Annotated in this window: 100 protein-coding genes (2 of these 100 cut by a window edge); 49 read left to right on the top strand and 51 right to left on the bottom strand. The window is 64.6% G+C overall.

Annotated elements, in window-relative coordinates; translation table 11 throughout:
* On the top strand, positions 1-613 hold the 3' portion of the coding sequence (locus tag G502_RS0107705; RefSeq protein ID WP_155957811.1) for a porin. 554 nt of this gene lie to the left of the window's left edge; only the last 613 of its 1167 coding nucleotides appear in the window; its start codon lies beyond the left edge, outside the window; the stop codon is at positions 611-613.
* A gap of 362 nt (positions 614-975) precedes the next feature.
* On the opposite strand, the gene G502_RS0107695 is transcribed toward G502_RS0107705, so the two are convergent.
* Positions 976-2313, bottom strand: a complete 1338-nt coding sequence (locus G502_RS0107695) for an aspartate aminotransferase family protein (protein ID WP_022728086.1) — start codon at positions 2311-2313, stop codon at positions 976-978.
* A 153-nt stretch (positions 2314-2466) separates the two neighbouring features.
* On the opposite strand from G502_RS0107695, the gene G502_RS0107690 reads away from it, so the two are divergent.
* From G502_RS0107690 to G502_RS0107675, 4 genes are all read left to right on the top strand, one after another.
* A complete protein-coding gene (locus G502_RS0107690) occupies positions 2467-4518 on the top strand; it encodes a tetratricopeptide repeat-containing sulfotransferase family protein (RefSeq protein ID WP_155957810.1) in 2052 nt (683 codons plus the stop codon).
* A 76-nt stretch (positions 4519-4594) separates the two neighbouring features.
* Positions 4595-4732 carry a hypothetical protein gene (locus tag G502_RS22240; protein WP_022728084.1) on the top strand — a complete coding sequence of 46 codons (138 nt, stop codon included), beginning with the start codon at positions 4595-4597 and terminating at the stop codon, positions 4730-4732.
* Between the two features lie 10 nt (positions 4733-4742).
* Positions 4743-5351 (top strand): gamma-glutamylcyclotransferase, encoded by a 609-nt coding sequence (locus G502_RS0107680; protein ID WP_081649729.1) that lies wholly within the window; start codon positions 4743-4745, stop codon positions 5349-5351.
* Positions 5352-5498: 147 nt separating this feature from the next.
* Positions 5499-6527, top strand: coding sequence for a DUF2125 domain-containing protein (locus G502_RS0107675; protein ID WP_162140957.1), 1029 nt, complete (start codon positions 5499-5501; stop codon positions 6525-6527).
* Here the strand turns inward: G502_RS0107675 and G502_RS19235 are convergent.
* Genes G502_RS19235 through G502_RS21370 form a run of 3 tightly spaced genes read right to left on the bottom strand, consistent with a single transcriptional unit; the run spans position 6511 to position 9547 of the window.
* Positions 6511-7530, bottom strand: a complete 1020-nt coding sequence (locus G502_RS19235) for a prephenate/arogenate dehydrogenase family protein (protein ID WP_022728081.1) — start codon at positions 7528-7530, stop codon at positions 6511-6513. The genes G502_RS0107675 and G502_RS19235 overlap by 17 nt on opposite strands.
* The gene (hisC, locus tag G502_RS0107665; RefSeq protein WP_022728080.1) at positions 7527-8639 is read right to left on the bottom strand and encodes a histidinol-phosphate transaminase; all 1113 of its coding nucleotides are present in this window, start codon (positions 8637-8639) and stop codon (positions 7527-7529) included. Before hisC ends, G502_RS19235 begins: the two co-directional genes overlap by 4 nt.
* Positions 8639-9547, bottom strand: coding sequence for a chorismate mutase (locus tag G502_RS21370; RefSeq protein WP_022728079.1), 909 nt, complete (start codon positions 9545-9547; stop codon positions 8639-8641). The genes hisC and G502_RS21370 overlap by 1 nt, the downstream gene beginning before the upstream one ends.
* Before the next feature lie 227 nt (positions 9548-9774).
* On the opposite strand from G502_RS21370, the gene metX reads away from it, so the two are divergent.
* From metX to G502_RS0107645, 3 genes are all read left to right on the top strand, one after another.
* Positions 9775-10998, top strand: a complete 1224-nt coding sequence (gene metX / locus G502_RS19225; RefSeq protein WP_022728078.1) for a homoserine O-acetyltransferase MetX — start codon at positions 9775-9777, stop codon at positions 10996-10998.
* An 18-nt stretch (positions 10999-11016) separates the two neighbouring features.
* Positions 11017-11697, top strand: a complete 681-nt coding sequence (gene metW, locus G502_RS0107650; protein WP_322098876.1) for a methionine biosynthesis protein MetW — start codon at positions 11017-11019, stop codon at positions 11695-11697.
* A 139-nt stretch (positions 11698-11836) separates the two neighbouring features.
* On the top strand, positions 11837-13738 hold the full coding sequence (locus tag G502_RS0107645) for an ABC transporter ATP-binding protein (protein WP_022728076.1): 1902 nt from the start codon (positions 11837-11839) through the stop codon (positions 13736-13738).
* A 29-nt stretch (positions 13739-13767) separates the two neighbouring features.
* Here the strand turns inward: G502_RS0107645 and G502_RS19220 are convergent, their stop codons facing one another.
* Positions 13768-16665, bottom strand: coding sequence for a [protein-PII] uridylyltransferase (locus G502_RS19220; RefSeq protein WP_081649728.1), 2898 nt, complete (start codon positions 16663-16665; stop codon positions 13768-13770).
* Between the two features lie 422 nt (positions 16666-17087).
* Between G502_RS19220 and G502_RS0107635 the strand changes: the two genes are divergently transcribed.
* Both G502_RS0107635 and G502_RS0107630 read left to right on the top strand, forming a co-directional pair.
* Positions 17088-17678: a hypothetical protein gene (locus G502_RS0107635; RefSeq protein ID WP_022728074.1), complete on the top strand. Its 591-nt coding sequence runs from the start codon at positions 17088-17090 to the stop codon at positions 17676-17678.
* Between the two features lie 189 nt (positions 17679-17867).
* Entirely contained in the window at positions 17868-18269 is a 402-nt protein-coding gene (locus G502_RS0107630) for a tetratricopeptide repeat protein (RefSeq protein WP_022728073.1), read from the top strand.
* Positions 18270-18343: 74 nt separating this feature from the next.
* On the opposite strand, the gene mutS is transcribed toward G502_RS0107630, so the two are convergent.
* Entirely contained in the window at positions 18344-21088 is a 2745-nt protein-coding gene (gene mutS, locus G502_RS0107625; protein WP_022728072.1) for a DNA mismatch repair protein MutS, read from the bottom strand.
* A 153-nt stretch (positions 21089-21241) separates the two neighbouring features.
* Here mutS and G502_RS0107620 point away from each other — a divergent pair, with 153 nt between their 5' ends.
* From G502_RS0107620 to G502_RS0107600, 5 genes are all read left to right on the top strand, one after another.
* On the top strand, positions 21242-22033 hold the full coding sequence (locus G502_RS0107620) for a class II aldolase/adducin family protein (protein WP_040487898.1): 792 nt from the start codon (positions 21242-21244) through the stop codon (positions 22031-22033).
* 144 nt (positions 22034-22177) lie between these two features.
* Entirely contained in the window at positions 22178-23197 is a 1020-nt protein-coding gene (locus G502_RS0107615) for a DctP family TRAP transporter solute-binding subunit (RefSeq protein ID WP_022728070.1), read from the top strand.
* 84 nt (positions 23198-23281) lie between these two features.
* Positions 23282-23794, top strand: a complete 513-nt coding sequence (locus tag G502_RS0107610; RefSeq protein WP_022728069.1) for a TRAP transporter small permease — start codon at positions 23282-23284, stop codon at positions 23792-23794.
* Entirely contained in the window at positions 23791-25071 is a 1281-nt protein-coding gene (locus tag G502_RS0107605; RefSeq protein ID WP_022728068.1) for a TRAP transporter large permease, read from the top strand. Before G502_RS0107610 ends, G502_RS0107605 begins: the two co-directional genes overlap by 4 nt.
* Before the next feature lie 18 nt (positions 25072-25089).
* Positions 25090-25980: an amidohydrolase family protein gene (locus G502_RS0107600; protein ID WP_022728067.1), complete on the top strand. Its 891-nt coding sequence runs from the start codon at positions 25090-25092 to the stop codon at positions 25978-25980.
* Between the two features lie 152 nt (positions 25981-26132).
* Here the strand turns inward: G502_RS0107600 and G502_RS22235 are convergent, their stop codons facing one another.
* From G502_RS22235 to rsmB, 5 genes are all read right to left on the bottom strand, one after another.
* Positions 26133-26636, bottom strand: coding sequence for a hypothetical protein (locus G502_RS22235; RefSeq protein WP_022728066.1), 504 nt, complete (start codon positions 26634-26636; stop codon positions 26133-26135).
* A 262-nt stretch (positions 26637-26898) separates the two neighbouring features.
* Entirely contained in the window at positions 26899-28500 is a 1602-nt protein-coding gene (gene purH / locus G502_RS0107590; protein ID WP_022728065.1) for a bifunctional phosphoribosylaminoimidazolecarboxamide formyltransferase/IMP cyclohydrolase, read from the bottom strand.
* Between the two features lie 84 nt (positions 28501-28584).
* Positions 28585-30402 (bottom strand): heparinase II/III family protein, encoded by a 1818-nt coding sequence (locus tag G502_RS19215; RefSeq protein ID WP_022728064.1) that lies wholly within the window; start codon positions 30400-30402, stop codon positions 28585-28587.
* Complete coding sequence (gene rpe / locus G502_RS0107580; protein WP_022728063.1) at positions 30399-31067, bottom strand: ribulose-phosphate 3-epimerase; 669 nt, start codon at positions 31065-31067, stop codon at positions 30399-30401. Before rpe ends, G502_RS19215 begins: the two co-directional genes overlap by 4 nt.
* Before the next feature lie 174 nt (positions 31068-31241).
* Entirely contained in the window at positions 31242-32693 is a 1452-nt protein-coding gene (gene rsmB / locus G502_RS0107575; protein ID WP_022728062.1) for a 16S rRNA (cytosine(967)-C(5))-methyltransferase RsmB, read from the bottom strand.
* Between the two features lie 88 nt (positions 32694-32781).
* Between rsmB and G502_RS0107570 the strand changes: the two genes are divergently transcribed.
* Together G502_RS0107570 and G502_RS0107565 are read left to right on the top strand one after the other, a co-directional pair.
* Complete coding sequence (locus G502_RS0107570; RefSeq protein ID WP_022728061.1) at positions 32782-33051, top strand: hypothetical protein; 270 nt, start codon at positions 32782-32784, stop codon at positions 33049-33051.
* 67 nt (positions 33052-33118) lie between these two features.
* Positions 33119-33670, top strand: coding sequence for an NUDIX hydrolase (locus G502_RS0107565; protein ID WP_022728060.1), 552 nt, complete (start codon positions 33119-33121; stop codon positions 33668-33670).
* Positions 33671-33747: 77 nt separating this feature from the next.
* Here the strand turns inward: G502_RS0107565 and G502_RS0107560 are convergent, their stop codons facing one another.
* The gene (locus tag G502_RS0107560; RefSeq protein WP_022728059.1) at positions 33748-37383 is read right to left on the bottom strand and encodes a hydantoinase B/oxoprolinase family protein; all 3636 of its coding nucleotides are present in this window, start codon (positions 37381-37383) and stop codon (positions 33748-33750) included.
* A gap of 207 nt (positions 37384-37590) precedes the next feature.
* Here G502_RS0107560 and coaBC point away from each other — a divergent pair, with 207 nt between their 5' ends.
* From coaBC to cysK, 4 genes are read left to right on the top strand one after another with little or no spacing between them, the layout of a single operon-like run.
* Positions 37591-38844, top strand: coding sequence for a bifunctional phosphopantothenoylcysteine decarboxylase/phosphopantothenate--cysteine ligase CoaBC (gene coaBC / locus G502_RS19210; RefSeq protein ID WP_022728058.1), 1254 nt, complete (start codon positions 37591-37593; stop codon positions 38842-38844).
* Entirely contained in the window at positions 38841-39314 is a 474-nt protein-coding gene (gene dut, locus G502_RS0107550; protein WP_022728057.1) for a dUTP diphosphatase, read from the top strand. Before coaBC ends, dut begins: the two co-directional genes overlap by 4 nt.
* Positions 39315-39370: 56 nt before the next feature.
* A complete protein-coding gene (locus tag G502_RS0107545) occupies positions 39371-39829 on the top strand; it encodes an RrF2 family transcriptional regulator (protein WP_022728056.1) in 459 nt (152 codons plus the stop codon).
* Positions 39830-39864: 35 nt separating this feature from the next.
* Positions 39865-40857: a cysteine synthase A gene (gene cysK, locus G502_RS0107540; protein WP_022728055.1), complete on the top strand. Its 993-nt coding sequence runs from the start codon at positions 39865-39867 to the stop codon at positions 40855-40857.
* Positions 40858-41103: 246 nt separating this feature from the next.
* On the opposite strand, the gene G502_RS0107535 is transcribed toward cysK, so the two are convergent.
* On the bottom strand, positions 41104-41529 hold the full coding sequence (locus G502_RS0107535; RefSeq protein ID WP_022728054.1) for a VOC family protein: 426 nt from the start codon (positions 41527-41529) through the stop codon (positions 41104-41106).
* 71 nt (positions 41530-41600) lie between these two features.
* Here G502_RS0107535 and G502_RS0107530 point away from each other — a divergent pair, with 71 nt between their 5' ends.
* Together G502_RS0107530 and G502_RS0107525 are read left to right on the top strand one after the other, a co-directional pair.
* Positions 41601-42200 carry a TetR/AcrR family transcriptional regulator gene (locus G502_RS0107530; protein WP_022728053.1) on the top strand — a complete coding sequence of 200 codons (600 nt, stop codon included), beginning with the start codon at positions 41601-41603 and terminating at the stop codon, positions 42198-42200.
* Positions 42201-42350: 150 nt separating this feature from the next.
* Positions 42351-43181 carry a HesA/MoeB/ThiF family protein gene (locus G502_RS0107525; RefSeq protein WP_022728052.1) on the top strand — a complete coding sequence of 277 codons (831 nt, stop codon included), beginning with the start codon at positions 42351-42353 and terminating at the stop codon, positions 43179-43181.
* 36 nt (positions 43182-43217) lie between these two features.
* On the opposite strand, the gene G502_RS0107520 is transcribed toward G502_RS0107525, so the two are convergent.
* Positions 43218-44564: a sodium-dependent transporter gene (locus tag G502_RS0107520; protein WP_026989196.1), complete on the bottom strand. Its 1347-nt coding sequence runs from the start codon at positions 44562-44564 to the stop codon at positions 43218-43220.
* 364 nt (positions 44565-44928) lie between these two features.
* Here G502_RS0107520 and G502_RS19205 point away from each other — a divergent pair, with 364 nt between their 5' ends.
* Positions 44929-47124 (top strand): sensor histidine kinase, encoded by a 2196-nt coding sequence (locus G502_RS19205; protein WP_022728050.1) that lies wholly within the window; start codon positions 44929-44931, stop codon positions 47122-47124.
* Positions 47125-47183: 59 nt separating this feature from the next.
* Here G502_RS19205 and G502_RS0107510 read toward each other — a convergent pair whose 3' ends face one another.
* Positions 47184-48203, bottom strand: coding sequence for an NAD(P)/FAD-dependent oxidoreductase (locus G502_RS0107510; protein WP_022728049.1), 1020 nt, complete (start codon positions 48201-48203; stop codon positions 47184-47186).
* A 175-nt stretch (positions 48204-48378) separates the two neighbouring features.
* On the opposite strand from G502_RS0107510, the gene tsaE reads away from it, so the two are divergent.
* The 8 genes from tsaE (at position 48379) to G502_RS0107470 (ending at position 59101) form a co-directional block, all read left to right on the top strand.
* Positions 48379-48906, top strand: coding sequence for a tRNA (adenosine(37)-N6)-threonylcarbamoyltransferase complex ATPase subunit type 1 TsaE (gene tsaE / locus G502_RS0107505; protein ID WP_022728048.1), 528 nt, complete (start codon positions 48379-48381; stop codon positions 48904-48906).
* A complete protein-coding gene (locus G502_RS19200; protein WP_022728047.1) occupies positions 48903-49952 on the top strand; it encodes an aminoglycoside phosphotransferase family protein in 1050 nt (349 codons plus the stop codon). The genes tsaE and G502_RS19200 overlap by 4 nt, the downstream gene beginning before the upstream one ends.
* Complete coding sequence (locus tag G502_RS19195) at positions 49949-50695, top strand: nucleotidyltransferase family protein (RefSeq protein ID WP_022728046.1); 747 nt, start codon at positions 49949-49951, stop codon at positions 50693-50695. The genes G502_RS19200 and G502_RS19195 overlap by 4 nt, the downstream gene beginning before the upstream one ends.
* A 3-nt stretch (positions 50696-50698) precedes the next feature.
* On the top strand, positions 50699-53734 hold the full coding sequence (addB, locus tag G502_RS0107490; protein ID WP_022728045.1) for a double-strand break repair protein AddB: 3036 nt from the start codon (positions 50699-50701) through the stop codon (positions 53732-53734).
* A 13-nt stretch (positions 53735-53747) separates the two neighbouring features.
* Positions 53748-57284, top strand: coding sequence for a double-strand break repair helicase AddA (addA, locus tag G502_RS19190; protein WP_022728044.1), 3537 nt, complete (start codon positions 53748-53750; stop codon positions 57282-57284).
* A gap of 78 nt (positions 57285-57362) precedes the next feature.
* The gene (gene trxA / locus G502_RS0107480) at positions 57363-57683 is read left to right on the top strand and encodes a thioredoxin TrxA (protein ID WP_026989195.1); all 321 of its coding nucleotides are present in this window, start codon (positions 57363-57365) and stop codon (positions 57681-57683) included.
* 137 nt (positions 57684-57820) lie between these two features.
* Complete coding sequence (rpmB, locus tag G502_RS0107475) at positions 57821-58123, top strand: 50S ribosomal protein L28 (protein ID WP_022728042.1); 303 nt, start codon at positions 57821-57823, stop codon at positions 58121-58123.
* Positions 58124-58270: 147 nt separating this feature from the next.
* Positions 58271-59101, top strand: coding sequence for a dienelactone hydrolase family protein (locus tag G502_RS0107470; protein WP_022728041.1), 831 nt, complete (start codon positions 58271-58273; stop codon positions 59099-59101).
* Between the two features lie 10 nt (positions 59102-59111).
* On the opposite strand, the gene G502_RS0107465 is transcribed toward G502_RS0107470, so the two are convergent.
* Entirely contained in the window at positions 59112-59801 is a 690-nt protein-coding gene (locus tag G502_RS0107465; RefSeq protein WP_022728040.1) for an MBL fold metallo-hydrolase, read from the bottom strand.
* Positions 59802-60041: 240 nt separating this feature from the next.
* Between G502_RS0107465 and G502_RS0107460 the strand changes: the two genes are divergently transcribed.
* The 6 genes from G502_RS0107460 to G502_RS0107435 all read left to right on the top strand — a co-directional run bounded on the left by G502_RS0107460 (position 60042) and on the right by G502_RS0107435 (position 66203).
* Entirely contained in the window at positions 60042-61037 is a 996-nt protein-coding gene (locus G502_RS0107460) for a TRAP transporter substrate-binding protein (protein ID WP_081649726.1), read from the top strand.
* A 121-nt stretch (positions 61038-61158) separates the two neighbouring features.
* Complete coding sequence (locus tag G502_RS0107455) at positions 61159-61758, top strand: TRAP transporter small permease (protein ID WP_022728038.1); 600 nt, start codon at positions 61159-61161, stop codon at positions 61756-61758.
* Between the two features lie 15 nt (positions 61759-61773).
* Positions 61774-63072, top strand: a complete 1299-nt coding sequence (locus tag G502_RS0107450; protein ID WP_022728037.1) for a TRAP transporter large permease — start codon at positions 61774-61776, stop codon at positions 63070-63072.
* Positions 63073-63166: 94 nt separating this feature from the next.
* On the top strand, positions 63167-64510 hold the full coding sequence (locus G502_RS0107445) for a TldD/PmbA family protein (RefSeq protein ID WP_022728036.1): 1344 nt from the start codon (positions 63167-63169) through the stop codon (positions 64508-64510).
* A 10-nt stretch (positions 64511-64520) separates the two neighbouring features.
* Positions 64521-65780, top strand: a complete 1260-nt coding sequence (locus tag G502_RS0107440; RefSeq protein WP_022728035.1) for an aconitase X — start codon at positions 64521-64523, stop codon at positions 65778-65780.
* A gap of 3 nt (positions 65781-65783) precedes the next feature.
* Positions 65784-66203, top strand: coding sequence for an aconitase X swivel domain-containing protein (locus G502_RS0107435; protein WP_022728034.1), 420 nt, complete (start codon positions 65784-65786; stop codon positions 66201-66203).
* Between the two features lie 13 nt (positions 66204-66216).
* Here the strand turns inward: G502_RS0107435 and G502_RS19185 are convergent, their stop codons facing one another.
* Positions 66217-67239 (bottom strand): serine hydrolase domain-containing protein, encoded by a 1023-nt coding sequence (locus G502_RS19185; protein WP_022728033.1) that lies wholly within the window; start codon positions 67237-67239, stop codon positions 66217-66219.
* Positions 67240-67366: 127 nt separating this feature from the next.
* Between G502_RS19185 and G502_RS0107425 the strand changes: the two genes are divergently transcribed.
* The gene (locus G502_RS0107425) at positions 67367-68323 is read left to right on the top strand and encodes a DMT family transporter (protein ID WP_022728032.1); all 957 of its coding nucleotides are present in this window, start codon (positions 67367-67369) and stop codon (positions 68321-68323) included.
* 37 nt (positions 68324-68360) lie between these two features.
* Here G502_RS0107425 and G502_RS21365 read toward each other — a convergent pair whose 3' ends face one another.
* The 16 genes from G502_RS21365 to G502_RS0107345 all read right to left on the bottom strand — a co-directional run bounded on the left by G502_RS21365 (position 68361) and on the right by G502_RS0107345 (position 85631).
* Positions 68361-70442 (bottom strand): PP2C family protein-serine/threonine phosphatase, encoded by a 2082-nt coding sequence (locus tag G502_RS21365; protein WP_022728031.1) that lies wholly within the window; start codon positions 70440-70442, stop codon positions 68361-68363.
* The gene (locus G502_RS0107415) at positions 70442-71293 is read right to left on the bottom strand and encodes a hypothetical protein (RefSeq protein WP_022728030.1); all 852 of its coding nucleotides are present in this window, start codon (positions 71291-71293) and stop codon (positions 70442-70444) included. Before G502_RS0107415 ends, G502_RS21365 begins: the two co-directional genes overlap by 1 nt.
* Positions 71283-72041: a hypothetical protein gene (locus G502_RS0107410; protein WP_022728029.1), complete on the bottom strand. Its 759-nt coding sequence runs from the start codon at positions 72039-72041 to the stop codon at positions 71283-71285. Before G502_RS0107410 ends, G502_RS0107415 begins: the two co-directional genes overlap by 11 nt.
* An 82-nt stretch (positions 72042-72123) precedes the next feature.
* Entirely contained in the window at positions 72124-73899 is a 1776-nt protein-coding gene (locus G502_RS0107405; protein ID WP_022728028.1) for a solute carrier family 23 protein, read from the bottom strand.
* Between the two features lie 55 nt (positions 73900-73954).
* Positions 73955-74287 (bottom strand): STAS domain-containing protein, encoded by a 333-nt coding sequence (locus G502_RS19175; RefSeq protein ID WP_022728027.1) that lies wholly within the window; start codon positions 74285-74287, stop codon positions 73955-73957.
* A gap of 12 nt (positions 74288-74299) precedes the next feature.
* Positions 74300-74695, bottom strand: coding sequence for an ATP-binding protein (locus G502_RS0107395; RefSeq protein WP_162140956.1), 396 nt, complete (start codon positions 74693-74695; stop codon positions 74300-74302).
* Complete coding sequence (locus G502_RS19170; protein ID WP_022728025.1) at positions 74688-75950, bottom strand: alanine racemase; 1263 nt, start codon at positions 75948-75950, stop codon at positions 74688-74690. The genes G502_RS0107395 and G502_RS19170 overlap by 8 nt, the downstream gene beginning before the upstream one ends.
* On the bottom strand, positions 75941-76621 hold the full coding sequence (locus tag G502_RS0107385; RefSeq protein ID WP_022728024.1) for a GNAT family N-acetyltransferase: 681 nt from the start codon (positions 76619-76621) through the stop codon (positions 75941-75943). Before G502_RS0107385 ends, G502_RS19170 begins: the two co-directional genes overlap by 10 nt.
* The gene (locus tag G502_RS19165) at positions 76618-77676 is read right to left on the bottom strand and encodes an ABC transporter substrate-binding protein (RefSeq protein WP_022728023.1); all 1059 of its coding nucleotides are present in this window, start codon (positions 77674-77676) and stop codon (positions 76618-76620) included. Before G502_RS19165 ends, G502_RS0107385 begins: the two co-directional genes overlap by 4 nt.
* 87 nt (positions 77677-77763) lie before the next feature.
* Positions 77764-79761: an MFS transporter gene (locus G502_RS0107375; RefSeq protein WP_022728022.1), complete on the bottom strand. Its 1998-nt coding sequence runs from the start codon at positions 79759-79761 to the stop codon at positions 77764-77766.
* Positions 79762-79766: 5 nt separating this feature from the next.
* Positions 79767-80414, bottom strand: coding sequence for a hypothetical protein (locus G502_RS0107370; RefSeq protein WP_022728021.1), 648 nt, complete (start codon positions 80412-80414; stop codon positions 79767-79769).
* Positions 80415-80533: 119 nt separating this feature from the next.
* Positions 80534-82189, bottom strand: a complete 1656-nt coding sequence (locus tag G502_RS0107365) for a Na/Pi cotransporter family protein (RefSeq protein WP_022728020.1) — start codon at positions 82187-82189, stop codon at positions 80534-80536.
* A 211-nt stretch (positions 82190-82400) separates the two neighbouring features.
* Positions 82401-83168, bottom strand: coding sequence for an SDR family NAD(P)-dependent oxidoreductase (locus tag G502_RS0107360; protein ID WP_022728019.1), 768 nt, complete (start codon positions 83166-83168; stop codon positions 82401-82403).
* Positions 83169-83339: 171 nt separating this feature from the next.
* Positions 83340-84668: a hypothetical protein gene (locus tag G502_RS0107355; RefSeq protein ID WP_022728018.1), complete on the bottom strand. Its 1329-nt coding sequence runs from the start codon at positions 84666-84668 to the stop codon at positions 83340-83342.
* Positions 84669-84723: 55 nt separating this feature from the next.
* Complete coding sequence (locus tag G502_RS0107350; RefSeq protein WP_022728017.1) at positions 84724-85149, bottom strand: YybH family protein; 426 nt, start codon at positions 85147-85149, stop codon at positions 84724-84726.
* A gap of 59 nt (positions 85150-85208) precedes the next feature.
* Positions 85209-85631 (bottom strand): VOC family protein, encoded by a 423-nt coding sequence (locus G502_RS0107345; RefSeq protein ID WP_022728016.1) that lies wholly within the window; start codon positions 85629-85631, stop codon positions 85209-85211.
* 229 nt (positions 85632-85860) lie between these two features.
* Here G502_RS0107345 and G502_RS19160 point away from each other — a divergent pair, with 229 nt between their 5' ends.
* The 4 genes from G502_RS19160 to G502_RS0107325 are packed head-to-tail and all read left to right on the top strand — an operon-like array spanning position 85861 to position 89463.
* Positions 85861-86736, top strand: a complete 876-nt coding sequence (locus G502_RS19160; RefSeq protein ID WP_022728015.1) for a methylated-DNA--[protein]-cysteine S-methyltransferase — start codon at positions 85861-85863, stop codon at positions 86734-86736.
* Positions 86737-86793: 57 nt separating this feature from the next.
* Positions 86794-87519 (top strand): M48 family metallopeptidase, encoded by a 726-nt coding sequence (locus G502_RS0107335; RefSeq protein ID WP_022728014.1) that lies wholly within the window; start codon positions 86794-86796, stop codon positions 87517-87519.
* Entirely contained in the window at positions 87516-88871 is a 1356-nt protein-coding gene (locus tag G502_RS0107330; protein ID WP_022728013.1) for an ActS/PrrB/RegB family redox-sensitive histidine kinase, read from the top strand. Before G502_RS0107335 ends, G502_RS0107330 begins: the two co-directional genes overlap by 4 nt.
* A 25-nt stretch (positions 88872-88896) precedes the next feature.
* Positions 88897-89463: an ActR/PrrA/RegA family redox response regulator transcription factor gene (locus G502_RS0107325; protein ID WP_022728012.1), complete on the top strand. Its 567-nt coding sequence runs from the start codon at positions 88897-88899 to the stop codon at positions 89461-89463.
* Between the two features lie 6 nt (positions 89464-89469).
* On the opposite strand, the gene G502_RS19155 is transcribed toward G502_RS0107325, so the two are convergent.
* From G502_RS19155 to G502_RS0107300, 5 genes are all read right to left on the bottom strand, one after another.
* Entirely contained in the window at positions 89470-90957 is a 1488-nt protein-coding gene (locus G502_RS19155; protein ID WP_022728011.1) for an MFS transporter, read from the bottom strand.
* A 139-nt stretch (positions 90958-91096) separates the two neighbouring features.
* Entirely contained in the window at positions 91097-91978 is an 882-nt protein-coding gene (locus G502_RS0107315; RefSeq protein WP_022728010.1) for a diacylglycerol/lipid kinase family protein, read from the bottom strand.
* A gap of 41 nt (positions 91979-92019) precedes the next feature.
* On the bottom strand, positions 92020-93480 hold the full coding sequence (locus G502_RS0107310; RefSeq protein WP_022728009.1) for an efflux transporter outer membrane subunit: 1461 nt from the start codon (positions 93478-93480) through the stop codon (positions 92020-92022).
* Positions 93473-96622, bottom strand: coding sequence for an efflux RND transporter permease subunit (locus G502_RS0107305; RefSeq protein WP_022728008.1), 3150 nt, complete (start codon positions 96620-96622; stop codon positions 93473-93475). The genes G502_RS0107310 and G502_RS0107305 overlap by 8 nt, the downstream gene beginning before the upstream one ends.
* Positions 96622-97836 carry an efflux RND transporter periplasmic adaptor subunit gene (locus G502_RS0107300; RefSeq protein WP_022728007.1) on the bottom strand — a complete coding sequence of 405 codons (1215 nt, stop codon included), beginning with the start codon at positions 97834-97836 and terminating at the stop codon, positions 96622-96624. Before G502_RS0107300 ends, G502_RS0107305 begins: the two co-directional genes overlap by 1 nt.
* Before the next feature lie 179 nt (positions 97837-98015).
* Here G502_RS0107300 and G502_RS0107295 point away from each other — a divergent pair, with 179 nt between their 5' ends.
* On the top strand, positions 98016-98636 hold the full coding sequence (locus G502_RS0107295) for a TetR family transcriptional regulator (RefSeq protein WP_022728006.1): 621 nt from the start codon (positions 98016-98018) through the stop codon (positions 98634-98636).
* 37 nt (positions 98637-98673) lie between these two features.
* Here G502_RS0107295 and xseA read toward each other — a convergent pair whose 3' ends face one another.
* On the bottom strand, positions 98674-100275 hold the full coding sequence (xseA, locus tag G502_RS19150; protein WP_051152065.1) for an exodeoxyribonuclease VII large subunit: 1602 nt from the start codon (positions 100273-100275) through the stop codon (positions 98674-98676).
* 86 nt (positions 100276-100361) lie between these two features.
* Here xseA and purD point away from each other — a divergent pair, with 86 nt between their 5' ends.
* Complete coding sequence (gene purD / locus G502_RS0107285) at positions 100362-101639, top strand: phosphoribosylamine--glycine ligase (RefSeq protein ID WP_026989184.1); 1278 nt, start codon at positions 100362-100364, stop codon at positions 101637-101639.
* Between the two features lie 9 nt (positions 101640-101648).
* Here purD and G502_RS21360 read toward each other — a convergent pair whose 3' ends face one another.
* From G502_RS21360 to petA, 5 genes are all read right to left on the bottom strand, one after another.
* Complete coding sequence (locus tag G502_RS21360) at positions 101649-102467, bottom strand: VOC family protein (RefSeq protein WP_022728004.1); 819 nt, start codon at positions 102465-102467, stop codon at positions 101649-101651.
* On the bottom strand, positions 102467-103363 hold the full coding sequence (locus tag G502_RS0107275; protein ID WP_022728003.1) for an S-methyl-5'-thioadenosine phosphorylase: 897 nt from the start codon (positions 103361-103363) through the stop codon (positions 102467-102469). Before G502_RS0107275 ends, G502_RS21360 begins: the two co-directional genes overlap by 1 nt.
* A gap of 134 nt (positions 103364-103497) precedes the next feature.
* Positions 103498-104259 (bottom strand): cytochrome c1, encoded by a 762-nt coding sequence (locus tag G502_RS0107270; protein ID WP_022728002.1) that lies wholly within the window; start codon positions 104257-104259, stop codon positions 103498-103500.
* Positions 104259-105554, bottom strand: a complete 1296-nt coding sequence (locus G502_RS0107265; RefSeq protein ID WP_022728001.1) for a cytochrome b — start codon at positions 105552-105554, stop codon at positions 104259-104261. Before G502_RS0107265 ends, G502_RS0107270 begins: the two co-directional genes overlap by 1 nt.
* Positions 105555-105568: 14 nt before the next feature.
* The gene (gene petA, locus G502_RS0107260) at positions 105569-106132 is read right to left on the bottom strand and encodes a ubiquinol-cytochrome c reductase iron-sulfur subunit (RefSeq protein ID WP_022728000.1); all 564 of its coding nucleotides are present in this window, start codon (positions 106130-106132) and stop codon (positions 105569-105571) included.
* 306 nt (positions 106133-106438) lie between these two features.
* Here petA and G502_RS0107255 point away from each other — a divergent pair, with 306 nt between their 5' ends.
* Both G502_RS0107255 and hemF read left to right on the top strand, forming a co-directional pair.
* Complete coding sequence (locus G502_RS0107255; RefSeq protein WP_026989183.1) at positions 106439-106906, top strand: tRNA (cytidine(34)-2'-O)-methyltransferase; 468 nt, start codon at positions 106439-106441, stop codon at positions 106904-106906.
* Positions 106903-107796 carry an oxygen-dependent coproporphyrinogen oxidase gene (gene hemF, locus G502_RS0107250; protein WP_022727998.1) on the top strand — a complete coding sequence of 298 codons (894 nt, stop codon included), beginning with the start codon at positions 106903-106905 and terminating at the stop codon, positions 107794-107796. The genes G502_RS0107255 and hemF overlap by 4 nt, the downstream gene beginning before the upstream one ends.
* Positions 107797-107808: 12 nt before the next feature.
* Here the strand turns inward: hemF and G502_RS0107245 are convergent, their stop codons facing one another.
* From G502_RS0107245 to G502_RS0107215, 7 genes are all read right to left on the bottom strand, one after another.
* Positions 107809-108921: an ABC transporter ATP-binding protein gene (locus G502_RS0107245; RefSeq protein WP_022727997.1), complete on the bottom strand. Its 1113-nt coding sequence runs from the start codon at positions 108919-108921 to the stop codon at positions 107809-107811.
* Positions 108918-109586: a molybdate ABC transporter permease subunit gene (gene modB / locus G502_RS0107240; RefSeq protein WP_022727996.1), complete on the bottom strand. Its 669-nt coding sequence runs from the start codon at positions 109584-109586 to the stop codon at positions 108918-108920. Before modB ends, G502_RS0107245 begins: the two co-directional genes overlap by 4 nt.
* Before the next feature lie 43 nt (positions 109587-109629).
* Positions 109630-110439, bottom strand: a complete 810-nt coding sequence (gene modA / locus G502_RS0107235; RefSeq protein WP_051152064.1) for a molybdate ABC transporter substrate-binding protein — start codon at positions 110437-110439, stop codon at positions 109630-109632.
* 64 nt (positions 110440-110503) lie between these two features.
* The gene (locus tag G502_RS0107230) at positions 110504-110875 is read right to left on the bottom strand and encodes a winged helix-turn-helix domain-containing protein (protein ID WP_022727994.1); all 372 of its coding nucleotides are present in this window, start codon (positions 110873-110875) and stop codon (positions 110504-110506) included.
* A 46-nt stretch (positions 110876-110921) separates the two neighbouring features.
* Positions 110922-112163, bottom strand: coding sequence for a CCA tRNA nucleotidyltransferase (locus tag G502_RS19140; protein WP_022727993.1), 1242 nt, complete (start codon positions 112161-112163; stop codon positions 110922-110924).
* A gap of 33 nt (positions 112164-112196) precedes the next feature.
* Positions 112197-112904, bottom strand: a complete 708-nt coding sequence (locus G502_RS0107220) for a CoA pyrophosphatase (RefSeq protein ID WP_022727992.1) — start codon at positions 112902-112904, stop codon at positions 112197-112199.
* The gene (locus tag G502_RS0107215) at positions 112862-113446 is read right to left on the bottom strand and encodes a DUF1285 domain-containing protein (RefSeq protein WP_322098869.1); all 585 of its coding nucleotides are present in this window, start codon (positions 113444-113446) and stop codon (positions 112862-112864) included. The genes G502_RS0107220 and G502_RS0107215 overlap by 43 nt, the downstream gene beginning before the upstream one ends.
* 34 nt (positions 113447-113480) lie before the next feature.
* Between G502_RS0107215 and G502_RS0107210 the strand changes: the two genes are divergently transcribed.
* Both G502_RS0107210 and G502_RS0107205 read left to right on the top strand, forming a co-directional pair.
* Positions 113481-114491, top strand: a complete 1011-nt coding sequence (locus tag G502_RS0107210) for an AAA family ATPase (protein ID WP_022727990.1) — start codon at positions 113481-113483, stop codon at positions 114489-114491.
* Between the two features lie 12 nt (positions 114492-114503).
* Positions 114504-114733: the 5' portion of a DUF58 domain-containing protein gene (locus tag G502_RS0107205; protein ID WP_022727989.1), read on the top strand. 697 nt of this gene lie beyond the right edge of the window; 230 of the gene's 927 nt are visible here — the first part of the coding sequence; the start codon lies at positions 114504-114506; its stop codon lies beyond the right edge, outside the window.

The raw sequence follows: 114733 nt of genomic DNA, 5'->3' as shown, positions 1-114733 counted from the left end.
CATCAGCTTTGCGCCCGATACGGGCGCAAGGGCGCAGGCCGGTTCGGACCAGCGTTTCGTCACCGACAGTTCGTCCCTTGACGATACGGCCTATACGGAGATCGTCGAAACGGGCCTGAACTACAGCCAATCCTTCGGCAAGTTCGACCTGGACTGGTCCGGCGGATTCGGCACGGCGCGGACGGCGGGGCAGACGACGGCGGACGACCGGCGCCGCTATGTCTATTCGACCGGGCTTAATCTGGGATACGGGGACTTCGATGTGGGCGCCAGCTACAAGTTCGACAGCCACGGTAGCCCCAGTCAGTATCCCGGGAACCTCAGGGGGCCGACGCCTGTCGTCCAGGGCATGAAGAACCAGCATGACGTGAACGCCGGCCTGACCTATAGCACCGGCCCCTGGACCGTTGGCCCAAGCTTCGGCTGGACCCGGGAAACCGCCGGGGCCGAACGCCAGATGTGGATGTTCGACTTCGGCGCCCGCTATTCTTTGGCTCCGGGGGCCGACATTGTGGGGTCCGCACAGTACGTCGATTATGACAAAGGGAAACTGGACGACGACTATGACGGCGAAGGTGCGGCCGGGCTGCTGGGGATTCAGCTGAATTTCTGAGGCTTTCTGCCTTTGGATCCTGATGGAAAAACGCCAGTGCAGGCCGCTGATCTTTCGAGGCTCACTGCGTTCGCACCTCAAGATGAGGTTTGCAATAATATCAACCGCTTAAACCTACCCTCACATTGAGGCGAAGGGGGTGCAGGCTGTAATTCAACAGGGAAGGTCTTCAGCCCCACGGCCAGTGAAAAATTCCCTCATGCTGAGGCGCTTTGCCGAAGGCAAAGCCTCGAAGCAGCCAGGTGCAGGCGTTTGGGCCGGGAAGAACGCCAGCGCCGCAGCCTGGGCAGGCTCCTTCGAGGCCCTGCTCCTGAGGATGAGGGTTATTATATTTCAGTAAGTCATATAGAGGCGCTTGCGCTTCACCCCTTCCGGCGCGCCAGTTCGTCCAGGCTTTCGCCCAGCGCCTGGTCCAGGATGGCGACGGCGCGGTCGATTTCCGCGTGGGTGACGGTCAGCGGCGGGGCGATGCGCCAGACGGCGCCGCGTTCGGGGCGGCGGCGGATGTTCATGCTGAGCCCCAGTTCGAAGCAGCGCTTTGTGGTGAGCGCGCCCAACTCGTGGTGCGGCGTGCGGCTGTCCCGGTCCTGCACCAGCTCGACGCCCAGCAGCAGGCCCAGGCCGCGGACGTCGCCGATGGCCTGATAGCGCTGCTGCAGGGCCTCCAGTTGTTCGCGCAGGTAAGCACCGGTGGTGCGTGCGCGTTCGATCAGCTGTTCCTCCTGCAGGGTCTTCAGCACCGCCAGGCCTACGGCGGCGGGCAGAGGGTCCGAGACATGGCTGGTGTAGTAGGTGAAGCCGCGTTCGTGGGCGCGCGCTTCCACGGCATCGCTGGTGATGGTGGCGGCCAGCGGCAGGCCGCCGCCCAGGGTCTTGGAGACCGTCATGATGTCGGGCGTGACCCCGAAGTGTTCGGCGCCGGTCTTCGCCCCGATGCGGCCGAAGGCGGTCTGGGCCTCGTCGAAGATCAGCAGCATGCCGCGCTCGTCCGCCGCCTTGCGCAGGGCCTGCAGGTAGCTCTTGGGCGGCACCAGCACGCCGCCGGCGCTGATCACCGGCTCGACGATGATGGCGGCCGGGGCGCCGGCGGACTGCATGTCGAACATCTTCAGCCCCAGCTCCAGCGCTTCCAGCGCCGCCTCCTCCTCCGAGTGACCCGAGATCCAGGGTCGATAGGCGTTGGGCTCGGGAACCGGGAAGACACCCGGCACGCCGGGGCCGTAGCCCTTTCGGTCGCTGGCGAAGGACACCGACGAGGCCGCGCCCGTTACCCCGTGCCAGGAGCCGCCGATGGCGATGACCTCGTAGCCGCCGGTATAGAGCTTGGCCAGGCGCAGGGCGGCCTCGTTGCTCTCGCTACCGGTGTTGATCAGCAGCGAGCGTGTCAGCGGCGCCGGCATCCAGTCCCGGGCCAGGCGCAGGGACAGCTCGGCGGCGGATTCGGGCACCATGCCGCTGAAGAGATGCAGGGCCTCCTCGCCCGCTTCCTGCAAGGCTTTCAGGATGGCCGGATGGTTGTGGCCGATGGTGGCGCACATCTGGCCCGAGGTGAAATCCAGGATCTCGCGGCCCGTGTCGTCCCAGACCGTCGCGCCCTGGGCGCGGGTAAAGAGGTTCTCGAAACGATCGCCGCCATAGCGGATCATGTGGTCCCGTGCCGCGGCACGCAGCTCTTCATTCGCCCGCAGGTCTTCATTCATCGTGATCTGTCTTCCCGGTTATGTCTTTGTTGGCGCTATGAGCGAAAGCCGCCCGCCCGGTCTTGTCAAGCACCCGCAGGGCTGTGCAGGACGCCTGCCGGCTGTTAAACAGGCGTGGAACAGGACAAACTTCGGCAGGAGTGGCGCACGGCCATGAATCGCAAGGAACGGCGGGCGCAAGCCCGTGGCGGCAGTGGCGGACAGACGACCGCTGGCGGCAACGATCCCCAAATGGACAAGGGGTTGTCCCAGGCGCTGGCGGCGCATCAGAGCGGCAACCTGGCGGCCGCGCAGCAGGGCTATCAGGCCGTGCTGCAGCGCCAGCCCGACAATGCCCAGGCCCTGCACAACCTGGGCCTGCTGGCGGCCCAGGCCGGCGAGCACCAGGCGGCGGCAGAACTGGTCGGCCGCGCCCTGAAGGCAAAGCCGCGCCATGCCCCGGCCCAGCGCGACCTGGGCAAGATCCTCTATGCCGCCGGCCAGCTGCAGCCCGCCGCCGAAGCGCTGGAAAAGGCGGTTCAACTGGCGCCGCGCGACGCCGAGGCGCTGGCCCTGCTGGGCGCCTGCCGCACCGCGCTGGGCGAGGGCGAAGCCGGCGAGCGCGCCTGCCGCAAGGCGCTGAAGCTGGCGCCGGAGCGTGCCGACGTCCTGCTGCAGCTGGCCAATGCCCAGGCCTGGCAGCAGAAATTCAACGCCGCCATCGCCAGCTATCGCAAACTGCTGAAGCGGCAGCCCGACCACGCCCAGGCGCGGCACAACCTGGCGCGCTGTCACTACAACCAGGCCATGTCCCAGGTGGGCACGGGCGAACTGGAGCCCGCCGGCGAATCCCTGCGCCTGGCGCTGGAAATCGACGGCGCCTTCGCCGACGCCTGGAGCAACCTGGGCAGCCTGCTGAACCAGCTGGGCCGGCCCGACGAGGCCGAGGCCGCCTGCCGCCGGGCGCTGGAGCTGAACCCGCAGGACGTGGATGCACGCGCCAACCTGGCCCTGATCCTGGAGCACGCCAGCCGCCTGGAGGACGCCCTAACCGAAGCCGAGGCCGGCCTGGAACAGGCGCCGGAACATCCCTGGCTGCGCCTGGCCGCCGCCAAGGCCGAGCGCCGGCTAGGCCGCGCGGAGGCGGCCGCAGCGCGCTTCAGCGGCGTGACGGCGCCGGAGGACGGTCCCCTGCCCCTGCGCCTGGACTGGCATTTCGAACAGGGGCGCCTGTTCGACCGGCAGAACCAGCCCGACGCCGCGATGGCGGCCTATCATGCCGGCAATCGCCTGGCGCAGACGCTGGCCGCGCAGCGCTTTACGGCGCCCGGATCCCGCGGTATCACCCGCCGGCGCATGGCGGCGCTGGCCGAACGCATAACGCCCGAGCGGGTGGCCGACTGGACATCGGTTCCCGCGCCGGCGGCCGAGGACAGCCCGGTCTTCCTGGTGGGCTTCCCGCGTTCGGGCACCACGCTGCTGCACCATGTGCTGGAAAGCCACCCGCGCCTGCGCGTGGCCGAGGAGGTCGAGGCCCTGCTGTCCGCCGAGGCGGCTTTGGCGAGCGACTACACTGGCTGGCTGGACCGCCTGGAAGGTCTGGACGCCGCCGGGGCCGAGGCGGCGCGCGGGGCCTATCTTGAAACCCTGACCGCCGGCCTGCCCGACACGCCGGATGCGCGCTCGGGGGGTGCACGCTCGGGGGGTGCGCGCACGGTGGACAAACTGCCGCTCAACATCCTGCGCCTGGGCGAGATCCACCGCCTCTACCCCAACGCCAAGATCGTCCTGGCCCTGCGCCATCCCTGCGACGTCTGCCTCAGCGCCTATATGCAGAACTTCGATCTGAACGACGCCATGGCGCACTTCACCGACCTGGAGGAAACGGGGCGCTTCTATGCCGAGACCATGACGCTCTATCGCCGTTTCCGCGAAGTGCTGCCGCTGGACGTCCATGCCCTGCGTTACGAGGACCTGATCGACGACTTCGACGGTACGGTGGGCCAGCTGCTGAAGTTCCTGGAACTGGACTGGGACGACCGCGTGCGCAACTTCGCCGAGACCGCCCGCAAGCGCCAGCGCATCGACACCCCCAGCTACAGCCAGGTGACCGAAGGCCTCTATGACCGCGCCCGCTATCGCTGGGAACGCTACCGCGATCATCTGAGCCCGGTCCTCGAGCAGGTCCGCCCCTTCCTGTCCGACTTCGGCTATCCCGAGGTTTAGGGGGTGGCCCTCAGCATGATGGTTCGAGGCTTGGCCCTTCGGGCCGCGCGCCTCACACCATGAGGAGGCCAGTGATTTGAAAACAGACAAAAACCCCATCCAGAGTGCGGAGCACGAAGCCTCGAAGGATCATCCAGTGGTGCAGAACCTGGTAGAGGCTGTGTCGGCGCTTCTGCTATTGCAGGGCTTTGCCGTCCATGCCGCGACGCGTTAGCATGGCGAATATGAGAACGGATCACCCTGCTGCCCCCTCTGGGGCCACGCCCAGTCCCACCTTCGGTCCCGATGACGTCGTTCACCGCGAGAAGCCGCAGCTGCCGGTGGATGCGGGCTTCTGGGTCTTCGGTTACGGCTCGCTGATGTGGAATCCGGAGTTCGATTTCGCCGAGCGACGCGAGGCCTTGCTGCGCGGCTATCACCGGCGCTTCTGCATCTATTCCACGCGCTATCGCGGCACGCCGGACAATCCCGGCCTGGTCCTGGGCCTGGATCGGGGCGGTGCCTGCCGCGGCATCGCCTATCGCGTGACGCCGGAACGGGCGCGCGAAGCCCTGGACTATCTCTGGGAGCGCGAAATGGTCACCGGCGCCTATCGCTGGAAGTGGCTGAACAACCGCACCGACCAGGGCCCGGTGCCCGCCCTCTGCTTCATTGCCGACCCGAAGCATCCGCAGTATGCCGGCCACCTGAACTTCGAGCAGACCCTGCAGCTGATCCGCTGCGGCGAAGGCCGCCGCGGCCCCTGCCGCGACTACCTGGCCAACACCGTCGCCCACCTGGATGAACTGGGTATCCCCGACCGAAGCCTGCACCGCCTGATGCAGCAATTGTAGGAGCGCCCGCAGAACGCCCCTGAAGCCCTTATTGCTGAGCCCTGTCGAAGCACCGGCAGAAACGGTTGGGCCAGGGAAATGCCGGTGGCGCCGACATACGCAACAGGGGGCTTGGCCCGCCGGGTCGGGCCCCATAAGATTGCCGGCATGCGTTGGACTCTTCGCCTTCTTCTCGCCCTTGGGGTGCTGGCCCTGCTGTGGAGCGGCTTCTGGTTCTGGTCGGCCCAGCGCCTGGAGTCCGAACTGGACGCCTGGATCGCGCGGCAGGAGGCGGAAGGCCGTGTGATCGAAACCGCCAGCCGCAGCATTTCCGGCTTTCCCCTGCACCTGCGCCTGCAGGCCGAGGGCCCACGGATCAGCGATGCCCGGGGCGCGCGCTGGGAAGCGCCCGTCCTGACCGGCGAGGCCGCCGTCTGGGCGCCGCAGCAGCTGCGCCTGTCCTTCCCCGGCACGCAACGCTTCCACCCGCCGCCGGACAGCGGCCTGCCCAGCATCGAACTGGCTGCGGCCCAAGGCCACGCCCTGGTGGCGCTAGCACGCGACGGCCGTGTCGAGGGCCTGCAACTGCGCCTGAAAGGCCTGGCCCTGGTCGGCCTGTTCGAGGGCAGCGTGGCCGCCGACGCCCTGGCCGTGGATTACGGCAGCCTGGCACCCGAATCGCAGGGGGACGCGGCGCAGGAAGATGCGGCCAGCCTGCCCTATCGCGCCCGGCTGGAGGCACTGGAACTGCCCAGCGCCAGCGACCCGCCGCTGGGTCGGAAGGTGGCGCTCTTCGCGGCCAGCGGCCACCTGAGCGAACCGCCCCCGCCGGGCCCGCCGGAACAGGCGGCACGACGATGGCGCGAGGCCGGCGGCATACTGGAGCTTGAGGAACTGGCGCTGACCTGGGGGCCGCTGGACCTGCGCGGAGCGGCGACCCTGGCGCTCGATTCGCAGCTCAGGCCCGAAGGCGCCGGCACGGCGCGGGTGGCCGGGCTGGAGGATACCATCGACCTGCTGGTGGAGCAGGAGATCCTGGATGACGGCCTGGCCCCGATCCTGAAGGCCGGCGCCCTGGCAGCCTCGCAGAGCGACGGAGAAAGCGGGCGAAGGGTGGTGGAACTGCCGCTGTCGGCCCAGGACGGCATGTTCCACCTGGGCCCCGTGCCGCTGTTCCCGCTCACTCCTCTTTTCTGATCTTCCCCCCTGACTCGGCCCGCTCACCTGTATCGCCCTGCTCACCTGTATCTTTGGGCCCACCTGTATCCTTGGGCCCGCCTGGATCGGCCTTCTCGGGCTCGCGCGGGTCGAAGGTGCCGGCCTGGCCCAGCTCCACCACGCCGCGGCGGATCTCGCGGGTGTGGCGGAAGAGCGACTCCAGCGTTTCGCCCTCGCCCCAGCGGATCGCCCGCTGCAGGGCGGTGATGTCCTCGCTGAAGCGCTGAAGCATCTCCAGCACCGCCTCGCGGTTGTTCAGGAAGATGTCGCGCCACATGATGGGGTCCGAGGCGGCGATGCGGGTGAAGTCGCGGAAACCACTGGCCGAATACTTGACCACCTCGCGCCGCTCGCTCTCCTCCAGGTTCGCCGCCGTGCCGACGATGGTATAGGCGATCAGGTGCGGCAGGTGCGAGGTGACCGCCAGCACCTTGTCGTGGTGGGCCGGGTTCATGACCTCGACGGTGGAGCCACAGGCCTGCCAGAGCCGGGTCACCTTCTCCAGCGCCGCCTCGTCGGCACCCGGCGGCGGCGTCAGGATGACGTAGCGATTCTCGAACAGCTCGGCAAAGCCGGCCTCGGGGCCGCTGTGTTCGGTGCCGGCGATGGGATGGCCGGGAATGAAGTGCACCCCCTCGGGCAGGAAGGGATCCACGTCACGGATCACCGCCTGCTTGACCGAACCCACGTCGCTGACGATGGCGCCGCGCTTCAGGCCGGGGGCCATCGCCTCGGCCAGCTCTGCATTGGCGCTGACCGGCACGCAGAGGATCACCAGGTCGGCGTCCTGCACGGCTTCCGCCGGATCGCTGTGGGCGCTGTCGCAGAGCTCCAGCTCCAGCAGGCGCACGCAGCCTTCCTCGCTGCGGGCATGGCCGACGATCTCCTCCGCCAGGCCGTGGCGATGCAGGGCACGCGCCAGGGACGAGCCGATCAGGCCGACACCGAGCAGCGTGACCTTGCCAAACAGGGGTGCCGTCATTGCTGATAGTCCGACAGCGCAGCGACCACGGCGCGCATGTCCTCTTCGGTGCCGATAGTGATACGCAGGTGATGGGGCAGGCCATAGGCCGCCATCTGGCGCACCAGGATGCCGTGGCGCTTCAGGTAGGCAGCCGCGTCCTCGGCATCGGCGAAACGCACGATGACGAAGTTGGCGACACTGGGCTCGGCCCGCAGGTTGAGGCGCGCCAGCTGTGCGGTGAACCAGTCGCGCCACTGCCTGTTGTGGGCCCGCGAGTGCGCCACATGGTCCTGGTCGCGCACGGCGGCCGCACCCGCGATCTGGGCGGCGGCCGAAACGTTGAAGGGCCCGCGCACGCGGTTGAGGACGTCCACCACCTCGGGCGCCGCATAGGCCCAGCCCAGGCGCAGGGCGGCCAGGCCATAGATCTTCGAGAAGGTGCGAGTCACCACGACCTTGGGGTGGTCGTCCACCAGTTCGTTGCCGGTGATGTAGTCGTCGGCCTCCACGTACTCGGCATAGGCGGCGTCGATTACCAGCAGCACATCGTCCGGCAGTTCGCGGGCCAGGCGTGCCAGCTCGTCGCGGGTCAGGTAGCTGCCGGTGGGATTGTTGGGATTGGCCAGGAAGACGATGCGCGTGCGCGGCGTCACCGCGGCCAGCAGCGCGTCCACGTCGGCGCGAAGGTTGTGCTCGGGCGCGGTGACTGGCGTTGCCCCCTGGGCCCGGGCGGTGATGGGATACATCAGGAAGCCGTGCTCGCTGTAGAGCACCTCGTCCCCCGGCCCGGCATAGGCGCGCACCAGCAGCGCGATCATCTCGTCGGACCCGGCGCTGCAGACGATCTGCTCCATGGGCAGGCCGTGCACCTCGGCAATGGCCCGACGCAGCTCCACGGCCCCGCCGTCGGGATAGCGGAACAGGCTGTCGCCCGCAGCTTGGTAGGCGTCCAGGGCCTGTGCGCCGGGACCCAGCGGGTTTTCGTTGGAGGCCAGGCGCGAGACCTTCTCGACCCCCTCGATGGACGAAGCGCCACCGACATAGGGGGCGATGTCATAGATGGAGGGCTTGGCAGCAGGTGCAGTAAGGGTGGCGGCTGTGGAGTCGGTCGGGTTGCTTGAGGCCATCAGGTCTTGTCCCGTTCCTTGAGGGCGGCACGTGGATCGGTGAGCGGCGGCGCTTGAAAGGGCAGGGGATAGGACCCGGCCACCCAGAGGCCGTTCAGGCGATCGCTCTGGGTTTCCAGCAGGGTCTTCAGGCGCTCGTCGTCGTCGGTGACGAAGCCGGGCAGCTCCACCATCAACAGGCCGTCGCCGTCTGACGTGCTTGCGTTGCGCTGAACATGGATGTTGCGCGGCGAAAGCCCGCTTTTCTCGAACAGTTCCTTCAGGGCGCTGCGGCTCATGTGACTCTGCGTCTCGACGATCAGGTAGCTGGCGTCCTCGCCCGAGGATTCCGGCGGTGCCAGGCCGATCATCAGGCCGCTCTGCCCCGCGGGGTTGGCGGGCGTGGCGGCGGCAGCCAGTGGCAGGCGCGCGATGATCCGGGGCACGTCGTCATCCTGGCGCGCCAGATAGCGCCACCAGGGATCGTCGGATTCGTGTTCCGGCGGCGGCACCAGGCCCACGGAGGCTTCGCCCTCGGCCACGGCATTCACCACCCTCAGCGCCGAGCTGTGCTCCTGGATCGGGGCCAGCACGCCGAAGTGATCGCGGGCCAGACCCGTTAGTGCGACATCCGCGCCGTCGTTCACCACGGCCACGGAAAAGGGGCCCTGTTGGGCCAGCGAATCCGAGAAGATCTCGCGCCAGATGCGCACCAGGACCGCGCCGGGCAGCGAGCCGGCATGGCGCGACAGCAGGCGGCGCAGGACCTGGACCTCGCGTGCCGGTCGGATTACCGCCGGCACGTCGCCCTTGGCATGGCGCACCTGACGCGAAATCTCGGTGCGGCGCATCAGCAGGTCGTGCAGGGCGTCGTCGATCCGGTCGATCTCGTCGCGCAGCTCTTCGAGAGAAAAGTCACCCTGGGCCATGGTCGTTGGTCTTCGCTTCCTGAAAGGTGAAGGAAAGGCGCCTAGGAATAGTCGCAAGAACCGTTAAAATCAAAGGAAACGACATGATGAACCTGCAAGGCCGTCGCCCGCAACAGGGCATTGACAGGAGCGGCCTCTCACCTGCTTAGTGTCAGGCCCTTCGTGCGGCCTGTCCGCGCGGAGCCATTCGCATGACGCCATCACAGCCTTGCCGGATTGACAGACGCATGACGGGTACAGCCCCGAAATCGCCGGATCTTCTGCGCAGCCTGCCGGGCCATCGGGTCGAGCTGGGCGATGAGGGCCCCCTGGCCCTCGACTGCGGCGAAACCCTCGAGCAGTTCGCCATTGCCTACCAGACCTATGGCGAACTCAACGCCGACAAGTCCAACGCCATCCTGGTCTGTCACGCGCTGACCGGCGACCAGTTCGCCTCCGAAACCCATCCCCTGACCGGCAAGCCCGGCTGGTGGGAAGTGATGATCGGCCCCGGTCGGCCGCTGGACACCGAGCGCTACTTCGTCATCTGTTCGAACGTCCTGGGCGGCTGCCTGGGCAGCACCGGACCCAAGGAGGTCAACCCCGCCACCGGCAAGGCCTGGGGCCTGGACTTCCCCTTCATCACCATCTCCGACATGGTTCATGCCCAGAAGCGCCTGATGGACCATCTGGGCATCGACCGGCTGTTCGCCGTGGTCGGCGGCTCCATGGGCGGCATGCAGGTGCTGGAGTGGGCCTCGAAGTTTCCCGAGCGCATCGGGGCGGCGGTGCCGATCGCCACCGCGCCCTATCACTCGGCCCAGAACATCGCCTTCCACGAGGTGGGCCGGCAGGCGATCATGGCCGACCCGGACTGGGACGAAGGCCGCTACCAGGACAGTGGCAAGATCCCGCGCCGCGGCCTGGCGGTCGCCCGCATGACGGCGCATGTCACCTACCTTTCGGAACAGGCGCTGCACCGCAAGTTCGGCCGCCGCCTGCAGAATCGGGGCGAGCTGTCCTACGGCCTGGAGGCCGACTTCCAGGTGGAAAGCTACCTGCGCTACCAGGGCGCCAGCTTCGTCGAACGTTTCGATGCCAACTCCTACCTCTACATCACGCGCGCCATGGACTACTTCGACCTGGGCGCCGATTTCAGCGGCGTGCTGGCCAATGCCTTCCGCGGATCGCCGGTGCGCTTCTGCGTGATTTCCTTCACCAGCGACTGGCTGTTCCCCACGCCCGAGGCCCGCAAGATCGTCCATGCCCTCAATGCCGCCACGGCAGACGTCAGTTTCGTGGAGATCGAGAGCGACAAGGGCCATGACGCCTTCCTGCTCAACGAGCCGGAGTTCCACGAGACGCTGAACGGCTTTCTCAACGGTTTCGCCGAGCAGCTGGGTCTGCCCACGGCCGATCTGAAACCCCTGCCATCCGAAGACGGCACCTCGGATGCCGGACGGATCAGCTGAGCCCCCGAAACCCCTCACGTGAAGCCCGTCAAGCGCCCCAAGAAGGACCCCGCGAACCTCACCATGTCTGCCCAGCACCCCGAAGCCCAGCACAGCCGGACGATCCGTCCCGACCTGCAGCTGATCGCCGACATGATCGACGACGGCAGTCGCGTCCTGGATATCGGCTGCGGTGACGGCCTGCTTCTGTCCTATTTGGTGGAGGAGAAGGGCGTCATCGGGCGCGGCATGGAACTGAGCCAGGAAGGCGTGAACGCCAGCGTGACCCAGGGCCTGTCGGTGGTGCAGGGCGACGCCGACAGCGACCTGAACACCTACCCCGAAGGCGGTTTCGACTACGTGGTGCTCTCCAAGACGCTGCAGGCAACCCGGGATCCGCGCGCCGTGCTGCGCCAGCTGGTGCGCATCGGCAGCTATGCCGTGGTCTCCTTCCCCAACTTCGGCTACTGGCGCATCCGCCTGTCCCTGATGTTCAACGGGCGCATGCCGGACACGCCGCTGCTGCCCGAACCCTGGTACGAGACCCCGAACATCCACCTCTGCACCATCCGCGACTTCGTCGAGCTCTGCATGGCCTGCGGCGTGGTGATCGAGGAAGCCTATACCGTGGGCGCGGCCCTGCGCCCCAGGCCAATCCGCTCGCTGCACACCGCCAACCTCTGCGGCCAGGACGGCGTCTTCCTGCTGCGCAAGGCCTGAAGCGCGGCCTGCCGGTCAAAACCCCTTCCATTTTTCCCGGCTTGACCTCAGGTATACTTGAGGTCCTATGGTTCCGCTCCTTCGCACAGCTTGGCCTCTGCGCCAGCGCACTCCGTTTTCCAGCCCGCCGGTGAGCCGCATGTTCCGCTACTTCGAAAACCTGATCGATCCCTTTCCCCGGCGCGAACCCTCACCGCCGCCGCGGCAGCTGATGGCCTTCATCCTGCACTATTCACGTCCGGTGCTGCCCTTCCTGGCGGTGATGTCGGTCCTGACGGCCATCATCTCGGTGATCGAGGTGGTTTTCATCGGCTACATGGGCTCGCTGGTGGACTGGCTGTCGAACGCGGAGCGCGAGGGCTTCTTCACCGAGCACGGGCTCGGACTTGCCGGAATGGCTCTGCTGGTCGTGGTCGGCTTTCCGCTGGTGGTGCTCGCCCAGTCGCTGCTGGTGCATCAGACGATCTTCGGCAATTATCCCATGATCACGCGCTGGCTGGCCCATCGCTACCTGCTGGGACAGAGCCTTTCCTTCTTCCAGAACGAGTTCGCCGGCCGGGTCTCGCAGAAGGTGATGCAGACCTCGCTCGCCCTCCGCCAGACGGTGATGCGGCTGATGGACGTGCTGGTCTATGTCGTCGTCTATTTCACCGGCGCCATGATCATGATGGGCGGCGCCGACCCCTGGCTGCTGGTGCCGCTGTTGGGCTGGCTTCTGGCCTATCTGTTCATCCTGGTCTACTTCGTGCCGCGGCTGCGGGACATCTCCATGGCCCAGTCCGATGCCCGTGCCATGATGACCGGGCGGGTGGTGGACAGCTACACCAATATCCAGACCATCAAGCTCTTTGCGCACAGCCGGCGCGAACAGGATTATGCGCGCGGTGCGATGAGCGGATTCCTCGATACCGTGCATCGCCAGATGCGGCTCGTCACCCTGCTGACCGTCTGTCTGCAGACGGTCAATGCCCTGCTGCTGGCTTCGGTCGCCGGGGTTGCCATACTCGCCTGGCAGAACGCGGCGATCTCGCTGGGGGCGATCGCCGTGTCCATCGCCCTGGTGATGCGCATCCGCAGCATGTCCGACTGGATCCTGTGGGAGGTTGCCAGCCTGTTCGAGAACATCGGGACCGTGCAGGACGGCATCAACACCATCGCCCGGCCGCGGGCCGTAACGGACCCCAGCGAGGCGCATGAACTCGAGGTTCCCCACGGGGAAATCGCCTTCCGGGACATCGGCTTCCATTACGGAGGCTTCCAACACGGGGACCTCCGCGGCGGCCAGGAAAACCGCGTGATCGAGGGACTTTCGCTGGACATAAGGCCCGGCGAGAAGGTCGGCCTGGTGGGGCGCTCCGGGGCCGGCAAGTCGACGCTGGTGAACCTGTTGCTGCGCTTCTACGATCTCGAGGCAGGGCGGATCGAGATCGACGGCCAGGACATCGCCCAGGTGACCCAGGAGTCCCTGCGCCGGCAGATCGGCATGGTCAGCCAGGATGCCTCGCTGCTGCATCGCTCGATCCGCGAGAACGTGCGCTATGGCCGGCCCGACGCCAGCGACGACGAAGTGCGCGACGCCCTGCGCCGTGCCCAAGCCCTCGAGTTCGTGGACGGGCTGCGGGACAACAAGGGCCGGCAGGGCCTGGAAGCCCACGCCGGCGAACGCGGCGTCAAGCTGTCCGGCGGTCAGCGGCAGCGCATCGCCATCGCGCGGGTGCTGCTGAAGGACGCCCCGATCCTGGTTCTCGACGAGGCGACCTCGGCGCTCGATTCGGAGGTCGAAGGGACGATCCAGGAGCAGCTCTATGCCCTGATGGAGCGGAAGACCGTGCTCGCCATCGCCCATCGGCTCTCCACCATCGCCGTGCTCGACCGGCTGGTGGTGCTGGACGAGGGCCGGATCGTGGAGACGGGCACCCACAAGGAACTGCTGCACCGCGGCGGCCTTTATGCCGAGCTGTGGAAACGCCAGTCCGGTGGTTTCCTGGGTGTGGAGGACGGCGAGGAGGCCGGCCAAGTGCATCCGCAGGTGGCCGAATAGGCGGGAGCCGGACGGGGCAGTGCAGCCGATCAGGCCGAGCTCTGCCGACCCGCCTTGGCTTCGACCTTCCTGCGCTGGCGTGCCGGCGCCTTGCGCGCCGGTTCCGCCCCGCCCGGTGTGGTTTCCAGTGCTTCCAGCAGGCGGTGACGCAGGCGGCGCAGACGGGCTTCGTCCTCCACCTTCGAGCCCAGCGCATCATGCAGGTAGAAGGCGTCCACCGCCCGTTCGCCATAGGTGGTTACCTTGGCGCTGTCGATGATCAGGTGCTGGCGCGTGATGACCTCGGTGATGCGGTGCAACAGGCCGGGGCGGTCGCGGGCATTGACCTCGACTACGGTGTGGTTGCGGCTGGCCTTGTTGTCGATCAGCACACGCGGCGGCACCTTGAAGACCTCCAGGCGCGAGGGCAGCTGCGTGCCCTGCTTCTTCAGCTCCTGCTGTGGCTTCAGGCGGCCGGTCAGGCTGTCCTCGACGGCGCCGCGCAGGCGCTCCAGCTTGTCGGCCCGGTCGAAGGGTCCGCCGGTGGCGTCCTCTATATAGAAGATGTCCAGCGCCATGCCGTTGGACAGCGTGAAGATGCGCGCCCCCTCCACCGACGCACCGGCCACCGCCATGGCCCCGGCGATGCGGCTGAACAGGCCGGGGTGGTCGGGGGTATAGATCGTAACCTCGGTGACCTGGCGATAGGCGTCGATGCGCGTGTCCACGGTCAGCTGGCGGCCGGCCGCCTCGGCTTCGCGCACCAGTTCTGCGTGACGGGCGTGGGTCTCACCATCCAGCGACAGCCAGTAGGAGGCATAACCGCGCTCCAGATGGGCCTCCACCTCCTCGGCCGGCCAGTCAGAGAGTTTTTCGCGAAGGGCCTGCTGCGCCGCCTCGACCCGGCGCTCGCGGCCTTCGGTGATCAGGCCGCCGGAGAGCACCTCCTCAGTGCGCCAGTAGAGCTCGCGCAGCAGGGCGGCCTTCCAGGCACTCCAGACGTTGGGCCCGACGGCGCGGATGTCTGCCACCGTCAGGATCAGCAGCAGGCGCAGGCGCTCCATGGACTGCACCAGGTCGGCGAAGGACTGGATGGTTTGTGGATCGTCGATATCGCGCTTGAAGGCGGTGTCGCTCATCTTCAGGTGGTGCAGCACCAGCCAGGCGACCGTCTCGGTCTCCTCCTCTGTAAGCCCCAGGCGCGGGCAGAGCCGCTGGGCGATCTCGGCGCCAACCTCGGAGTGGTCGCCGGGCCGGCCCTTGGCAATGTCGTGGAGCAGCACGGCCACATAGAGCACTCGGCGCGAGAGCACCTTGTGCACCACATTGGTGACGATCGGCGCCTCCTCGGCCAGGCGCCCCTGTTCGATATCGTGCAGGATGCCGATGGCGAAGATGGTATGCTCGTCCACCGTGTAGTGGTGATACATGTTGAACTGCATCTGGCTGACGATGCGCCCGAAGTCGCGGATGAAACGGCCGAAAACCCCGGCCTCGTTCATGCGCCGCAAGGTCACCGCAGGGGCGTGCTCCGAGGTCAGGATGTCCAGGAAGATGGCGTTCGCCTTCGGGTCCTTGCGGGTCGCGTCGGTGATGTACTTCAGATTGCGCGTGATCCAGCGCAGGGTCTGGGGGTGAATGTCCAGATCGTTCTGCTGTGCCACCCGGAAGATGCGCAGCATCTCGACGGGAGTCTTCTGGAAAACCTCGGCGTCCTTCACCCACAGGCGGTCTCCGTCGAGCTGGAAGCCCGAGACCTTCCGCCGGCCCAGAAGCGGTGACAGGCGGAAGCGCGAGCGGCGTTCGTGCTCGGCCTCGAGCTGGGCGCAAAAGATGCGCGTCAGGTCGCCCACGTCCTTTGCCATCAGGAAGTAGTGCTTCATGAAGCGTTCGACAGCCTGGGTGCCCGCATGCTGCTTGTAGCCCATCAGCGGGGCGATCTGCTGCTGCAGGTCGAAGGTCAGGCGCTCCTCGGCGCGGCCGGTCAGGAAATGCAGGTGGCAGCGCAGAGTCCAGAAAAAGGCCAGCGCCTTGGCGAACTTGCGCACCTCGGGGCGCGAGAAGACGCCGGTGTCGATGAAGCGCTCGATGTCGTCCAGGCCATAGGCGAACTTGGCGATCCAGAACAGCGTGTGCAGGTCGCGCAGGCCGCCCTTGCCCTCCTTGATGTTGGGCTCCAGCGCATAGCGCGAGCCCTCGCCGTGACGCTGGTGGCGTTCCTCGCGTTCGGCCAGCTTGGCCTCGATGAAGGCGGCACTGCGGCCGGACTGAACCGCGTTGCTATAGCTCTCGCGCAGTTCAAGGAACAGGGGCTGGTCGCCCCAGAGGAAGCGCTTTTCCAGCAGGTTGGTGGCGATGGTGACATCATTGCGCGCCAAACGGATGCAGTCCTCCACCGAGCGCGTGGCATGGCCCACCTTGAAGCCCAGGTCCCAAAGGAAATAGAGCACGGCTTCGATCACCTGCTCGCTGCGCGGCGTGATCTTGTAGGGCAGCAGGAACAGGAGGTCGATGTCGGAATAGGGCGCCAGCTCGCCGCGCCCATAGCCGCCCACGGCCACCAGGGTCAAGCGCTCGGCCGTCGAGGGATTGTGCAGGGGATAGAGGTCGTGGCTGACGTGATCATAGACCAGACGCAGCAACTGATCGGCCAGGAAACTGAAGGCCTGGGCGGTCATCAGGCCCGAAGCGCCCTCGAAGAAGCGCCGCTCGATCTCGTCGCGCCCGTCGGCCTGGGCCTCCTTCAGGATGTCCAGAATCTCCGAGCGCGCGCGCTCTGGCGTCGAGGCGCGAAACCAGGTCGCGGCGATCTTCTCCTGCAGGCGCTGGCGATTGACGATGTCGCGGCGGCCGCGCAGCCGATCCTCGGGCTGGCTGCCGCCCGCCAGCGCAGCCTCGGCCAGCGGCTGGGCCTCTTCGGGAACGGCGGCGGGTGTGGGCGATACCATGCCTTCAAGGATTGTCCCTTTGCCGCCCGAGGGCAAGGGGAGAAGGATGTTTCCTTGCTAAACGGTCCTTTAATAAGCCGAAGCGTTATTAAAGGATACCGCCTTTCCGTTTAATAGCGGTATTGGCTTGGATGGCTGCGGCACCTCTGCGGCGCCTCGGACAACCCGATACGCCTTCTCTACAAAGACCGCTTCATATCTCTCAATAACAGGCTGTTCGGCCGAGTCCGGAAACAAGTTTTTGTGCCAAAAGAGGAATTCGGCATTAATTTCCTGGCGCATCGTTGAACGGATGTGGTTGAAAGGCGACCGTACAATGACGGGGTGCGGCCTGGGAGACTCGGCCGATATGCAAGGGGAAGGGGGAAACAATGCAAAAACGGAACAGGAAGACGTCTAGGCGCAGCGCAGCGCGCACCTGCATGGTCATGGCAGCGGCGCTGCTGCTCGGCGGATGTCTGGAGACGGGGCAGTTGCAGATGCTACCCGACAGCGCGGCAGTGCAGGCTCGGGAGCTACCGGCGGGACCCTATTGCACGCTCGACCTCGGTACCGACGAGATCGAATGCCGTGAGGGCACCTACTACGAAGACACAGGCACCTACGCCCTCGGCGACACCAAGGCCAAGCTGATGCCTCTGGATGACGGCATCTACATGTACGAGACGTACGATAGCTGGAACGAGACCTACCATTCCTATGCCGTGCTGGTCACGGATAGGGCCTTCGCCGAATTGGGGGTTCCGGCTGACGTCGAGCAAATCGCGGCACGCCACGGCGTCGCAGTGGATGGCGGGACCAAGGCTGTGACCGACGCCACGCGGGCCGACTACCACGCTTTTCTACACGAGGTCGCCCACCGGTCCGAACTCGTGAAGGTCACGATGCGCCGTGATGTGATGTCCGACGATACCGAGCTCCGCCGCGTACTCGCAGATATCGAAAGGCTCGCCGAGCGCGACCCGCCCGCATCGGATGCGCCCGCAGAGGGCGGCCAGGCGAGGGACGACTAGGCGAGGGACGACCAGGCGGCGGCGCGGCGGCATTTCGAGGAGGGAAAGCGGCTGAAGCGTAGCGATTGCGCCGCTGCCGTCGACGCCTTCGACCGGACGCTGGCGGCGGATCCTGGTTTTGCCGACGCCTACGTCCTGCGTGTCGAGTGCGGACCGAACTGGCGCGACGGATACTGCAACGCAGGCACCATGAATGATCTCGATCACGCCATCGACTACGCCCCAGACAACGGCCGCGCTTACAGCAATCGCGGCGCATGCCACCTCTGGCGGGACAACCTGAGCCAGGCGGATCGCCGATCAGAGTCGGGCCCTCGGGGTGAAGTCGCCCTACGTCTTCGCCTATGTCCGGCGCGCCCATCTCCATTCCCGGGGGGCGACCTGGCCCGCGCGCTGGTCGACCTGAACCGCGCGGTCGAACTGAAGCAGGAGCTCGTACCCAGCCAGCGTGCGTGGGCTTACGCCAAACGTGGCACAGTATACGAGAATCTGGACGAGCGAGCCCTGGACGCCAGGGACTACCGCGAGGCGCTGGAGATCAATCCGGACCATAGTGTGGCGAGCGCCTGGCAGCGGCGCGTGGAGGGGTGACGCGGACGCCTGCCCCGACGCCATCATCGGTCGCTCAGCATGAGGAAACTATTTGTAAGTGAAAGATTTCCCCATCACCGCTCCTCCGGCAGCAGGCCGCGCAGCTCGTAGAGCAGCTCCAGGGCCTGGCGGGGGGTGAGGTCGTCGGGATTGGTCTGCTGAAGGCGTTCGGCCAGGGGTGCGTGCGGGTCGGGGACGTCCTCGGCCAGACCGCCGCGCGCGGGCTCTGCCTGGGCGGCGGCGAAGAGCGGCAGGTCGTCGGCCAGACGCGCCAGCGCACCGGCCTGGTCCCCCTGTTCCAGAGTCTCCAGCACTTCCTGTGCACGGGTCAGCGCCGCCTGAGGCAGGCCGGCAAGACGCGCCACGTGGATGCCGTAGGAACGGTCGGCGGCCCCGGGGCCGACCTCGTGCAGAAAGACCACCTCGCCCTGCCACTCGCGCACCTGCATGGCGTGGCAGGACAGGGCCTCCAGGCTGGCCGTCAGGCGAGTCAGCTCGTGATAGTGGGTCGCGAAGAGCGCTCGGCAGTGATTGACCTCATGCAGGTGCTCGACGCAGGCCCAGGCAATGGAAAGGCCATCGAAGGTCGCCGTGCCGCGGCCGATCTCGTCCAGGATGACCAGGGCGCGCGGACCAGCCTGGTTCAGGATGGCCGCGGTCTCGATCATCTCGACCATGAAGGTGGATCGCCCGCGCGCCAGGTCGTCGGCGGCGCCCACACGGCTGAACAGGCGGTCCACAGTGCCGATGACGGCCCGCTGGGCAGGCACGAAGCTGCCCATCTGGGCCAGCACGGCGATCAGCGCATTCTGCCGCAGGAAGGTGGACTTTCCGGCCATGTTGGGACCGGTCACCAGCCACAGACGGCTGTCGTCCTGCAGCTCGCAGTCGTTGGCGACGAAGGGCCCCTCCTGCGCCTGGCGCAGGCCGGCCTCGACCACCGGGTGGCGCCCGGCGGTGACCTCGAATCGGCTGCTTTCCTCCACCTCGGGCCGGCACCAGCCCTCGCGCCCTGCCAGTTCGGCCAATGCGGCAGCCACGTCCACCTCCGCCAACGACCGGGCCGTCTCGGTGATGGCCTCGGCCTCGGCCAGCACCGCCTCCACCAGCTCGCCGAACAGCTGCATCTCCAGCGCCAGCGCCTTGTCGCCGGCCGAGAGGATCTTCTTCTCCAGCTCCGACAGTTCCACGGTGGTGTAGCGCACCGCGCTGGCCAGGGTCTGACGGTGGATATAGCCCGCCTCGGGCCCGTCGGGCATGCGTCCGGCGCTGGCGCTGGTGACCTCGATGAAATAGCCCAGCACGTTATTGTGCCGGATCTTCAGCGAGGCGATGCCGGTGTCCTCGGCATAACGAGCCTGCAGTCCGGCGATCAATTTCCGGCTTTCGTCGCGCAGGCCCTTCAACTCATCGAGTTCGGAAGAAAATCCTTCGGCGATGAAGCCGCCGTCGCGCGCCTGCAACGGCAGTTCGCCTGCCAGGGCCTGCTGCAAGCGCGCAGCCAGCTCTTCCTTCCCGGCCAGTGCTTCCCGCGCCCGCGCCAGGGTCTCTGGCAAGTCGCCTGCCTTCACCAGATGACCGCGCAGCTCCGCAGCAACAACCAGTGCATCCCGCACGGCGGCCAGGTCACGCGGCCCTCCGCGTCCCAGCGACAGGCGGGAGAGCGCCCGCTCCACGTCGGGACTGCGCTTCAGGCTGCCGCGCAAATCAGCGCGCAAGGAGTCCTCTGTCAGCAGATACTCGACGCCTTCCAGCCGGGCCTCGATCCCTGCCGCGTCAGTCAGCGGCGCGGCCAGCCGGGCGGCCAGCAGGCGCGCGCCGGCGCCGGTGACCGTGCGGTCGATGGTGGCCAGCAGGCTGCCAGCCCGGCCGCCCTCGGCGCCGCGCATGAGTTCCAGGTTGCGCCGGGTGGCGGGATCGATTTGCATCTGCCCGCCGGCACCGGCCGGGCGCGGCGGCTGCAGGTGCGGACGCTTGCCCTTCTGGGTCAGCTCCAGATAGTCGAGTAAAGCACCGGCCGCCGCGATCTCGGCGCGCGAAAATTCACCGAAGGCTGCCAGCGTGCCCACCGAGAAGGCCTCTTCCAGGCGCCGGCGCGCATTGGTGCTGTCGAAGCGGCTGACCGGCAGAGGCGACAGCCGCGCCCGCCACTCCCCCAGGGCCTCGGCCAGGGGCCCGTCCTTGTCCGCCAGCTTCTCCGACAGCAGCAATTCACCCGGTTCGACCTGGGCCAGGGCAGCACCCAGAGCGTCGGGCGTTACGGCCATCAAGGTGAAGTCGCCGGTGGAGATGTCCAGCCAGGCCAGGCCCAGACCGCCGCCGGCCTCGGCCAGCGCGGCCAGGTAGTTGTGGGCACGCGCGTCCAGAAGCTCGTCCTCGGTCAGCGTGCCGGGGGTGACGATGCGCACCACTTCGCGCCGCACCACGGCCTTGGCGCCGCGCTTCTTCGCCTCGGCCGGGTCCTCGGTCTGCTCGCAGATGGCGACCTTGAAGCCCTTGCGAATCAGGCGCGCCAGGTAGCTCTCGGCCGCATGCACCGGCACGCCGGCCATGGGAATGTCCTCGCCGGCATGCTGGCCGCGGCGGGTCAGCGCGATGTCCAGCGCCGCCGCCGCCTGGACCGCGTCGTCGAAGAACAACTCATAGAAATCGCCCATGCGATAGAACAGCAGGCAGTCCGGATGCGCCGCCCGGATTTCCAGATACTGCGCCATCATCGGCGTGGCGGCCTGCTCGGAAGCCACCGCGGGTTTGCCTTCGGCAGGGCTGTCTTCAGCGGTCTCGGCGGATCGTTCGGACACGGGCGCTCGCGCGGTCATGATTGAAGGTGAGACGGGCCATCCTTCTATCGAAGATACCACGCTCACGCCAGTGAGGAAGCGGACCGGACCATCCCCCACATGACTTCATTCATTGACTTGAGAGAATTCAACTCATCATACTTCGATAAATACAATTCGAATTCCAGTGAGATGGAGACAGCATTGAACGTCATCAGCAGGCAACAGGCCACCCTGCGCGATCAGGTCTCATCCGAAGAGTGGGAAGCACGGGTCAATCTGGCGGCCTGTTACAGGCTGATGGCCCTCTACGGGATGACCGACCTGATTTACAACCACATCTCGGCCCGCGTGCCAGGTCATCCGGATCAGTTCCTGATCAACTCCTACGGACTGCGCTACAACGAAATGACGGCGTCCAGCCTCTGCAAGATCGATCACGAAGGCAATATCCTGCTGGATCCCGGCACTGGCTATGGCATCAACCAGGCCGGTTTCGTGATTCACAGCGCCGTGCACGAGGCCCGGCCGGATGTGGACTGTGTGATCCACACCCATACACGGGCGGGCATGGCGGTTTCGGCCATGAAATGTGGCCTGTTGCCTATTGCGCAGACTTCGATGCGTTTTCATAACCGTGTCGGCTATCACGATTACGAGGGCGTCGCGCTGGACCTGGACGAGCGCGCGCGCCTGGTCGCCGACCTGGGCCCACATTACGCGATGATCCTGCGCAACCATGGACTTCTGACCTGTGGACTGAACATCGCCCATGCCTTCAACCTGATGTACTGGCTGGAGAACGCCTGCAAGGTCCAGGTGGACGTTATGAATGCCAGCAGCGAATTGCAGCTGCCGCCCGAAGAGGTCTGCGAAAAGACGGCCAAGCTGTACGATCCGGATGTGCGCCGTGTCTATGGCGAAATGGAATGGCAGGCCATGCTGCGCCAGGTTGATGAGGCAAATCCGGGATACGACCAGTAGCGGCCTGGCCGTGCGTTCGGCAGCCACTAAACCGCGAAGGGACTGAAGACGAAAGAAGATCAAGAGTTGCTTTTTCTACCTGCAGCCTGAACAGGCAAGCACAACAATAATAACAAACACATAAATCACGAGAGGAGACGCGTCATGAGACTGAAGAATTTCCAGATTCGTAAATTCCGGTTGCTGGGTCTTTCCGCTGCCTTGCTGGCCCTGGCTGCCATGCAGATTCCAGCCGCGGCCGCGGAAGTGACCTTGCGCCTCGGCTGGCCGACCGCCGACAGTGAAACGGACCCCTATGCCATCGCCGCCCACTATTTTGCCGAGGAACTCGAGAATGAAGCGCCCGGGGAATTCGATGTCCAATTCTTTCCCAGCAACGAACTCGGCAATGAAACCGAGATGCTGGAGGGCATGCAGCTTGGAACGCTTGAAGCCGGAGTCATCACGGCTACGCAAATCGCCTCGATTTCATCGGCTTTTCAGCTGATCGATCTGCCCTTTATCTTCCAGGACAACGAACAGGCGCGCCAGGTTCTGGATGGTGAAGTGGGAACGATGATCCTGGACACGCTCGAGCCAGAGGGCATTGTCGGCCTTGGCTTTGTCGAAGCGGGTTTCCGGAACACGATCAACAACAAGCGCCCGGTCTCGACACCAGACGACATGGAAGGCATCCGTCTGCGTGTGCAACCCTTCGACATTTACCTCGACAGTTTCGATAAGTTCGGAGCGGATCCCATTCCCATGGAATGGAGCGAGGTCTTCACCGCTGTCCAGCAGGGCACGATCGACGGGCTCGAAATCCCCTTGAGCGTGATCTATGCCAACAACTTCCCGGACGTCACCCAATACCTCTCCATGACGCAACATGTCTACAACGCCCCGGCTTTGCTGCTCTCGAAACAGACCTTCGACCAACTCAGCGATGAACTGAAACAGGCGGTCCAGCGTGCCGCGGAAACGACCATAGAGCGGCAACGTGAAACGGTGGGTGCCAACAACGCGGAAATGGTCAGCCGCATCGAAGAGGCCGGCATGGAGGTAAACGAGGTCGAGGATGTCGCGGCCTTCCAGGACCTCGTTCGACCCGTTTATGAGGACTATCGGGAGACCATCGGAAACGAGATCATGAGCAAGGCTCTCGAAGCCACCGGACAGGAATAAGCCGGCATAATCGATCGCACCCGGCGGCCCTGCGTACCGCCGGGTGCGATGCTCTGCTTATCAGGTATGTCCGGAAAAACCTTCATGCTGTTCTTCCAAAAGCTACTGGAGACCCTCAGCCTATGGGTCGCGCGTTTCACGGCCGGCATTGCCTGCATGACGGCTGTGGCGCTCGTGGCAACGCTGCTGATCGGGGTCTTTTTCCGCTACGTGGTGCAGAACTCACTGCCCTGGCCCAGCGAGATCGGTCTGCTGCTGTTCTCATGGACGGTCTTCCTGGCCGCAAGCCTCGGCGTACGCGAGGATTTCCATGTACGCGTCACGCTGCTTCGCGATCTACTGCCGAACGTACTGTCCGACGGGCTGGAGCGTCTTATTCTTCTGGGCGTCGGTGTATTTGCCTTCGCCATGCTGTTCTATGGCTGGCAATTCGCTGAATTCACGGCGGGACGAACCTCGGCGGCAATCAACTACCCACTGTGGCTCCGCAACGCTTCCATACCGGTTTCGGGCGCCTTCATGCTGCTGCATGTCCTGGCCCGCCTGACGCGGCCGAGCCTGCGTGATGCTGGAAGCCTGGGAAAGAGTGCTTTATGACCACCGTGGCAATCGTATTGATCGTGGGGCTTCTCGTCCTCCTGCTGCTGGGCATGCCGATTGCCTTTACCCTGGGCATCCTGGCCCTGGTCGGCATGTGGATGAACGATGCAAACCCGTTGATCCTCAGTCAGCGCCTCGTCGCGGGAACCGGAGTTCACAGCCTTCTCGCCATACCGGGATTTGTCCTTGCCGGCTATATCATGAGCGAAGGCGGGCTCTCGCGCCGACTTGTACACATTGCCTCATCCATGATCGGTCACCTGCCGGGGGGACTGAGCATGGCCACTGTGGGCGCTGGAACCTTTTTCGGAGCCATTTCCGGGTCGGCCCCCGCAACGACCGCGGCCATCGGCTCCGTCATGACGCGGGAACTCGAAGAGAGGGGTTACGAACGGGGCTACGCGGCCGCGCTCGCAACCGCTGTCGGCCCCCTGGGTCAGATGATCCCTCCTTCAATACCCATGGTCGTCTGGGGTGTCCTGGCCGAGGAATCGATCTCCAAGCTGTTCCTGGCGGGAATTATTCCCGGCCTGGTCGCTGCACTCGGATTTGTGGCCATAAGCTACCTCTATGCCATAATCCGGGGTGTACCGCGCGCAGCTAGAGCGGGATTTCGTGAAATCGTCCTGGCAATCCGGAATGGAATCTGGGCCCTGTTTACGCCTGTCGTCATTCTGGGCGGTATCTATGGTGGCGTCTTCACACCCACGGAAGCCTCCATGGTCGGCGCCTTCTACAGCTTCATTGTCGGAGTCTTCATCTATCGCGAATTGAGCTGGCACAGGCTGCCGGGCGTGCTGCTACAGTCGCTGCGCACCACCGCCATCATCATGTTCATCATCTGCACGGCCTATGCCTTCGCCTGGGTCGTCTCCAACGAGCAGCTGCCCTCCCAGGTCGCCGAACAGCTTCTATCCATCACGGATAATCCGATCCTGATTCTGCTTATCCTCAACCTCCTCCTCCTGTTTCTCGGGGCTGTCATGGATACGCTCTCCGCAATGGTGATCCTCAGCACAGTCCTGATCGCCGTGGGGAACTCAATCGGACTGGATCCGATTCAACTGGGAGCGATGGTGGTCATAAACTTCGCGGTCGGTATGGTGACGCCTCCGCTGGGCTATTCCCTCTTCGTGGCCGCCTCGATCACGGGGCTGCGCATAGAAACGGTGGCGCGACACCTCTGGCCATTCCTTCTCGTCCTCGTCGGCGTTATCGCACTTGTCTCGTATGTTCCCTGGGTAACGCTGTGGCTGCCGAGTTTGATCGACTGAACAAGATAGGAAAACACGATGAGTGATGCGATTCCCGTAACCCCCGGTCCCGTGGCCGAACCAAGCAAGCCTGCAACCCAACTTCCAAAGCATGCTTGCGACAGCCACGCCCATGTCTTTGACCCCGAAGGTGGCACACCGCTGGCGCCGGGAAGCGAATACAGGCCGTCCCATGCACCGCTAGAGCGCTATGAAAGACTCCTGCAGCATCTTGGTTTCGCACGTGCCGTTCTTGTCCAGCCAAGCGTCTACGGCACCAACAATCGCTTCATGATGGAATGCCTGAAAAAGAAGGGGCCGACGGGAGACGACAGCTTTCGTGGAATTGCTGTGGTGGACAGCAGCGTCACGGACGCCGAACTTGACGAGATGCATCGCGTTGGCGTGCGCGGTATCCGGATCAATCTCGTCTACGGTGGCGGGGTTGATTTCGAGGTCCTCACCGATCTGGTAAATCGCATCGCACCCCTGGGATGGCATGTACAATTCCTCGTGGACCTGTCGAAACTGCCGGACTTTGCCCAGCGTGTTGAGGCGCTGCCTGTTCCCTTCGTGGTCGATCACATCGGCCATTTCCCGGTCAGTCTGGGTGCGGAATTGCCAGCCTTCCGCGATCTCGTCTCACTGGTGCGGGAATCGCGGGCCTGGGTCAAGATCATCGGGCCAAACCGTATCAGTGCCAGGCAGACGCCACCCTTCGATGACGTCAAACCCTTGGTGGACCCACTCGTGGAGGCCAACCCCAATCAGCTCCTGTTCGGGACAGACTGGCCACATGTCAAGCTGTCAACGCCCATACCGGATGATGGCAGCCTCGTTGACGAGTTTGCCAAATGGGTGCCAGACGAGGCGATCCGCAAGCGAATACTGGTTGATAATCCGGCCAGGCTCTATGGGTTTGGTGGGTAAAGCGCCGCAAACAAGCTTACCCCCTCAAGCGGGAAGGAATGACCCCGCGTCAAAAAGCCTGACCCCCGGTCGTGATATGCAATCATACCGGGGGTCAGGCCATGCGCAAAGTTCTTCAAATTCAAGGCGAAGCGACGGCTGAGGTAACCGGCTCAGCTCTCTTCACCATCCTCACCGGCTTCGTCACCGTCGCTGTCATCGCCGTCATCATCTTCACCGTCATCCGCATCGTCATCTTCTTCCGAAGAGGCGGCGACTGCAGTATTCAGTCCTTCCTCGGCGTCATCTTCTGCCGGTGTGGTCCCCACGACACTCGTTGCCGTGCCCAGACCCGTGGTTTCGCTGCTCGTGGCAGCAGCAGATGTAGCTTGACCCTGGCTGCTTGCATCGGCCGCATCGGCGCCAGCCGAAGCAGAAGCAGCAGAACCGGAATTGCCTGAAGCGGCCCCGGCATTGCCTGAGGCAGCACCGCCAGCGTCACCGGGGCCACCTGAACCGCCAGCTCCGCCGCCACCGGCTCCACCACCGTCGGCGCCACCGCCAGCACCCTGAGCCTGTGCAGGGGTAATCGGGAACTCGGCGACAGTCTGCAGCAACGCACCACCGCTCATGACCGCAATCGCTGTGGCTGCTCCAAGAATGAGTCTTACCGTCATTGCTCTGATCCTTCCTGAAATTCGGCAGAGGCCCGCTTCACGACAAAGAAGAGAGCTACGCTCTGTCAGAGGCCAACGGAAAAACGTTATCGCGACGCTCTATCGCCGTCACCCCAACTGGTGAAAGCGCGCTGTGATATTTTCAGGGCTGGAATATTGTCTTTCCGCCGTCACGTCCGGAGCGGACCAGTGCACGAAGTCGATCATCGCTGTATAGGCTCGCCCCGGCTGTTCCACAGCACAGTTCGCGCCGACTGCACAGTCAATGCCGGAAGTGACGCATTCCGGTGAAGACCATGGCGATGCCGGCTTCGTCGGCGGCGGCGATGACCTCCTTGTCGCGCTTGGAGCCGCCGGGCTGGATCACGGCGGTGGCACCCGCCTCGACGGCGGCCAGCAGGCCGTCGGCGAAGGGAAAGAAAGCGTCCGAGGCCACCACAGCCCCCTTGGCGCCCGTATCGCCGAAGGCGTCCTTCGCCTTGCTGGCGGCAATCCGGCTGGAGTCCACGCGGCTCATCTGGCCCGCCCCGATGCCGATCGTGGCTCGGTCGCGGGCGTAGACGATGGCGTTGGACTTCACGTGCTTGGCCACCCGGAAGGCAAACAGCATGTCAGCCAGCTCGCGTGGTTCGGGTTTGCGTTTCGTGACGGTCTCCAGGTCATCGGCACCAACGCAGCCGCTGTCCCGGTCCTGGACCAGGTAACCGCCCGACAACGACTTGACGGACAGCCCAGGCTCGGCCGGATCGGGCAGTGTCCCGGTCAGCAACAGGCGCAGGTTCTTCTTCTCGGCCAGGACCTCGCGCGCCACCTCCTCGGCCTCCGGCGCGATCACCACTTCGGCGAACAGCTTGGTGATCTCCTGGGCCGTTTCGCCGTCCAGGGGCCGATTGACGGCGATGATGCCGCCAAAGGCACTGACAGGGTCGCAGGCCAACGCCCGCGCGTAGGCCGCCTTCAGGCTATCGCCCTCGGCGACGCCGCAGGGGTTGGCGTGCTTGATGATGGCGACCGCCGGGTCGTCGAACTCGGCCACCAGTTCGAAGGCCGCATCGGTGTCGTTGTAGTTGTTGTAGCTGAGCGCCTTGCCCTGTAGCTGCTGGGCCGTGGCCACGCCCGGACGCTGCCTGCCGCTGCTGTAGAAGGCGGCCTGCTGGTGCGGGTTCTCTCCATAGCGGAGCGTCTCGCCCAGCTCACCCGCCAGGACCAGCGAAGGCGGAAAGGCTACCTCCTGATCCGCGTTCATCCAGGCGGCCACGGCAGAATCGTACGAGGCCGTATGCGCGAAGGCCTTGGCTGCCAGACTGCGCAGCAGGTCAGGCTGCACGCCGCCGGCATCCATCTGCGCCACCACCTGGTCGTAATCCTCGGGGTCTGTCAGGACGGCCACGAAGTCATGATTCTTGGCCGCGGCGCGCAGCATGGCCGGCCCGCCGATATCAATCTTCTCGACACAGTCCGCGCGTCCTGCCCCCGAAGCCACGGTTTCGCGGAAGGGATAGAGATTGACGGCCAGCAGGTCGATGGGCCCGATCTCATGCTCCTCCATGGCCTTGCGATGGCTGTCCAGATCGCGCCGGCCCAGCAGGCCGCCATGGATCTTGGGATGCAGGGTCTTCACCCGGCCGTCCAGGATTTCGGGAAAGCCGGTATAGTCACTGACGTCCGTAACCGGGATGCCGGCCTCGCGAATGGCCTTGGCCGAACCGCCAGTGGACAACAGCTCCACATCGCGGGCCGCCAGCGAGCGGGCAAAGCTGACCAGGCCGGTCTTGTCGTAAAGGGACAGAAGCGCGCGGCGCACCTTCACGGGTGCTGGGCTCTCGGCTTCGCTGGGCTCTGTGGTCGCTGTCGGATCGGACATGGGGTACTCCGGGGTTCGGATATTCGGCATTCTTCCCTTTTGTAAGCAAGACCGAGGGTTTTGTCCTCCCCTGCGGCAAAAAAATCAGTTGCGGCGCCCCGGCTTGGCTGCTGGCGTCTCACGCTGCAGAGCCCATTTGACCCGGGCACCGCTCTGGCCGCAGCGGCCATGGAGCACGACCTGCTGGCTGCGCCGTGGCTGGCCGTCACCAAAATAGACCGAGTCCTCCAGGGCCACCTGGGCGCCGCTGCAGCGCAAGCGCCAGCCCCCTGCCTTGGGCAGGCGCAGCAGGACCGCCTGTCCCGTCTGTACCAGTGCCGCCTGTACGCTTGGGTGCAGATGAAAGCGTACGGCAAAGTCCAGGGGCCGGTCGAAGGGCTCCGCGCCCGCCGGTTCCACGCGGTCCTCGCCGCGCAGGTCCTCGCCATTGGAGGCCAGGTAGAGCATGCGCCGGTGCAGCGCGTCCAGGCGCCCGGCATAGCCATCATGCTGGGTTTCCAGCAGGATTGCGCCCTCTTCCTCGTCGCGGCGACAGGTCACGTTCTCGGCCCGGGCCACCAGTCCCATCTGCCAGAAGGCCCGCCCTTCGGACAGCAGCGAGGAGTTGGTCTCCGCCAACGTCAGGGTGGAATGCGCCGCGGTCACGCGTAAGGCCTGGTGCAGGGCCTCGCCTCCGGTCTGGCGGCCCGGCGTTCCGCAATTGACGATCAGGCGCTCGCGCCCGACGCTCATCTCGAAGCTCAGGGTCCCGGCATGCGCCGCACGGTCCAGGCCCGCCGGTGCCGGCGAACCGCAGTCCAGCAGGACAAGTGTACGTCCCGCCTGCATGCGCTGGAAGCCGGTCTGGGGCGCAGAGGCAAGCGGCCGGCGGCGGGCATCGGCGCGGCGGAGCACCATGTCCACCTTGAAGCCTTCCTCGGCGGTGGAGCCATTGAACAGGGCCAGTCCGCCATCGCCATGCTGCAGAAGGCGCATCAGCGGCCCCATGCTCTCGATGGCCAGCTGCAGCTCGTCGGGCAGCGGTTCGCCCGCGGCATGCAGCGTCGCCTTGATGTCCACCAGGTCGCGCAGTACCGCCAGGTGCCGCCCGGGAGAGCGCTCGCAATGTCCGCCGTCGGCCAGCACCTGGACCGTCAGTTCACGCGCCAGCAGTGTCAGGGCACGCTTCAGCCAGGGCCGCCCGTCGGGCAGGCAGGCACCGGCGGTGGCCAGCCCGCGCAACGCCACGATCAGGTCCGACCCCGTCATGCCCGCCGGCAGGATCGCGGCCAGGTGGGCGGCCTGACGCGCCGCCGACTCCAGTAGCCTTTGGCGAAAGTCGATCTCGGCCGAGGCGGCGAAGAAATCGTACTGGCCCAGCCAGTGCGACAGGCGCCGCCCGGTCACCAGGGGATCCCAGGCCAGGGGCGACCAGCGGCGGTGCAGCTCCATCCACTCCGCCGTCAGGGCACGGGCCCGCCGGCGGGCCGGATCGCCGTTGCAGGCGCGCAGGTCGCGCAACCAGGAAAAGCTGTGCAATTCCTCGCGCCAGGCCTGCGAAGCTTCGGGCGGGTTCCAGACCGGCTTGGGGTTCTCCAGGGTCTGGCCGGCGAAGGTGAAGACCATGTCGGCCAGCGCGCGTCCGCGCTCGGCCTCCCCGGGCCAGGGGTCGGGAGGCAGGTTGAGCGGCGTAGCGTTCTCGAGACGGGGCAGAAAGACACCGTAGAGCGGGCTGCGGTACCAGGGGGCCTTCAGGCGATAGGCAAGCCTTTGCCAAAGCAGGCGGCGCGGCAGGGCTCCAAGCGCCCGCAGGCGCAATCCCAGCGGCGGCTTGCGTCCAGCCACACTGCGGCCGGCATGGCGCTCATCCCTGTCAGCGGGCGGTGCGGGCGCTGTCTCGCCGGCCACCGCAGACTCCGTCATCCGGCGGGTCCGCGCAGAGCGCGGATGTTCTCGGCATAGGCCTGCGGCCCGCCCTTGAAGGTGGCGGTTCCAGCCACCAGCACGTCGGCACCTGCGGCAACCGCCTGCGGGGCGGTCTCCAGGTTGATGCCGCCGTCCACCTCCAGGTCGATGTCGCGGCCGCTGTCATCGATCATGCGGCGCAGGGACTCCAGCTTGCGCAGGCTTTCCGGAATGAAGGACTGCCCGCCGAAGCCGGGGTTCACGCTCATCACCAGGATCAGATCCACCTCCTCCATCAATGGCTTGACCGTCGCCAGCGGCGTTCCGGGGTTGATGGACACGCCGGCCTTCTTGCCCAGCGACTTGATGAGCTGCAGTGTGCGATGCACATGCGGGCCCGCCTCGGGATGCACCGTAATGATGTCGGCGCCGGCATCGGCAAAGGCCTGAACGTAGGGGTCTACCGGCGAGATCATCAGATGCACATCGAAGGGCAAGTCACTGTGCGGGCGCAAAGCCTTCACCACGGACGGCCCGATGGTGATGTTCGGCACGAAGTGCCCATCCATGACATCCACGTGCACGTAATCGGCACCGGCCTCGCCAATGGCACGGACTTCCTGGCCCAGGGCGGCGAAATCGGCGGACAGGATGGAGGGAGAGATGCGTGTGTTCTTCTGCATGCGGGGGAAGCGAACCTCGCGCTGGATGGAAAGGCATCAGGGAACCGAACCGGCGTCTTTGGGTGATATCAGCAAGCCGCGCCCCGGTCAAAGCGCTTGCACAGGACACAATGCTTCCACAAGGCAGGACACGGGCATGCGGCACCACGTCCTAGACGCTGACGGCCGCCGGTATCAGCTTCGTCTTAGGCGACAGGCATAGAAACCGTCCAGGCCGCCAAGCTCGGCCAGGTGACAGGGCAGGCTGCGCAATTCCCCGGCCTGGGTCAGCAGTTCCGGTCGGTCGCCCACCTCGGCCGCGGTCACCGGCACGCGCGTGAATTCCCCATGCTCCTGAAGAAAGGCCGCAATCCGCTCCGGCCCTTCCTCGGGCAGCAGGGAACAGATCGCATAGATCAGCAGGCCGCCCGGCGCCACCAGCTTTGCCGCCGCCGCTAGCAGGCGATCCTGCAGAGCGCAGAGCCCGGGGATGTCCTCTTCCCGCTTCAGCCAGGCCACATCGGGATGGCGGCGCAGCGTTCCGGTGGAGCTGCAGGGCGCATCCAGCAGGACCACGTCTGCCGCTTCGGCCGGTTCCCATGTGGCCACGTCGGCCGTCACCACCTCGGCCCTCAGGCCAAGGCGAACCAGGTTCTCCTGCAGGCGTTTCAGGCGCGGCCCCGACAGGTCCACAGCCGTCACCTCGCCGCCGCCGGCGGCCAGTTGACAGGTCTTGCCCCCCGGCGCGGCACAGAGGTCATAGACCCGCCGTCCCTTCACCTCTCCTGCCAAACGTGCCGGCAAGGCGGCGGCCGCATCCTGGACCCACCAACGGCCCTCGGCGTAGCCCGACAGGGCCGTGACCTCGCCGCGCCCGGACGGCAGGCGCAGGCCGCCGACCGGTAGCACCTGGGCCTCGAGGCTGCGCGCCAGCTCATCCTCCTCGCGCGGTTCTCGAACCGTCAGGTCCAGCGGCGGCTCCTGCAGTTGCACCGCCAGGCTGGCACGCAGATCCGCTTCGCCATAGGCGGCTTCAAGCCGGTCCCAAAGCCAGGCAGGCAGGTTCAGGCGCGCGGCGTCCTGTTCGGCCAGCAGGCTGTCCTTCTCGCGGTCCAGGCGCCGCAACACGGCGTTGACCAGGCCCTTCAAGGACCGGCTGTGCGGATGCTCGGCCAGGCTGAGCGCCGTGCTGACCGCTGCATGGGCGGGGGTTTCCAGGAAAGCCAGCTGACAGACACCCAGCCGCAGGATGTTGGTGGCCCGCCTGTTCCGCACGCCCAGGGGGCGCTCCAGCAGCCGGCTCAACAGATCGTCGATCTGTCCCAGATGCCGCAGCGTCCCGGCCAGCAGGCGCCGGGCAAAGGCGCGGTCACGTACGGCCAGGGTACGGTACCCCGGCTGGCCGGCCAGGGCCTCTTCCAGCGGACGGCCCTTCTGCAGCACCTCGTCCAGCGCCGCCAAGGCCGACGCGCGCGCGTCGGCGGGCTGCGCGGATTGCTTGGCGCGACTGGACCCTGCGCCGCGACTGGACTGTGCTCCCCGACTGGATTTCGAGGGGCCTTTGGCCTTTGGGGTGCCTTTGGCCTGGGACGTGGGACCGGTCTTGCCGGCCGAACCGCTGTGGGGCCTGGAGTTGCGTTGCGTCATGGCGCCTGCTTTAGACCATGCGGCCAGCCAAGGAAACCGCTTATCGTCTTAACCCTTTGTTAAGATCCTCTCTGGCAAACTCGCAACCATGCAAGTGAATCCTGGCATATCGAACCTTCTGGGCTCCTTCACCAAGGCGCTGGACGACATGAGTCGCCCCGGTGCCCCCAAGGACTCGCCCCAGGACGTGGGGCAGAGCGTGCCGCGCGACGGCGCCGCTGGCGAAACCAAGCCCACGGGGAGTGGCCCGACTTCCAGCAACGAACTGCCCAACGACAAGACCATCTCCGCCGCCCAGCAGAAGGGCGAGACAGGCGAGCCGGCCTGGCGCGGCAGCTTCGTCAACATGAAGGCCTGAGCCCGACAGCTCCCTTGACCCCGACCCGCTTCTTGCCGTCGCGCCCTTGCCGCGCCATTCTCTGTGCATGAGCGAAACCAGCCAGGAAGTCGACAGCAACTTCGAAAACCGCGTGCCCGAGGGCGACGACCGCGAGCGCCTGGTCTGTCGCGACTGCGGCTTCGTCCACTACCAGAATCCCAAGATCGTCGTTGGCTCCGTGGCCGAATGGCAGGGGCGCATCCTGCTCTGCCGCCGCGCGATTCACCCGCGCAAGGGCTACTGGACCCTGCCGGCCGGATACCTGGAGCTGCAGGAGGAACCGCTGGAAGGCGCCCTGCGCGAAGCGCGCGAGGAGGCCTGCGCGGAACTGGAAATCGACCGCCTGCTGGCCGTCTACAGCATCCCGCGCATCAGCCAGGTGCAGCTGATCTACCGCGCCCGCCTGGCGCACCATAAGGTGGCCTGCGGCCCGGAGTCGGCGGAGGTCGGGCTGTTCGACTGGGGCGAGATTCCCTGGGACGAAATCGCCTTCCCCAGTGTCCACTGGGCGCTCAACCACCACCGCGAGGTCCGCGACCGCCAGGACTTCGCCCCCTTCGCCAACCCGCCTGGGGAAACGGGAAAGATGGTGCGGTAGACCGCGGTCGACCGCCTGTCCCTGCAACCGGTGGCACCCCTGCATCTCCCGGGCGCGCCTGCCGGATCAGGCCTGACTCACGCCTTGCCGTAGCCGCCGCCGCCCGGTGTTTCCACCAGGAAGACATCGCCTGCCTGCATTTCCGCCCGGTCGGTGCCCGACAGCTCGTCGACGTGGCCGTCCTTGCGCACCACCGCGTTGCGGCCCAGTGCGCCGGGTTCGCCGCCTTCCAGGCCGAAGTTCGGGACCTTGCGGTGACTGGACAGGATCGAGGCCGTCATGGGCTCCAGGAAGCGCAGGCGCCTGACCGCGCCGTCGCCGCCGCGGTACTTGCCCTTGCCGCCGGAGCCGCGGCGCACCTCGAAGGACTCCAGCAGAACCGGGAAGCGCCACTCCAGGATCTCGGGATCGGTCAGGCGCGAGTTGGTCATGTGGGTGTGCACCGCATCACAGCCCTCGAAGTCCGGCCCGGCGCCCGAGCCGCCACAGACGGTCTCGTAGTACTGGTACTGGTCGTTGCCGAAGGTCAGGTTGTTCATCGTGCCCTGGGCCCCGGCCATGGTGCGGGTGGCCCCATAGAGGCAGTCGGTGATCGCCTGGCTGGTCTCCACGTTGCCGGCCACCACGGCCGCCGGATATTCGGGATTCAGCATGCAGCCCTCGGGCAGCACGATATCCAGTGGTTTCAGGCAGCCTTCGTTCATCGGGATCTCGTCCTCCACCAGGGTGCGGAAGACATAGAGCACCGCCGCCCGACAGACCGCCGCAGGCGCGTTGAAGTTGCTGGGCTGCTGCTCGCTGGTCCCGGTGAAGTCGATGCGGGCCTTGCGGGCCTGCTTGTCGATGGCGACCTTGACCGCGATCTGGCTGCCGTCGTCCATGGGATAGACGAATTCGCCGTCGGCCAGGCGGTCCAGCACGCGACGCACCTGTTCCTCGGCGTTGTCCTGCACATGGCCCATATAGGCCTGCACCACGTCCAGCCCAAACTGCTTGACGATGCGGCGCAGCTCGCCGATGCCCTTCTGGTTGGCGGCGATCTGGGCCTGCAGGTCGGCGATGTTCTGGTCCGCGTTGCGGGCCGGGTACTTGCCCGAACCCAGCAGCTCGCGCAGCGCCTGTTCGCGGAACTGCCCGCGGTCCACCAGCTTGAAGTTGTCGATCAGTACGCCCTCTTCCTCGACGGTGCGGGAGTTGGGCGGCATGGACCCGGGGGTCAGCCCGCCGACGTCGGCGTGGTGCCCGCGGCTGGCCACATAGAACAGGACCTCCTTGTCCGCCTCGTCGAAGACCGGCGTCACCACGGTGATGTCGGGCAGGTGCGTGCCGCCGTTGTAAGGGGCGTTCAGCACATAGACGTCGCCTGGTGCGATCGCATCCTCGTTGTTGCGGATGACGGCACGGATGGATTCGCTCATGGAGCCCAGGTGCACCGGCATGTGCGGCGCGTTGGCCACCAGGTCACCGGCCGGCGTGAACAGCGCGCAGGAGAAGTCCAGGCGCTCCTTTATGTTCACGGAATAGGCGGTCTTCTCCAGCGTCGAGCCCATCTGCTCGGCAATGGACATGAACAGGTTGTTGAAGACCTCCAGCATCACCGGGTCCACCTGGGTGCCCACGGCGTGCTCGCGTTCCAGCGGCTGCACGCGTTCCAGCACCACATGGTTGCGGGTGGTCAGCTTGCCGCGCCAGCCGGCCTCGATCACCGTGGTCGAGGTCTTCTCGATCAGCACGGCCGGGCCGTCCACACTGTCGCCGGGCAGCATGGCGTCACGGTCAAAGACCGGGGCCTTGACCCACTTGCTACCGCTGTAGAAGGGTTTGTGTGCCAGGGGCTCCAGCGGTTTGTCCCGCTTGCCTTCCTCCAGCACCGGGTCCTCGGCGGCATCGGTGTGCCCGATGGCCTCGACCGAGACGGCCTCCACGATGTGGGCCTTCTCGGGCATGGTGAAGCCGAAGCGCTGGATATAGGCGGCCTCGAAGGTGGCGACGATGGCGTCGCGAGGGCCAAAGTCCACGATCATGGGGCTGTCGGTGCCCTCGTAGCGCAGATGCACCTTGCGCAGTTTCTCGACCTGCGCCGGCTCGATGCCCTGGTCGATCACCTCGGCCTCGGCCTCGCCGGCCAGGCGGTTCAGCTCGCGCTCGACCTCCTCCAGACTGTCGCCCAGGCGCTTCTCGATGGACTGCTCCTTGATGACGCGCACATCGGCCAGGCCCATGCCATAGGCCGAGAGCACACCCGCGAAAGGATGCAGGAAGATGCGCGTCATGCCCAGGGTATCGGCAATGTCGCAGGCGGCCTGGCCGCCGGCGCCGCCGAAGCAGTTCAGGGTATAGTCGCTGACGTCATAGCCGCGCTGGATGGAGATCTTCTTGATGGCGTTGGCCATATTCTCCACGGCAATGCGGCGGAAGCCCTCGGCCACCTCTTCGGGCGTCCGCGTGTCACCGGTCTTGTCATGGATGTCCTTGGCCATGTCCTCGAACTTCGCGCGCACCGCACCCGGATCCAGCGGTTCGTCGGCATTGGGGCCGAAGACGCGCGGGAAGAAATCCGGCTGGATGCGGCCCAACATGACATTGGCATCAGTCACCGCCAACGGCCCGCCGCGGCGGTAACAGGCCGGGCCGGGGTTGGCGCCGGCCGAATCGGGCCCGACGCGGTAGCGCGATCCGTCGAAGTGCAGGATCGAGCCGCCGCCGGCGGCCACGGTGTGGATCTGCATCATCGGCGCGCGCATGCGCACGCCGGCCACCTGGGTCTCGAAGGCGCGCTCGTACTCGCCGTCATAGTGCGCCACGTCGGTCGACGTGCCGCCCATGTCGAAGGTGATGATCTTCTCGAAGCCGCCCATGGCCGCGGTACGCACAGCACCCACAATGCCTCCGGCGGGGCCGGAGAGGATGGAATCCTTGCCCTGAAAGGCGCGCGCATCGGTCAGGCCGCCGTTGGACTGCATGAACATCAGGCGCACGCTCTCGGACTCGTCTTCGCCCATCTGACCGGCGATCAGGTCGACGTAGCGCCGCAGGATGGGCGAGAGATAGGCATCCACCACCGTGGTGTCGCCACGGCCCACCAGTTTCATCAGCGGGCTGACCTCGTGGCTGACCGAGATCTGGGTGAAGCCGATCTCACGCCCGATCTGCGCCAGGGTCTTCTCGTGGTCGCTGAAGCGATAGCCGTGCATCAGCACGATGGCCAGCGAACGGATGCCGTTGTCATAGGCCGCCTGCAGGTCGCGCCGCGCCTTGTCGGCATCCAGCGGGGTTTCGATGCGCCCATCGGAGAACAGGCGCTCGTCGACCTCCACCACCTCTTCATAGAGCAGTTCCGGCAGCTCGATGCGCCGGGTGAAGAGGTGCGGCCGGTTCTGGTAGGCGATGCGCAGCGCATCGCGGAAGCCGCGTGTGATCGCCAGCACCGTGCGATCGCCCTTGCGCTCCAGCAGGGCGTTGGTGGCCACCGTGGTGCCCATCTTCACCGCCTCGACCGCATCGGCCGGCACGCGCTCACCGGCCTTCAGGCCCAGCAGGGTGCGGATCCCGTGCAGCGCAGCATCCTCGTACTGTTCGGGGTTCTCGGACAGCAGCTTGTGGCTGACCAGCTCTCCGTCCGGCCGGCGCGCGACGATATCGGTAAAGGTTCCGCCGCGGTCGACCCAGAACTGCCATGCACCCGTTCCGCCGGACTCTGTCTGATCACTCATGTCTTCAGGACCCCACTTGTTGGCTTTGCGATTATCTAGGCGATTTGTCGATAAAACGTCAAACCGATTTCCCCGTTCCCATTTCGCTTGATTGTTCCTGGTGGTTTTCCTTGCCAGGCCGCAGCACAATCGACAGAATTACGCTCAGGAAACGTGAATTCCCCATACGCCCCTGACGTGAAGGCGTTTTACTACCATATAGGTCAGATGCTCTCGGGAAAACGTCTGCTTCTCATCGTCTCCGGCGGAATTGCCGCCTACAAGACTCCCGACCTTGTCCGACGGCTGCGCGGACAGGGGGCGGAGGTGCGCGTGGTCATGACGGCGGCCGCCGAACAGTTCGTCACGCCCCTGTCCCTGGCCTCGGTCAGCGGCCAACGGGTCTACCAGGCGCTCTTCTCGCTGACCGACGAGGCCGAGATGGGCCATATCGAGCTCAGCCGTGCCGCCGACCTGGTGATCGTGGCTCCGGCCAGCGCCGACCTGCTGGCCAAGCTGGCCAACGGCCTAGCCGACGACCTGGCCTCGACCCTGCTGCTGGCCACGGACAAGGAGGTGCTGGCCGCGCCCGCCATGAATGTGCGCATGTGGGAACATCCGGCCACCCAGGAGAACCTGGCCCGCCTGAAGCGCCGCGGTCTGCTGATCGTCGGCCCCGATGAGGGCGAAATGGCCTGTGGCGAATACGGTCCCGGCCGCATGGCGGAACCCGACGCCATCGTTGCGGCGGTCGCGGAGCATTTCAATATGCCGCGCCCCCTGTCGGGCCTGAGCGCACTGGTGACCAGTGGCCCGACCCACGAGCCCATCGATCCGGTGCGCTATATCGCCAACCGCTCCTCGGGACGGCAGGGTCACGCCATTGCCCATGCCCTGGCCCATCAGGGCGCCGCCGTCACGCTGGTCACCGGGCCGGTGCAGCTGCCCGATCCCGCGGGCGTCAAGACCGTCCATGTGGAGTCGGCCCGCGAGATGCTGCAGGCCTGCCAGGCTGAACTGCCCGTGGATATCGCGGTCTGCGCCGCCGCCGTTTCCGATTGGCGCGCAAGCGAAGAGGCAACGCAGAAGATCAAGAAGGACGGAAGCAGCCTGCCGGCCCTGCAGCTCAGTGAAAACCCGGATATCCTGGCGCAGCTGTCAAAGGCAGGTGCTCAACGGCCCAGGCTGGTGATCGGCTTTGCCGCCGAAACCCGGGACGTCGCCGCGCAGGCGGCCGCCAAACGCGACCGCAAAGGCTGCGACTGGATCCTGGCCAACGATGTTTCGGCGGAAAGCGGCACCTTTGGCGGTCCGGACAACAGCATCATCCTGATCGACGGTCAGGGCCGCGAAGACTGGCCGCGCACCAGCAAGGAAGGTGTGGCCGAGCGCCTGGCTGTCCGCATCGCCCAAGCCCTCGAGGGCAAACCAGAGGAGGAAAGCCGCATGCCGGAGCCAATCCAGGACGGACAGCAGAAATGACCGACAGCCAGAAGATTCCCCTGCAACGCCTGCCCCATGGGGCTGACCTGCCGCTGCCGAGCTACGCCACGGAACACGCCGCCGGTGTCGACCTGCCGGCCGCGGTCGAGCAGCCCCTGGAACTCGCGCCCGGCGACTGGGCAGCCGTGCCGACCGGCCTGTCGATTGCCCTGCCGAGCGGACTGGAGGCCCAGGTGCGCCCGCGTTCGGGCCTGGCGTTCCGGCATGCGGTCACGGTGCTGAACAGTCCGGGCACCATCGACGCCGACTATCGCGGGGAAATCAAGGTGCTGCTGATCAATCTGGGCAGGGAAAGCTTCACGATCACACGTGGTCAACGCATTGCCCAGATGGTGATTGCCCGGCACTGCCAGGCACAGTGGATGGAAAGCGACAGCCTGGAAACCACATCACGTGGCAGCGGCGGCTTCGGCTCCACTGGGCTGGAAAGCCCTGCCAAGACAGGATAGGAACACCGTGAAACGGAGTCCTGGCGCAACAGAAGTGACAAAAGGATAAATCGAAGATGCTGCGTCTTTCCAAGAAACTGCTCTTCGCCATCGAGGCCGTGGTGGACATTGCCTACAATGCCGGCGCGGCACCGGTTCGTTCCTCGGACATCTCCGAGCGACAGGGCATTCCCCGCCGCTACCTGGAGCAGGTGCTGCAGGTGCTGGTCCATCGCGGGATTCTGGCCGGCCAGCGTGGCCCGCGCGGCGGCTATCGCCTGGCGCGCGAGCGACGACACATTGCCATCGGGGACATCGTGCGCATCGTGCGCGAACTGGAGGGTGGCATAGAACTGGGCGATGGCGAGGAGGGCTCGGAGTTGGGCCAAGCCGTGGTCCGCCCCATCTGGGTCCAGATGCAGGACGACATGATGGAACGCCTGGACTCTATCACGGTGGAGGACCTCTGCAACCAGGCTCGGCAAGCCGGAATCCGCAGCCAGGCCACACCCGTGGTCACCGATTTTTCCATCTGACCCCAACCACTTGCCACCGTTAACGGACTGTCGCAATGGATACACCGAGTGCGCCGAAATCTGGAGCCTCCAGCACACCCCCGCCGGAGAGCCGGGGGCGCATCTACGACTCCGTGCTCGAAACCGTGGGGGCCACACCGCTAATACGCCTGTCACGCCTGATGGAGGCCCGGAGCTGCCGGGCCGACCTTCTTGGCAAGTGCGAGTTCTTCAATCCGCTCAGCTCGGTGAAGGACCGCATCGGTGTCGCCATGATCGAGGCACTGGAGGCCAGCGGGAAGATCGGCCCCAACACCACCATCATCGAGCCGACCAGCGGCAACACCGGCATCGCACTGGCCTTCGCCTGCGCCGCCAAGGGCTACCGGCTGATCCTGACCATGCCCGAGACCAGCTCCACCGAACGGCGCAAGATGCTGAAGCTGCTGGGCGCCGAACTGGAACTGACCGATGGCACACTGGGCATGCGCGGCGCTCTGGACCGGGCGGATAGCCTTCTGAAAGAAATCGGCGATGCCGTCATCCCGCAGCAGTTCGACAACCCGGCCAATCCGGAGATCCACATGCGCACCACGGCCGAGGAGATCTGGACCGACACGGGCGGCAAGGTGGATATTCTGGTCAGCTCCGTGGGCACCGGCGGCACGCTGACCGGTGTCGGCCGTGTCCTGCGCCGGCACAATCCGGACCTGCGGATCGTGGCCGTCGAGCCCGAGGACAGTGCCGTCCTGTCCGGCGGCATGCCGGGACCGCACCGGATCGAGGGCATCGGCGCCGGTTTCGTGCCGGGCAACCTGGACACCAGCCTGATCGACGAGGTGCTCAAGATCGGCAACGACACGGCCTTCCGCACGGCGCGCCAGACCGCCGCGATAGAGGGCCTGCCCGTGGGCATCTCCTCGGGCGCGGCCCTGGCTGCCGCGCTGGAAGTGGGTGAACGTCCCGAGAATGCCGACAAGGCCATGGTGGCCATCCTGCCTTCCATGGCCGAGCGCTATCTGTCCACGCAACTCTTCGAGGGGCTCTAGATCGTCTGGACAGACACCTGATCCATGATGGAATTGGAGCAGCGATGGTGACCACGGCCAGATGGTATCTGGCCGTTTTCTCTAAGCGTACAGCATGGCGCTTTCCTGGCCTGACGTGGGCGCGGAACTGACAGGGCGCCCTAGATCGCACGGTTATGTTGATCCTGCGGCTCAGCGCTCCACTGGACCAGCCAAGAGCCTACCCCAGACTTGATCCAGAAGCCTGATCTTGATCTTGATAGGCCGCTATTTCGGCAGCGCCTGGTCGCTGTACTGCGCGGCAAACTCAGCCGTGGGCGGAATCGGCTTGATGACGTCAATCATGACACCATTGGGGTCGACGGTAATGAAATGCCGCTGCCCGAACGCCTCGTCGCGCAGCTCTTGCAGTATCCGAAGCCCCGCTGCCTGGACACGCACATATTCAGCATCCGGATCGTCCACCTCGAAATTGAGAAGCAGCCCAGACACGCGGCCACGCCACGCGGCCGGAATCGTCTCATGAGAGCCGTCGAGGATCGCAAGGTTGACGCTCGGCGTCTCCGATGATTGCAGATGCACGTACCAACCGCCGTCGAACTGCACCTCGAAACCGAAATGCGTCTGATAGAATCGCGCTGTTTCCGCGACATCTTCCGTCATGATAACGGGATAGTAACTGGTCGTCTTCATGGGGCTTTCCTCCTGAGAAGCAGTTACATACAATATGTATGAAAGTATCAATTAACATACAGGCTGAATGTATGCAAGAAAGCCGCCGGCGCACCAACCAAGAACGCACCGCCGCCACACGCGAGAGGCTCATCGCCGCCGCAAGACAGCTCTTCGTGGAAAAATCCTATGCCGAGACGAGCACACCTGAGATCGTTGCTCGGGCCGGCCTGACGCGGGGCGCGCTCTATCATCATTATGCGGATAAACAGAGCCTGTTCCACGCCGTGGTGGTGGAGGAGGCGAGAAAGGTTGCCGGCGAGATCGAAGCGCGCTCGGTCAACTCCACAACCCCACTTCAGGGGCTGCTGACAGGCGGCGAGGCCTTTCTGGAGGCCATGGCGGTGCCTGGCCGCACACGCCTGCTTCTGCTGGACGGACCGGCCGTACTCGGACAGGCAACGATGGACCAAATCGATGAGGCTCACGGCAACCGGACCCTGCGCGAGGGGTTGATCGCAGCAATGCAGGCGGGCCAAATCCGCAGGCTGCCGCCGGCAGCGCTGGCAGCGCTTCTGGGCGCCGCATATGACCGTGCGGCGCTGGTGATCGAAGCCGGCGGCGATGCCGAGGCGCTGCATCAGACGCTCGCCGCCCTGCTCGAAGGACTTGCCGTGGAGGATGGCGGTTAGCACAGTGGCCAAAAAAAGAGCGTCCTCTGTGCGAACCAGAAGGCGCAAGGCACTCCAACTTCAATGTGGTAGAGCAAAATCACATGGCTTAATAGATCGCAAACAGATTCCCTGAAACCACGATTTGCCCTAGAGGCCAAAGGACTCGCGATGGATTTCACCGACGCCCAGATTGACCGCTACGCCCGCCATCTGGTCCTGGACGAGATCGGAGAGGAGGGCCAGGCCCGGCTGGTCCAGGCAAAGGTCCTGGTGATCGGTGCCGGAGGTCTGGGCTCACCCCTGCTGCTCTATCTGGCCTCCGCCGGCGTGGGCACGCTGGGCGTCATCGACGATGACCGGGTGGACCTGTCCAACCTGCAACGCCAGGTGATCCACACCACCGCCGACATCGACAAGGCGAAGACAGAATCGGCCGCCGAACATCTGCGGGCGCTGAACCCGGAAGTCACGCTGAACACCCACGATGCACGCCTTTCCGCCGCGAACGCGGCTGAGATCATCGCGCAATACGATCTGGTGGCTGACGGCAGCGACAGCTTCGCAACCCGCTATCTGGTGAACGACGCCTGCCACCTGGTCGGCCGCCCCCTGGTCTCGGCCTCCATCATGCGTTTCGATGGCCAGCTTGCCACCTTCCGCAGCCATCTGGGCCACGGGCCCGACGGTCGGCAGAACCCCTGCTATCGCTGTCTTTACGGCGAGCAGCCGGAAGCCGGCCGCGATTCCTGTGCCGATGTAGGCGTGCTGGCCATGCTGCCCGGCGTCATGGGCAGCCTGCAGGCCGCAGAAGTGGTAAAGGAAATTCTGGGTATGGGCGACAGCATGGCAGGGCGTTTGCTGCTTTACGATGCATTGGCAACGCGGTTCCAGACCATCACCCTGCCGGCCGACCCGGATTGCCCGCTCTGCGGGACGGCGCCGCGGATCCGCGCACTGGATCCCGAACTCTACGGGGAAGCGCCGGCCTGCCGCAGCTGACAGGCCGGCGCCCAACACCACCCCACAAGCCAGACTTCACCCGACCAGATTGAAGACAAACACCAGGATCACGCCGATCGGCGCGATGAAGCGCGCCGCGACGTTCCAAGCCGTGGCCGCGCCACCGCTCAGGCCCAGTTCCTTCGCCACACTGTCGCGGCTCAGCACCCAGCCGGCAAAGAGCACGGCGCCGAGGCCGGTCAGCGGCAGCAGGATCTTCGCCGTCACGGTATCCAGCAGATCGAAGATGTTGAGCCCGAAGAGCACCGTGAAGTCCCAGAGATTGAAGGACAGCAGGGCGGCAACGCCCAGGCCCCAGATCGCAAAGGATGCAACCACAGTTGCGGGAACGCGTGACAACGGACTGCGCTCCTCCAGGAACTCGACCACCGGCTCCAGCAGTGAGATCGCCGAGGTGAGTGCGGCAAAGGTCAGCAGCAGGAAGAAGATCAGGCCCAGAAGCCAGCCGGCCGTCATGCCGCCGAAGGCAATCGGCAGGGTCACGAAGATCAGGCCCGGCCCCTCGCTGGGATCCAGGCCGTTGGCGAAGACGATGGGGAAGATGGCCAGGCCGGCCAGCAACGCGATCACGGTGTCCAGGATGATGACCGTGCGGGCCGCGCCCAGAAGCTTCACCTCCTGCCCCAGATAGGAGCCATAGGAGATCATGATGCCCATGCCCAGAGACAGGGTGAAGAAAGCCTGTCCCATGGCGGCCAGGACCACGTCCCCCGTGAACGCGCTCATGTCGGGGGCGAACATGAAGGCCAGAGCCTCGCCGAAGTGTCCGCTGAACATGCCGTAAATCACAAGGACAACCAGCAGCACCACAAGTGCCGGCATCAGTAGGCGCACCGCCTTCTCCAGGCCCTGGTTCACGCCGAAGGCCACGATGCCCAGGACCAGGGCCATGAAGATCGTGTGCCACAGCATAAGCATGCCGGGACTTTCCAGAAGCGCGCCGAACAGGCCCTCGATGGTCGCCGCATCCTGGCCGCTGAAATCACCGGTCAGCGAAGATAGCGTATAGGACAGCGACCAACCGCCGATCACGCTGTAGAAGGATAGAATCAGGAAAGCGGCCAGCACGCCGCTGACGCCCACGAGGATCCAGGCCTGGCTGCTGCCGTTCTTGCGGGCCAGCTCGGCCAGGCTGTTGATCGGGTTCTTCTGGCCACGCCGCCCGATCATCCACTCCGATACCAGGATCGGCAGGCCGACCAGGGCAATGCAGAGCAAATAGACCAGCACGAAGGCCGCACCGCCACTGTCTCCCACAAGATAGGAAAATCGCCAGATATTGCCCAGGCCCACGGCCGACCCCGTGGCCGCCAGGATGAAGGTCATGCGCGATGACCACTGCGCGTGAAACGACTTTGCCATCACTTCCCCCCAGAGCTCTGTCGATTACAGGAAGACTGCGCGCTCAAAACTGCCCAGACAGTCCTTGAAAAAGCTGCAAGATTCTAGCACAGCCTGACAGCAAAGAAAAACGGACGGAAAGATCTTGCCCGCTCCATGACCCATATTTTCCCGTCATGTCATTTCCGGGACCTGTCAGGCAAGTTTGTGGCCTGTTCTTGCTCGTTGATTTGCATGTTCCTAGACTTGGCCCGCAGTTTCGGGAGAAAAGGGCAGCAATCTTCGTGAAACAACCGTACGGGGCGCAAAGCGTCATGACCTTCCTGCACCATGGACACGCCAAGCATTGGCGGCGCCCGGGGACCCTTCGCCTGGGAACTATTCAATGACTCCCTTCGCGCTTCCGGCTCTTGCGGTTGCTGTCCTGGTTATCCTGGTTTTGGCCTGGCTGCTCTGGCGCAGCCGACGTCAGCTGCAGGAAGAGCAGGTCGTTTTTGAGCGCGACACGCAGGAGCTGCGAAGTGGTCGCGCTTCCATGGAACGCCGGGTCGGCAACCTGAACGAGCTGCTCGCCGCCACGGAAAGCGAGCGCAGCACGGCACGGGCCAGTGAACGCGCCCTGCGCGGCTTGCTGGACAGCCTGCCCCTGCCCGTCTGGCAGCGCGGCGATGACCTGACCCTGACCTATTGCAATCGGGCTTATCTTCTGGCGGTCGAGCAGTCTTTCGAGCAGGTTCTGCGCGAGGGCACGGAACTGGTCGAGGACCCCGACCGTGCCCAGGCCCGGCAGCTGGCACAGAGGGCGCTTGAGAGCAACCAGTCGGAAGCCAAGCGTTTCCATATTGTTGTCGGCGGGGAAAGGCGCCTGATGGAGGTCATGGAAACCCCGCTTGCAGACGGCAGCCTGCTGGGCCATGCCCGGGATGTCACTGAAGTCGAGGCGCTCGAGGTCGGTTTCCAGCGCTACAAGGAGGCGCAGGGGGTTCTGCTGGAGCACCTGGGTGTCGGCATCGCCATCTATGGCGCCGACATGCACCTGGATTTCTACAACACGGCCTATGCCCGGATCTGGCGCCTGGACGATTCCTTCCTGGCGGACAAGCCGCATCTCTTCGACCTGCTGGAGTGGCTGCGCGAACACCGCCGCCTGCCGGAGCAGGCCGATTTCTCGAGCTATAAACGTCAGCTCCTGCGCAACTACCAGACCCTGCTCGAGCCTGCGGAGGAGCTGATTCACCTGCCGGACGGCACGACCCTCAGGGTGACCATGACGCCGCACCCCTCCAGCGGTGTCATCCTGACCTATGAGGACGTGACCGACCGCCTGCAACTGGAGCGCACCTACAACACCCTGCTGGACGTCCAGCGCGAAACGCTGGACAACCTTCACGAAGGAGTGGCCGTCTTCGGTGCCGACGGACGCCTGAAGCTTTACAATCCCGCCTTCGCCCAGATCTGGAACCTCTCCCTGGACTGGCTGGGCGAGCAACCCCATGTGCGCGATGTCATCCATGCCTGGCGCAGCTATTTCGACCTGCCCGAGGAAGGCTGGCAGACCTACCTGGAGCACATGGTCGCCCGCGCCACGGAGCCCGAAACCGACCACGGCCAGTTGGAGCGCGCCGACGCTTCCATTGTCGAATGGTCCCAGGTGGCCCTGCCCGACGGCGCCAGCCTCTTCGCCTATGTGGACATCACCGACTCCACCCGTGTCGAGCGTGCGCTGCGCGAACGCAACGAGGCGCTCGAGACAGCCGACCGCCTGAAATCCGAATTTATCGCCAACATCTCCTACGAGCTGCGCACGCCGCTCAACGCCACCATCGGCTTCGCGGAAATCCTGCAGAACTGCTACTTCGGCCCCCTGAACGAGCGCCAGCAGGGTTATGCCCAGGCCATCGTCGAATCCTCCGAACGGCTGATCGCGCTGATCAACGACATCCTGGACCTGGCCTCCATCGAGGCCGGCTACCTGCAGCTCGACCGCAAGCCGGTGGAGCTGAACCGGTTGCTGGAATCCGTCGAGGCGCTCTGGCGCGAACGCGCGCACCTGCGCGAGCTGAAGCTGGAGATTCACTGCGAAGAGGGGCTGGACGCCCTCTACTGCGACGAAAAGCGCCTACGCCAGGCGCTGTTCAACCTGCTGTCCAATGCCTTCCGCTTCACGCCCGACGGTGGCACGATCCACCTGAAGGCCCAACGCCAAGACCAGGAAATCCTGCTGACGGTCACCGACAACGGCATCGGCATCCCGCCCGAGGAGCAGTCGCGCATCTTTGGCCAGTTCGAGCGCGGCCGCCTGTCCCAGAACCGACGCCAACGCGCCGGGGCCGGGTTGGGCCTCTCACTGGTGAAGAGCCTGATCGAACTGCACGGCGGCTGGGTGGAACTGGCCTCGGAGGTCGACAGGGGCACCTCGGTCACCTGCCACCTGCCCCTGGACCCGGCCGATCCTCAGGCCGCGCTCCCACAAGCCGCCCTGCAGAATGCGCTGCCCCCTGGCGGATCGGCCGAAGCGGCTGCCAACCGCCTGCTGCAGCGTTTCACGTCTTCATCAGACGGCAACAGCGGCCCGGCCTGAAGCCGGGACCCTGTAGTCATTGTCTGAAGCCGAGGGCAACTGAGCTCCCGATCCAGCACCTACGCCCGGCCGGGCACGCCCTTGGTCGTGGAATACTCCCAATGCAGTTCCTCATCGGGATGGACCCGCGGATGGATGGCATGGGCGGCGGTGGCAGCCTCCGAGAATCCGCTCAGGATCAGTTTCAGCTTGTTGCGATAGCTGGCCACGTCTCCGATGGCGTGGATGCCGGGCAGGTTGGTCTCGCAGGTGAAGGGATCCACGGTCAGGGTCTGGCGGTCCAGGTCCAGGCCCCAGTCGCGGATCGGCCCCAGGTCCATGGACAGCCCGAAGAAGGGCAGCAGACGATCGGCCTCCAGGCGGCGCTCCACGTCATCGAAATCCCGCACGACCACGGCCTGGAGTTCGCCGTCATGGCCTTCCAGGCGGTGCAGTTGATAGGGAACCACCAGCTCGATCCGCCCCGCCTCGGCCAGGGCATGCAGCTTGGCCACACTATCCGGTGCGCCGCGGAACTTGGCACGGCGGTGAACCACATAGACCTTGCGCGCGATGTCGGCCAGCAGGATCGACCAGTCCAGCGCCGAGTCCCCGCCGCCGGCGATCACCACGCTGTGATCCCGGAAATCCTCGGGCTTGGTCACGTAATAGAAAACCGATGTGCCCTCATAGGCCCGCAGGTTCTCCAGGGGTGGGCGATTGGGTCCGAAAGCACCGACCCCGGCGGCCAGGATGATGGCCTTGGCCTCCACCACGCTCCCGCGCGAGGTGGTCACGCGCCACCAATCGCCGGTCCGCTCCAGCTTCTCGACGCGCTGGTCCAGGTGATAGACCGGTTCGAAGGGCGCCGCCTGCTCCAGCAACTGCTCGATCAGTTCGGCTGCGCCAACGCGCGGAAAGCCGGGGATGTCATAGATGGGCTTCTCGGGATAGAGCGCCGCGCATTGTCCGCCCGGCACCTCCAGCGTGTCGATCACGTGGCACTGCATCTTCAGCATGCCGCATTCGAATATGGCAAAGAGACCCACGGGACCGGCCCCCACGATGGCCACGTCCGTGCGCGCTGGTGCTTCCGACATGAGATTATCCCGAAACTTCTGAGCGATTACCCTGGAGCGCGGCTAACATGGCCGCAGCATTGTCCTCTTGCAAGGCCCACGTCAGGCCTGTTTCAGTCGAACGTTGTCGTCGCGCGCCGGGCTTGTATAAAGGGCGGTGACGGCGCACCAGGGAAAACGACTCCCGGGAGGACAGGTGACGGAGCGCGCAGCGAGACCACTGGACAGCGAAGCGGCCACCAGGGCCCTGGCGCAGGAACTGGCTGCCCTGGCGCGGCCCGGCGACGTCCTCCTGCTGTCCGGCGAGCTGGGCGCCGGCAAGAGCGTGTTCGCGCGCGCCTTCATCAATGCCCTGCCCGGGCCGGTCGAGGAGGTGCCAAGCCCCACCTTCACCCTGGTTCAGACCTATCACCGTGGTTATCTGAAAGGCGGCAACCGAGAGGGCGGTGATCAGGAGGGCGGCGATCAGGAGGGCGGGGGCCTGGATGTCTGGCACTTCGACCTCTATCGCCTGGAAAGTCCGGATGAGGTCTGGGAACTGGGCCTGGAGGAAGCCCTGGGGGAAGGAGTCTCCCTGATCGAGTGGCCGGAACGCCTGGGCCATGCTCTTCCGCCCTCGCGACTCGAGATCGAGTTCAGCCATGGAGACAGCGAAAGCCGGCGCGAAGCCCGGATAACGCCTTACGGCAGCTGGACGGAACGCCTGGCCAGCGGGGCGGCATGATGCAGGCAAGCGCGGCGGAACGGGAGCAGACCGCACAGATCTTCCTGCAGCAGGCCGGCTGGACCGGTGCGCAGGTGGAGCTGCTGGCCGCCGACGCCTCGTTCCGGCGCTACTTCCGCGTGTTCGGCTCCAGGGAAACGGCGATCCTGATGGACGCGCCGCCCCAGAAGGAGAATGCCGAGGCCTTCCTGCGCATCGCCGAGCAGCTGGTGGGACTGGGGCTGAGCGCGCCGCGTTGCCTGGCCCGGGACCTGAAGCAGGGCTTCCTGCTGCTGGAGGACTTCGGCGACCGCACCTTCACGCGGGTCTTGGACGAGGGGGCCAGCGAAACACAGCTCTACGACCTGGCCGTGGACACGCTGGCCGCCCTTCACACGCGCTGGCCGGACTCGTCCAAACCGGAGACTCTGCCGGCCTACGATCTGCAGAAGCTGCTGGATGAAGCGGCCCTGTTCATAGACTGGTACCTGCCATCAGCCGGCATACGCCTGCCGGACCAGGCCCGCCGTACCTACCTGGCGCTCTGGCAGGAGCTTCTGGAACCTGTGCTGCAGGACGACAGCCTGCCCCACGTTCTGGTCCTGCGTGACTATCACGTGGACAACCTGATGATCCTCCCTGGACGCAATGGCCCGGCCGCCTGCGGTCTGCTGGATTTCCAGGACGCTGTCATCGGCCCGCCGGCCTATGACCTGGTTTCCCTGCTGCGCGATGCGCGCCGGGATGTGCCGGCCGGCCTGCAGGCGCGCGCGCTGGAGCGCTACCTGTCGGCTTGCCCCGAATGGCCCAGGGTCAGCTTCGAACGCGCCTACTGGATCCTGGGGGCCCAGCGCAATGCCAAGATCATCGGTATCTTCACCCGCCTGGCACAGCGCGACGGCAAACCGCGCTATCTCGCCCACCTGCCGCGCCTCTGGCGCCTGCTGGAGGAGGAATTGTCCCGCCCGGACCTGGCCGCCCTGCGTGTCTGGTTCGACGAACAGGTGCCGGCCTCCGCCCGGCACTCCGCCAACCTGAAGTCCGCTGTTACCGGAGTATCCACATGAATCCACGCTCCCCGTCCCGCGCCATGGTGCTGGCTGCCGGATACGGCAAACGCATGCGCCCCCTGAGCGACGAACGCCCGAAACCGCTGATCGAGGTTCACGGCCGTCCCATGATCGACCGTGTGCTGGACCGCCTGGCCGCTGCCGGAGTGAAGGAGGCCGTCGTCAACCTGCACTACAAGGGGGACATGCTGCGCACGCACCTGGCCGGCCGCAGCCGGCCGGAGATCTTCTTCTCCGAAGAGACCGAAATCCTGGACACCGGCGGCGGCATCGCCAACGCCCTGCCGCAGCTGGGCGCCGAGGCTTTCTATGTGGCCAACAGCGACGTGGTCTGGCTGGACGGCCTGCGGCCCGCCCTGGAGCGGCTGGCCAGTTTCTGGGACGACAGCCGGATGGATGCCCTGCTGCTGCTGCATTCTGCCGCGCTCGCCTTCGGCTACGAAGGGCAGGGGGACTTTACCCTGGCTCCGGATGGACAGGTCCGCCGGCGCAACGAACGTGAAGTCGCCCCCTTCGTCTTCACCGGCCTGCAGATCCTGCATCCGCGTCTTTTCGAGAACGCGCCCGAGGGCGCCTTCTCGCTCAACCGGCTCTGGGACCGTGCCATCGAGAACCAGCGCCTCTACGGCCTGCGCCACGACGGGCTCTGGTTCCACGTGGGTACGCCGGAATTGCTCGCGGAAACCGAGCAGGAACTCTCCTACGAACTCGGCAAGCCACGTCCCGAACCCGTCGTGTAGACCATGACCGCACCCACGGCCAGCGTCACCACCATCCCGCCGGAAATCTCCTTCGTCGATGCCCTGGCCGACGGCCTGCTGAAGCGTTTTGACGAACCCCTGACCCTTTCGCGAGTCACACTGCTGCTGCCCACACGCCGCGCCGTGCGCAGCCTGCAGGAGGCTTTCCTGCGTCACTCCGGCGGCCGCGCCCTGCTGCTGCCGCGCATGATGCCGCTGGGAGACCTGGATCCCGAGGAAATCCTGTTGGCCGAAGAGGGAGACTCCGCGGACGAGGGCGCCTTCGACCTGCCACCGGCCCTGCCCGGACTGACGCGCCAGTTGATGCTGGCCCGCCTGGTCCAGGCCTGGCGGTGGCGGAAGATGGGCACGACCGCAGCCTCCGGAACCGCCCCACAGGACGTAGGCGCCATTGAACTGGCCGGTGAGCTGGCGCGCTTCTTCGATCAGGTCCAGACAGAGGGCCTGGACTTCTCTGGCCTGGATGGTCTGGTGGATCAGGAACTGGCCGCCCATTGGGAGGAAACCCTGGATTTCCTGCGGCTGGTCACCGAGCACTGGCCGCAGATCGAGGCAGACGAGGGCTGCATCGGGCCGGCCGAACGTCGTCGACGCCTGCATGAACGGCGCATCGCCCTCTGGAAGGATCGGCCGCCGCAGGACCCCGTGATTGCCGCCGGCTCCACCGGCTCGATCCCCTCCACGGCCGAGCTGCTGAAAGCCATAACCGCCCTGCCGCAGGGGCAGGTCATCCTGCCCGGTCTGGACGAGGATTGCAGTGACACGGTCTGGTCCTGGATCGGCCAGGATCCCACCCATCCGCAATATGGCCTGGCACAGCTTCTGGAGAATCTTGGGATCGAGCGCAGCGAAGTTGCCCCCTGGACCGGCCGGGATGCACCACAGGCGGCACGGCAACGCCGCCGGCTGGTGGCCCAGGCCCTGCTGCCCGCCGAAACGACCCAGCTGTGGCAGGCTGGCCATGCAGCTGACGGAACCCAGCCGGCGGCACCCGACCCCGCCACGGCCCTTGCCGATGTAAAGCGCCTGTCCTGCAGCAGTCCGGGGGAAGAGGCCCTGGCCATCGCGCTGCTGCTGCGCGAGGCCCTGGAAACACCGGAAAAGACCGCGGCCCTGGTCACCCCCGACCGAAACCTGGCACGGCGCGTGGCGGCCGAACTGCGGCGCTGGGACATCGACATCGACGATTCGGCCGGCCAGCCCCTGGCACTGACGCCCCCGGGACAGTTCCTGCGGCTGACGGCGGCGCTGATCGAGGAGGACTGCGCCCCGCTGGCGCTGCTGTCTGCCCTGAAGCATCCCCTGGCCCGGGGCGGGCAGCCCCCCGGTCATTTCCGTGAGACACTGCGCCGTCTGGAACGTGCGGTTCTGCGCGGTCCGCGACCCGCTCCCGGCTTCCAGGGGCTCCAGGCCGCCCTGGACGAAAGCGAGCTGGAAGCCGGCGAACGCACCGCCCTGGCAGAATGGCTGGACAGCCTGTCGGCTGCCTATCGCCCCTGCCAGGAGGCGCGGCGCGGGGGCGGCGACCTGGCTGGCGTCCTCGAAGCGCATCTGCATTTCGCCGAATACCTGGCCACCGGACCCGCACCGGAAGAGGACCAGCAGCTCTGGGCCGGCGAAGCGGGTGAGGCGGCGGCCGACTTCGTTGCCGAATTGCGCCAGGCGGTGGAGCGTGCGCCGGACTTCGGACCGGGCGATTATCCCGCCCTGCTGGACAGCCTGTTGCGCGGCCGGGTGGTACGGCCCCGATTCGGGCGACATCCGCGCCTGTCCATTCTGGGCCCGCTGGAAGCCCGTCTGCTGCACCGCGACCTGCTGATCCTCGGCAGCCTCAACGAGGGCACCTGGCCGGCGGAGAGCGAACCCGGACCCTGGCTCAGCCGCCCCATGCGCCGCACGTTCGGCCTGCCCCCTCTGGAGCGGCGCATTGGCCTGTCGGCCCACGACTTCGCGCAGGCCTTCTGTGCCCCCGAAGTGGTGCTGTCTCGCTCCACCCGTGTCGAGGGCTCGCCCACTGTTCCGTCGCGCTGGCTGTTGCGGCTCGAGGCCTGCCTGGAAAGCCTGGGCCGGCCCCAGGCCATTGCCGATATCTCTGCACGCCTGCAACACTGGGTGGCGGAGGTCGACCGGCCGGCGGAGGTGCACGCCTGTGACCCGCCTGCGCCCCGGCCGCCGCTTGATGCCCGTCCAGACCGCCTTTCGGTCACCCGGGTGGAAACCTGGCTGCGCGATCCCTATGCGCTTTACGCGCGCGAGATCCTGCGCCTGAAGCCCCTGGACCCGCTGGACGCCGATCCCTCGCTGGCCGAGCGCGGCACGCTGATCCACCGCATCCTTGAGCGCTTTGTCCGCAGGTGGCCGCAGGACCTGCCGCAGGATCCCGTGGGCGAACTGCTGGCGATCGGCGCGGAGGAATTCGAACACTTCCGGGCCTGGCCCGGACTCTACGCTTTCTGGATGCCACGCTTCCGCCGCATCGCCCAATGGGTGGCCGAAGCCGAGGCCAGACGCCGCGCCGAACTGGGACAGGGAGAGATTCTGGCAGAGGTCAGCGGCAGCCTTGATCTGCCGGGCGGATTCCGGCTGACCGCCAAGGCCGATCGCATCGAACGCGCACCGGACGGCAGCCTGGCACTGCTGGACTACAAGACCGGCGGCCTGCCATCGAAGAAGGCCGTCCATACAGGTATCGCGCCCCAGCTTCCCCTGGAGGCGGCCATAGCCCAGGCTGGCGGCTTCCAGGGCGTTCCCGCCGGGCCTGTGGAGGCCCTGGTCTTCTGGCGGCTGAGCGGCGCCGAGGCGGCCGGTGCGGAGCTGGAGGTCGGCTCCCCCAAGGACGAAACACTGGCGGACGTGGCTCGCTCCGCCCTGGAGGGGTTGGAGCGTCTGGTCGCGGCCTTTCAGAACCCCGAGACGGCCTATCATGCCCGGCCGCGCCCTTCCTTCGCGCTGCGCTACAATGACTACAGCCATCTTGCGCGCCTCAAGGAATGGGCCAGCAGCAGCGAGGGGACATGAAAGGCGGGTGCACATGAGCAGTGGAACCACAAGCAATGCCGTTGCAGAGGACCGCCAGCAGCGCGCGCAAGGCGCCTCGCAACGCCAGCGTCAGGCGGCCAATCCGCGCAGTTCCGCCTGGGTGACCGCCTCGGCCGGGACCGGCAAGACCAAGGTGCTGACCGACCGGGTGCTGAACCTGCTGCTGGATGGGACACCACCCAACCGCATCGTCTGCCTGACCTTCACCAAGGCAGCCGCCGCCGAGATGCGCATCCGCCTGGCCCGGACGCTGAAGGACTGGGCCACCGCCACGCCGGACAAGCTGGAAGAAGCGCTGCATGCGCTGGGGCACGACCGGCCGGCGCCCGACCTGCTTCTGCGTGCGCGTCAACTCTTCGCGGCCGTCCTGGATGCCCCCGGCGGCATCAAGATCCAGACCATTCACGGCTTCTGCCAGGCCCTGCTGGGGCGCTTCCCGCTGGAGGCCGGGATTGCGCCGCACTTCCGGCTGGTCGAGGAACGCGGGCAGCACGACCTGCTGAACGCGGCACGCGAGGCGGTCCTGGCGGCCCTGGGACAGCCTGGCGAAGACGCGCTGTCGGACGCAATCGACCAGATCACGGCCCTGGTGGGCGAAGAGGACTTCCAGGGCCTGGTGAACAACCTGATCCGCGAGCGTGACCGCCTGGCGCGCCTGCTGGCGGATCTGGGCTCGGAAGAGGCCCTGCTGGCAGCCGTGGCCCGTGCGCTCGAGGTTGAGGGGCAGGGGGCATCCAAGGATTTCCTGGAATCGGCCTGCCGCGACGAAGCCTTCGCCGCCAACGAGTTGCGCCAGGTGGCCAATGCCTTGATGGCCGGCAGCAAGAGCGACGCCAAACGCGGCGAAGTCCTCGCCTCCTGGCTGGCACAACCTCCCGAGTCGCGCGCCCGCGACTGGGAAACCTATCTGGGCGTCTTCTTCACGACGACAGGGACACTGCGCGAAAAACTGGCCCACAAGGAGACCCTGGCCATCCTGCCGACAGCGGCAGGCAGCTTGGAAAGCGAGGCCCATCGCGTGGAGGCCTTGCAGGAGTCCATACGCGCCCTGCGCGTGGCCGAATCCACTTCGGCCCTGCTGCAGCTGGGCCTGCGCATCCTGGATACCTACGAGCGCGAGAAGGCCCTGCGCGGCCTGATGGATTACGAGGACCTGATCCTGAAAAGCCGTGACCTGCTGTCCCGTCCCGGCATTTCGCCCTGGGTGCTCTACAAGCTGGACGGCGGCATCGACCACTTCCTGGTCGACGAGGCTCAGGACACCAACCCCGAGCAATGGGAAATCGTGCGCCTGATCACCGCCGACTTCTTTGCCGGCGACAGCGGCCATGAAACGGCGGCCGGCCTGGACAACCGCACGGTCTTCGCCGTGGGGGACGCCAAGCAGTCGATCTATTCCTTCCAGCGTGCCGAACCGGCGGCCTTTGCCCGCATGCAGGCCTATTTCGCAGAACGCGCCCGCGCCGCCCGGAAGCACTGGGCCTCGGTGGACCTGATCCACTCCTTTCGCTCCTGCCAGGCGGTACTGGATCTGGTGGATGCCGTTTTCGAAAGCGAAAGCATGCACGCCGGCGTCACCTTCGGACGCGGCTGGCTGCCACACGATGCCGTGCGCGTGGGCCAGGCGGGACGCGTCGAGCTCTGGCCGGCGGTCAGCCCGCGCGAACAGGAAAGCGATTCGCCTTGGGATCTGCCCTTGAATCGTCAGGAAGACGACCAGCCCCGCGCCCGTCTGGCCAGCCTGCTGGCAAGCCGCATCCAGCGCTGGACAGCACCGGCCGGCTCGGTCAGGGAGGGCGACGAGGCCTGGCTGGAGGCCCGCGCACGGCCCGTGGCACCGGGAGATATCCTGGTGCTGGTCCGACGGCGCAACGCCTTCGTGAACGAGCTCGTGCGCGAACTGAAGGCCCGCAACGTGCCAGTGGCCGGCGTCGATCGCATGGTCCTGACCGACCAGATGGCGGTCATGGATCTGATGGCCCTGGGCCAGTTCCTGCTGCTGCCCGAGGATGACCTGAACCTGGCCGTGGTGCTGCGCAGCCCCCTGATCGGTCTCAGCGAAGAGCAGCTCTTCCAGCTGGCCTGGAATCGCCCTGGGCAGGGCAGCCTGTGGCGCCAGCTGCGTCGCGTCGCCAAGGAAGATGCCGAACTGCAAGCCGCCCGGGACACATTGGAACAGCTCCTGGCGGAAGCGGACTATCGCCCGCCTTACGAATTCTATGCCGACTTGCTGGCCCGTGGCGGACGGCAGCGCCTGCTGGCCCGCCTTGGGCCCGATGCAGCGGACCCGCTGGAGGAATTCCTGTCTCTGGCGCTGGCCTATGAAAGTGAATACACGCCCTCGCTCCAAGGCTTCCTGCACTGGATGGAGTCGGGCGAGCGCGAGATCAAGCGCGACTTGGAAAGCAACGGCGGCGCCGTGCGCATCATGACGGTGCATGGCGCGAAGGGCCTGCAGGCCCCCATCGTGATCCTGCCCGACACCATGCAGTACACCAAGCCAAACCCCAACCTGCTGTGGCTGGACCAACCGCAAGGCCCCAGCCTTCCGGTCTGGCTGCCGCGCAAGTCCATGGCCGATGCACACTGCCGCACGGCCCTGGAAACGGCCGAACAGCAGGCAGAGGAGGAACACCGGCGCCTGCTCTATGTGGCCCTGACCCGGGCCGAGGACCGCCTTTATATCTGCGGCTGGGAAACACAGCGAACGACACCCGAAACCTGCTGGTACAAACTGGTCGAACCCGCCATGCAAGCCGCCGGCGCCAAGGCGGTCACCTTCGATTTCAGCACGGAGATCGACAATGGCTGGAGCGGCTCGGGTTGGCGCCTCGACACCCCCGGCACGGCGCCTCCCGACCAGACCCAGGATAGCCCAGGTCGCGAACGGCCCTCGGCGGAGTTGCCCGAGTGGATGTTGCGCCCGCCGCCTGTCGAGGCCGAACCGCCACGGCCCCTGACGCCTTCGCGTCCGGCGCAGGATGACCCTGCGCCCCGCTCGCCTCTGCAGGGCAGTCCTGGGCGCATCTTCCGGCACGGGCGCCTGGTCCACAGTCTTCTGGAGCACCTGCCCGAGCTTGCCCCGGCCGAGCGTGAGCCGGCTGGCCTGAGTTTCCTGGGACAAAGCGCCTTCGGGTTGGAGGAAACGGAGCGCCGGGCGATCCTGGAGGAAACCCTGGCGGTCCTGGACAATCCCGGATTTGCCGATTTCTTCGGCCCGAACAGCCGCGCCGAGGTGCCCATCACCGGCCTGCTCGAAAGCGCCGGTCACACCAGGGTTATCAGTGGCCAGATCGACCGCATGGCCGTTCTGACGGAAGAGATCCTGGTCCTGGACTACAAGACCAACCGGCCGCCGCCGCTTACCCCGGACCAGGTGCCAACGGCCTACCTGCGGCAGATGGCCGCCTATGCCCAAGTGCTGTCGGAAGTCTATCCCGACCGCAGGATACGCTGTGCGCTGCTCTGGACAGACGGCCCGAACCTGATGGAACTGCCGGCCGAATCGCTGTCGGGTCATGCGCCTTGACGCTTCCGCTCACAGGCGCCAATACTTCCGCCAAGTCAGCCGGGCGAATCCCGGACCACCAGAAAACGAGGTATGCTCATGTCTACCACACAGGTCACGGACAGCAGTTTCGACGAGGATGTCCTTAAGGCGGACCGCCCGGTCGTCGTCGATTTCTGGGCCGAATGGTGCGGCCCCTGCAAGATGATTTCTCCAGCACTTGAGGAGATTGCACAGGCGCTGGACGGCAAGATCACCGTCGCCAAGCTGAACATCGACGAGAATCCCGCAACACCGGCCAAGTACGGCGTGCGCGGCATCCCGACACTGATGCTTTTCAAGGACGGAGCGGTCAGTGCCACCAAGGTCGGCGCCCTGCCCAAGAACCAGCTGCAGTCGTGGATCGAGGAACATATCTGATTCCGATTCTCTGCCGCAGGGCCAGCGCGGGGCTTGACGCCGCGCGCCGGCTTGCGTAGAAGGCAGCTGCGCGCCCGGAGAGGTTTCTCTCCGGCGCAAGTCTTTTCAACCGATCACTTCGAAACGGAACCGAGATCATGGCACGACGTTGCGCCTTCACCGGCAAGGGTGTCCAGAGCGGCAACAATGTAAGCCACGCCAACAACAAGACACGGCGTCGCTTCATGCCGAACCTGCAGGAAACCTCACTCTACAGCGATGCGCTGGCGAGCATGGTGCCCCTGCGTCTGGCGACCTCTTCCATCCGCACGATCGAGCACAAGGGCGGGCTCGATGCCTATCTGCTGGGCACGCCCAACAGCAAGCTCGGCGCCGAAGCCGTCAAGATCAAGCGCCGCATTGTCCGCGCAGCAGCCGCCAAGGAAAGCTCTGCTGCCTGAATCTTCCGGCGCGCAGGAACGCGTTATGCAAAGGCCCGCCTCCGGCGGGCCTTTTGCGTTGGGAACACTTCCCTTTGCGTCCTGGACACACAGTTTCGTGCTATGCTGAGCTTGTTTTCGCTTTCCTGACATAAAAGGAGCTGTGCGATGAAGGGACCGCTTTACGTGACACCGCCTCGGGGACCGGAAGGCACCGGATATGGGCGCCGGACCGTTCTGAAAGGCCTGGCAGCCGCACCCCTGGCCACGGGTCTCGCCAATGTGCTTGCCGATCCGAAGCTGGCGCGGGCCGCTGCGAACAGCCTGGAAGAAGTCTCCCTGACCCTGTCCAACGGTAACCAGGTCACCGCTTCCCTGGCGCGGCCGGCCGAAACCCCGGCGCCCGCCGTCCTGCTGATTCACGAATGGTGGGGGCTGAACGACCAGATCAAGACCATGGCCGCCGAATTCGCCGAACAGGGTTATCTGGCCCTGGCCGTCGACCTCTATGGAGGCGAGGCTGCCGAAGCCGGTGACAGTGAAACAGCACGCAGCCTTATGCAGGCCGTGGACGCAGAGGTGGCCACTGAAACCCTGACCGCCTGGACCGACTGGTTGAAGCAGCATGACGACGGCACCGGACAGGTGGCCACCGTCGGTTGGTGTTTCGGCGGCGCCTGGTCGCTCAATGCCTCCATTGCCAGACCGGTGGATGCGACGGTCATCTACTACGGCAACGTGGACCGCCCGGTCGATAAGCTGGAACAGCTAGAGGGGCCGGTGCTCGGCCACTTTGCCCGGCAGGACCAATCCATCACGCCGGAAATGGTGGAAACCTTCGCCAGCCGTATGGACGAGGCCGGGCAGGATCTGACGCTCTACTGGTACGATGCCGACCATGCCTTCGCCAATCCGACTGGCGCACGCTACGACGAGGAGGATGCCGCTCAGGCCTGGGAACGCACGCTGGGATTCCTGAAAAGGCAGCTTCAGGGCTGAAGCTGCACCATCAGCGCACCAGCAGTTCGAAGGACGCCGCATCCTGCCACAGGAAGGTACCGTCGGACTGGCGGATCATTTCCGGGAAGTGGCCCGGAACGATACGATCGGCGATGGCAAGAATGCGTTCAATGGATTCGGTGCCTGCCTCAAGGGTATCGAAGGCCATGTCGCAACGCCGGCCGACCACCTCCTTGGGATACTTGATGGCATCACCGGCGATCACCACACGGCCCTTGTCGGGCGTATCCAGGTCCAGGGCATAGGAGCCCGGCGTGTGCCCGGGCACCGCAAGCGTACGCACGCCCGGAAACAGCTCGGGCTCGTCTTCGAGAAACACCAGGTCAAAGCCTTCCAGCTGCGTGCGGATCATCTGCGGGATAAAGGGATCCTTCTCGTGCGGGGCGGCCGCATAGTCCCATTCGCGCTGGCTGACAAAGACCTTTGCGTGCGGGAAGAGGTCGATGTTCAGGCTGTGGTCGAAGTGCAGGTGCGACAGGAACACGAAGGGAATGTCGGCGGGTGCCAGGTCGCGCGCTGACAGGGCAGTCAACAGGCCGGGACGGTTCACGTAATGGCCCACGTCGAACAGCATGGGCCCTTCCGTGGTATGTATGAGGCTGACGTTTGCCAGGCCCAAGAATCCTTCACGCAGGCGCAGGTTGTTACCCTGCAGCAGGATTTCATAGTCTGCCGTCACGAATCTTCCCTTCTTTACTTGATTCTTTGTACAACTCTAAGAAGTTCTTCAGTATCCTCATCCTGTCGGCAAGTCTCTCTCATGCCGCCATCCGGCTCAAGTCATATGCCTGACAGATACAGCCTTCCTTGACACTTTGTTGTTAAATTCTGATGATCGCGCCTAAATTTGGCCTTTAACTTCAATTGTGCCATCAATAAAACACAACCATCAAACAAGGCTTCAGGGAGTATGATAATCATGACGACCAAGAACATTCTGTCCCGCTTCGTTACCGGCGGCGCCGCCATGGGCGTCGGCCTGGCCATGACGGCCGGCCTTGCCGCCGCCGAGAACTGGGACATGCCCACCCCTTATCCCGAGGGCAACTTCCACACCCAGAACATCATCCAGTTTGCCGAGGACGTCGAGGAGGCCACCGATGGCGAACTGACCATCACGGTGCACTCGAACGGCTCGCTGATCGAACATGGCGAAATCAAGAACGCCGTGCGCGGCGGACAGGTCCCCGCGGGTGAGTTCCTGCTCTCGCTTCTGGCCAACGAGAATCCGATCTACCAAATTGATGCCGTTCCCTTCCTGGCAACGGGCTATGAAGAGGCTGGCAAGCTTTGGGAAGTCTCGCGCGAGAAGACCGAAGAGCTTCTGGCCCAGCAGAACCTGAAGGTGCTCTTTGCCGTGGCCTGGCCGCCGCAGGGCATCTACACCACTGAGAAGCTGGAATCCATCGACGACCTGAGCGGCACCAGCTTCCGCAGCTACAACAACACCACCGAGCGCCTGGCCCAGCTGGCCGGCGCCGTTCCCACCCAGGTCGAGGTTCCGGACCTGGCTCAAGCTTTCTCAACAGGCCGCGTCGAAGCCATGATCACCTCACCGTCCACCGGCGTGAACGTGAAGGCCTGGGACTTCCTGAACTACTACGCCGACACCCGCGCCTGGCTGCCCAAGAACATCGTGGTGGTCAACCAGGACCGCTTCGACGCCCTGCCTTCCGAAGTTCAGGAGGCCGTGATGGCCGCGTCCGAGGAAGCCGAGGCGCGCGGCTGGGAGATGTCCATGGAAGAGACGGATACCCAGACCCAGGCCCTGGCCGACAACGGCATCGAGGTCTATGAGCCGAATGAGGAACTGCGCGCCTCACTGCTTGAAATCGGCGAGACCATGTCTGCCGAATGGGCCGAGAGCGCCGGCGAAGAAGGCAAGAAGATCCTGGACGCCTTCCTCGCGAACTGATCCGGGCGCCTAGCTCCATGCCATGCAGGCGTGGCCCCGGTTATCGACCGGCGGCCACGCCTTTTGGCTTAGGGGTTACCCTGTTCCAGTCACTCCCAATCTACTGCAGGGAATTGTGGCAATGCGCCGTCTTCTTGACCGCATCTATAAACTCAGCGGCTACATAGCGGCCTTCTTTCTCTTCACAATCTTCGCGGTGGTGATCATCCAGGTCACGCTCGGGCTGATCGACGAGATCCTGGGAGTATTGATCGGCAAGGCCTACGGCCTGCAGATATCCGGCTATGCCCGTTTTTCCGGCTATTTCCTGGCCGCCGCGACCTTTTTCGCGCTGGCCTACACCTTCAAGGAAGGCAGCCATATCCGGGTCAGCCTGGTGGTCCAGCATCTGCCCCAGGGACTGCGGCGCTGGGTCGAGGTCTGGTGCTGTGGCGTGGCCACACTCCTGGCCGGCTATTTCACGCTACATATGTTCTCCCTGGTCCACGATTCCTACCGCTTCAACGACGTATCTGGCGGCCTGGTTGCCGTTCCGCTGTGGATTCCCCAGAGCGCGATGGTCGCTGGGCTGGTGATCCTGACCCTGGCCCTGCTGGACGAGACCCTGCGCGTGTTCCTTGGCAAGCGGCCCAGCTATGCAGATGCTGAGGGACTGCTGGAGCAGACAAGCGACGAAACCTCCGGATCCACGGAGTCCACCCCTTCCTCGACCGCCCGCTAAAGCAGGACAGACTCCATGGATCAGCTGATACTCTCCGGCGTTCTGGTCATTGCGCTTCTGGGCCTGCTGGCCAGCGGTGTCTGGGTTGCCTTTTCCCTACTGGCGGTCGGGTATCTCGCCATTGAACTCTTCACCTCGGTGCCAGTTGGCCAGGCCTTGGCCACCAATGCCTGGAGCGCCTCGACAAAGTGGTCATTGGCCGCCCTGCCCATGTTCATCTGGATGGGCGAAATCCTCTTCCGCTCGCGCCTGTCCGAGGATCTCTTTGGCGGGCTCTCGCCCTGGATGGCACGGCTACCGGGCCGCCTGATGCATGTGAACATCCTGGGCTGCGGAATCTTTGCCGCGGTGTCCGGCTCCTCGGCCGCCACGGTGGCGACCATCGGAAAGATGTCCCTGCCCGAGCTGAAGAAGCGTGGCTACGACGAGCAGATGATGATCGGCACCCTGGCCGGGTCCGGTACGCTTGGCCTGCTGATCCCGCCCTCGATCATCCTGATCGTCTATGGCGTGGCCATCGAGGAATCCATTTCGCGGCTCTTCATTGCCGGTGTCCTGCCCGGCATCATGCTGGTCAGCCTCTTCATGGGCTATGTCATGCTCTGGTCCGCGCTCAATCCTTCGCGCACACCCCCAGCGGAGCCGCGCATCCCGATCCGGGAACGCTTGAAGGCCTCGCGCCGCCTGATTCCGGTGCTGATGATCATCTTCGGCGTGATCGCTTCGATCTATTTCGGCGTGGCCAGCCCCACAGACGCCGCCTCGCTCGGAGTTCTCTTCTCGCTGCTGTTGTCGTGGTTTTCCGGCAGCCTGACCTGGAAGACCTTCCTGGACGGCCTGTTGGGGGCAACGCGCACGTCGTGCATGATCGCCTTCATCCTGGCCGGCGCCGCCTTCCTGTCGGTGGCCATGGGCTTTACCGGCATTCCGCGCGAACTGGCCAGCTGGATCGCGGCCATGGAGCTGTCGCCCTACGCACTCATTGCAGCGCTGACGATCTTCTTCGTGGTGCTGGGCTGTTTCCTGGACGGCATCTCCATCGTCGTGCTGACCACCGCCGTCATCCTGCCGATGATCGACGCGGCCGGCCTGGACCGCATCTGGTTCGGCATCTACGTGGTGCTGGTCGTGGAGATGAGCCAGATCACGCCGCCGGTGGGCTTCAATCTCTTCGTCCTCCAGGGCCTGACGGGACGCAACATCTTCAAGGTCGCCCTGGCGGCCCTGCCGTTCTTCCTGATCCTGTTGCTCTCCGTTGTCCTGGTCGTGGTCTTCCCGGAAATCGCCACCTGGCTGCCGCAACAGATGAACTGACCGCCAAGCAGGCATCGAGGACTGGCGCATTGGCCCCTCAGGGTCCATGTGATAGGGAGACCTCGCCAGCACCCTTTCACAAAAGACAAGTGACATGACCTCGGAAACGCAAGATCCCGCTTTGCTTGAAGACCTGATCCGCAAGGCCCGTGCCGCCGGTGCCGACAGTGCTGATGCCCTGGTGGCCCGTTCCACCGCGCTCAGTCATGCCCAACGCATGGGTGAACTGGAACAGCTTGAGCGCGAGGAAAGCCAGGACGTCGGTCTGCGCGTCTTCATTGGACAGCGGCAGGCCATCGTCTCGTCCACGGATCTGGGACCCAAGGCCCTGGACGAGCTGGTGGACCGCGCCGTGACCATGGCCCGGGTCGTGCCGGAGGATCCCTACTGCGGCCTGGCCGATACGGAGCAACTGGCCCGCCAGATCCCCGATGTGGAGTCCTGCGATCCCGCGGAGCCCAGCCCGGAAGACCTGATCGAACGCGCCCGGCTCTGCGAGGAGGCCGCCCGTGCCGTCGAGGGCGTGACCAATTCCGAAGGCGCCGAGGCCGGCTGGGGCATGACCCGCGTCTCGCTGGCCGCCAGCAACGGCTTCACAGGCAGCTATCGCGTGTCCAGCCATTCCGTGGGCGCCTCGGTTCTGGCCGGCGAAGGTTTGGACATGCAGCGGGATTATGATTTCTCCAGCAAGGTCTTCGCCCAGGACCTGGAAGACCCTGCCGTCGTCGGCCGGCGTGCCGGGGAACGAGCGGTGAAGCGCCTGAACCCGGTCAAGCCGAAGACCGGGCGCGTGCCCATCGTTTATGAATCCCGGGTGGCCAACAGCCTGCTGCGTCACTTCCTGGGGGCCATCTCAGGCCCCTCAATCGCGCGCGGCACCTCTTTCCTGAAGGACCGCATGAACCAGCCGGTCTTCGCCGAGGGCATCCGCATCATCGACGAACCGCACCGCAAGCGCGGCCTGCGCTCCAAGCCCTTCGACAGCGAGGGCCTGCCGACACGGACCTGGAACCTGATCGAGGACGGGCGCCTGACCACCTGGTTGCTCGACCTCTCCTCGGCCCGGCAATTGGGCCTGGAACCCACGGGCCACGCCAGCCGCGGCATCTCGAGCCCGCCGGGACCCTCGGCCAGCAACGTCTACCTGGAGCCCGGCCAGCAGAGTCCAGAGGAGATGATTGCCGATATCGAGGACGGCTTCTATGTCACCGAGATGATCGGCATGGGCGTCAACGGTGTCACCGGCGACTATAGCCGCGGTGCCTCGGGCTATTGGATCAAGGACGGCAAGCTGACTCACCCGGTCAGCGAGGCCACCATCGCCGGCAACCTGAAGGACATGTTTGCGAACCTGACACCGGCCAGCGATCTGAAGATGATCTACGGCATCGATGCGCCCACGATCCGTGTGGACGGCATGATGGTGGCCGGATCATAGGCAAGCCTCCATGGCCGTCACGCTCACCGCTGAAGAACAGGCCATAGCCGCGGGGCACGGCGGGCCGGGCCGGACCATGGCCCTGCGCATCCTGGCCGAAAGCGCCCGCCTTCTGGGCGCTGAGCGCCTGATCCCCATTGCCTCCAGCCACATCGACGGTTGCCTCTATCATGGCGACAGCGGTGTTGCCTTCGCCGAGAAGCTCGTCGAGGGCGGCGCCGAGGTGACGGTGCCCACCACCCTCAACGTCGGCGCCCTGGACCTGTTGCGTCCGCAGCAGGTGCGCCTCGACAGCCACCAGCGCGATATGGCGCTCAGGCTCATGCGTGCGCATGAGGCCCTGGGCTGCCGCGCCACCTGGACCTGCGCCCCCTACCAGGCCGGCCATCGCCCAGAATGTGGCGAGGACGTGGCCTGGGGCGAGAGCAATGCCGTGGCCTTCGTCAACTCGATCCTGGGCGCACGCAGCAACCGCTACGGCGATTTCCTCGACCTCTGCTGCGCCATCACCGGCCGGGCGCCGGCCACTGGCCTGCACCTGCCGGAGAACCGGCGCGCGACGTTGCTGGTCGATACCTCTGCGATTCCTGAGAAGCTGAAGAAGCTGGACGTCTTCTTTCCGGTCCTGGGCGCCTGGTATGGCCGTGCGGCCGGTGAGGCGATCGGTGTCATCGACGGCCTGCCACAAGCCGTTTCGGAGGATAACCTCAAGGCCTTTGGCGCGGCGGCAGCCTCCAGTGGTTCGGTGGCCCTCTTCCATGCCGCCGGACTGACCCCCGAAGCGCCTAACGCAGAGACAGCCCTTGGGGGCCAGCCGCCAGCTGAGGTTCTACGCCCGACGGCCGCCGACCTGCTGGTCGCACGCGACAGCCTGTCAACCGTTGAGGGCACAGAACTGGACGCCATCGCGGTGGGCAGCCCGCATTTTTCGCATTCCGAATTCAAACAGCTTTTACACCTGCTGGATGGCCGCAGAAGCCAGGTTCCCTTCCATGCCTGTACCGGGCGGCATGTGATCGAACAGCTCGAGGCCGAAGATCTGCTGCAGGAGCTGGAAAGAGCGGGAATCAATATCGTTGCCGATACTTGTGTGGTGGTCACGCCCATCCTGGAAGGTTTCTCCGGCGTGCTGATGACCAACTCCGGCAAGTTCGCCCATTACGCCCCCGGCAACACAGGCTATGACGTGCTTTACGGCAGCCTCTCCGACTGCGTGGAAAGCGCGGTCGCCGGGCGCGTGGTGCGTGACGAGAGCCTCTGGAGCGCCTGAATCATGGAACTGCAGGGTGAAATCCTTATTGCCGGAGCGGCCCAGGGGCCGCTCCTCGTCCTGACAGAACCGCTCAGTTTCTGGGGCGGTGTCGATCCCGCCAATGGACAGATCATTTCCACGCGCCACCCCCAGTGCGGTGCAAACGTCAGCGGAACCCTCCTGGTCCTGCCGCGAGCCATCGGCTCGTCGTCCTCGTCGTCTGTGCTGCTGGAGCTGATTGCCAGCGGTCATGCACCCGCCGGCCTTGTGCTGGGACAGACGGACGCCATCCTGCTGTTGGGGAGCGTCGTTGCCGAGGAGCTGGACCATTCACCCGTGCCCGCCCTTCTGTTGCAGGAAACCGCACTGTCCGGCCTGAACAGCGGGCAGCCGGCCGAGATCGCCGCCGACGGCCGTCTGCTTCTTCGCCCCTCGAAATAATGGCCCGGCGGTCTCACGCAGCTTCGAAAACTGGCAAGAAGCTGCGTTCCACAAGTGCATGCAGGCGCCGGACATAACCGCTGGCTCCGGAGGGTTGGCTGCTGTCCGAGGTGATGACCAGGGTCGCATCCAGTTCGGGGATCACATAAACCATCTGGCCGCCATAGCCCCAGGCATAATAGACACGTCGACCACCCATGGAGCGGATAAACCAGCCATAGCCATAGTGATCTCCGGTCCAGCGTGACCGCCCCCGCTGTTGCCAGGAGGTCTCGACCCAGGATTCGGAAAAGACGGGGTCCCCCTCCAGGCGCCCGCCCAGGCGGTAGAGTTCGCCCAGCTGGAGCAAGGCGCGCGGTGCCAGCGCCATGTTGTTGCCGCCGAAGTAATAGCCCTGGGGATCCTGTTGCCAGGCGGGGATGGAGATCCCGAGCGGGGCTCCCAGCCAGTCCCGGGCCAGCGCCAGGGTGCTGCGCCCGCTGGCCCGTGTCAGGATGACGGACAGAAGGTGCGAGTTTCCGCTGGAATAGAGCATCTCGCCACCGGGCTCCGCCACGAAGGGACGGGTCAGGGCATGGCGGACCCAGTTCGGGCTGGTCACCCAGGCGCCGTAGTTCTGGCCCGACGTGCGTTCCAGCCCGGCCTGCATGGACAGCAGGTTGCCGATCGTCACCTCTTGTATCTGCGCATCTGCTCCGTCCGGCACCAGCTCTCCCAGCAAGGACGCAATCGGCTGATCGGGTCCCTCAAGAACGCCCCGACGAACGGCCGCTCCCACCAGGGCCGCGATCACCGTCTTGGCCACGGATTTCACGTTGACTGCCTGGTCGAGCGCCGGCCCGCGCAGGGCCCGGTCGACCAGGATTCGGCCCTGCTGTGCCACGATCAGGCCTTGCAGCCGGTCGAGGCCCCGGGCGCGCTCGATCGCCGCGTCCAGGCCGGTCCGCTCCGACGCCCGGGTCGTCCCCACAGGCGGTGCGGCAAGGGCAGTGGCCAGCAGGCCCAGTTGCAGGAATCGTCGTCTCGGCAGATGCATGAAACAGGATTTGGCGCGGCGCGGCCGAGGATCAAGGCAGACCTGCAAGAAACGGGAAGGCAGGGGCGACCGTCACCGTCTATGCTCCGCGGCAGGCTCCACACACGCTCATGAGGAGGAGGCCCCGATGGCCCCGAACATCCAGTCCCAGGGCTCCATGACCCCAGGAACCTGGGGCCTGCTGGTGACCCTCTCCCTTCTGTGGGGCGGGGCCTTCTTCTTCGTGGGGGTCGCGGTCAAGAGCCTGCCGCCGCTGACAATCGTGGCCCTGCGCCTGGGCCTTGCCGCGTCGGCCCTCTGGTGCGTCTGCCTTCTGCGGGGCGTCACACTGCCCCGTTCGCCCGCCATCTGGCGGGCCTTCCTGGTGATGGGCGTGTTCAACAACGCCATTCCCTTCTCGCTGATCGTCTGGGGGCAATCCCAGATCGCCTCCGGCCTGGCTTCCATCCTGAATGCCACCACCCCACTGTTCACCGTGGTCCTGGCCGGCATTTTCCTGGCCGACGAGCGCGTCACCGGTTTGAAGCTGTCAGGCGTCTTCGTCGGCCTGGTCGGCACCGTCGTGATGATCGGCCCCGCTGTCCTGACAGGGCGCGAGGCCAGTGCCCTGGCCCAGCTGGCGATCCTGGGCGCGGCCCTGTCTTATGCCAGCGCCGCGGTCTTTGGCCGACGCTTCCGGGACCTGGGCGTCCATCCCCTGATGACGGCCACGGGACAGGTCACCATGTCCAGCCTGATCCTGGTGCCGCTGGCGCTTCTGGTTGACCGCCCCTTCACTTTGGACCTGCCACCGGCAGAAGTCTGGCTGGCGATTCTGGCCCTGGCCCTGCTCTCGACGGCCCTGGCCTATATCCTCTATTTCCGGATCCTGTCGCTGGCCGGCGCCACCTCGGTGCAACTGGTCACCTTCCTGGTTCCGGTGACGGCCATCCTTCTGGGGGCCCTGGTCCTGGGCGAACGCCTGGCGCCCCAGCACTTTGCCGGCATGGGCCTGATCGCCCTGGGCCTGGCCGTCATCGACGGCCGTCTGCCCCGTCATATCCTTGCGCTTTGGCGCAGCCGGATCGTGGGAAAGACCTTTTAGCCGCCCCGTTGAAACGTCCGCTGCTCCTATGAGTCTCCTATAACTCTCCGGAACGCGTGCGGATCGCCAGATAGGTGATGTCGTCCGACTGTTCGGCTTCGCCCACGAAAGCTTCCAGATCCTCCATCAGGCCGCCGACCCAGCCGGCGACACTGCCGCCCCCCTTCTGCAGGTCTTCGGCAACGGCCTGAAGACGGTCCTCACCGTAGGCCTCGTCTTCGCTGTTGAAGGCCTCGGTGATGCCGTCAGTGAAGACCAGGAGCGTCTCGTCCGGCTGCAGCTCCAGCGTTTCGTTGGTGAAGCCCACATCGTCCATGACGGCCAGCGCCATGTCGCCCGTGGACGGCAGATAGCGGCTCTGGCCCTTGTCATCCACCAGCAGCGGCGGATTGTGCCCGGCGTTGACATAGTCCAGGCGGCCCGTGCGCACATTGATGATGGCATAGAACAGGGTCACGAACAGCATCTGCTCGTTCTCGCTGGCCAGCAGGTCGTTGACGCTCTTCACGCAGCGTGCGGGGTCGCGTTCATAGCGCGCCGTAGCGCGCAGCAAAGTGCGCGAAATGGCCATGAACAGCGCGGCAGGCACGCCCTTGCCCGAGACATCGCCCACCATCAGGGCATAGCTGTCCTCGGTGATCTGGAAGAAATCGAAGAAATCGCCGCCCACTTCCTTGGCCGGGGTCATGCCGCCCTGCACCTCGGCGCCCGGCAGCTGCGGGAAGTCGGTGGGCACCAGGGCCAGCTGCACGCGCCGGGCAATGTCCAGCTCCTGCTGGATACCGGCCAGCTTGGTCTTGGTGATCAGGGCATCGCGCAACTCGGCAATCAGGTCGTTCAGGCGCTGGTGCTGTTCCGTCACGCGGCGCGAGAGCAGCTGCAGGACATTGGCCAGGAAGACCAGATCGTGATCCTGGGCCGCACTGTCGGCCAGGCCTTCGGTGTCCTGGGCCCGGTCGGCATTTTCGAGAATCTCCATGATCTCGTTGCGGGCATCAGCATCAAGGGCGCCCGCCAGTTCCTGAAGCCGCGTGCGGATCAGGCGTTCCTGCCTGCGGCGCTGGCGATCGCGCTGCAGGCGCAGGTCGCTCAGGCTCTGCAGGCTGCGCCGCAACTGCCCGATGGCAACACCGATGCGGTGAATTTCGTCGCCGCCCGCCTTGTCCTGTCCGCCTCGCTGGTCCTGGCGCGCCAGGGCATTCAATGTATCTATGGATTGCTCCAGGGGCCGGAAGGAGCTTCGCAGATAGAGATGCACGCCCAGCGCGGTGAGCAACAGGAAAGCCAGCCCGCCCACCAGGGTTACCCGATCGATCATCTGCAGACGCGAAAGCGGCTCGGTTGCATCCCGCAGGGTCACCAGCAGGCCAGCCTGGCCCTGGTTCACGTCTTCCACCGGAACCCCGCTGAGGGAATAGAGTCGGTTCTCCTCCCGCAGGGTGTCCATGCTGGCACTGCGCAGCGGCAGCTGCGGGTCCAGCCGGGCCCAGAGGTCCGGATCGCTGCCGACCACCATGCGTCCGCGCGGGTTCACCAGATAGGCCGGGGCCTCGAGAGTCTGCGAGAAGGAGTCCAGCAGGCCCTCCGCATTGCTGCCCAGCGTCACCACAAGGGACTCCCGCCCTTCGCCGGGATCCTCCGACAATGGGAAGGCATGGACAATCAGGAAACGATCACTGCGGTCCTGCCACAGACCGCTGAGGGATTTTCCCGCGGCAACCTCGGCCAGGCTCGTCAGGTCCAGGACACGGGCCGCATCGATTTCCATCCGCTTGGAATGGATCACGTTGCCGTCGGCATCGGCTACCTCCACCACGTCGGGTGAAAGGCCGTTGTCCTGCAGCAGGGCGCGCAGGGCCATACCCGTTGCCGAACGCGCGCCCTCATTGGCCGCTCGGGCCAGACGCCGATCCGACTGGATGGCCTCTTGCAGCTGGGCCAGGTTGGCGCTTTCCCGTTCGACAAGCTGTTGCCAGAGCGCCTCCTGCCCGGTCAAAGCCACCTTGGTGAAGCGTTCCTCGCTTTCGCGCTCGCGCAGGTCGGCTGCCCACAGCAGGCCCAGCGCCAGGACCACCAATCCCGCAAGGAAGATCAGGGAGATTCGCGTACGCAGCAGCATCACACCCCTCCCTCAGGATCGGCCGAGCTGGCCAGCTCGGGGGGCTCCGTACGGAACCGCCACTGGCGCTCGAGTGGCTCCATCACGGCGGTGACCGGCTCCTTCAAGCTTTCATCGAAATCGATGGCTCGTAGGCCGACCGCCTGTTGCCAGACCAGGTAATAGCGTGCATTCACACGGCCTTTCAGCTCACGCAGGGCCGACAGGGTCATATCGCTGGGCAGGCCTCTGGGCCGAGAGTCAGCGCCGGTGAAGTCTCCTTGAGAGACCGCTTCAAGTTCCCGGGCAAGCTCCGTTTCGACTTCCTGCAGCGGGCGCCAGGCCAGAAGCCAGCTGGCCGCCCCCGCCAGGGCGGCGGCCAGCAATGCCGCCAGCAACAGGCTCAGGATCAATGGCCACAGTGCCTGTTCCAACTGCCCGGACTGATGCGCCAACAAAAGCTCGCCGCGCTGCTGACCATTCGCCCGTAGTGGCAGGGTCATGACCTCGCCGTCGTCCAGGGCCGCGGGATCTCCGGCACTTGCAACGGCCTGACCCTCCTGCCTTACCTCGACAGCCGCCACGACCGGCAGGCGTTCGCGCGTATCGGAAAGATAGCTCTCCAGATCGGGAATGGCCGAAAGGGGGATGCCATAGGACAGCGCCTGGCCAACCTCGCGCGTCATGATATCGCCCATGGCGCGTTGTGCCGCCGCACGTTCGCTGGACAGTTCCTGCTCCATATCCGAGAGGCCCAGCCAGATGACCGGCAGGCCGGCCAAGAACACCAGCAGGAAAACCAGGCCAACGGCCGTTGTCCGCCAGGCTGTACGAGTCGACAGCATGCGTTGAATCCGGCTGTCAGAGGCCATCGCCCACCTCCTCCAGCCGGCGGCCCGTGGTATCCAGGCGACTCAAGGCCTGTTCACCCTCGCGCTGCGCGCGCGCTGCCTCGCGCTCCAGGTCCGTTAGCGGCGAGTCTGTAACAGTCAGGCCATGCAAGCGGGCCGCCGCCTGACGAAAACGCCGGGACTCACGGCGCGTCAACCAAACAGACAGCAGGAGGGCGCCAATCGCAGCAAGCGGCACGATCCAGAGAGCATGCAGGATCAGTGCACGCTGCAGCCCGCCTTCACGGGCCTCCATCTCCTGGGCCGAGGTGACGCTGACGATCTGGGCCACGCTCTCACCCAGGTCGTTGCGGATCGGCAGCCCCAGAAGCATCTCGCCCCGGCTGTCGTGGGTCCAGCGTTGCTGCGAGTCGGCGGCGGCAACAGCCTCCAGCCATGCCGGCGGCACCGGCTCGCCGATCACGCCTCGGTCCGTGCTATAGAGCGAAACCCCATCAGGCGTGAAGATATCCAGCGCCAGAAGGGTCGGATCATTGCGGCGGGCTTCCTCGATCAGGTCCTGGGCCGGCGTGATCTCGTCGATGGGAAAGCCCAGCTGCAGGTTCGCCTCGATATCGGCACGCAGGTTGTCCAGCTGGAACTCCAGCCGCGCTTCCTGCTGGCTGCGCGAAAGCTGGGAAAGCAGGACCTGCGTCACCGTGAAGACGGCGGACAGGCCCATAAGAATCGAGAATACAAGGATCAGACCATGGCGCAGTTCAAGCCGCATGCCGCCTCCCGGCGCACGGAAAATCTGCTGCCTGCCTGTTCCAGCCGGTATCAATCATGGCGTCGCCTCCCCCTGAGACATTTCAATGCTCGAACTGCAGGACCAGATTCGCACGCCCACTGCGTTCGAAGGACCTGACCCGGTCGGCAAGGCGCCTGATCATCATTGTGGAAACCTGCATCATGCCGGCCTCCAGGGCCGAGTCGTCCTCATCATCCAGCAGCGCTTCCAGATCGACCTGCTCGCCCTCGCCCAGAGTCAGTTTCCTTCCTTCATAAGACAGCGCACAGACAACATCGACCTCGTCAAAGCGCACGGTCAAGGTGACCGGTCCCTGAATGACATCAGCATCGTCGAGTATCTCCATGGCTTCGCCGATGGCCATGCCGGCGCGCAAGACCACTTCGCGGCGCGCTCCCCAAACCTTGCCCTGGTGTTCCAGAAAGTCGGAAATCTCGGCCGCGGGATGGCCACTGCTCAGCTCCAGGCTTGCGGTTTTCTTTATCCCGATACGGAACAGCATGTTCAGGGCCACGGCACAGAGCGAGCCCACCATCAGGGCAGAACCTACAATGGTCTGGCTCCACTCGGGCGCCTGCTCGGTGATGCGGGGCACGATCAGCAGGGAGGACCCGACCACGATCGAAAGGCCGACCGTGAAGGTCCGCTTCATGTTGATCATGCGCGACAGGATCAGCTCCATACCGGCAACGATCAGGAATGCCGCTGTGTAGACCAGGATACCGCCCACGACTGGCTCGGGAACCAGGACCACCAGAGTGGCCACAGCCGGCAGGAAGGCCAGGACCATCAAGACGCAGCCCGTGGCAATGGCAACATGGCGGGACATGATGCCACTGGCATGTGCCAGACCGATGTTGGCACCCGAAGATCCTCCGGAAATCATACCACCGGCACCGAGCAGGACATTCTGCAGGCAATTCGCGATCACGGACCGGGACACCAATGGCATGTCCGCGCGGCGCCATTTCCGGTCATTCAGCTTGTCGATAGTCAGACCCACGGCCATCTGGTCCATCACCCCGAAGAGCTCCACAAGCAGATAGACCAGGATAGCCATGGGCACGAACTCGGGGAGCGGAATACTGATGTCCGAAAGCGGCATCGCCAACAGGGGCAGTTCGGACATGCGGTCGATCATCCTTGGATCGAACAGGCCCAGGACAATGGCCAGGGTTCCACCGGCCACGGTTCCAATCAGAACGGCCAGTATGCGTATGCGCATGTTGCCCCAGACTGAGGCCACCAGTATTCCACCCAGGGTCGCCAGAGCGACCAAGGCGGCAGATGACGAGAATTGTTCACCGCCGATCAATCCGACACTGCGGGGCACACCGCTGGAAACAAGTTCCAGTCCCAGCATGAAGACCACCACGCCAATGACTTCCGGAGGGAAATAGGCCCGCAACCGCGGCAGGAGGGGCACCATCAAGGCCAGCAGCAGGTTCGCGAAAATAACCGCACCAATGGCGGCACCGGGTCCATAGAGGGTGATGATCGCGGCATAGGTCGCGATGGGCACGGGACTGGGAATGTTGATCAGCGGCACACCGGGTGTGAATCGGGACCGCCACCCCTGAAGGAGGGTGCCCAGTCCCAGGACCAGCAGGCAGCCGCTGACGTAGGAGATCGTCTCCCGATTGTCGAAACCCCGCGCTTCCGCCGCCAGGATGGCGTAGACCATGAACATCAGGGCCAGCAGGCAGTGCTGGAACACGACCACGGCCAGGGCTTGGGCCGGCGGTCTTTCGTCGAGTCCGTAAATGACCTCTTCGGGCTTTTCGCGCCGATAGTCCTGAGGTCGCACCAGCAGCCATTTGACGGCGTTGAACAGCACCCGATCTTCCTTGAAGCTTTATCCAGGTTCAGGGCAAAACCAGCCCTTGGCCTGTTTATTGAAGGGAATCGCAGGCTGCCTTGCTGCTGGGATGGATCGAGAAGATCGAGGTGAAGCCACTGATGTCGAAAACCTCCTGAACCTGGGGCTTCAGTCCGCCCAGAGCCAGGTTGTGGCCATTCGACTTGGCAATCTTGGCGGCCTTCAGCAGGACCCGAAGCCCGGCCGAACTGACGTAGTCCACATGCGCCAGGTCCACCACCAGGGCCTGTTTTTCCTGCATGCGCTCGCTGATCACATCCTCGAACTCTTTCGAGGTGTTGCTGTCCAGGCGCCCACTGACCTCCATGACATGCACGTTCTTGCTGCTGTACTCGTTGATATCCACGACCTGTTCCTTTCAGTCTGTCTCGACCGGTTTGACGAATGTCAGATGGTTGTGCCCATCCTTGCGCTGGTAATTCTGGTCCCGGGTCATGCTCCTCAGGAAATGGATGCCCAGGCCCCCGATCCCCCGCTCCTCCACAGAACTGGTGGTATCGGCCGCATCAACCTCCAGGGGATTGAAGGCCTTGGCATCGTCCATCACCTGCGCCCGAATTCCATCGGCTTCGGACTCCAGGGTGATGATGATCTCATGCGCGGCCTCGTCGTCATAACCATAGGACACGATATTCGTGAAGAGTTCTTCCAGAACCAGGTTCAACTGCAGGGCATCATTCTGCGCGATACCCTCGCTTTCACAGAAACGCTCCACCTCTTCCGCAAGACGCCCCAAGTGGGACAGACTATTCACCAGCGTGATCTTCACGACGCCCCCGTTTCTTCGTGATGACGTCCTTTGCGGAAGTGGCGTCCGCCAGCGGCGATCGTTCCTGCTGTCCGTCCATGACCATGTTTCCCTCCGCATGGTTGTCGTCATGGTAATAGCATCGCTGCGCACGTGCGCCAAAGCCCGTCAGCACGCGATTGGGATTTACCCCCAGGGCATGGCCGACGGCATTGATATCCTGCTGCGGCCCGACGATCTGCACGCTCTCGCCACGTTGCGGACGACCGGCCGGCAGGGCCGAGACATCCACTGTGCTGAGCGTCATCGCTTCGCTGCCCAGGAATCGCAGGCAATGCGTTCCCAGGAAAGCCCGGCAGGTCTGGGAGAAACGTTCGGGCAAGCCATCGGCGTAGCCAAGCGCCAAAGTGGCCGCGCGCACGGCATGGTCCAGGCGCGGGCCACCATAGCTGACGGCCTGGCCAGCCGCGATTTCCCGCACCGAAAGCACCGGGGCCTCAAGTGCGACCACCGGCGCGCAGTTATAGTTCGCCAAGGCTGCACTGCGCACGCCATAGAGCGCGCTGCCGACCCGTGCCACGTCCAGGTGCCAACCCGCATCGTGATAGACGAATGAAGAGGTGGCGGCACTCAAGGAAGACGCCGGCAACAGCGCCGCCAATTCCTTCAGGCGGGCTAGCTGCTCGGCATTGACCGGATTGGCCGGCTGCTCGAAATCGCTCAAGGTCGTCATGACCAGGACCAACCTAACCTGGGCCAGCAGATCGTCCCGGGGGACAAGCCGGCGCAGTTCCGCCTCGGGCATTCCTGTGCGCGCCAGGCCCGTGTCCAGGTTCAGGACCAGGGGAAAGGGCGCTTCGCTGGAAGCGGAACGGGCACAGGCCTCCAGCTCCTCCAACTGATCGATAACCGGTATCAGGCCGGCTTCTGCGTACTCCATGGCCGAGCGGGCAAAGAGGCCTTCCATCACCAGAATGCGCCTGTCCTCCGGCAGGTGGCCGCGCAAACGCAGACCCTCCTCGAAATCGGCTACCCAGAAGCTTCGGCATCCGGCTCCGGACAGGGTCCTGCCGACCGCCTCCAGGCCCAGGCCATATGCATCACGCTTGACCACGGCGGAAACCTCGCACCCCACCGCCTGCGCGCGGAGGGAGCGATAGTTTCGCTCCAGTGCGGACAGGTCGATGTGCAACAGGGCCCGAGCGGGTTCCGACGCGCGGTAAGGCGCCTGGCGTTCCTGTCTTGCCGACATCAGGGGCATGGACGGAACTCCAGCCGTCGTCCGCCGGCATCCGAATCCACAAGCAGCACACCACGCCAGCCGTCGGCCAGCAGCTCTCTCTGTCCCTCCAGATCCTGCAGGTCCCGCAGCTCAGGTATGGTCTCGTCCAGAGGATGAATCTCATCGCGCACCAGGGTATAACGCAAACGCCCGCCGTAACGGTGCCCCAGTCTTGCGATCTGCAGGCCGGCATGGATCAGACTGATCCAGCTGGCCGCATTGCCGGGGGCCGCCGTGGCAAACAGGCGGTCCAAACCCAGGGAGTCCGCCAGCTGCAGGCGTTCAACAGAGAGCGCCTGCTGCAGGTTGCGGCCGCGCCATTCCGGAGCTACAGCGGAGCCGCAGAGCTTGGCGACACCCTCGGTCCGTCCATCGTCCCAGACCAGGTTCGCCAAGTCGTCGGCCTCCAGTTCTGTCTGGATCAGGGCATAGGCCACCAGGTTTCCCTCGGAGTCAAAGGCGCCAATGCCGCTGCCTTCCGGCCCCAGGACCTGGCTGAAGAAACCCGGTTCTTCGGGTCGAACCCACTGGGGATCCGCAATGGCCTGCAGGGCACGCCGGTGCAGGGCAAGGACAATCGCGGCATCACCTGCTTCCAGGCGACGGGTGGTCAAGCCTTCCGCCTGCAGGGCACTGACCGCTGACGTCATGTCAGGACCTCGGCATAGTTCAGCATGGCCAGCGGCGGATAGAGCTCCAGCTCCTTGGCCACCTGCATGTTGATGATTAGGGAGAAGCGGCTGAGAGTTTCCGCCGGAATCCCTGCGGCATCCTCACCATCACGCAACACCTTAATGGCCTTGGATGCCGCCAGCTGGCCAACCGAATAGTAACGGCTGACCAGTCCCACCAGAGCCCCGCCCTCGCGCACGGCCAACTCGGCCGCACCGAAGGTGGGCAGGCCGGCCTGCAGCGCGGCAGGGGAAACACGGTCATAGATCGTGCCCAGGAAAGTGTCCGGCAGGTAATAGAGCCAGTCGGCGCCCTGGTCCTTCAGGCCCTGCACCAGATCCTCGACGCCCTCGGCCGTGGGACGGCCGCGATCGTCCTCCGCGAATGGCTGGGCCAGCAAGGTGAAGCCCATCTCCTCGGCCAGCACTTCCAGATCCTGGACGATGACCACCGAGTTCTCTTCGTTTCGACTGTAGAGCACGCCCAGGCGTTCAAAGGGCCGGTAAGCCCGCATGGCGCGCAGCTGTGTTTCCGGCGGCACCACATGGATGGCCCCCGTGACATTGCGCGCCGGTTCCGCACGTTCGGGAATGATCCCTGATTGGACCGGGGCTGAAACCAGGGCAAAAACGATGGGGATATCGCGGATATGCTGCTCCGGAGTCTCACTGTCGTGGCGTCCCGCTATGCCCAGCGTCACCGATGTGCCCCATGTATAGACCAAGTCCGGCTGCAGCTCGCGAATCTCCTCGACCAGACCTGGCAGGCGATCGTTGTCACGGTCGATATTGCGACGGGTGAACTCGGCATCCAGGCCCTGGGCCTCCAGGTAATCGAAGAAACCACGCTCCACATCGGTCTCACCACGATAGGTGACCATGTAGATATGCGGACGTTGCCGGTCCTGGGCCGATCCAGTCTCAGGCAGCATTGCACCCAGCGTGCCGGCGCCAGCCAGTTTCAAGGCGCGCCGCCGCGTCATCCCGCCCTCGATCAGGCAGAGACGCCAGTCGCTTTGAGCATCCTTCTTCATGCTGGCCTCCCCCTAAGGAATCGCTGATCCGCAGCCCGCGACAAACGCCTTGGTAGCATAGGCTTTTCCTTGATCACAAAAAACCCTTTAAGATGACATCCAACGCACAGCCAGGAAGGCCAGGCCCCCCAGCACGGAGATCCCGCCCAAGGCTAGGACAGTCGGCACGAAGCCGGCCGTGACCAGCAACAGGCCAGCCAGGATCGGTCCGATAGCGCTGCCACTGCGTTCGATCAGCCGATACAACCCATAGGCTGCATCCTCATCAAGCTTGTCGCCGTTTATGGCGACAAGCTGGCCCACCAGGCTGGCCTGCGGCGTAATCAGCATGGCCTGGGCCACGCCGAAAACCAGCAGCACCAGGGCTATGGCCAGTTCATGGCTCCCACCCAACACGATCAGGCTCGCCAGGCCGGTCAGCAACTGCCCGCCCACCACATAGGGCAGGGCCCGGTTGCCCCGACTTGCCAGGCGCGAGAACAGCGGAACCAGCAGCACCGTTGCCACGGGATAGATCATCTGCAGCCGTCCGATCTCGGCCTCGCTCGCCCCGATGGACAGCAAATGCACCGGCACCAGGTAGAAGCAGAGTGCGCTGAGCACCAACTTGGCCGGCAACGCAGAACCCACGAGCAGGGTCATGAAGACCGGGGCACCCAGCAGGCGCCGCCAACGTCCAGGCGTTTTCGCACGCCGGGGCGGAACCTCGCCCCCTGCCTGTCCAGCCTCGTCCCGTGGCAGCCCAGCCAGGCAGAGCCAGAAACTCAGGAGGGTAAGCGCTGCAATCACCCAGAGCGCCGTTATCGAGCCCAGCCGGTCAGACAGCAGGCCACCCAGCGGTGGGCCGCAGAGCGCGGCGACCATGATGGCCCCAACCATGACTGTCATGCCAAGCGTGCGCGAGCGACCTTCGGTGCGATCTATGATGAAACCCTGCGAGGCGGCGAAGACCATGGCAAAGCCGACGGCGACAAGGGCGAAGGCCAGGGAGAAACTGATGAACCCTGGTGACAGCGCCCCCAGTCCATAGCCAACAACGGCCACGGCCGCACCGGCCAGGAAGGAGGTGCGCCGACCCCAGCGCGCCGTCATCAACGACAGGGGAATCTGCAGACCGGCCACCACCGCCATGAAAAGGCCAAGGGTCAGACTGACGGCAAACTCCGGCGATATCCACGCGAGCCCGGCCGCCAGGCGTTCCACATGCGCAGGCAGGAAAGGCCGCGTCATCTCGTGTGCGAACATGAAGAAGAACAGGGGTGGCCGAATGGCCTGAGCCCGCTCTGCACCGGCATTGGTACGTGCCGCCAGGCCGAAACTTTCCGCCAGGCGGTTCAGCCGGACAGCAAGTTGGCTGTCCTCGCGGATCCGCTGGCGGATTTCCCGGTGACGTCGGTGCAGATGGCCCAATTCCGCATCGATGCGCGCAACGTAGTGGCCAGGGGTGCCGCTGGGCGCACTGTCTTCCTCCGGAACCGGGGGATGGGGTCTCAGGTCGCCCTGGGAAAGGGCCTGGAGCCGGCTTTCCAGTCCATCCAGGCTCGCCGCCATCCGGCGGCCGAAGATCAGACTGTAGAGCTCCAACCCGATCAGAACGGTGATCAGCAGGATGATCCCCAGATTGATCCAGAGATCACGCACCATGCGTTGGGTGAAGCGCTCGTCCACGGTCACCATAACGCGGGCGACTATGCTGCCATCCTGAAGGACCGGTGCGGTGGCCCGAGTTTCGAAGTCCTGTGAGCGGCCGCTGGATATCGTGAAGTCGCGGCCGCCATCGCGCGCTTCCAGCGCGATGGCGGCGAAGGCCGGGCTGTCCTCGAGGCGATCGCTGAACGACTCCTCCACACCGACCAGTTCGCGCAAGGGAACACCCAACTCCAGGGCGCCTTCGACCTGCCGCGCGAGCGACTGGGACGTGATCTCGGCACTCTGCTTCACTTCGGGCAATAGCAGCCGTTCGCCCAGCTGGACAGAAACCAGCGTCACCGTCGTATAGCCCAGTGCCAGGACAGCGACGAGCAGCAAGGCGATCTGGGTGCGAATCCCCACGGCCTGGCTGCGCAGTCTGGATACCCCCGACACGGCTCTCAGGACCTCCTGCCGTCAAGCTCGGCGGCGGCCCGCTGATAGGTTTCCTCGAGCTCCTGCACCTGTGGGCGCACAGCACGCAGCGGTTCGCTCGGCGGTGCCAGGCGCTCGGCACGCCGCTTCAGGGCATGCAGGACCAGCAACAACCCCAGCCCCGCCAGCAGCAGGGCTGCCAGAAGGACAGGCAGGCTGCGCAGAGCCAGGTCTTCAGCCAGTTGGCGGATGGTCGCCTGGGCGGAGGCAGAGTCCATCCGGACAACGACTCTGCCGACTGTCTCGCCCAGGTCATTGGAAAGATCGGTTTCCACATCCCAGCGGGCGGCACCCTCGGGTGTGCGCCCCACCTGTTTCGGCTGGCTGCTGTACAGCACTTCTCCACCCGCCGTGACCACGTCGATCCGCTGCAGGTAGCGCACGCCCACGGCCTCCCTCTGCAACAGGGCCGGCAGTGTCGTCTGCTCCTCCAGTGCAATACCGAAGGATTGGCTGCTGCGGATGGCGGTGGCGATCTGGTCGCCCACGGTCTCCATGCGATCGGAAAGCGTGCCCAGGAAGGCGCTGCGCACGGCTTCATAGCTCATGTAGGCCCCGAGCCCTAGGCTGAAGACGATGATGAGCAGGAAGAAGGGAAGGATACGATGAATCATGGAGAGCGATACTGCCTCTGAGCCCCCGGAACCGCTCTTGTGGACAGGCTTGCGTCTGGCGCGACTTCCTTACGGTAGAGACCACCGGCTGCGGCGGCAAGTCTGCTGTGTCCCTGCCCTCACGAGGCTTCCTGGCGCGCAACGGGACTGATCGATGAGGCATAGCGGCGGATCAGCCAGACCAACTGCTCGAACACCCGGGTTGTTTCGAAAAGCTGCTCACGGCGGTCCTGCTCCATGGTTGCCTCTTCACGCAACAGCCTGCGCCGGATGCTTTCCATGGTCTCCGAATGATCGCCCGTCATGCTGCGCAAGAGGGTGCGATCCAGTTCGTCCCCCTCCGCGGCGAGATCGCGCAGGCTTTCCAGCAGCATGTGCAAGACCTCGATCAGAGTATCGGCCAGGCCGACTCCCTTTTCGCGCTCCAGCCTGACAAGATCCTCCAGCGCCGACTGCACATAGCGTTCCGGATCGATCATCTTGTCCATGGCTTGCAGGAAATTCTCGAGCGCCTCGCAAAGTGACACCAGCAGCACATTGCGGTTCTGCAGGGTCATTGCGCTTTCCAGGACAGAGGCACTGATCCGCCGTTCCAGCAATTCCGCCTGGAAATTCTCGAGCTCCGTGCAGAGCGTACGCGTGGCCTCCAGAATGCGCTGGCCCTGTTCCGGACGCGGCGTTGTCTCGCCCTCCACGGGCAGGAGGCCGGGAAAACGGGCCAATATGTCCTGCTGTTCGCGCTCAATGAGGTCGAGCGCGGATTCGGGATCCTCAAGGGCCTGTTCGTAGATATACTTGGGTTTCGCCAATTCCTCGTGCGGCGCCACAGGCGAGACCAGTGCACAGAGGCGCTCCAGAGGCCGCTGAAGCAGCGAGCCGAGCAGGGCACTGGAAACCTGAATGACCAGGAAAACCAGGGCCAGCTGCATGCCCAGTTCGGGAGTCACCCTTTCCACGGCTGCCCGAAGGAGCGGCAGGTCCGTGTAGCGTTCCAGGTAGAAGAGCGCCAGGATGAAGATCGTGCCCAACAGTTTGTAGAAGACCTGGGAAAGCGCCAGCTGGCGTGCCGTGCCCTCGAGATTGTAGGCCGTCAACCCAACCCCGATGCCGGAGCCAAGCCCGGCGCCGAGCACCAGCAGGATGGACTGGTCGAAGTTCAGGATGCCCAGGGAGACCATGGAAACGGCGATGATCGTGACCGTCGCCGAGGATTGCAGCAGAAGCGCAAACAGCAGGCCGGTCAGGAATTCCAGCAGGTCGAAGCGGGCGGTCAGCTGCAGCAGATCCACCACCCAGTCCATCTCCGTGAGTGGAGCCGCCCCCTCCTTCATCAACTGCAGGCCGAAGAAGAGCAGACCGATGCCCAGAAGGGCACCGGCAACATGTCGATACTTCAGAGAACGATCGATGTTGAAGTAATAGGCCAGCCCCACCAGTCCCAGCAGGAACAGGACCATCACGCGCAGGTCCACCGCCGAGAGAAGCACCAGTCCGGCGGTGCCCACATTGGACCAGGCGACCAGGGGCATGACGGCCGAAACACCGGCCAGGCCGGCCTGGATCATGCTGATGGCGATCAGGGTGACGGCGTTGCTGCTTTGGGTCAGACCCCCGGCCAGCACACCGACGCTGGCGGCGGAAAGGTGGCTGTTCGTGGCCAGGGTAACGCGCCGGCGGAAATTCCGCCCGGTCAGGCGTTTCAGGTTGTCACCGACGAAATGGATGCCGATGAACAGCAGGCCAAGGCCGGCGAAGAAGGTGGCGAACAATTCCATGTCGTCTCAGAACCCGGACCGCTGCATCCACGCATTGGGGTCCTGGACCTTGCAGTCACGTGATTCTCCGCAGCGATCTGCCCGTTCTGGCTGTTCTTCCGGCACCTGCTTCCCCTCAAGGTTCGACCTGACCCGCCAAGAGGTAGTTCACGAGCACCTCTGTGGGCAAGGCTTTCCTCGACTTATTCTCAATGCCCTGAGGGGTTCGGCTTCATTCCCGGCGATGAACGCGCATGGGGCCATTGGCCTGGTCTGTGGGCATCATCTGCAGGCGTGTCACGCTGACGTGCGCCGGGCGGCTGGCCAGCCAAAGGATGCTCTCGGCCAGGTCTTCAGCCTCCAGCGGCCGCGTGTCCTGATAGACCGCCTCGGCCGTATCTCGGTCACCCTTGTAGCGTACTTCCGAGAATTCGGTATGGGTCATGCCGGGCTCCAGCACCGTGACCCGAACGCCCGTGCCCAGCAGGTCGGCGCGCAGGTTGCTGCCCAACTGCCGTACAAAGGATTTCGTTGCGCCATAGACATGCCCTCCGGGATAGGGGTACTCACCGGCAGTGGAGCCAACCAGGATGATATCGCCCTTTCCCCGGGCCACCATCTTGGGCAGGAAGGCATGAACCGTGGCCATCAGCCCGTAAACATTGACGTCCACCATGCGCTCCCAGTCCTCGAAGGGCGCGTCCTGGGCGGCCCCGCGCCCCAGGGCCAGGCCGGCATTGGCCACAAGAAGGTCGAGATCCGGATGTGCCTCGGCCAGCTCCATGAGGTCCTCGCGTGTCTTTTCCCGGGCGCCCAGATCCAGTTCCACCGGCGTCAGGCGTTCGGGATAGCACTCCACAAGGGAGTCCAGCCGTTCCTTGCGGCGCCCCAGGGCCAGGACCCGGGTACCTCCCTCGCAAAGTGCCGCCGCAGTCGCCTCACCAATCCCGGCTGTGGCACCGGTGACAAGGGCTTTCTCAGGCAGGGTGATGGCCGTCATGCTCGAACTCCTGTTCCATTCTGTGCGGGATGTCTCGGATCACTTGAAACGGATGACCTCTCTATCATGGGCAAAGTGAAGGAGCAGGTCTATCTCTGGCTGCAGGGCAAAATCACCGCTGGTGATCTGTGACTGGCCCTGAGACGGCCCGGCCCGCCGCACCGGTCCCGCCTAACCGATAACGAGCGAAATCACGATCAGCAGGAGCATGACCGCCGTCATGAAGCGCAGATTCCTGCCAAGAGCAAGCCTGTAGGCTGACACGTCGAAAATTCGTGTTGCGGCAAGGAAAGCGATGGACCCCAGCGCCGTCATGGCCCCGAAGGCCCAGCCAAGCAGACCGGCAAGCCCCAGAAGCACGAGATGCAAGCTGTCGGGCATGGCAGGTGCAAAAACCGTCAGAAGAATCGTGACCGTCACCACCATGTGAAGCCCCAGGGCCGTCGGCACGGCAATACCGACCATGGCAATGGCGATCAGGGCGCCAGGTCCGAAGTCCTCGGCAACACGTGCGACCAGGCTGGCAATCTCGGGAACACTGGTGATCACACTGGCGAAGACCAGCGCACCGACGAAGATGGAGACCTCGCTGTCAAATCGTCGCCAGGCATCCAGGGTCACGGACATCATTTGGGCACGTGCACTTTGGCCGCGGATCCAGCCCAACAACAGCCCCATTGGAGGCACGAGCAGGATAGTTGCCTCGGGCGGGGAGAAACCGAAACTGAAAACCAGGGTCAGGTTGGCCACGATCAGCAATAGCACGGGCAAGAGCACCCATCCGAGTGCCTGCCAGAACTGTGGCGACAGGCGCCTGGGGAAACGACAGATCCCCAGAACGTGCGGAATCGCAACCAGCGTCAGGGCAAGCAGGAATCCACTGCCGATCAGCAGACCGAAGGACAGGCGTTCTCCCAGAGCCGAGGTGATGACGCCCATTGCGACCGTGAAAGGCGAGAACAGAACCGCCAGCCCCATGCCCCTGAGCGCCCAGCTTGCCGTCTCCTCACGCACCTGCGGGTCCTTCTGACGGGCGATGAGGGGTGCGACGACACTGACCGTTCCCACTGCAAGCGGCACCGAGAAGACCAGCCCCAGGAACTGGACAGCGCCGCGCCGGGACGCGGGACGAAAGGCCACGAAGGCATCCTGGACCTCGCGAAGTCGCGGGGCGGACTGGACAAAACTGCGCAGGCCGTAAAGACAGGCCAGAAAGGACGCAAAGATGGCCGCGCGGGACAGGCCGTCCAGCACCGCCATCCAATCGTCGCGCAGGAAGGCCAGAACTGCGCCACTCCCACCCAGCAGCAATGCGATCCAGCGCACGAAATCGCTGTGCCTGAGGACCGCGCCAATGGCTATCAGCAAGGCCAGAAGACCAGCGATACGGCCCGGCAGAACCATGTCTGAAAGCGAAGTCCAGGCTGCGAGCAACAAGAGCAGAAGAACAAGCCCCGGTAACAGCCTGGACCAGGCAAGCCATCCTGCAACCGGCTTCATCTGTCTTCCTTGTTATCGTTATGGGAAGGCCCCTGCATCCTGGATACAGGATGCCTCAATGCCGGTGGGTGACCTCGTCACGCGCGTCCATGTAGATCTCGGAGACGATGCGCCAGCTGCCATCGTACTGGCGCTTGAGAACCTTTAGGGAGTGATTTCGCCGAGTCGGCAGGGTGCCGCCGTCCACTGTCTTCTGTCCGGTCACTTCCATGTAAGTCTTGACCAGGACCACGTTTTCGCTGACCTGCCGGACATCGACCTCAGGCGCCCCCTTCATCTCGCCGTCGGAAAAATTGGAATCAGCGAAGAGTTCGCGCAGGTAATCGACGATGGCATCGCGCCCCTTCAACGTTCGACCGAAGGCATTGGTCCAGTCGGCATCCTCGCTGTAAACTTCCTTCAGGATATCGGCATCACGCCGCCGGAACCCTTCCAGCAGATTGCCCATGGTCGTCTCGATGGCCTTTTCATCGGAATCCATGATCTGAGCCCCCCTCTCTCATGCTTCCTTTCACTGTGGTCTCTTCCGGCTTGGGCCGGTCAATGGGCGAAAACCTGGCTCATGTCCCGAAAGGACTTGAATTCCAGGGCATTTCCGCTGGGGTCCTTGAAAAACATGGTCGCCTGCTCACCCACTTCCCCGGGAAAGCGCACATAGGGCTCAATCACGAAATCGATCCCGGCAGCCTTTAGCTGTTCGGCGAGTTCATGCCAGATTTCCCAGTCCAGGATGGCTCCGAAATGGCGCACGGGGACCTCCTTGCCATCCACCTGGCTGGCCCCAACGGCATTTGTTTCCTCGGGTCGCAGGTGCGCGGTGATCTGATGGCCATAGAAATTGAAGTCGATCCAGCGATCGGATTCCCGACCCACCGAGCACCCCAGCACATCGACGTAAAAGCTGCGGGTCTGCTCCAGGTCCGCAACGGGAAACGCAAGGTGAAAAGGCGGAAGCCCTGTCATGCATGAACCTCTTGCTTGTTCGCGGAAACGATCTTTGGATCATTTCCCAGTGAATTCCTGTGGGTAACCATTCCCCGAATGACCGTCTCGGTCAAGCCTTCCAGCCATCTGCACTTCACTGCAAACACCGGATAGCCTCTTCGGCTTCCTGCAGGCTATCCTGTCCTGAATTTGACAGCTGTCATCACAAAGCCCGGATGGCTTTCAGCGTGAAACGGAACGAACAACCATGCACAGCCCACAAGCATCACAGAACAAGATCCCGAGCGAGCAGGAGGACGCCGAGACCCAGTTGGTGGAACACCTCTGCGCCGAGTTGGAGGCCGCCGAGGGCACGCCCGTGCCGCTTCAGGAACTGGCACGCATCGCCGGGCTGAGTCCCTGGTCCACACACCGCCTGTTCAAGCGGGTCACGGGCATCACGCCACGCGACTACGCCCAGGCTCTGCGCGAGGGCCGGTTGCGCGCGGAACTGCGCCGTTCGGGCAATGTCACCCGCGCGCTCTATGAAGCGGGCTACGGTTCGGCCAGCCGCCTTTACGAAAGCGCCGGCAACGCGCTCGGCATGACACCGGCGACCTACGCGCGCGGCGGACGCGGAGCGCGAATCGTCTACGGACTGGCCCCCTCCGCACTGGGAGAGCTGCTGCTGGCCGCCACGGAACACGGACTTTGCTTCATCGCCCTGGGAACGGATTCGCAAAGCCTGGAACAGGAACTGCACGCCGATTTTCCCAAAGCCGACGAGCTGCGCCGCGACCAGGCCGCCGTCGAAGAGCCGCTTGCCGAGGTCCTGGCCTACCTGGAAGGACAGATGCCCCACTTCGACCTGCCGCTCGATATCCGGGCCACGGCATTTCAGCGACGAGTCTGGAACGAACTTGTCGCCATTCCCTATGGCGAAACCCGCAGCTATGCTGACATAGCCGTGCGCCTGGGCCTGCCCAAGGCGCAGCGCGCGGTGGGCCGCGCCTGTGGCAGCAATCCTGTCTCGCTGGTCATTCCCTGTCATCGCGTCCTGCGCAGCGACGGCGGACTGGGCGGTTACCGCTGGGGCGTTGCGCGCAAACGGCGCCTGCTGCGTCAGGAGGCAGGTGCCGACTGACCCGGGTCCGGCGCGGTTGTCGTTGCCCGTAGGGCGCGGCTGCCCTACCTTCCCGGCATGAGAAGCGGGGACACGCAGACAGGCCAGATCGAACTTGCAGGCGAGCAACTTGCCTATCGCCTGCGCATCTCGCCCCGGGCGCGCAGGATCACCTTGCGCCTGGCCGCGCGTGACGGAAGTCTTCAGGTCACCGCACCGCCAACTGTCAGCCGCCGGCAGGTCCAGGCCTTCCTGAAGAGCCAGAGCGGCTGGATCGCACAGCGCCGCGCCACCCTGCCAGACCCTGTACCCTTCGCCGCCGATCAGGAACTGCCCATTCTGGGTGATCTGTATGCTATTCGCCACTGTCCGGACGCCCGTCGGGGAGTCTGGTTGGAACCCGGGATCCTGAATGTCTCTGGACATGGCGACCACCTGCCCCGGCGAATCGAGGATTTCCTACGCAGCTACGCTCGCCAGCAGTTGACCCAGGAAGCACGCCATCGCAGCGCTCAACTTCCGCTCGATGCACGACCTCTAGGGCGCATCACGGTTCGCGACACCACAAGCCGCTGGGGCAGCTGTTCATCCAGCGGCAATCTCAGCTTCTCCTGGCGCCTGGTCTTCGCTCCCAGAGAGGTTTTCGACTATGTGGTGGTGCATGAACTCGCCCATCTGGTTCATCTCGATCACTCCCGCGCCTTCTGGCGCCTGGTGAAGGATATGAAGGGCGATTTCGAATCCGCGCGCAGCTGGTTGCGGCGTGAGGGCAGCAGCCTGCTTCGCTATGGAGCCAAGACATGAGCGAAGAGGCGACCGGAAGCAGGCCGTCCCCGGTTCTGCCGGAAACCCCCGACCTGCTCTCGGGCATGACCGCAGCCGGCGGGCGCGTGCGCCTGCGAACCCTGATCTTCATCCGCTGGGTGGCGGTGCTTGGCCAAACCCTGGCCTTGCTTGTGGTCCAGGCCGGACTGGGCTTCGATGTTCCCCTGGTTCCGGCCGCGCTCATCATCGGTGCGCTGGCCTTCATGAACCTGCTGACCGCCGTGCGTCACCGGGGCACCGTCTGGCTGGGCGACGGTGTGGCTTCACTCTACCTGATCGGTGACCTCATACAGCTGACCGCCCTGCTGGCCATCACGGGCGGGCTGCAGAACCCCTTCACCATCCTGATTCTGGCACCGGTCGTGGTCTCGGCCGCAACCCTGTCACGGCGCAGCACCATCAAACTGGCAGTGGTGGCCATCCTGGGCATCATGGCCCTGGGCATCTGGTACCTGCCCCTGCCCTGGCCCTATCCCGAGTTCTATCTGCCCTCGCTTTATGTGGCGGGGATCCTGATCGCCATGATCCTGGCCGTTGTTTTCATCGCCGCCTATGTCTCCTCACTGGCCCTTGAAGCCAGGCGAATGGCCGACGCCTTGGGGGCCTCCCAACTGGCACTTGCCCGCGAACAGCGCCTGTCTTCGCTGGGGGCTCTGGCCGCCGCCGCCGCACACGAGCTGGGCAGTCCGCTGGCCACCATCGCCGTGGTCGCGAAGGAACTGGAACGCGAGCTTCCGAGCGACAGCGACACCGCCCATCTGCGCGAGGATGTCTCGCTGCTGCGCCTGGAAAGCGAGCGTTGCCGGCGCATTCTCAGCGAGCTTGCCAGCCGCCCCGACGAGGACGAGGACACGCCCTATCACCGCCTGCCCCTGACCGGCCTGATCGAGGCCGCTGCCGCGCCCTTCATGCGTGACGACATCGACCTCCAGATTCACCCCGAACCGGCCGTTCACGCGGATTACAGCCCGGAACAACAACCCTTCCTGCCTCGGGATCCCGGCTTGATGCACGGGCTGGGCACCCTGTTGCAGAACGCGCTGCAGTTCGCGCGCCAGCAGGTCACAGTTACGCTGGACTGGGATGACGCGGAAATCCGGATTCATATCGAGGACGATGGGCCCGGTTTCGATGAAACCGTACTGGGCGACCTAGGGGATCCCTATGTCTCGACCAGTGGGCGTGATGAACGGACCGGCGAGGACCATATGGGTCTGGGAATCTTCATTGCCCGCACACTGCTCTCACGCCTGGGGGCCAGGGTCTCATTCAGCAATCGTTCCGAAGGCGGCGCCAAGGTTGCAATAACCTGGCCGCGTTCCATTATATAGGGCCAGCAGAGGACGCAAATTAACGATGTCATCCGAAAAGACCGGCCAAAGCCTTCCCCACGCCTCCGACAAGCGTCTGCTGATCGTCGATGACGACGAGCGTTTCTGCAAACGCCTGGGACGTGCCATGGAACAACGCGGCTTTGCCGTAGAGATGGCGGCGAGCGTCGAGGAAGGTGTTGAAGCGGCGCGGGCACGCCCACCCGCCTATGCCGTGGTGGACCTGCGCCTGGGCGATGGCAGCGGGCTGGATGTCGTGGAAACCCTGCGGGCTGCACGTGGGGATACGCGTATCATTGTGCTGACGGGCTATGGAAACATCGCGACGGCCGTTGCCGCGGTCAAGGCCGGAGCAACCGACTACCTGCCCAAGCCGGCCGATGCCGATCAGATCGAATCCGCCCTGCTGGCGCGCGAGGGCAGCCTGCCGCCACCCCCCGAGCAACCGATGTCGGCCGACCGCGTGCGCTGGGAGCATATCCAGCGGGTTTATGAACAGTGTGACCGCAACGTTTCGGAAACCGCCCGACGCCTGCGCATGCATCGACGCACTCTGCAACGCATCCTGGCAAAGTACGCACCGCGCAGCTGACGCGACTCAGGTCTTGCGATCCCTGTCGTCTTCAGGCTGATCCGACTCTGCTTCAGGCTTACCCGATTCCGGGCGATCCGATCCGCTGTCCTGCGACGGATGGGGCTCTTCGGTCGTCTCCACAGGGCGATCCGACGTCGATTCCTCTGCGCTATCCGCCAGGGTCTCCTCGGCCACATTCCGATCGGAAGCCCCATCCAGGTCCGGATCGTCCAGGTCCCTTCCTTCAGACATCGTGTCCTCATCGGCGCCTGCTTCATCATCGCCGGAATACTCACTGCGCGGGTCCAGCTCATAAACCACGGCGCTGGTCTGCGGCTCCACGTAGACGAAATTCTCGCGTTCGTCTGCCGGCACAGGGGCCTTCATGCGGATTCGGTAGAAAGCGAAGGCAGCCAGTATCAGCGTGAAGGTCCCCGCCGTCAGGAACAGGCCACCCGGCCCGATCAGCGACATGACATAGGATCCCGTAAATGGACCGATCACGGCACCCGCAGCGAAGGTCAACAGCAGGCTGCTGGAGGTCTCCACGGAGTCGGCCGATTCAACATGATCATTGGTATGCGCTATGCAGAGGGCATAGAGCGACAGGGCCATGGCCCCGAAGACGGACCCGAAGATCATCAGCCAGAGCGGGAACTGCCCGAACAGCCAAAGCCCGATGCTGCCGAATGTCGTTCCAAGACAGGCAATGACCATCACCCAGCGCCGATCTATGATGTCGGACAGTCGGCCCAACGGCCACTGGGCAATTGCGCCCGAAATCACCGCCAGCGCCATGAAATTGGCAACCGTGGCCGTATCACGGCCCAGCGCACTGACATAGGCCGGCGCAACACTCCAGAAGATGCCATTGGCGGCGCCGATCAGGAAGGCGCCCACTATGCCCACCGGCGAACGCCGATATAGACGCAGCAGGCGCAGGTTTACGGAGGAAGGCGGCGTGGGCGCCACTGTCCGTGTCAGGGCCACCGGGACGACCGACAAAGCCATCACGATGGTGATCATGGCGAACAGTCGGTAGTTGAGCGGCGAATCCAGGTTCAGCAGGAACTGGCCAGCCGTCACGGCTGCCAGGTTGACCATGACATAGATGGACAAGACACGGCCCCGCATTTCATTGGACGACCCCTGGTTCAACCAGCTCTCGATGGTGGTGTAGAGGCCGGCCAGGCAAAGGCCCGCAATGACGCGCAGGGTCATCCAGATCCAGGGCGTTGGAAACAAGGTATGCAATAAGGGAATAGACGCCACCACGGCGGCAAGCGCCGCAAATGTGCGGATATGACCGGCCCGCCGGATCAGGAACGGCCCCAGGATACACCCCAGGCCGAAACCCAGGAAATACAACGATCCCATGGAACCGATCATTACATCGGTAAAGCTCTCGAACTGGGCGCGCACAGGCAGGAGAGTGCCCAGCAGGCCGTTCCCGAGGAACAGCAGGGCAACGGAAAGCAGAAGCGCAAAAAGCGGGAGGAGAGCGCTGACCATGGAAGCGACCGGAAAAGAACAAAGCTGTGGGGAAGCCTGACCGAATCAGCCAAGGCGGGTCAAGAATATACGACACTACGGTCAATAGTATCGCAGATGCGACCGCTGACGCTCATTTTGCGCTGCACAACAAAACGGCTTATCGCGGAAAAACCAGTGTCAGGGCGGAAGGGCAAAGGGTTATCTCGCAAGGCAGCGTGCCGATCCAGTCTCCATCGCCCTGGACAGGATCCTGCAATGGGCCTTCCACCAGAACGCAGTTGGCCTTTCGATAGTGCACATCAGGCAAGCGATGCAGGAAACCCAGGACAAGGGCGGCCGCATACTTTGCGGCGTGCAAGCGCCCCTTGCGTGTAAAAAGGCAGACTTCCAGGCTATCGGCCTCAAGCCGTGCAGCAGGCGCAGCCCTGTATCGGCCCCCGTAATGACGTGCATTGGCAACAATGACAGAACAGGCCCGCAGCGCCTGTCCGTCGACCTGCAGGCGATACTCCGGATAGTCGTAGACAAGCAACTGCCGCAGCGTCTCCACGACATAGGCCAGTTTGCCGATGCGCCGTTTCAGGGGCCAGCGTACGCCGGTCACCACGTGGGCATCGAAACCAACGCCGGCCATCAGCAGGAAATGCCGGTCATTGACACGGCCCACCGAAACGGGCCGCGGCTGTCCCTCTCGGATAAAGCGTACGATCGACTGCAGCCTTCTTGGCAATCCGATTTCGCGCGCCAGAACGTTCGCCGTACCCAGGGGTAGGATCGCCAGTGGCAGGTCCTGACCCCCGACCCTGTTGGCCAGCAGGCCGTTGGCGACCTCGTTGACTGTCCCGTCTCCCCCCGCGGCCACCACCCGGTCGCAGGTCGCGGGCGTCAGCCTGCGTGCGATCGCTTCGCCATGGCCGGCATGGCGGGTGGGCATCTCCAGGATATCGCAATCCTGCGAGCGTAGCTGTTCCAGAACGTTCAGATAGACCCGGCGTTGGCGCAGGCCGGCAGCCGGATTGTAAATCACGGCCAGGCGCATGCTGCGTCCGTCCCTCTAGGTCGCTGGTGCGGCCCGCACGCTCACTGGCTTGCGCTCTCGCTGTCGGCGGCCAGCGGCGAGAGCTGTTCCTCCCAGCCGCCGCCCAGGGCCTTGAACAGCGATGCCGTTGCATTCAGGCGCGCCCGCATGGCATCGACCAGGGCCAATTCCGCGTCCAGAAGGTTGCGCTGGGCGTCCAGAACGTCGATGAACCCGACGAAGCCCTCGTCATAGCGCAATTGCGCCATACGCACGGTATCCTGGATAGCTTCGACCTGCCGGCGCACGCTTTCCACGCGCTCGGCCGAAGTCTGATAGAGCGTCAGGGCATCCCGCACTTCCTGGAAGGCCGTCAGGACCGTCATGCGGTACTGGGTCTCGGCCTGGTCGCGCAGGGCCTCGGCCGTGTCCACCCGCGCCGCACCGCGCCCGAAATCAAGGAGGGGTCCCATAACAGAGGCTCCCTTGGTCCAAGTGGTTGCCGGCGCCGTCAGCATGTCGGCGAACTCGATGGCCGTGCTGCCCAGGAGGAAACTCAGATTCAGCTGAGGGAATCGCTCGGCCTCGGCCACACCGATCTGGGCCGTCGCCGCCATAAGGCTCGCCTCCGCCGATCTCAGGTCGGGACGCCGCTTGAGAAGCTCCGAAGGCAAGACGGAAGGAACCTGGTCGGGCAGGTTGAGATCGGTCAGCTCACCCGGGCCAAATTGAAGCTCATCCATCAATTCTCGCGGGCTCATTCCAACGAGGACCGCCAGTGCACTGCGCAACTGTTCCACTCTTTGCTGGGCCCCAGGCAGTTGAGCGCGCGTCGTTGCCAGTTCGGATTCCGCCTGGCGCAGGACCAGTGCATCGGTTTCACCGGCGTCATAACGGGCCTGCTCGAGCGATAGGGTCTCCTCGCGGCTCTCGATGGTGCTCTCCAGGATGGCGACTTCGCGCTGGGCCGCTCGCAGATTGGTATAGGTCGTCACCACATCCGTGATCGTGGCCAATTCGATGGCGTCATGTGCGAAAACCGATTCCTCCAGCGAGGCTTCCGCCGCTTCCTGACTGCGCGCCAACCGTCCCCAGAGGTCGATTTCGTAGCCCAACTGCCCCGAAAGCTGATAGAGATTCTGAGCTTCTCCCGTTGAGGGCGGAATGGTTGAACGCTCCGACGGGCTCTGGCGTGTGGCCTCGGCCTGGCCGTCCAGGGTCGGCAGGCGGTTGGCCTCGGCCAGGCCCAGACGCGCCCGCGCTTCCTGGATCTGCTGTGCGCGCAGGCGAATGTCCAGGTTCTGGTCCATGGCCCGGTTCACCAGAAGGCTCAGTGTGGGATCGTCAAAGCGCGTCCACCAGTCCTCCCAGCCTTCCCGCTCGGCTTCCGTCAGCAGGCTGTGCTCCGGCAGCTCCTGGGGAAGGTCGATCTCAGGGGCCTCGTAATCCGGGCCCATGGCGCAGCCCGCCAGAAAGGCAGCTGCAAGTAGCGACAGGGCCTGATGATGCAGCTTCTTATGCATTCTCGGTCTTTCCTTCCTTGCTGCCGGTCTGCTTGTGGCGGCCAAACAGACGGTCCGAACCGTCGACAATCAGCTTGTAGAACAGCGGCACGAAGATCAGTGCCAGGGAGCTGGCCGCGATCATGCCACCGACAACAACGGTGCCGATCTCGACGCGGCTGGCCGCCCCCGCACCCGTGGAGAACACCAGCGGCATGGTTCCGATGATGAAGGTCAGCGAGGTCATGATGATGGCCCGGAAGCGCTGCCGGACAGCGGCCATCGCCGCATCCATGGTTGCCATGCCTTCCTTGCGATTCTGGTCGGCAAACTCGACAATCAGGATTGCGTTCTTGGCCGAGAGGCCGATCAGGACCAGCAGGCCCACCTGGAAATAGACGTCATTGGGCAAACCGCTCAGGAAGACCGCAAGCGCGGCCCCCAGAATTCCGAACGGCACTGCGGTCAGGACAGCTATGGGCAGGGCCCAGCGCTCGTACTTGGCCGAGAGGATCAGGAAGACCATGACCATGCCCATCAGAAAGGCAAGCTGACCGGATCCTGCAGCGGCATCCAGCTGATAGGCCTCACCGATCCAGCCAAGCTGGCTTTGCGGGGTCAGGATGCCGGCCGCAACCTCCTCCATGGCATTCTTGGCCTGACCGGTCGTGTAGCCCGGGGCAGCATCGGCCATCATCTTGGCTGCGGAATAGACATTGAAGCGATTGATGATGTCGGGGCCGGGCTTGCGCTCCAGATCCACCAAGGAGCTGAGAGGAATCATGTTCCCTTCCTCGGAGCGCACGAAGACCCGGCGCAGGTCTTCTGGTTTGCTGCGGAATTCTCCTTCGGACTGCAGATTCACCTGCCAGTTCCGCCCCTGAAAGGTGAAGTCATTGATATACATGGCCCCGAAGGTGCTCTGCATGGCCTGGAAAATGGAATTGATGGGCACTCCGGCCGCCTTGGCCTTCTCGCGATCCACATCCGCCTGGTAACGCGGTATATCCGTCTCCAGCGTCGTGCGCACATTGGTCAGCTCGGGACGTTGGTTGGCCTCTGCCGCAAGCTTGTTGCCCAGGGCACGGATCTCCTCGGGCGTACTGTCGCCGCGCACCTGAAGATAGCCTTCAACGCCACCGGTCAGGGACAGGCCCATGATCGGCGGAGGCAGGAAGGATATAACCGTGGCCTCAGGCACCTGTGCCCCGGCCCCCATGATCTTTCCGGCCACAGACTGGGCATCCTGGCCCGGCCCTTGGCGTTCGTCCCAATCTGTCAGGTTGGCGAAGCCGACACCTGCCGAAGTACGCTGTGAACTGGCGATGATGTCATAGCCCGCGAAGGTCGTGTAATCCTCGATCTCCTCCATGGACAGCAGCATCTTGGAGACCTTGTCTCGCACCGCCTCCGTGCGCCCCAGCGCCGAAACAGGAGGCAGCTGATAGGCCACTAGGGCGACGCCCTGGTCTTCCTGCGGCACCAGGCCCGGCGGCAGGCGATTGATCAGGAAGGCCACCGAACCGATCACGACCACGAACACCAGGATGCCCAGGACGGCATGCCGCAGGAACCACTGCACAGTGTTCGCGTAGCCATTCGATATCTTCTGGAATCCGGAATTGAAGTAGCGGAAAAACCAAGACTCCTTGCCCGAATCCTCCTTGCCCAGCAGCAGGGCCGAGAGTGCGGGCGCCAATGTCAGCGCGACAATGCCCGAGAACATCACCGAAACTGCAATGGTCACGGCGAACTGGCGGTAGAGCTCGCCCGTCATGCCACCCAGGAAGGCGACCGGTGCAAAGACGGAGATCAGAGTCAGGGTGGCAGCCACCACGGCACCCGCCACCTGTTTCATGGTGGCAACCGCCGCGTCGTGGGCCGTCATCCCCTCTTCCTTGATCAGCCTGTCCACATTCTCCAGCACCACAATGGCATCATCGACCACGATGCCAATGGCCAGGACCAGGCCGAACAGAGTCAGCAGGTTGATCGAGAACCCAAGCGCCAGCATGCCGGCAAAGGTTCCGATCAGCGAGATCGGGATGGCGATCACCGGGATCAGCGTGGCGCGCAAGCGCTGAACGAACAGGAAGGTGACAAGGGTCACCAGCCCCAGAGCGATCAACAGGGTCGTCACCACCTCCTCGACCGAAGCCTCGACAAACTCGGTGGTGTCATAGGGCACGCTGTAATCCAGATCATCGGGGAAGCGCGATTCCAGATCGGTGAGAAGGTTCTGGACGTTCTCGGCTGTTTCCAGGGCGTTGGCACCCGGCTGCAGATAGATCCCGATGGGCACGGCGGCCTGGCCGTTGTAGGTGGCCGAGAAGGAATAGTCCTGGGCCCCCAGCTGAGCGTTCGCCACATCGCCCAGCCGCAACACGGATCCGTCGTCGTTCGAGCGTAGGATGATGTTCTCGAACTCCTCAGGGTCCTGAAGCTGGCCTTCCGTGGTGATGGAATAGGTGAAGACCTGGTCCTCTGGCGACGGCTCCGACCCCATCAGGCCTGCTGCAAACTGGGCATTCTGCTCGCGCAGGGCCATCGCCACGTCGGCAGGCGTCAGGTCGAACTGCGCCAACTTGTCCGGGCGCAGCCAGATGCGCATGGAATAGTCCTGTGCTCCGAACAGCGATGCGTCACCGACCCCGGGCAGGCGAACAAGTTCATCCAGGACATTCAGCAGGGCATAGTTGCTGATATAGAGCGGGTCGTAGGTTCCCTCGGGCGAGAAAAGGACCGGCACCATCAGGATACTGCTGGAACGCGCCTCGACGCGCACACCCTGGTCGCGAACCGACTGGGGCAGGCGGGACATGGCCGCCTGGACGCGGTTGTTCACGTTGATGGTGGCCTGGTCCGGGTCGGTCCCGATCTCGAAGGTGACCGTCAGGCTCATGCTGCCGGAGTCCGTATTGGTGGACTCCATGTAGATCATGTCATCGACGCCGTTGATCTCCTGCTCCAGAGGTGCTGCCACGGAGTCCGCGATCGCCTGGGCACTGGCGCCGGGATAGCTCGCCTGTACGACAATCTGGGGCGGCACAACGTCGGGATACTGCTCCACCGGCAGGATCCGGATGGCAGCCAGGCCGGCCAGGACAATGATGATGGAGATGACGGAAGCAAAGATCGGCCGGTCGATGAAGAAACGGAGCATCAGTTGCCCTCCTCGGAGGCAGCCCCTTGCTCAGCCGTCTGTTCACCGGAAGAGTCATCCGAAGCCTCCTGCGGATTGACGGTCATGCCATCCTGCACGGCAACCTGCCCGTTCACGATCACCTTCTCGCCCGCTTCCAGCCCCGAGGTCACCACTTGCCGGTTCTGGACGATCGGCCCCAGTTCCACGGTACGGGCATGCGCAACGCCCTCGTCATCGACCACGAAAACGCGTGCGCCCTGGGTGTTCTCTCCCACAGCCTGCTGCGGTATGACGATCGCGTCCTCCAGGGTTCTGAGCAGCATGCGCACCCGCACGAACTGACCGGGAACGACGGTATTGTCCGGATTTGGGAAGATGGCACGCGCAGAAACGGTCCCGGTCTGGGGATCAATCGTACTGGCCGTAAAATCGATATGTCCCTCACGCTCGTATTTCTGTCCATCGGGCAGGATCAGGGTGGCATCACGCCTGTGCGCTCCACCATTGCCCTGGCTCATGGCCTCGCGGGCGCGCTGCTGCAGGCCGGCATCGTTTTCGGGCAGGGCAAATCTGACATGAACCGGATCCAGCTGCGTGATTCGGGTCAAAAGGGCGCCCGGTTCCACCAGGCTGCCTTCGGATTGGGCTTCCAGGCTGGTCACACCTCCTATCGGCGCAACTACATCCGTGTAATCCAGTTGCAGGCGTTGCTGATCGACCTTTGCATTGGCCATCGAAAGCGAGGCCCGTGCCAGCTCAAGAGCGGACAGGGAGGAATCCCGTTCGCGTTCACTTATGGCGTTCTGATCGTAGAGGCGCGAGACACGGTTCCACTCGCGTTGTGCCTGCTGCAACTCGGCTTCGGCACGATCGCGCTCGGCACGCGCTGCCTGGAGCGACAAAGCGAAGGGCTCGGGATCGATCGCAAATAGCGCGTCGTCCTTTTTGACAATCTGCCCTTCATCGTAAAGACGCTTCTGCAGGATGCCTTCGACACGCGCGCGCACCTCGACCTCGCGCGATCCACGCACGCGGCCGGCATAGTCCTGGATAATCTCGGCATCCTCGGTTTCCGTCGTCATAACGCTCACCTGTGGAGGCGGGCGTTCCCCACCCCCAGCACCCTGGGCGTTTGCGTTGTTTTCATTGCCGCAAGCCGCAAGAAGTGCAGCCAGGGATGCCACTGCAAGACCACGCAGCAGGAAACCACTTGTCGTCGCTGAAGTGCGCATGCCTCAGTCTTTCTCAAATTTTGATTGGCCGGATGAACGGATTTTCAGAAGGTTGCCCCGCGAAACCATCAACCCGTGCATAACAGGAAGTTTTTGTCTTGCAACCGCCTTGCAAGTGGTTTTTACATACATACACGATCGTTTGCAATACTCAAAATTCTCACAGGCAAGATAGACCGATGGCACGCCGCACCAAGGAAGAAGCTGAAGAGACACGCCAGAAAATCATCTCTGCTGCAGAAAACGTCTTCTATGAACGCGGCGTGGCGCACACCACCCTCGACATGATTGCGCGCGAAGCCGGTGTCACACGCGGTGCCATCTACTGGCATTTCAAGAATAAGTTGCATCTGTTCACCGAGATGCATGAGCGGGTCAATCTGCCCATGCGTGAGATGTTCTTCCGCGTGATTCAGGAGGGAAATCGTGAAGATAATCTTTATGAACTCGAGAATTTCTGTATCGAGTCCCTGACAAGTGTTCATGAGGACGAGCGCCTCAGGAAGGTCTACACGGTCATCCTGCTAAAATGCGAAAAATCGAGCAGCATGGAAGCACTCAGTGAACGCAACCGGCAAACCCGCCAGGAACTGACCACAGCGCTGACTTCTTTTTTTGATCGGCTCTTGGCGCAGGGCCAGATCCGCAGCAGTGTATCCGGGTCTATACTGGCCCTGGCGTTCCACAGCTACATGATCGGGATCTTCACGGATTACCTCAGTGCCCCGGAAAGCTACTCCATGCCCGAGGATGCCCGCGCATTGATGCGGGTCTTCTTCGACCCCCTGCGCCAATCCTGACACACAGTCCCGAGACACCTGCCCTGATTCACTGGCCCTAGAGCAGGCGCCCTTGCTGGCCCTCTCCGCTATTGGCGTGGTCCTTGCCGGACGCGCCGGTATCCTTGATCTTTCGGTTTCTGCCAGACCTGCCTTTCGTCGCAGAGGATCCACCTCCAGCCTGTGGGCCACCCTCAACACCGCTTGCAACCGGCAAACGTCCGTCCGCGAACTCGATTTCCAGGTCCTGACCGGCTGTCACCTGTTCGGCCCGGGTCACGATTGCCTCCTCCCCCCGCACCACAGCATAGCCGCGTTCCAGAGTGGCCTTGTAGGATAGGGTCTCCAGCAGGCGCCCCACCGAATCGAGCTGTGCCGCCGCATCCGCCATACGGCGCTCGGCTGCCGGGGAAAGGCGCTCGCCGAGATGACCGAGAGCCTGTTGCCCCTGTTTAAGTTCCTGGCGCGGCGGCGTCAGGACCATGCGCTGCAGAGCATGGCTGCGCTCCGTCAGGAAAGCGCGAAAGGCCGGCTGCAGGCGCTCCCCAACCGCGGCCAGGCTCTGAGCGGCAAAGCGCTGCTGCTGGCGCGGATGCGGCAAGCGACCACTGTACTCGCGCAAATCGGCGACCAGGCTGCTGACACGCCCCCGCACCGCGACGTCCAGGCGTTCGGTCCGGTCATCCAGCTGCTGTTGTTTCTCGCCCAACAAGCGGCGCGGATCCGGCAGGCCCCGGGCCAGGCCCTCGACCCGCTGGCGGCGCTCCTCCGTCCAGCGATGGGCCGCACCCAGCAGGCGCCGCTCCAGATCCAGGGTGATGCTGACCAGCTCAGCGCGGACGGGCACGGCGATTTCAGCCGCCGCCGTGGGCGTGGGAGCCCGCCGATCCGAGGCATAGTCGATCAGGGTCGTATCGGTTTCATGGCCAACAGCGGAGATCAGAGGAATCTCGGAAGCGGCGGCGGCACGCACGACGATTTCCTCGTTGAAAGCCCAGAGATCCTCCAGCGAACCGCCCCCGCGTGCCACGATCAGCACGTCCGGCCGCGGCACCGGCCCACCGGGCAGCAATGCGTTGAAGCCCTCGATGGCGCGCACGACCTGTTCGGCCGCCCCTTCGCCCTGCACCAGGACCGGCCAGACCAGGACATGGCGGGGAAAGCGCTCGGAGAGGCGATGCAGGATGTCACGGATCACCGAACCGGTGGGTGAGGTGACGACACCGATAACCTGGGGCAGGTAAGGCAGGGCGCGCTTGCGTTCGGCTTCGAACAGGCCTTCACCGGCCAGCTTGCGGCGGCGCTCCTCCAGCAGCTTCAGAAGCGCGCCTTCACCGGCCAGTTCCAGCGATTCGATCACCAGCTGGTACTTCGATCGTGCCGGATAGGAGGTGATGCGGCCCGTGGCCACCACATCCATGCCGTCCTCGGGATTCAGAGTCAGGCGCCCGGCCAGACCGCGCCAGCACACGGCGTCTATGACGGCATCGGCGTCCTTCAGCGTCATATAGAGATGCCCAGAGGCGGCGCGCTTGAATCCCGAGATTTCCCCGCGTATGCGTACACGCTCGAAGGCACCTTCCAGGGTGCGCTTGATGGCGCCACTGATCTCCGAGACGCTGAATTCGGGAAGATTGCCTTGCAGTTCAGGCTTGGACATGTCGGGTTCTGGATTCTGAATTGCTCACGGGTTCGTGCGCCCATGCTACAAGACGGTGTTCGGCGAACAAGGGACGAGTTGGAACGATGCGGATTCTGGTGGTAGGCGGCGGCGGCCGCGAGCATGCGCTTTGCTGGGCCCTGGCCCGATCTCCTTCCTGCACCGCGCTCTACTGCGCGCCCGGCAACGCCGGTACCAAGGCCTGTGCAGAATCGGTCGGGATTCCAGCTGAGGATATCGAAAGTCTGGTGGACTTTGCCTGGCAGCAGGCCATCGACCTGGTAGTGATCGGTCCCGAAGCGCCGCTCGTTGCCGGACTGGCCGATCGCCTGGAAGAGGCGGGCATAGCCGCCTTTGGTCCTTCTGCTGCAGCAGCCCGGCTTGAAGGTTCCAAGGCCTTCATGAAGGATCTCTGTGCGCGGCACGGCATTCCCACGGCCGCCTATGGGCGTTTCACGGATCTGGAGCAGGCGCGTGCCTATCTCTACCGCCAGGGTGCGCCCATTGTCGTCAAGGCCGATGGCCTGGCGGCCGGCAAGGGGGTCACCGTGGCCATGACCCTTGAGGAAGCCGAGGCCGCGCTGGAAGACGCCTTGATCAGCGGACGCTTCGGAGACGCCGGCGGGGAAGTCGTGATCGAGGAATTGCTGGAGGGCGAGGAGGTCAGTTTCTTCGCGCTCTGCGATGGGACCACCGCACGGCCCCTGGTCTCAGCCCAGGATCACAAGCGTGCCCACGATGGGGACAAAGGGCCGAACACTGGCGGCATGGGCGCCTATTCGCCCGCACCGCTCATGACCGAGGCCCTGCAGGCCCGTGTCATGAGCAAAATCATCGAACCCACCATCTCTGGCATGGCGGACGAAGGGTCACCCTACCAGGGGGTGCTCTATGCCGGCCTCATGGTGACACCCGAAGGCGAACCCCGCCTGCTGGAGTACAACGTCCGCTTCGGGGATCCGGAATGCCAGATCCTCATGCTGCGCCTGGAAAGCGACCTTGCCGCCCTGTTGCAGGCGACAACTGAGGGCCGACTTGCCGAGGCGGAGATTCGCTGGCGGGCGGAATGTGCGATCACGGTGGTGCTGGCAGCCCGAGGCTATCCCGGAGGCTACGCCAAGGGCGAGACCCTTCACGGCCTGGAGAATGCAGCAGCCGTGGAGGGCGTCACCCTGTTCCATGCAGGGACCAGCGAAGCACCGGATGGCGCCATCCTGTCGGCCGGCGGCCGCGTCCTGAATGTCTGCGCCCTGGGGACGGACCTGGCAACAGCCCGCGAGCGCGCCTACAAGGCCATTGATTGCATCGACTGGCCGGGTGGGTTCTGCCGCCGGGACATCGCCTGGCGCGCCCTGGAGCGTTAAGGCAGGTCTTCAGTGTGAGACGAAACTCAAGGGGACGCCCGTGGCTTCCTCGCCAGGAACGTGAACGCCTTCATCATCCAGGGTGCAGGTAACCCCGTTGCGTCGAAGGCAGGCCTCGGTCCGCTTCAGATCCCCAGACAGAAGCGACAACCCGCTCAGGCCTTCGCGGACCCCCACCGTGTCGGTCAGGGGCTGCAAGAGGATTCGGCACGGACCACAGGTCAAGACAGCCCGGCCATCCGAAATTTCCAGGTTGTCGCCTCCCAACAGTGCCGCATAGGCCATTGCCGTTTCGCCCGGATGGGCGCAGGTAACCTGGACTTCGCGAACGGCCGTGGCGGCGTTCTCGTGGCTGGTCCACTGCGGCTGCCAGACCATTTCCGGCGTCAGGTGTTGGCAGATGAAAGCAGGAAAAGCAGGACTGGCCTCTGGCGCCGGATGCAGCAGGCGAAAGGCCGGCTCGACGGTACCTTCGGGCAACTCCAGACCGCGGCTCAAATCCTTCGGCCCCCCATGATCCACGTCCTGCTCACTCAGCAGTCGGGCAGACTCTTCAATATCGGAGGAGGCAAAAGCCAGGGACAGCAGCCCCTCGCCGCGTTCGGCCAGGAAGCGATCCAGATTGTTGGTGAACTGCTGCGCGTCCACGATTCCCAGAAGCTCCAGGTAATCGTAAGGGAACATGATGCAGTAATTGGCGGTCCCCCAGCCGGTATGCCGCCCTCGCGGCGTCAGCGTGAAACCAAGACGCTCCCAACCGGCGCGCGCCGCCTCCAGATCCTGAACGCCGATGAGCGCATGATCCAGACCCTCGACTGCTGTATCCATCAACTCACCTCCGGCGCAAGCACGCGGCCCGCAATGGCTTGCAGGCGCGCACAGGTTTCAGGATTGCGCCGCCCGGGCTGCGTGATCAGCGCATTGTCCAGGGCCCTGTCGCACCCCTGCGCACACGGCTGCCTCTGGGGCGCCAAACGGGGCAGAACGGTCTTGATCAGGGCACGGGCCTTCTCGGCATTCTGCATCAGAATCTTCACGACCTGCTCCACCGTGACGTGGTCATGCTCCGGGTGCCAACAGTCATAGTCCGTCACCATGGCGACGCTGGCATAGCAAAGCTCCGCCTCACGGGCCAGCTTGGCCTCCGGCATGTTGGTCATGCCGATCACGTCACACCCCCAGCTGCGGTAGAGTTCGGATTCGGCCTTGGTGGAGAACTGCGGTCCTTCCATGGCCAGGTAGGTACCACCCTCGCGGAAGGGAATGCCCACCTCTTCCGCCGCCAACGCCAGATGGCTGTCCAGACGCCCGCAGACCGGTTGCGCCAGTGAGACATGGGCGACCAGCCCCTCGCCGAAGAATGTCTTCTGGCGCTGGAAGGTCCGATCGATGAATTGATCCACCAAAACGAAATGTCCGGGCGGCAGATCCTCCCTCAGGGATCCCACAGCGCTCAAGGACAGGATATCGGTCACGCCCAGGCGCTTGAGCGCATCGATGTTGGCACGATAGTTGACCTCGCTGGGCGACAGAACGTGGCCACGGCCGTGACGGGGCAGGAAGACGACCCTCTGGCCCTCCAGTTCACCGCATAGCAAGGCATCTGAGGGGCGACCGAAAGGGCTCTCGACCTCCCGCCATTCAGTGTTCTCCAAGCCCTCGATATCATAGACGCCGCTGCCCCCGATAATTCCGACGACCGGTGACGACACGGATTCGCTCATCTCTTTCCCCCATACCTGAAAAGTACCTGCGCCCCGAAAACAGACCGCAGCCTAGCTCATGCAAGGGCTGCGTCAAAAAGGAAAGGGCCGCCCGCAGGCGGCCCTTTCCCGGTTTCGTCATGGCATGTCACGACCTAGTGCAAATTGGCCCAGAGCTTGCGTTTGGCGGCATAGACCAGACCTGTGAAGATCAGCAGGAACAGGATGACCTTCACACCCATCTGCTTGCGCTCTTCCAGTTTGGGCTCCGCAGCCCACATCAGGAATTCGCTGAGATCGGCCGACATCTGGCTGACCGTTGCCTCGGTTCCATCGGCATATTCGACGATCCCGTTGCTCAAGGGCGGTGCCATAGCGATCTGGTGACCGGGGAAGTACTCGTTATAGTACATGCCGGACATCAGCTCCACATCCTCGGGCGCCTCGGTATAGCCGGTCAGCAGGGCATAGATGTAGTCGGGCCCGGCCGCGCGGGCCTTTGCCATCAGCGAGAGATCCGGCGGATAGGCGCCACCATTGGCCGCACGGGCCGCCTCCTCGTTCGCGAAGGGGGCCGGGAACTTGTCCGAGGCTGTGGCATCCCGCATGAACATCTCGCCGTTCTCGTCGGGCCCGTCCTCGACGGAGTATTCCGCGGCAATGGCGCGAATCTCGGCATCATTGTAGCCGAGATCCGACAGGTTGCGGAACGCCACGAACCGCAGGCTGTGACAGGCCGAGCAGACCTGTTCATAGACCTGAAAGCCACGCTGCAGGGCACCGCGGTCATAGGTGCCGAAGAAGCCCTGGAAGGACCAGTCCCGCTCGGGAATCGCCACACCCTCTGCGGCACTGGCTGCACTGGCGGAGAACAGCAGGCCGATTGCGGCCGTTATGGATAGAGCGAGCTTCTTCATCAGGCTTTCTCCATCGGCTTGGCCTGAGAGGCACCACTGCCGTCTGACTTGAGGACCGGATCGCTGATCGATGCTGGCAGGGGCTTCGGACGTTCCAGGCGGCCCAGCAACGGCAGGATGATCAGGAAGTGCGCGAAGTAGTAGGCCGTCGAGATCTGGCCGATGATCACCCAGGGCTGCTCCGGCGGCTGGGAGCCGACATAGCCCAGGACCAGGCAGGCGACGACCAGCACCCAGAAGAACTGCTTGTGCAGAGGGCGGAAGCGCGAACTGCGCACCGGCGAGCTGTCCAGCCACGGCAGGAAGAACAGCAGCAGGATCGAGCCGAACATGGTCAGCACGCCGCCCAGCTTCGCATCAATCAGGACGATGCCCGTGAAGGGGATCGAGATATCGAAGGTGATCGCACGCAGCATGGCGTAGAAGGGCAGGAAGTACCATTCGGGCACGATATGCGCCGGCGTCACCAACGGATCGGCCTCGATATAGTTGTCGGGATGCCCCATGTAGTTCGGCGCATAGAAGATGAACAGCGCGAAGAGGATCAGGAAGATCCCCAGGCCGAACAGGTCCTTCACCGTGTAATAGGGGTGGAAGGGAATCTTGTCCTGCGGCCCCTTGGCATCGATACCCAGTGGATTGTTGGACCCGAAACGGTGCAGGGCCCAGAGGTGCAGGAAGACCACCGCGGCAATCACGAAGGGCAGCAGGTAGTGCAGACCGAAGAAGCGGTTCAGGGTCGGATTGTCGACGGAGAAACCGCCCCACAGCCAGCTGACGATGCTGTCGCCCACCAGGGGTATGGCCGAGAAGAGATTGGTGATCACCGTGGCGCCCCAATAGCTCATCTGCCCCCAGGGGAGCACGTAGCCCATGAAGGCCGTGCCCATCATCAGCAGCAGGATGATCACGCCCAAGCCCCAGAGAATCTCGCGCGGCGCCTTGTAGGACCCGTAATAGAGCCCCCGGAACATGTGCAGATAGACCACGATGAAGAAGAACGAGGCTCCGTTCATGTGAATGTAGCGGATCAGCCAGCCGAAGTTCACGTCGCGCATGATGCGCTCGACGGAATCGAAGGCATGATCCACATGCGGCGTGTACTGCATGGCCAACAGAAGCCCCGTGGCAATCATGATGACCAGCGTGATTCCGGCCAGCGAGCCGAAATTCCACATGTAGTTGAGGTTGCGCGGGGCCGGATAGTCGACGAGGTGTTCGTTGACGTACGAGAAGACCGGCAGGCGGTGATCAAACCACTTGATCACGCGGTTGTTTGTCTTGAGACCGCTCATGCTTCGATTATCCCTTAGCCGATCACGATCGTGGTGTCGTCGGCGAATTCATAGGTGGGCACATCCAGGTTGCGGGGTGCCGGGCCTTTGCGAATCCGCCCGGAGGTATCGTAGTGCGACCCGTGGCAGGGACAGAACCAGCCGCCGAAATCCCCCTTGGGATCACTGGAACTCTGGCCAAGCGGAATGCAGCCCAGGTGCGTGCAGATGCCGACCATCACCAGCCATTGCGGTTCGATGACACGCTCGGCATCGGGCTCGGGATCGATCAGATCGTCCAGAGGCACCTCTTCGGCTGTCTCGATTTCCTCTGACGTGCGGTGGCGGATAAAAACCGGCTTGCCCTGCCAGGTGATCGTGATGGCCTGGCCTTCCTCGATCGGACTCAGGTCCACACGGCTCGTTGCCAGCGCGCGGATGTCCGCTGCCGGATTCAGGGAGTCGATCAGCGGCCAGACGGCTGAAGCCGCTCCGACTGCACCGACAGCTCCAACCGCCAGATAGAGGAAGTCGCGCCGCGACGTTCCTTCGTCATCGTGCCCGGCACCACCCTGCCCGGCATTCGCACTGTCTGCCATGTCTCTCCGTATCCCCTCGTCGTTACCGCTCAATGACCGGCCACGGTCGCACAGAGGCGACCGGGGTCATATCTACCGAAGGTGAGGACCGAAATAAACCCGCCATACCCCCGATTTGTCACGGTCCTTGCGGCGCATCGCCGCAGAGGCACCTTGGTCACCTTGCATGACCGGCTGCATATAGAGGAAATTCCGCCCTAAAGTAAAGGCCACGACGCCAGCTTCCTGCCAAGAATCCGTACCGACTGCTTGACAGGCACCTTCATGACCTCGCGTTCTCCTCGTTCACTACGCGGACACTTCGCCATGCGCCTGGCGCTTTTTCAACCCGATATTCCCCAGAACACCGGCACGCTTCTGCGTCTGGCCGCCTGTACCGCGGTGCCCGTGGACATCATAGAGCCCTGCGGCTTTGTCTGGGACGACCGGCGACTGCGGCGTGCGGGACTGGACTATATTGCCAGCACCCTGGTCACGCGACATACCAGCTGGCAGCGATACCGCGAAAACGGGCATGGCCGGCTGGTGCTGCTGACAACCCACGGGGACACCCGCTACTGCCATTTCACCTTCGAGCCGGGGGATACACTGCTTCTGGGCCGCGAATCGGCCGGGGTGCCCGATGAAGTTCATGCCGCAGCGGCCGCACGGCTGGTGATTCCCATGGCCGCGGGCCAGCGTTCGTTGAACGTGGCCGTGGCCGGTGCAATGGTGCTGGGCGAGGCCCTGCGCCAGACCGACAACTTTCCCCGCATGCAAGGACAGGACGGATGACGGCTTTTCAGGACACCACAGAGGTAACCGCCCGCAAGGAGGAAGCCAGCCGCTGGTTCGCCGCTTTGCGGGACCGCATCTGCACGGCCTTCGAGACCCTGGAAGACGAACTCACCGGCGAGAACGCCGAGCGTTTCCGGGACACACCACCGGGCCGCTTCGAACGCAAGGCCTGGGACCGCCAGGACGACGACGGCACGCGCGGAGGTGGCGGGGTCATGTCCCTCATGCACGGGCGCGTGTTCGAGAAGGTCGGCGTCAACGTCTCCACTGTGCACGGAAAGTTCCGCTCCGAGTTCGCCAAGCAGATTCCGGGGGCCGAGGAGGATCCGCGTTTCTGGGCCAGCGGCATTTCCCTTGTGGCCCACATGCAGAGCCCGCTGGTGCCGGCCGTCCACATGAACACGCGGCACATCGTGACGACGAAAAGCTGGTTCGGCGGCGGCGCCGATCTCAACCCCATGTATCCGGACGACACCGACACGGCAGATTTTCACCAGGCGCTGAAAGATGCCTGCGACCGTCACGACCCCACGTACTATCCCCGCTACAAGGAGTGGTGCGACGAGTACTTCATGATTCCCCACCGCGGCGAGTCCCGGGGCGTGGGCGGCATCTTCTTCGACTACCTGGAAAGCGGCGATCACGAAGCCGACTTCGCCTTCACCCGCGACGTCGGCGAGGCCTTCCTGGAGATCTATCCCCTGCTGGTTCGCCGCCATATGCAGACTCCCTGGACCGAGGAACAGCGCCAGCACCAGCTGTTCAAGCGCGGCCGCTATGCCGAGTTCAACCTGATCTACGACCGCGGCACGCAGTTCGGGCTCAAGACTGGCGGCAACGTGGAAGCCATCCTGATGTCCCTGCCACCACTTGCGGCCTGGCCCTGATCCCTGTCCGGATCAGCCGGATCGCGCCATCAGATGGATGCCCTTGACCAAAAGGGAGACCGCAGCTCGCACACCCGTCTCGATAGCGTTACGCTGGGCCACATGCTGGGGCACGGAGAAATGCAAAGGCAGATTGGGCGCATGATCCGGATAGAGCGTGATGTGGGTCGTCTGCCCCACCTTGAGGGCCTGACCGATGATGCCTGGTACGGGATTCTCGTGCTCCCCGCGTGAGGGCCGGTCACGCCGGTGCAAGACGACGAAACCATCCGGAACGACCCAGTCCACGATCTGGCCCAGCTCGATGCCAGGCGGCACGGACACCTCCATGTGCAGGCCAGCCCAGTCCAGGATACCCTGGCGGCTGCCCGTCTTCATCTCCAACAGCCTGCCCTCGAACAGGTTGCGCAGCTCCACGAGCCGCGCAATATCCGGTGAAGCCGGCCTGTTGATCACCTCTTCGGGCGGCCCGCTCTGCAGCGTTCGTCCGCGATGAAGCACCACCAGGCGGTCGGCCAGCATGATGGCCTCGTCCAGGTCGTGGGTCACCAGCACGACCGGCATGTCCAGGTTCTGGCGCAACTGGGCGATCTCGCGATAGAGACGCTGGCGCGTGGCCTTGTCCACCGCCGAGAAGGGTTCATCTAGAAGCAGCGCCTTGGGCTGGCGCGCCAGGGCGCGCGCCACGGCCACACGCTGCTGCTGGCCGCCGGACAGCTCCGCGGGATAGCGGCTTTCCAGCCCCGAAAGATGCACCATCTCGAGCAGTTCGCGGCCACGGCGCTCCTGCTCTGACCGGGCGGCCTTCGCCATGGCCGCCTTGATGTTGCCCAGTGCCGTCATGTGCGGAAAGAGGGCATAACTCTGGAAGACCATACCCACGGCCCGGTGATGGGCGGGGCGGTTGAGCCCGCGTTGGGTCTCCAGCCAGGTCTCGCTGTTCACATGCACTTGGCCCGATTGGGGACGATAGGTGCCGGCGATGGCCCGCAGGATTGTGGACTTGCCGCTGCCCGAAGGACCGACAAGAGCCAGGACTTCTCCCGCGGCACAGGCGAAGTCCGCGGCCAGCGGAATCGGCGCCTGCTGGTGCAGTGAAACGGTCAGGCCACTTTCCTCCGTCATCCGAGGCGGCGTCCTATGCGGCGGGAAAAGGTGAAGGTCAGGGCGATGGTCGCCAGCGAGATGGCCAGAAGCAGGGCCGACATCTGACCGGCGGCGGCATCGTCAAAGGCCTGGACCCGGTCATAGATGGCAATGGCGATCGTTCGGGTTTCGCCAGGAATGGAACCGCCCACCATCAGGACAATACCAAATTCCCCCAGGGTGTGCGCGAAACTCAAGACCATCGCGGTCAGGATGCCCGGCCAGGCCAGGGGCAGCTCCACCCGCCAAAGGGCCTTCCAGGGCGACAGGCCACAGCAGGCTGCGGCCTCGCGCACCTCGCCCGGTATGGCCTCGAAGCCACGCTGCATGGGCTGCACGGCAAAGGGCAGGTTGAAGATGATCGAGGCCAGAAGCAAAGCCTCGAAGGTGAAGACCAAGGGCTGGCCGAAGGCCGCCTGCCAAAGCTGGCCCAACGGCGAGGCTGCTCCGAAAGCCACCAGAAGATAGTAACCGAAGACCGTGGGCGGCAGGACCAGGGGCAGCGCGACCAGCGCCTCCACGAAGCCCTTGCCGCGGAAGCCGCGATAGGCCAGCCAGCGCCCCATCAGGATGCCGATGGGAAGCAGGAAGACAATGGTGAACAGGGCCAGGCGCAGGGAAAGCCAGAAGGCGGTCCAGTCCATCGCGCTCACTCCGCTTTCCAGATCCGGGGTCCAGTCGTCCTGCTCATTGCCCCAGCGATTCCCCCGGCAACAGAAAACCATAGCGCCGGAAGACACGTCGCGCCGCCTCGCTCTGCAGATAGGCATAGAAGCGTTCGGCAACCGGACCGGCGTTGTTCATGCGGATCATGCGCTGACGCAGGGGCTTGTGCCAGTCTTCGGGCACCAGCGCATGGCTGCTGCGCTGTGACAGTTTGGGTGAGACGGCCAGGGAATATGCAACGAGGCCACCATCGGCATTTCCCGAGGTGGCGAACTGGGCGGCCTGGCTGACGTTCTCCCCGCGCAGCAGCTTGGGCTGGATGGCCTGCCACAGGCCCTTGTGCTCAAGAACCTCGCGGGCGCGCATGCCATAGGGCGCATGCTCCGGATTGGCGATGGCAAAGCGGCGCAGCCGTCCGTCCTCCAGGGCCTGCTGCAGATCCTCCAGCTGGCCGTCTGCCTGCAGGGAAGATCCGTCCGGAACCACCAGGGCCAGGCGGCCGACAGCATAGAGCACACCGTCGTCCTCGGCAAAACCCGCGCGGACAAGATCCAGGGCATAGGCCTCGTCCGCCGAGAGGAAGATCGCGAAGCCCGCGCCCTGGCGGATCTGCCGCATCAGGTTACCCGACGAACCGAAGGACAAGCGCAGCGGTTCGCCCGTCTGGTCCTCGAAATCCTCCGCGATGTCCTCCAGGGCAAACTGCAGACTGGCAGCCGCGGCGATGACCGGTGGTTCCTGGCCACGCAGCTGTCCGCTTGCCATGAAAATGGCCAGCAGGGTCCCGGCAAGGACAGCGCCAAAGCCACGCAAAGGGACTACACGTCGCATGAACTTGCGCCTCCCGCGTTATGTCTGATTGAACATAACGAACCTTTGGCCAGGGGGTCAAAGGCTATTTCCCCTCCGCCTCCTCCAGCAACTCATTGCGCAGACCGTCCAGCTCCTCGGCGATAGCAGCATGGGTTAGCCTCTCCATGCGCCTATAGCTGGTCAGAACGTGCTGGCCGGTCTCGCTCAGACTGGCACCGCCCCTGGATTTTCCACCACGATGGGTTTCCACCAGCGGTTCTCGGAAACAGGCATTCAGGCTTTCCACCAGATGCCAGGCCCGCCGGTAACTCATGCCCAGACGGCGCCCGGCCGCGGCGATGGAGCCGGTATCGCGTATCGCCTCCAGGATATCCGCCTTCCCGGGTCCCAGGGCCACATCCGGCGCCAGAACGATCCGCAGGCGGGCTCCCGTTATCTTGTTTCCGGCCTTCATGTCACCGCCTCGGGACCGGTTCCCCGGGATGAGAGCAATCCGCGCTTCATTGCCGCTCCTGCGCTGCCTGCCGCTGTTGGCGGAAGCGCGCCAGCAGGGCCTGACGGTCAGGTTTGCGGTCCTGCTGCAACCACCAGTCCTCCAGAGCCTGCAGCGCCGCACCCAGTTCGGGGCCACGTTCCATCCCCTCGGCCAGAAGATCCGCCCCGGTGACTGGCAGGGGAATTGCCCGCCAGTCCCGCGCCGTGGCCAGGACGGCCTCGGGCAGGGCCTGATTCCTGCGGGCTGCCGCCAGGGCCAGCTGGGCCAAGACAAGATCGCGGCCGCGCTCATGCAGGGCCCGCTGCAGCTTCTGCTGTCCCGGCGGCATCTCCCGGAAGGCATCCGGTTGGCAGTAGTCCTGAAGCTGCCTGGCTTCGGCCCGTGACAGGCGAAGGCGCGCGGCCGTTCGACCGGCGGCCTCGGCCGAGGCCGGCAGCAGGGCGGCAAGCCTCAACAGGGGCGCGCTGTCGGGCAGGCCGGTACGCAAGCGCGCCAGGCTGGCCACCGACAGCGGGTCTTCCAGCAAATGGGGCAGGATGCGCTGTTCCTCCATCAAGGCGAGGCTGCTCTCCGGTGCCGGCGCGGCCAGCAGCTTCAGCAGCTCCACACGCACGCGCTCCCCCGACAGTCTGGCCAGCTTCGGCGCCGCCTCTGCCGTGGCGCGCAGGGCGGACTCCTCGGGCCGCGTCCGCCCGTAATGAGCCAGGAAACGATAGAAGCGCAGCAGGCGCAGGTAATCCTCGGCAATGCGAACGGCCGGATCACCGATGAAACGAACCCGTCCGGCCTCGAGATCCTCCAGGCCACCGAAATAGTCGTAAAGCCAGCCCTCGGGATCGCAGGAAAGGGCATTCATCGTCAGGTCGCGCCGCGCCGCATCAGACCGCCAGCAATCGGTGAAGGCGACCACCGCCCGGCGTCCGTCGGTTTCCACATCCTGGCGCAGGGTCGTGATCTCGAAAGGCTGGCCGCGAGAAACAGCCATGACCGTTCCATGGGACAGGCCGGTGGGAATCACCTTGACGCCCGCCGTCTGCAACAACTCCATCACCTTCTCCGGCGGCGCCGGAGTCGCCAGGTCGATGTCGCTCAAGGGACGCCCCAGAAGGCTGTCACGGACACAGCCGCCCACATAGCGCACCTCCACGGCACCGACTTTCAGAGCCTCCAGCACCTCGGCCGTGGCGTCTGGAGGACCCAGAGACGGTGGCGTGATTCGCCGCGCGGCTGCGTGCCTTTCCTCCATGGACCTCTCATGAATGCAGAAAATGGGCGTGAATTATCGGGCTGGGAGCAGCAGCTCGCAAAGGTTTTTCAGCATGCCGGCGGTGGCACCCCAGATATAGCGCTCGCCATAGGGATAGACGTAGAAATGGCGTTGTTTGCCACGGAACTCCCGGCTTTCCGTGCGACAGTTCTGCTCGTTGAGCACGAAGGACAACGGAATCTCGAAGATTTCCTCGACTTCACCGGGATCCGGCTTCAGTTCCAGGGGCGGCTGCAAGGCGCCGACGAAGGGCGTGATCTCAAAGCCCGTGCGCGTGATATAGGTTTCCAGCTGTCCCAAAGGCCGCACCTGGCTGCGCGGCAAGCCGATCTCCTCCTCCGTTTCGCGCAGCGCGCAGGCCAAGGGGCCATTGTCGCGCATCTCAAGCCGTCCTCCGGGAAAGGAGATCTGGCCAGCATGGCAGGAAAGGTGACCGGCACGCTGGGTCAGGAGGATATTCAGACCCTCTGAGCGCTCCACCAGGGGCACCAGGACGGAGGCCGCGCGCAACTCCATGGAAGGATCATAGAAGTCGATGTCAGGGTTCAGTTCGTGATCCCCGCGTAGCCCATGATCGGATTGGGCGGGCGGGCGCACGAACGGCTTCGGATCGTGCCCGTTTGCCAGCGGCGCGCGTTGGCGCAAACGCCGGCTTACCCGTTCCAGGTCAAGCGCGTCTAGACCGCTTTCTCCAGGGGAAAGAAGGTGTTCCTGCTCCATATCCCCAGTGTTTCCTCCCCATTGTGCGTTCCGGGTACCGCCAGCTCCACCAGGTGATAGAACACCGAACGGGCCAGACGGGCCTCAAGATTGTTTCTGACTGTTATATAGGGTCTGGGTTCCCCGGTTTCAGGGTCCTGCTCTACGCGCAGGGGATGATCGCTGTCCAGCACAACCCAATCATCGACATTCGTGCGGAAGCTGAGCACGTGCTCAGGGCCATCGCTCTCTTCCTGCAGTTCCTCGGCGATGAAAGGCGCATCCTCCACCTCGATGCGGCCGCGCTCGACAGGCGTCACCAGCCAGTAGGTGCCGTCATCTTCTCGCCGCAAAACGGTGGAAAAGAGTTTGACCAGCTGCATGCGCCCGATGGGTGTGCCGCGATAGAACCAGGTGCCGTCACGGGCGATCCGCATGTCGAAATCGCCACAGGACGGAAAGTCCTCCGCAGACGGCGCTGGCGACTCGCCAGCGCCCTGCTGTCCGTCTATGCTTGAGGCTGCCGGGCTTTCGTTCGAGGTCATGGCCATGTACCACTCCATCAGACTCGCCAGAACAGGAGACGCGGTTAACGTGATGACAAACGCTGCTTCCCTTTCCGAAGCCGAGGCCGAGCAGGTCGCCGCAGAAATCGATTCCCTGGGACGGCGACTGCAAAGCCTGCGCAGCGCTGTCGGACAAGTCATATTTGGGCAGCAGGCCGTCATCGATCAAACTCTTATTTCCCTGCTGGCCGGAGGCCATGTCCTTCTGGTCGGCGTTCCGGGCCTGGCCAAGACGCGCCTGGTGGAGACCCTTGGCCGGGTTTTCGGCCTTGAGGACCGCCGAATTCAGTGCACGCCCGACCTGATGCCGGCTGATATTGTCGGCTCCGAAGTGCTGGACCAGCTGGCCGACGGCAGCCGCAGTTTCCGCTTCGTGCCGGGCCCCATCTTTGCCCAGGTCCTGATGGCCGACGAGATCAACCGCGCCAGCCCGCGCACGCAATCAGCCCTGCTGCAGGCCATGCAGGAACAGCGCGTCACGGTTGGCGGTCAGTCCTACGACCTGCCACAGCCCTTCCACGTCCTGGCCACCCAGAACCCCCTGGAACAGGAAGGGACCTACCCCCTGCCGGAAGCCCAGCTCGACCGCTTCTTCATGGAAATCGACGTGGACTACCCGGACCTGGAGGCCGAGCGCCAGATGCTGCTGGCCACCACCGGAGCCGAGAAGACGGAAGTTCCCCAGGTCTTCGATGCGGCCGAACTGATGAAGGCCCAGGCGCTGCTGCGGCGCATCCCCGTGGGCGAACAGGTGGTCGAGGCCATACTGGCCCTGGTGCGGCAAGGACGCCCGGAAAGCACCGGGCTGGAGGACGTGCGCCGCCATGTGGCCTGGGGTCCGGGCCCGCGTGCCAGCCAGGCCCTGATGCTGGCCGTGCGGGCGCGTGCCCTTCTGGATGGCCGCCTTGCGCCTTCGCTCGACGATGTCGTTGCCCTGGCAGCGCCGGTCCTGCGCCACCGCATGGCCCTGAATTTCGCGGCCCGAGCCGAGGGTATCGGTGTCGAGGACATCATCGAGCAGCTCAGCCGACCCTACGCATAAGGACGCAAGGTCATGGCCGCCATGCCGGGAAGAACGGGACCTTCAGCCGCACCGCTGAGGCAGGAGGCCGAACGCCTGGCCGGACCCTTGCCGGCCCTGCAGGTTGCCGCCGAGCGCGTGGCCGCCACGGTCGCCCAGGGTCTGCATGGACGCCGGCGAACGGGGCAAGGGGAAGCCTTCTGGCAATTCCGACCCTATGAGACCGGGGACCGCCTGCAGCAGATCGACTGGCGACAGAGCGC

Origin of the sequence: Fodinicurvata sediminis DSM 21159 (assembly GCF_000420625.1) — a bacterium.
GTDB lineage: Bacteria > Pseudomonadota > Alphaproteobacteria > Kiloniellales > DSM-21159 > Fodinicurvata > Fodinicurvata sediminis.
The sequence above is the reverse complement of the archived record's forward strand: the minus strand, read 5'-3'. Positions and strand labels throughout refer to the sequence as shown.

What these genes read in the sequence shown, in the direction of transcription:
- G502_RS0107220 (WP_022727992.1), bottom strand. Translation starts at nt 112,904, where the DNA reads ATGGAGCAGGAACACCTTCTTTCCCCTGGAGAAAGCGGTCTAGACGCG.
- purD (WP_026989184.1), top strand. Translation starts at nt 100,362, where the DNA reads ATGCGGATTCTGGTGGTAGGCGGCGGCGGCCGCGAGCATGCGCTTTGC.
- G502_RS0107535 (WP_022728054.1), bottom strand. Translation starts at nt 41,529, where the DNA reads ATGAAGACGACCAGTTACTATCCCGTTATCATGACGGAAGATGTCGCG.
- G502_RS0107365 (WP_022728020.1), bottom strand. Translation starts at nt 82,189, where the DNA reads ATGGAATTGTTCGCCACCTTCTTCGCCGGCCTTGGCCTGCTGTTCATC.
- G502_RS0107445 (WP_022728036.1), top strand. Translation starts at nt 63,167, where the DNA reads ATGACCTCGGAAACGCAAGATCCCGCTTTGCTTGAAGACCTGATCCGC.
- G502_RS19200 (WP_022728047.1), top strand. Translation starts at nt 48,903, where the DNA reads ATGATGCAGGCAAGCGCGGCGGAACGGGAGCAGACCGCACAGATCTTC.
- G502_RS0107360 (WP_022728019.1), bottom strand. Translation starts at nt 83,168, where the DNA reads ATGACGGCCATCACCCTGCCTGAGAAAGCCCTTGTCACCGGTGCCACA.
- G502_RS0107415 (WP_022728030.1), bottom strand. Translation starts at nt 71,293, where the DNA reads ATGGCCTCTGACAGCCGGATTCAACGCATGCTGTCGACTCGTACAGCC.
- coaBC (WP_022728058.1), top strand. Translation starts at nt 37,591, where the DNA reads ATGCTCTCGGGAAAACGTCTGCTTCTCATCGTCTCCGGCGGAATTGCC.
- trxA (WP_026989195.1), top strand. Translation starts at nt 57,363, where the DNA reads ATGTCTACCACACAGGTCACGGACAGCAGTTTCGACGAGGATGTCCTT.
- G502_RS19170 (WP_022728025.1), bottom strand. Translation starts at nt 75,950, where the DNA reads ATGCCCCTGATGTCGGCAAGACAGGAACGCCAGGCGCCTTACCGCGCG.
- G502_RS19220 (WP_081649728.1), bottom strand. Translation starts at nt 16,665, where the DNA reads ATGGTATCGCCCACACCCGCCGCCGTTCCCGAAGAGGCCCAGCCGCTG.
- G502_RS0107410 (WP_022728029.1), bottom strand. Translation starts at nt 72,041, where the DNA reads ATGCGGCTTGAACTGCGCCATGGTCTGATCCTTGTATTCTCGATTCTT.
- G502_RS0107270 (WP_022728002.1), bottom strand. Translation starts at nt 104,259, where the DNA reads ATGAAGAAGCTCGCTCTATCCATAACGGCCGCAATCGGCCTGCTGTTC.
- G502_RS19165 (WP_022728023.1), bottom strand. Translation starts at nt 77,676, where the DNA reads ATGAAGAAGGATGCTCAAAGCGACTGGCGTCTCTGCCTGATCGAGGGC.
- hemF (WP_022727998.1), top strand. Translation starts at nt 106,903, where the DNA reads ATGACGGCTTTTCAGGACACCACAGAGGTAACCGCCCGCAAGGAGGAA.
- G502_RS0107265 (WP_022728001.1), bottom strand. Translation starts at nt 105,554, where the DNA reads ATGAGCGGTCTCAAGACAAACAACCGCGTGATCAAGTGGTTTGATCAC.
- G502_RS0107425 (WP_022728032.1), top strand. Translation starts at nt 67,367, where the DNA reads ATGGCCCCGAACATCCAGTCCCAGGGCTCCATGACCCCAGGAACCTGG.
- G502_RS0107450 (WP_022728037.1), top strand. Translation starts at nt 61,774, where the DNA reads ATGGATCAGCTGATACTCTCCGGCGTTCTGGTCATTGCGCTTCTGGGC.
- G502_RS0107245 (WP_022727997.1), bottom strand. Translation starts at nt 108,921, where the DNA reads ATGACGGAGGAAAGTGGCCTGACCGTTTCACTGCACCAGCAGGCGCCG.
- G502_RS19155 (WP_022728011.1), bottom strand. Translation starts at nt 90,957, where the DNA reads ATGGTCAGCGCTCTCCTCCCGCTTTTTGCGCTTCTGCTTTCCGTTGCC.
- G502_RS0107275 (WP_022728003.1), bottom strand. Translation starts at nt 103,363, where the DNA reads ATGAGCGAATCCGTGTCGTCACCGGTCGTCGGAATTATCGGGGGCAGC.
- G502_RS0107675 (WP_162140957.1), top strand. Translation starts at nt 5,499, where the DNA reads ATGCGTTGGACTCTTCGCCTTCTTCTCGCCCTTGGGGTGCTGGCCCTG.
- G502_RS0107310 (WP_022728009.1), bottom strand. Translation starts at nt 93,480, where the DNA reads ATGCATAAGAAGCTGCATCATCAGGCCCTGTCGCTACTTGCAGCTGCC.
- G502_RS0107510 (WP_022728049.1), bottom strand. Translation starts at nt 48,203, where the DNA reads ATGTCGGAAGCACCAGCGCGCACGGACGTGGCCATCGTGGGGGCCGGT.
- rpmB (WP_022728042.1), top strand. Translation starts at nt 57,821, where the DNA reads ATGGCACGACGTTGCGCCTTCACCGGCAAGGGTGTCCAGAGCGGCAAC.
- G502_RS0107600 (WP_022728067.1), top strand. Translation starts at nt 25,090, where the DNA reads ATGAGTGATGCGATTCCCGTAACCCCCGGTCCCGTGGCCGAACCAAGC.
- G502_RS0107440 (WP_022728035.1), top strand. Translation starts at nt 64,521, where the DNA reads ATGGCCGTCACGCTCACCGCTGAAGAACAGGCCATAGCCGCGGGGCAC.
- G502_RS0107680 (WP_081649729.1), top strand. Translation starts at nt 4,743, where the DNA reads ATGAGAACGGATCACCCTGCTGCCCCCTCTGGGGCCACGCCCAGTCCC.
- G502_RS0107435 (WP_022728034.1), top strand. Translation starts at nt 65,784, where the DNA reads ATGGAACTGCAGGGTGAAATCCTTATTGCCGGAGCGGCCCAGGGGCCG.
- G502_RS19140 (WP_022727993.1), bottom strand. Translation starts at nt 112,163, where the DNA reads ATGGAGGAAAGGCACGCAGCCGCGCGGCGAATCACGCCACCGTCTCTG.
- G502_RS0107305 (WP_022728008.1), bottom strand. Translation starts at nt 96,622, where the DNA reads ATGCTCCGTTTCTTCATCGACCGGCCGATCTTTGCTTCCGTCATCTCC.
- G502_RS0107295 (WP_022728006.1), top strand. Translation starts at nt 98,016, where the DNA reads ATGGCACGCCGCACCAAGGAAGAAGCTGAAGAGACACGCCAGAAAATC.
- G502_RS0107620 (WP_040487898.1), top strand. Translation starts at nt 21,242, where the DNA reads ATGGAGACAGCATTGAACGTCATCAGCAGGCAACAGGCCACCCTGCGC.
- G502_RS0107230 (WP_022727994.1), bottom strand. Translation starts at nt 110,875, where the DNA reads ATGAAGGCCGGAAACAAGATAACGGGAGCCCGCCTGCGGATCGTTCTG.
- G502_RS22235 (WP_022728066.1), bottom strand. Translation starts at nt 26,636, where the DNA reads ATGACGGTAAGACTCATTCTTGGAGCAGCCACAGCGATTGCGGTCATG.
- G502_RS19195 (WP_022728046.1), top strand. Translation starts at nt 49,949, where the DNA reads ATGAATCCACGCTCCCCGTCCCGCGCCATGGTGCTGGCTGCCGGATAC.
- G502_RS0107385 (WP_022728024.1), bottom strand. Translation starts at nt 76,621, where the DNA reads ATGACGTCAGCGGTCAGTGCCCTGCAGGCGGAAGGCTTGACCACCCGT.
- G502_RS19205 (WP_022728050.1), top strand. Translation starts at nt 44,929, where the DNA reads ATGACTCCCTTCGCGCTTCCGGCTCTTGCGGTTGCTGTCCTGGTTATC.
- metX (WP_022728078.1), top strand. Translation starts at nt 9,775, where the DNA reads ATGACGGGTACAGCCCCGAAATCGCCGGATCTTCTGCGCAGCCTGCCG.
- G502_RS0107690 (WP_155957810.1), top strand. Translation starts at nt 2,467, where the DNA reads ATGAATCGCAAGGAACGGCGGGCGCAAGCCCGTGGCGGCAGTGGCGGA.
- G502_RS0107210 (WP_022727990.1), top strand. Translation starts at nt 113,481, where the DNA reads ATGACAAACGCTGCTTCCCTTTCCGAAGCCGAGGCCGAGCAGGTCGCC.
- modA (WP_051152064.1), bottom strand. Translation starts at nt 110,439, where the DNA reads ATGCGACGTGTAGTCCCTTTGCGTGGCTTTGGCGCTGTCCTTGCCGGG.
- G502_RS0107570 (WP_022728061.1), top strand. Translation starts at nt 32,782, where the DNA reads ATGCAAGTGAATCCTGGCATATCGAACCTTCTGGGCTCCTTCACCAAG.
- G502_RS0107565 (WP_022728060.1), top strand. Translation starts at nt 33,119, where the DNA reads ATGAGCGAAACCAGCCAGGAAGTCGACAGCAACTTCGAAAACCGCGTG.
- G502_RS0107345 (WP_022728016.1), bottom strand. Translation starts at nt 85,631, where the DNA reads ATGACAGGGCTTCCGCCTTTTCACCTTGCGTTTCCCGTTGCGGACCTG.
- G502_RS19215 (WP_022728064.1), bottom strand. Translation starts at nt 30,402, where the DNA reads ATGACGGAGTCTGCGGTGGCCGGCGAGACAGCGCCCGCACCGCCCGCT.
- G502_RS0107630 (WP_022728073.1), top strand. Translation starts at nt 17,868, where the DNA reads ATGAATGATCTCGATCACGCCATCGACTACGCCCCAGACAACGGCCGC.
- G502_RS0107315 (WP_022728010.1), bottom strand. Translation starts at nt 91,978, where the DNA reads ATGCGCCTGGCCGTGATTTACAATCCGGCTGCCGGCCTGCGCCAACGC.
- petA (WP_022728000.1), bottom strand. Translation starts at nt 106,132, where the DNA reads ATGGCAGACAGTGCGAATGCCGGGCAGGGTGGTGCCGGGCACGATGAC.
- G502_RS0107530 (WP_022728053.1), top strand. Translation starts at nt 41,601, where the DNA reads ATGCAAGAAAGCCGCCGGCGCACCAACCAAGAACGCACCGCCGCCACA.
- G502_RS0107350 (WP_022728017.1), bottom strand. Translation starts at nt 85,149, where the DNA reads ATGGATTCCGATGAAAAGGCCATCGAGACGACCATGGGCAATCTGCTG.
- dut (WP_022728057.1), top strand. Translation starts at nt 38,841, where the DNA reads ATGACCGACAGCCAGAAGATTCCCCTGCAACGCCTGCCCCATGGGGCT.
- mutS (WP_022728072.1), bottom strand. Translation starts at nt 21,088, where the DNA reads ATGACCGCGCGAGCGCCCGTGTCCGAACGATCCGCCGAGACCGCTGAA.
- purH (WP_022728065.1), bottom strand. Translation starts at nt 28,500, where the DNA reads ATGTCCGATCCGACAGCGACCACAGAGCCCAGCGAAGCCGAGAGCCCA.
- G502_RS0107610 (WP_022728069.1), top strand. Translation starts at nt 23,282, where the DNA reads ATGCTGTTCTTCCAAAAGCTACTGGAGACCCTCAGCCTATGGGTCGCG.
- xseA (WP_051152065.1), bottom strand. Translation starts at nt 100,275, where the DNA reads ATGTCCAAGCCTGAACTGCAAGGCAATCTTCCCGAATTCAGCGTCTCG.
- cysK (WP_022728055.1), top strand. Translation starts at nt 39,865, where the DNA reads ATGGATACACCGAGTGCGCCGAAATCTGGAGCCTCCAGCACACCCCCG.
- G502_RS0107635 (WP_022728074.1), top strand. Translation starts at nt 17,088, where the DNA reads ATGGTCATGGCAGCGGCGCTGCTGCTCGGCGGATGTCTGGAGACGGGG.
- rpe (WP_022728063.1), bottom strand. Translation starts at nt 31,067, where the DNA reads ATGCAGAAGAACACACGCATCTCTCCCTCCATCCTGTCCGCCGATTTC.
- G502_RS21370 (WP_022728079.1), bottom strand. Translation starts at nt 9,547, where the DNA reads ATGGCCCAGGGTGACTTTTCTCTCGAAGAGCTGCGCGACGAGATCGAC.
- G502_RS21365 (WP_022728031.1), bottom strand. Translation starts at nt 70,442, where the DNA reads ATGCTGCTGCGTACGCGAATCTCCCTGATCTTCCTTGCGGGATTGGTG.
- G502_RS0107255 (WP_026989183.1), top strand. Translation starts at nt 106,439, where the DNA reads ATGCGCCTGGCGCTTTTTCAACCCGATATTCCCCAGAACACCGGCACG.
- G502_RS19160 (WP_022728015.1), top strand. Translation starts at nt 85,861, where the DNA reads ATGCACAGCCCACAAGCATCACAGAACAAGATCCCGAGCGAGCAGGAG.
- G502_RS19185 (WP_022728033.1), bottom strand. Translation starts at nt 67,239, where the DNA reads ATGCATCTGCCGAGACGACGATTCCTGCAACTGGGCCTGCTGGCCACT.
- addA (WP_022728044.1), top strand. Translation starts at nt 53,748, where the DNA reads ATGAGCAGTGGAACCACAAGCAATGCCGTTGCAGAGGACCGCCAGCAG.
- hisC (WP_022728080.1), bottom strand. Translation starts at nt 8,639, where the DNA reads ATGGCCTCAAGCAACCCGACCGACTCCACAGCCGCCACCCTTACTGCA.
- G502_RS0107695 (WP_022728086.1), bottom strand. Translation starts at nt 2,313, where the DNA reads ATGAATGAAGACCTGCGGGCGAATGAAGAGCTGCGTGCCGCGGCACGG.
- G502_RS0107545 (WP_022728056.1), top strand. Translation starts at nt 39,371, where the DNA reads ATGCTGCGTCTTTCCAAGAAACTGCTCTTCGCCATCGAGGCCGTGGTG.
- G502_RS0107470 (WP_022728041.1), top strand. Translation starts at nt 58,271, where the DNA reads ATGAAGGGACCGCTTTACGTGACACCGCCTCGGGGACCGGAAGGCACC.
- modB (WP_022727996.1), bottom strand. Translation starts at nt 109,586, where the DNA reads ATGGACTGGACCGCCTTCTGGCTTTCCCTGCGCCTGGCCCTGTTCACC.
- G502_RS0107615 (WP_022728070.1), top strand. Translation starts at nt 22,178, where the DNA reads ATGAGACTGAAGAATTTCCAGATTCGTAAATTCCGGTTGCTGGGTCTT.
- G502_RS0107300 (WP_022728007.1), bottom strand. Translation starts at nt 97,836, where the DNA reads ATGCGCACTTCAGCGACGACAAGTGGTTTCCTGCTGCGTGGTCTTGCA.
- G502_RS0107645 (WP_022728076.1), top strand. Translation starts at nt 11,837, where the DNA reads ATGTTCCGCTACTTCGAAAACCTGATCGATCCCTTTCCCCGGCGCGAA.
- G502_RS0107605 (WP_022728068.1), top strand. Translation starts at nt 23,791, where the DNA reads ATGACCACCGTGGCAATCGTATTGATCGTGGGGCTTCTCGTCCTCCTG.
- G502_RS0107325 (WP_022728012.1), top strand. Translation starts at nt 88,897, where the DNA reads ATGTCATCCGAAAAGACCGGCCAAAGCCTTCCCCACGCCTCCGACAAG.
- G502_RS21360 (WP_022728004.1), bottom strand. Translation starts at nt 102,467, where the DNA reads ATGGATACAGCAGTCGAGGGTCTGGATCATGCGCTCATCGGCGTTCAG.
- rsmB (WP_022728062.1), bottom strand. Translation starts at nt 32,693, where the DNA reads ATGACGCAACGCAACTCCAGGCCCCACAGCGGTTCGGCCGGCAAGACC.
- G502_RS0107460 (WP_081649726.1), top strand. Translation starts at nt 60,042, where the DNA reads ATGACGACCAAGAACATTCTGTCCCGCTTCGTTACCGGCGGCGCCGCC.
- G502_RS0107560 (WP_022728059.1), bottom strand. Translation starts at nt 37,383, where the DNA reads ATGAGTGATCAGACAGAGTCCGGCGGAACGGGTGCATGGCAGTTCTGG.
- G502_RS0107335 (WP_022728014.1), top strand. Translation starts at nt 86,794, where the DNA reads ATGAGAAGCGGGGACACGCAGACAGGCCAGATCGAACTTGCAGGCGAG.
- G502_RS0107330 (WP_022728013.1), top strand. Translation starts at nt 87,516, where the DNA reads ATGAGCGAAGAGGCGACCGGAAGCAGGCCGTCCCCGGTTCTGCCGGAA.
- G502_RS19235 (WP_022728081.1), bottom strand. Translation starts at nt 7,530, where the DNA reads ATGACGGCACCCCTGTTTGGCAAGGTCACGCTGCTCGGTGTCGGCCTG.
- G502_RS0107525 (WP_022728052.1), top strand. Translation starts at nt 42,351, where the DNA reads ATGGATTTCACCGACGCCCAGATTGACCGCTACGCCCGCCATCTGGTC.
- G502_RS0107455 (WP_022728038.1), top strand. Translation starts at nt 61,159, where the DNA reads ATGCGCCGTCTTCTTGACCGCATCTATAAACTCAGCGGCTACATAGCG.
- addB (WP_022728045.1), top strand. Translation starts at nt 50,699, where the DNA reads ATGACCGCACCCACGGCCAGCGTCACCACCATCCCGCCGGAAATCTCC.
- G502_RS0107520 (WP_026989196.1), bottom strand. Translation starts at nt 44,564, where the DNA reads ATGGCAAAGTCGTTTCACGCGCAGTGGTCATCGCGCATGACCTTCATC.
- G502_RS0107370 (WP_022728021.1), bottom strand. Translation starts at nt 80,414, where the DNA reads ATGATTCATCGTATCCTTCCCTTCTTCCTGCTCATCATCGTCTTCAGC.
- G502_RS0107355 (WP_022728018.1), bottom strand. Translation starts at nt 84,668, where the DNA reads ATGAAGCCGGTTGCAGGATGGCTTGCCTGGTCCAGGCTGTTACCGGGG.
- G502_RS0107215 (WP_322098869.1), bottom strand. Translation starts at nt 113,446, where the DNA reads ATGGAGTGGTACATGGCCATGACCTCGAACGAAAGCCCGGCAGCCTCA.